This window comes from Nocardia amikacinitolerans NBRC 108937, assembly GCF_001612615.1.
Classification (GTDB): Bacteria; Actinomycetota; Actinomycetes; order Mycobacteriales; family Mycobacteriaceae; genus Nocardia; species Nocardia amikacinitolerans.
This window is the reverse complement of record NZ_BDAU01000002.1, coordinates 113797-227577: the sequence shown is the minus strand read 5'-3', so window position 1 is coordinate 227577 and position 113781 is coordinate 113797. Positions and strand designations below refer to the sequence as shown.

Below are 113781 nucleotides of genomic sequence, written 5' to 3'. Positions count from 1 at the left end.
ATCAGCGCGACCATGCTGCCCGCGAGCCCGCACAGCAGCGAACCCAGCGCGAACACCGCGATGCCGAACAGGATGACCGGCTTGCGTCCGACCGTGTCGGCGAGTTTGCCGTAGATCGGCACCGTCACCGCCTGCGCGAGCAGATAGATCGAGAACAGCCAAGGGAACTGGGCGAACCCGCCGAGGCTGTCGGTGATGGACAGGACCGCGGTGGCGATGATGGTCGAATCGAGGGCGACGAGCCCGGTCGCCAGCATCAGCGAGCCGAGAATCGCTCCGCGTTCGGACCGGAGCCCGATGGACGACTGCGTGGTCTCGGTCGCCACCGGCGGCCCCTTTCGTTCGTTCGACTAACCACCTTCAACGAACGTATCGCCACCTCGACTATTCCCGCATGGAATCTTCTCGGTCCTCGGGACGTCACCGGACCGCGTTCTCACTAGGCTGGCCTGGGCGCTCGGCTTTCGCGCCCGGGCGATCGGACCACGGAACGAAGGGGCGGCAATGTCACTGCTGGAACAGCTCGGCGCGACGCAATCGGGCGACGCGAGTGCCCTCGTCTACGGAACCCCGCAGGAGACTCCCGACGGGTCGGTCATCGTCACCGTCGCGCGGGTCGGCGGCATTCTGCGGTCGGCCGCGCGACCGGTCGGGGTGTATGTCGTGAAGGACGGGCAGGCCACCTGGACACCCGCCGTCGACGCCAATCGGATCGCGCTGTTCGGCCAGACGATCGGCCTCGTGTCGGCGACGCTCGCGCTGCTCGCCATCGTGCGGCGCCCGCCGTGGCCGGACCTGTCCCGCTGAGATCCGCTTAGGAAAAAGCCCAGGTCGGCGGTCGTGGAAAGCGTTCCGTCCGTGCGGCATCCGACCCGCCGCGCCGTTGATTGCAAGACAGACCGCCGATCTCGGGGCGAGTCGTGCGACTATTGGACGAAGGTCGCGAACCGGGCGGGCGCACATCATCGGCGATGGACATACCCGCACGGCACGGCCAGGCGGTGCCGCCGGTGTTTCGTGGTTCATCCGGCGCGGGTGTCGGACCCGGACAGTAAGCTCGGCTCAACCGTGATGCGACAGCGAGAGTTTGGTTTTCCGTGAAGGGGGAACGATGGACACGCTGAAGCTCGACCCGGCGGCGATGGCCGCCTACACCGCGATAGCGGACACCGTTGCGCAGCAGTTGGCGCAGGCCTCGGCCGCCGCGTCCGGCGCGGTGAACCCGCAGAAGCTCGACGCCGATCTCGGCATGGTCGGCGCGGAATTCGTCGCGCGGTTCACCGCCGCGGTGTCCGAGCACACCCAGGCACTGTCCACCGCGGGTCAGCTGGTGGCCGCCTACGGTCAGGTGCTGCGTGACTACGGCGCCGCCATGCAGACCGGTGACGCGGAGACCGCGGCCGCGCTGGCGAAGACGGGGGAGGAGCTGGCATGAGGCGGCTCAGCGGTTTACGCCGACGGCGACCCACCGAACAGACCAGCACCGACACGCTGCCGGTCGTCAGCAACGATCCGACATCGGACCCGCCGATCGTCGCGGCGCTCGTGCAGCCGATGCTCTCGCTGCGCGCGACCCTCGGCACCGGCGCCACCCTGCCCGACCGCGCCATCTCCGGCGCGCTGTCCGCTGCGTCCACGCACGCCGCCGATTCCGAAGGCCCGCACCGGGACGGTCTGTACGCGCTGGAGTCCACCTGGACCTCGCGCGGCGCGGACGCCGCCGTGCCCGCGCTGCGCACCACCCAGACCGAGATCGGCGAGATCACCGACCGCGGGCCCGCCTACCTGTCGGTGCTCGGCGACGCGCAAGCCACCAGCGCCCGCGCGGCGCGTCGGGTGGACCAGATCATCGCCGACTTCCGCCGCGACGCAAGGCAAATCCTCGGCGGCGCGACCGCCGCGCCCGATACCGACGCGGTCATCGAGCGCGCGGCGCAGGCGCTGCGCGACGCGATCGCCACCGTGAGCACCGCGCGCACCGAGATGAACGACCACACCCGTCGGCTGGACGAGATGGGTCCGCTCACTGTCACCCAGCCCGGCGGAATCGGCGGCACCAGCCAGCCGTCCATCGGCGGTAGCTCGGTCACCACCGTGCCAGGCACCACCGTGCAGGGCCAGCCGCTCGACCCGCAGCAGGCCGCCCAGCTCCAACTCCAGCAGCAGCTCATCTCGGCGGGCGTGCAGCTGGGCACCGCCGCCATCTCGGCGGGCGTCGATATCGGCACGCACCTGATCGACAAGATCGTCGAGGTCGGCACGCACGCTATGGACACCGTTGCCGCGTCGGCGGACAAGGCGATCGACAAGGCGATCCCGGAGCTGATCAACCCGGGAAGCACCACGAACGGCAACGGTGGCGGCACGTCCGGTACCCCGTCGAAGGTTATCGATTTCGGCGGCGGCTCGACGCCGTCGAATCCGGCGCAGAACGGGACAGGACCGAGCGCGAAACCCGATGCGCCGAAGCCGGATGCGAGGCCGGCGCCGCCCGCGTCGATCATCCCGCCCACGCCCGCGCCGCAGGACGCGCCGCCGTACCGGCCCGCGCCGGAACCGAGCGGGCCGCCCGGCACCCACGGTGGCGTCGCGATGCCGCCGCCGATGGGCGGCGATCAGGACCGCAGGCCGCGCGACGGCCAGCTCGGCGTCACGGTTCCCGCGGCCGCTATGATCCCCGAATCGGTCACCGTCCCGGCCGCCGTGATCGGCGACTTCGGCGATGACGCGCCCTGACCAGGGCCCGTCGAACAAGGAGCAGGGACAGCCGAATCCGTTCGACACGGGTCTGCCGATGTTGCGCTTGCCCGCGCCTCCCACGGGCAAGCGTCGACGGCGGCGGCCCGCGGGAGGTAAACCCGGGTCGTCGTACAGCGCGCCGCTGCGCGCACCGGAGCCGCCACCACGGATGCCCGAGCCGCCGCGCGGATCCGGGTTGCCGCCCGTAGCCGGTCCGCCGCGCGCACCGGAACCGTCGTACACGCCGGAACCCTCCGCCGCGCCGCCGGTTCGGAAGCCGCCGCGTCGGATGGGCGAGTGGGCCGAATGGCTCGACCCGCCGACGCGCGCCGAGGAACTTCCGGAGCAGCCGACCGTCGAGATCCAGGTACCGGTCGACGACGAGCCGGAACCGGACCGCCGCACCGACGACAGCAAGCCGTTCGTGCCCGCGATCATCGACCGCACCGGCGGCAATCCCGGTCCCGCACTGCGCCGTCCGCGTCCACGCCCGCAGGAACAGCAGCAAGAACGCGGCAACAAGATCCTCGCGGTACTGATCGTCCTCGGTCTGCTCGTCGCGGTCGGCTCGATCATCTGGGCGGTGCTCCCCAGCTCCGGAACGCGCACCGTGACCGCGCCGACCAGCTCGGTGCCCGCGGCCGACGACGCACCGGCGCCCGCGTCGCCTACGCCGACGGGACCCGATTCCCCTACGGCGGTCGCGACTCCCGGATGCGAACAGCGCCGCACCGGTGACGTCGTCTCGGGCACCGGTATCGGCGGCACCACCGACGGGCCCTCGGCCATCCTCGCCTTCGAACGCGCCTATTACGTGCAACGTTCGGGTCCGGCGGCGCGCGCCGTCGTCGCCGCCGACGCGACGGTCCCGCCCGCCGAACAGATCCAGCGCGGCATCGACCAGGTGCCGGTCGGGACCCGCTACTGCGTCCAGATCACCCGCACTGCCGTCGGCGCGGGAGATGGGCAGTCGCACTGGGAAGTCCGGCTCACCCAGCAGTATCCGGGTCAGCAGCCGAGGATCTTCACCCAGATCATCACCACCAAAACCGTCAACGGCCGCACCCTGATCACCGGCATCTCGATGGCCTGATTCGCCTCACCCCCAGGTGAGCGGATCGAGGTGCAGGTAGAAGCGCTGCCGGTCGGCGTCGAGATCGATGCCGTAGCGTTCGGCGAAGCGCCGATCGGCGTCCCGCGCGCTGCGCTCGTCGGGCCACGTCTCCCGCGAATTCGCCAGCAGCAGGGCGATATCGACATACGGGTCGGCCACGCCGAGACGGCCGAGGTCGAGGAATCCGGCGAACGACCCGGTGTCCGGATCGAGGACGATGTTCGGCAGACACAGATCGCCGTGGCACACCACGTATTCCGCGGCCTCCTGCGCGATCCGCAGGTCCAGCTGAGCGCGCAGCCGCGCCAAGAGGACCCGCGTCGGCGTGTTCAGCTGTTCCTCCGGAAGGAATTCCGGATTCACCGCGCCGCGCGCCACCACGTCCTCGGCCTTGGCGAACATCTTGGCGACGTCGCGTTCGAACGGACAAGTATCCGTGGGTATATCGTGCAGCGTGCGCACAGCCTCGGCGATCGATGCCCAGGCGGCGGACAGCTCCTCTGCGGGCACCCGGTCGGCGGGCACGCCGTGCACGGCCGTGGTCACCAGACAGGCGGCATCGCCGACCTGCCGCCACAGGACCGGTTGCGGCCCGGGAATGCCGTCGCCGCTGAACCATGCGACCCGGTCGCACTCCTCGCGCAGGTCGGGTATCGAATCCTCCGCGACGCATTTCGCGTACCGCGAGCCGTCGGCGGCGCGGAACACGGCCGCCCCGGACTCCCCGCCGTCGACCGGCTCCCACTCGGTGTCGGCCGGGAGAACGGAGCGGAAGCGGGTCAGCGCATCGGACACGGCATCGACGTTAGCAGCGCGATCGAGACGCGGAACCGAGGGCGATGGTCGACTCCGGATCGCCCTCGGCGAGCAGTCTGCCGTTCTCCAATAGCAGGCAGTGGCCGCCGCGCAGCGCCTCGTCGCGCTGGTGGGTGGCGTGCACGACGGTGACCCCTCGGCCGACGACGTCTTCGAGCAGATCCGTGATCCGTTGCCGCGCTTCGGCATCCAGTCCGGTGGTCGGCTCGTCGAGGAGCAGCAGGTCGGCCTCTTGGGCCAGTGCCTGCGCGAGCAGCGCCCGCTGCCGCTGCCCGCCGGAGAGCGTGTCCAGGCGCCGGTCGGCCAGGTCGGCGATGTCCATGCGCGCCAAGCATTCCTCGATGACCGCGCGATCCGTTCGCCGCAGGCGCCGCCACGGTCCGCGGTGCGCCCACCGTCCCATGGCGACCGTCTCCCGGACCGTGATCGGCAGCGTCGCGGGCACCGCACTGTGCTGCACGACGAACGCGGTCCGCCGGATGCCCGGCCGCTCGACGGTCCCCGCCAGCGGTTTCAGCACGCCGGCGAGCGCCGCGAGCAGTGTCGACTTGCCGGAGCCGTTGTGGCCGAGCACCGCGGTGATTCGGCCGGTCGGGATGGTCGCGGTGACGTCCGCCAGTGCGGCCCGGCCGCGGTAGCCCGCCGACAATCCGGCCAGTCGCAGGTCCGCTCGGTTCACACTGTGTCTCCCGTCACTCAGTTGTAATGATAACCATTTTCATTCTATGGTGTCGCCTCATGGAGTGGTTGATCGCCCCGTTCGAGGTGTCGTTCGTGCAGCGGGCTCTCTGGGGCGGCCTGCTCGTCTCGTGCCTGTGCGCTATCGCCGGTACCTGGGTCGTGGTGCGCGGCATGGCTTTTCTTGCCGACGCGATGGCGCACGGGATGCTGCCGGGTATCGCGATCGCGGCGCTGCTCGGCGGAAACCTGTTGGTGGGCGCGGCGTTCAGCGCGGGCGCGATGGCGCTCGGGGTGTCCGCGCTGACCAGGAACGCGCGGCTCTCGGCCGACATCGGCATCGGGTTGCTGTTCGTCGGCATGTTGTCGATCGGCGTCGTGATCGTCTCGCGGGCACAGTCTTTCGCGGTCGACCTGACCGGCTTCCTGTTCGGCGACGTGCTGGCGATCCGGGACCGGGATCTGGTCTACCTGGTCCTCGCGCTGCTGGTCGCGGCCGCCGTCGCGCTGCTCGGCCATCGCGCCTTCGTCGCGCTGGCCTTCGATCCGCGCACCGCGCACACGCTCGGGTTGCGGCCGAAGGTCGCGCAGGTGGCCTTGGTCGGTCTCCTCACGCTCGCCATCGTCGCCTCGTTCCACATCGTCGGTACGCTGCTGGTCTTCGGCCTGCTCATCGCACCGCCCGCCGCGGCGATGTTCTGGGCGCACCGGCTTCCGGTGATCATGGGCGTGGCCGCCGGGCTCGGTTCGCTGGCGACGGTGACCGGACTGCTGATCTCCTGGCACCTCGGTACGGCGGCGGGCGCCACCATCGCGGCGGTCGCGGTGGCGCTGTTCTTCCTGTCCGCGACGTTCTCCGCTTTGCGGAGCCGAATCCGGTTGTCGGGCAGAAAGTTCGGTCCTTTGGTGCTGGTGGCGGTGCTGCCGTTGGTCGGTTGCGGCGCCGATCGGGTTACCGACGAGGCCGAATCGGCGCCGCACGGCTACGTCGAGGGCGCGGAGGAGACCGCGGAACCGCAGCCGCGACTCGTTCTGGCGGACAAGGAGTCCGGTGCGGTGCGGGTGCTGGACCTGATCTCGGAGCAGGTCACCGAGCTCGAGCCCGCCGTTGGCATCACGCACATAGCTGACGACGGACGCTACGCGTATCTCTCGATGCCGGAAGGGATTCGAATTATCGACACCGGCACCTGGCTGGTGGATCACGGTGACCACGTGCACTACTACAAGGCGCCCATCCGGGATATCGGCGCGTACGCCGTTGGACCGGTGGTCACCGCGGCCTCGGACACCTCGGTCGTCGCGCTCGTGCTCGGCAGCGGCGACACCGCGCTCCTGGACCGCACCGCGCTGGACGCGGGCTCGGTGCCCGACAGCGACGCGCACGCGGGCGGTCCGGCCGTGCCGTCGGGGGAACACACGGTGGTGGCGCGCCGGACCGATGGCCGGGTGGAGGTTCGAGGCCGTGACGGAGCGGTGGTCGCCGCGCCCGCGGAGCCGTGCCAGGAACCGCGTGGCACGGCGAAAACCAGGATCGGCGTCGTCTTCGGTTGCGCCGACGGCGCTTTGGTCGTGAACGTCCAGGAGGGGAGCACCACCGCTACCAAGATCGCCTACCCGAGCCCGATTCCCCAGGCCGAGCGCGCGGTCGAATTCCACCACCGCCCCGGCAGCGCCACGCTGGCGGCCGAGGCGGGGGAGCGCGGGACCTGGCTGCTCGACGCTCGCCGCAAGACGTGGACTTTCGTCGAGACCGGCCCCGTGCTCGCGGCGAACACCGCGGGGGAGGGCGCGCCGCTGCTGACGTTGTCCGCCGATGGTGTGCTGCACGCCTACGACGCCGCGACGGGCAGCGAACTCACGCGCAAGCAGCTCGTCGAGCCCGGCTCCGCGTCGAGCATCGTGGTCGATTCGAGCCGCGCCTACGTCAACGATCCCGCCGGACGAAAGGTGCTGGAGATCGACTACTCCGACCTGCGGACAGCTCGCGTCTTCCCACTCGAGATCGCCCCCACGCTGATGGTGGAGGCGGGCGAATGAGAGCCGTAGCGCGTCTCGGAATCTTCCTCGCCGCCGTGCTCGTGCTCGCCGGATGCGTGTCACCGGACGCCGAGCGCCGCGAGATCATGGTGACCACGAACATCCTCGGCGATCTGACCGAGGCGATCGTCGGCGACGCCGCCGAGGTGACGGTGCTCATGCGGCCCGACGCCGACCCGCACTACTTCGCTATCTCGGCGCAGCAGGCCGCGCGGTTGGAGCGGGCCGGGCTCGTCGTGCACAACGGTCTCGGGCTGGAGGAAGGCGTGCAGCGCCACGTCGACGCCGCAGCGCACGCCGGTGTCGCGACGGTGGCGGTCGGCGACCGGGTCGACCCGCTGCGCTATCGCCCCGAGGTCGGCGCCGATCGCCCCGACCCGCACTTCTGGACCGACCCGCTGCGCGTCCGCCGCGCCGTCGAGGTGATTCGCGACGAGGTGATCGCGCACGTCGCCGGCGTGGACGCGGCGGCGATCCGCGAGCGCGCCGAGCGTTACCTCGGCGAGCTCGACCGGCTCGACCGGTGGATGACCGAGCGGTTCGCCGCCATTCCGGCCGAACGGCGCAAGCTGGTCACGAACCATCACGTATTCGGTTATCTCGCACAGCGTTACGGCTTTCAGGTGATCGGCGCCGTGATTCCAGGCGGCACCACGCTCGCCTCCCCGAGCTCGTCGGATCTGGCCGGACTAGCCGACGCCGTGCGGGCCGCGGGCGTCGGCGCGATCTTCGCCGACTCCGCCCAACCTGATCGCCTCGCCCGCGTGCTCGCCGAACAGGCCGGGCTGCACGTCCGAGTCGTCCCGCTGTACTCCGAATCGCTCACCGGGCCGGGCGGTGGCGCCGAGACCTACCTGGAGATGATGCGCGCCAACACCGAGGCGATCGCGCGCGGCCTGGCCCCATGAACGCAGTATTGGAACGAAAATAGGAGCACCACATGCACTTTCGGCCACAGAACGGCACCGCGCTCGCGCTGTCGGGTCTGCTCACCGCGGCGCTCGCGCTGGCCGGATGCGGCTCGGACGAGGCCGAGCCCGCGGGCAAGCGGATCGCCGAGCCCATCGCGGTCACCTACGACGGCGGCATCCACGTGCTCGACGGCACGACGCTCGAATTACACGGCAGCACAGCGCTAGAGGGCTTCAACCGCCTCAACCCGGCGGGCGACGACCGGCATCTGATGGTGTCGCACAAGGACTCGTTCCGGGTCTACGACGCCGTCGCGGCCGAGTTCACCGATATCGAATTCCCCGGAGCCAAACCGGGTCACGTGGTCCAGCACGCCGGACGGACGGTGCTGTTCGCCGACGGTACCGGCGAAGTGACGTCGTTCGATCCGGTGCGGCTGGCCGACGGAAAGCCAGCCACCGAAGCGTACAAGTCGGCCGCGCCGCACCACGGCGTCGCCATCGAGCTGGCCGACGGATCACTGGTCGTCACGCTCGGCACCGAGGAGAAACGCACCGGTATCGCGGTGCTCGACGCTCAGCGCAAGGAGATCGCCCGCAACGAGGACTGCCCCGGCGTGCACGGCGAGGCTACCGCCGAGGGCGACACCGTGGTCGTCGGCTGCCAGACCGGCGCGCTGGTCTACCGAGGCGGCGTCATCACCAAGGTGACGAGCCCGACGCCCTACGGCCGCATCGGCAACCAGGCGGGCAGCGAGGAATCGACCATTGTGCTCGGCGACTACAAGAAGGACAAGGACGCGGAACTCGAACGGCCGCAGCAGGTCTCGCTGATCGACACGGTCACCGGAACGCTGCGCCTCGTCGATATCGGCACCAGCTACACGTTCCGTTCGCTCGGCCGCGGCCCGCAGGGCGAGGCGCTGGTCCTCGGCACCGACGGTCGCATCCACGTCATCGATCCGGTCGCCGGCACGGTCACCCGGACCATCCCGGTCATCGACTCGTGGCAGGAACCGTTGAAGTGGCAGCAGGCCCGCCCTGCGCTGTTCGTCCGCGGCGGCGTCGCCTACGTCTCGGACCCGGCCACCAAGAAGGTGCATCGCGTCGACCTCGCCGCGGGCGCGGTCACGGCGTCGGTCACCCTGCCGGACAGCCCGAACGAGTTGAGCGGCGTTCTCGCCCACTGAGCCGGAACACGGTTCGCGGATACGCCCGGATTCCGGCCGACGTTGAGGGGAGACCGGAATCCGGGAATTTGTAGGGTCATCCGCAGCAGGCGGCGCCCGAGGCGACGGCGTCCCGCTTGGCGGACGTGCCGCAGCACGCGCCATCGGCGACGGCCTCCTCGACGGTGCCGCAGCACGGTTCGTCGGTCTCGGATCGCGGTGCGGCGCCGAAGGTTTCGCTGTCCGCGAGCACCGTGTAGACCTCCCACCGCTCGGCGTCCGGTGCGGTCACCCAGACCTTGTCCTGGGTGGCGAAACAACACGTCGTCGCCATCTCCTCCTCGGTGAACACGCCCGCGCCCGAGAGCCGCGCGATCTCGGCGTGCACCTGCTCGGAGGATTCCACCTCGACGCCGAGGTGGTTGACGCTGCCGCCGTGGCCGGGGTTCTCCAGGAGGACCAATTTCAGCGGCGGCTCCGCGATGGCGAAGTTCGCGTACCCGGGCTTGCGCTTGGCGGGTTCGGTGGCGAACAGGGTCGAGTAGAACGTCACCGCCCGATCGAGATCGTCGACATTGAGGGCGAGTTGGATGCGAGACATGGCGGATACCTCCACTTGTGAGACATATATCGAAGAACTTTCGACCTGAAGTCTCGTCTCCTTTTCGACATATGTCAACAAGGTGCGTAGGATCGGCGGCATGCCGAAGGCTCTGCCTGTGATCGATATGTCCGCTCCCGTCTGCTGCGCCCCGGTCGCCGCGGGCCCGATCGACGACGACGCCGCGCTGGAAGTTGCCCTGCGGCTCAAAGCCATCGCTGACCCGGTGCGGGTCAAGCTGATGTCGCTGCTGCTGACCACCGCGGCGGGCGAGCAGAACACCGGCGACCTCGCCGCCGCCGTCGGCCTCGCCGAATCCACCGTCAGCCACCACCTCGGCCAGCTGAAGAAGGCGGGTCTCGTCGAGTCCGAACGCCGCGGCATGAACATCTACCACCGGGCGCGCCGCGAGGCGCTCTCGGCGCTGTGCGTCGTGCTGGACCCGAACTGCTGCACGTAGGGTCCTCCGCCGGATTTATCACCCAACCGCCCAGGCGTCCCTAGAATCCCGCGGCGCGCTCGAGCCCGGCGGCTTCGATGCTCGCAGCCGGTCGGCTATCTGTCGAAGTCTCTACGGCTGCAAGTCGAGGGCCGCGCCACCGGTAGCGAAATCCGTCGGCGCAGCGGAGTGATCGTGGACGATCAGCCATCGCCCGTCGATCCTGCGGTAGCAGACGGTCCACCGCATCCAATAGTCGAGTTCGGTGCCGTCGTTCAGCACGCCGATCATGCGGTTGAGGCTGTAGCTGAACGCGACATCCCCGCCGACGGTGATCACGAGATCGCGGATCTCCATCTCGATCGGACCGCCGAAATTCGCGAACGTCTCGTCCCACGGCTTGCGGTACTCGGACATACCGACGTACCGCAGCGGTGGGACGATGTCGAACGAGACCGTATCGGGATCGTGCAGCGCCACGACCGCGTCGACGTCCTTGTCGTGGAAGGCCTGCGCCCAGCGATCGATCACCAGCCGGATGGCGGCTTCGTCGCCGAGCTCGACGGGGGATGCCATCGCCGCCTCCTCGCAAGTGTGGGTCCGTGTCCTTTCTACCCGCGTCGGCGATTCCCTGTCGTCCCGATTCCCGAACCGCGCGCCGAAGCAACTGGTGCGCAGTCGATTTGGATTGCCGACTACGACTATTCGCTTCGGTGATCGGACACCCAACTCGCGAACGAGCGGGCTGGCCGATCCACAATCGCCGCCCCCTCCTGTGTCACGACCGGTTCGCACTCGAGTTCGCGGGGCGTAGCGGTTCATCAGCGCGCGGACCGCTGGCGAAGAACTCGAGACCGACGAGTCGACACCGCACGAACATGGCGGCATGGACCCCTGATCCGTTATCTGCCGAAACTCTGTTGCCGGTAATTCGTCGGGGCGCGGGTCAGGGTAGCCAGGTGATGCGGCCGCCTTGGAAGTCTTGGGCTTTGCCGCCTTCGTAGTCGTATTCCTCGCCGGTGGGGTAGCCGTAGCGGCCGTTCTCGGCGCCCGCGCGGACCCAGTCGTCGCGGATGGCGCCCCAGACGGCGTGGGCGCCGGTGCGCGGGGACCAGTAGACGGCGCCGCCGGTGAAGAGGTTGTAGCGGCCGTTGCCCGCGGAGGTGGCTTCGTCGGTGATCGGGAAGCCGAGCGCGCCGCCTTCCCAGCCGAGCGCGCCCCATCTGTCGCGGATGGCCCCGCCGACCTGGTGGGAGTCGGTGCCGAGCGACCAGTAGATGGATCCGCCCTGGAAGTGGTTGAAGCGGCCCTGCCCGCCGGGCGTGGCGAGCTCACCGGTGACCGGGTAGCCGAGCGTGCCGTTCTCCCAGCCGAGCGCGCCCCACTTGGCGCGGATCGAGCCGCCGACTTGGTGCGCGCCGACCTCGGGGTGCCAGTAGATGGCGGCATTGCGTTCGAAGGCCTGGTAGCGGCCGCCGCGGCCGGCGTCGAGTTCGGGGGTGACGGGATCGCCCAAGACGGCGGGTCCGCCCGCTCGGTCGTATTCGACCTCGATGGCGCCTCCGACGTCGAAGGCGCCGACGGGACGCGCTGCGGCTGTGCCGATGCCCGCGGTGAGCGCGACGGCCAGCGCGGTGGTGACGAGGGCGCCGCGGCGGGACGCGGACGGGCGGGTGGTGCGACGTTGCCGAGCCAAGTGAACTCCCTGACAGATGGGTACCGGATGGCGGACCGGGATCGCGACGCGCCCGGCGCTGACGTGCGAAGACAGCCTACGGGCGGCACGAGACCAGGTCCGTCCCCGGCCTGCGCACGGCCGGAGAAAGCGACGGCACGCGCGGCACTGGGCCGCCGGTGCCGGTGTCGTCATCGACACGAGGTCCATCGGCGATCCACGCTCGGTCGTTAGCGGACCTCGCGATCTCGTCCGCTTCGTCCGATTCGCGGGGGTCCGCGCGGAAACTTACGGGGTGGTGACGGTCAGGATGTCCTCGATCGGCAGACGCGGTGTCGGCGGCAGGGGATCAGGATCCGGCGCGGTGCCCACCCGGACGACGACCTGGGGTCGCAGGTGGTGGGGCAGCAGTCCAGCGATCACCCGGCGCGCGGCGGGCAGTTCGGTGATGTGGGTGAGCGGGCAGGTCGAGAGTCCGGCGCCGGTGCATTCCAGCAGCACCGCCGACAGCGCCTCGCCGGTCCGCAACCACTGCGCGGTCGAGTCTTCGGCCGAGCTCAGCGCCAGCAGCCGGGCTCGATCCTCGGGCGTCGCCCGCCGGGTGGTTCCCGACGCGGTGGGGAAGTCGCGGCGCACGGGCACGCGACCGGCCTCGGCCGCCGTCGCGAGCGCGGTCGGCGGGATCCCCTCGGACAGATCGAAATGTCCGGTCCACCAGCGCAATTCGCTCTGATACGGCTTGTCGTAGCGGCGCAGCGCCTCGGCCTGGTCGGAGGCGGCGGCGAGCCGCTCGCGCACCGAGTCGGGCAGATCGTCGAGGGTGACCTCGCACGCCCGTGCCACTTCGGTCACGCCGGGCAGCAGCGCGTCCCAGCCCTCGGGTTCGTCCATCGGGAGCCGGTCGGAGTACCTGCGCAAGATGACCTTGGCCTGCGTGCGGATGCGTTCCGGCGGGTCGGGCCAAGGCCGGAAGGCCAGCGCGGCCAGATAGCGCGGCCGCGCCGGATCGGGCAGGCGGACGACATCGGTGTGCCAGCCGTTCGCGGCGAAGGCGGTCCTGGTGTGGTGCAGCATGGCGCCGCAGCTGATCACCTGCTGGCGACCGTCCGGGTCGGCCATCGGCAGCGACCGGTCGGGGTCGCTGTGCAGGTGCAGCCGCTTGCCGTCGAAGACCAGGCGCCAGGGCTGAGAGTTGTGCAGGGAGGGAGCGCGGCGAGCGATCTGCAGCGCGGCGGAGACGGCCGATGCGTCGGGAACTGCAGATCCGGCACGAGCGTTTTCTGCGGTCATGCCTATCGAGTATGGCACGAGGTGGCCGGGCATTCGCGGAGCCGACGTATTGGGCGGTGATCGGTGCAGGAGTCGCAGGTAGACGCGCCTTTTCCGGCAATCGCCGATGTGATGCCGCCCGCTGTGCTGTGCTCGACTCGTGAGCCGAGTGCACTTGGGGCACATCTTCCACGTCGCCGGACGCCCCACCGTCCAGAACGCGGCGGACGCGCTCGTCTCCGTGCCGGACGGCGCGTTGGTCGTCGGCGATGACGGCCGGATCACCTACTGCGGCGACCGCGACGAGATTCCCGCCGAATTCCGCGATGCGGACGAATTCGACCACCGCCCTGGCTTTTTGCTTCCCGGTTTCGTCGACGCCCACATCCATTTCCCGCAGACCTTCGCCGGTGACGCCTACGGCGGCGGACAGCTGCTCGAATGGCTCACGCTGTGTATGTATCCGGCGGAATCCCGGCTCGCCGATCCGGTGTTCGCGAAGCACGCGGCGGCCGAATTCTGTGCCAGGCGGATCGCCGCGGGCACCACCGCCGCGATGGTGTTCGGGTCGGCCTTCCCGCACGCGCAGGACGCGCTGTTCAGTGAGACGCGCCGCCGCGGCCTGCGCATGGTCGGCGGCCGCGGCATCCAGACCACGGGGGAGGAGGAGTCGGTCGCGCCGCTGCTCACCTCCGAGGACGAGGCGATCCGGTTGACCGAGGCGGAGATCGACACCTGGCACGCGGCCGACACCGGCGACGTCGACACCGCCTTGCTGCACGTGGCGATCGTGCCCCGCTTCTCGCTGTCGGTGACCCGCGAGACGCTGCGCAATCTCGGTGAGCTCTACGACTCCGTGCGACATCGCGGCGTCTATTTCCACAGCCACCTGAACGAGAACAACCGCCCCGGCACGGGCGAGGTCGACAGCACCAAGCAGGCGTACCAGGTGAATTCGTACCTCGACACCTACGACGGGAAGTTCCTGCCCGGCTCGCAGGTCGGCGGCAAGAGCATGCTCGGCAAGCGCAGCATCCTGGCGCACTGCGTGCACTGTCAGGACGCGGAACTACGGCGGCTGGCGCAGACCGGCAGTTCGATCGCGCACTGCCCGGTGTCCCAGCAGTTCCTCGGCTCCGGGACGATGCCGTGGCAGCGGACGATCGCCTCGGGGGTCACGGTCGCCGCGGGCACCGACTACGGCGGCGGCGACGAATGGTCGATTCCGCGGGTGCTCGCGGCGGCGTTCAAGGTGCACATCTCCGAACCGGGCGCGGACGGCGTCTCGATGCATCCCGCCGAAATGCTGTTCACCGGAACGCTGGCCGGTGCGCGAGCCCTCGACATGGAGAACCGCTTCGGGAACTTCGACCTCGGCAAGGAGGCCGACTTCGTCGTCGTCGACCCTGCCCGCGAACCGGCGCTGGAAAGCGCACTGGCGCAAGGGATCCGATCCGACGACCCGGTTCTGGCGCGCGATCAGGCGCTGTTCGCGCTGTTGATGGGAATGGGCGAGGCGGCGGTCGCGCAGGTCTACGTCCAGGGTCGCCGCGTCGACGACCGATGAACGCCACCGCCGTCACCGTCTTCCACCGCCCCTCCGATATCGCGGCTTTCGCGGTCTGGCTGGATCGGATGTCCGAAACAGCCTCCACCGCAGAAGGATTCGTGCAGAGCTGCCGCGCGGTGTACGACGAGCCCGCACTGGAGCCCGGATTCGGCGCGACTTTCCGCTCCGAGGCGCTGGCGAACGAATTCCTCGACTCGGCGGCGAGAACGGCGTTGCTCGCCGAAGGCGAGGCGTGCGGATTTCACCGGAAGAGTTCGGATCTGATCATCGTCGAGGGGGAGTTGCCGCCGCCAGGAATCGGGGTGTTCGATCACCGTGTCGCGAACGGAAAGGTCGCCGATTTCGTTGCGGCGGAAGCGAATTTGGCGGCTTTGAGCGCCGAGTTCCCCGGATTCGACGGTGTCGCGCTGTTCTCGCGCGGCGACACCGGCCGGTGGTTCTCGGTTCTCCGGTTCCGCACGGCGCGCCATTTGGCGGACTGGATGCGCTCGGAGCAGCGGGCCGCGGCGCTGCCCGCGTTGCGCGCCGAACTGACCGAGGATTTCTCGGGCGTCGCGCACACCACGCCGTTCGGATCCACGCTCCGCACCGTCGACGGCCGGACCCGGGTGACGCCCACCTGGAAGATCGCGATGCTGGTGCTGCTCGTGCTGTATCCGACGGTGATGACGCTGTCCCGGTTCCTCGGCCCGGTGCTGGACGAGATCGGGGCGCCGCCCTGGCTGGCGATGTGGTTGAGCCAGATCGTGAGCGTCGCGCTGATGAGCTGGATCCTGTCGCCCGCGGTGGCGGCCTGTTTCCGGCGCTGGCTCGACCCGGTCGACGGCGCGGGCTGGCGGGTGAGCGCGCTCGGCGCCGCCATCGTCGTCGTCCTCTACGCCATGACGTTGCTGCTGTTCGCCACGGTGAAATGGCTGCACTACTGGGATTACAACCGCTGAGTCTCACCGCGACATCGCGGTCCCGCCGATCGAGACGTAGACCAGCATCACCATGAACAGGAACCAGCCCGCGCCCTGCCAGATCGGCCAGACCCGGCCCTGCCGCCAGCGCAGATAGGTGATCACGAACGCGCCGATCCCGCCCGCCAGCAGGACGACGGCGGGGACGAGCAGCACCGCGATGCCCGAGGCGGCATCGCACAGCAGCGGACCGGACAGGCACGCGTCCCGCCCGGCGGCCCAGACCGCGGCGACCAAGGCGACAAGTGCGGCAGTGCCGAGAACAGCGAGGTCGTAGCGGATGGCCTGGCGAAGTCCCTCCGGATCGGACCAGCGCTTCTCGACATCGTTCACCATCCGGCTCACCTCCGCTCGCGGTCACGGGCGTCGTCGACACCCGTGACCGGAGTTGCCGGACCGCCCGGTCTCAAACTCGAACGGTCAGTGCGTGGCCGACAGATCCGGCGGGTCGGTGTGGTGGTGCCGCATTTCGAACCAGTAGGTGGCGAACACCGTGCCGTAGGCGGCGACGACGACGGACGCGGTCACGACGAGCATCAGCAAAAGCAGTGGAAGCAGAAAAGCCATGTGCCCTCCCCGAAACAGATGTGAGGTCGGCGTTCGAAAGAGGGACGGCGCCGCGTCGCGCCCGTGCCCTTCTTCCATCCCCCTGCACCCTTCGAATCCTAGAACCGCGGGGCGTGTGTGGCACGGGTGAACAGCTGTGAGTCGGGTCATGCCGATTTCGGTGTGTCTGCCACATCACATGATCTTGCTGAGGTTGAATTGAACGGGTCGACGAGTTTTTCGAAGTAACGCGCCCTCGTGAAGACGAATCCCGAGCATCACCTCAGCATCCGCGAAGGAGCATGACAGTGAGCACGATCCTCTGCGCGCTACACGACACAGTTCTCGCGCAGGTCAGTAATCCGACCCCCGAAGCGCCGCCGCTGGCGGACAAGCTCATGCAAATGGGTCGGTACTTCACCTGGCTCGTCCAGCTGTCGGGGATCACCGCCATCACCTACGGCGGTGGCCGTTTCGCCTGGGAGAAGTGGAACGGCGGCGGTTTGCAATCACCGAAGATGGTGGCGGGCGCGATGGCGGGAGGCGCCGTCGCCACGAGCGCGGGAACGATCATGAACGCGGTGATCTAAGCACCGGACGGGTCGCGCATCGCGGACGGAACCGACTCCGCCCGCGGTGTGCGACCTTTTTCACTCCGCTATTAGTTGTGCGCAACTTAGTTGCTCGCTACTGTTCATGGGGCACGGCAGGTACTTCCAGAAAGGCACCCCATGAACACCCTCTACACCGCACAGGCCACCGCGACCGGCGCCGGACGCGGCGGCCAAGTCCGCTCGTCCGACCAGGCGCTCGACCTCGAACTGAGCGTGCCGAAGGAACTCGGCGGCGCGGGTGGCGCGGGTACCAACCCCGAGCAGCTCTTCGCCGCCGGATACGCCGCGTGCTTCCACAGCGCGCTGCAGCTGGTCGCCCGCCGCGAGAAGGTGAAGATCGCGGACTCCTCGGTGACCGGCGCGGTGGGCATCGGCCCGAACGGAGACGGATTCGGTCTGGCCGTCACCCTCACCATCGACCTGCCCGGCCTCGAGTCCGGCGTGGCGCGCTCGCTTGTCGACGCGGCGCACCAGGTCTGCCCGTACTCCAACGCCACACGGGGCAACATCGACGTCGACCTGGTCGTCGCCTGAATTCGCAAGTCCGAGAAGTCGATTCGATTCGCCTGGGCCCCGCTCGCGCGCCGGCGCCGGTTTGTCCGGTGCGCGCGGCGGGTAGGTGAGAAGCGTTCCCTTACCGGCGGAGGAGGCGCTCATGAGATCGGACGGCACGATGGCGACCGAGGACGAGGTGACGGCGGCCAGCGCGGTCGGACGGCTGCGCAGCGTGGTGCTGGACTGCCCGGAGCCGCGCGAGCTCGCGAGGTTCTACGCCGCGCTGCTCGGCGGGGTGATCATCGACGAGGACGACGAGGACGACACGTGGGTGGTCGTCGTCGATCCCGACGGCAGGCGCCTGGCGTTCCAGACCGCACCGCGCTACAAGCCGCCGCGCTTCCCGGATCCCGAAGCCTCCCAGCAGATCCACCTCGACCTCTTGGTCGACGACATCGACATCGCCGAAACCAAGGCGCTGGCCATCGGCGCGCGTTTGGTGCAGGCCAACGACGCCGACCGGTTCCGCGTCTACACCGACCCGGTCGGGCACACCTTCTGCCTGGTCTGGCTCGACGGTCGATAGGGGCGGCGGATACAACCGGCTCGGCGTGGGTAGGCGGGCGGTATGACCCAGACACGTCCCCTCGCCCTTGTCACCGGAGCTTCCAGCGGAATCGGCCTGGAACTCGCCAAGCAGTTCGTGGAACACGAGTACGACGTGGTGGTGGCCGCGGAGGACACGGCCATCGAGACCGCCGCCGATCAGGTGCGCCGTCCCGGCGTGGAAGTCCGCGCGGTGCAGGTGGATCTGCGCACGCCAGAAGGTGTGGAGCGGCTCTATTCGGCGGCCACCATGGACGAACGGCCGCTCGACGCGGTCGCGTTCAACGCCGGCGTCGGCCGCGGCGGTGACTTCGTGTCGACCGACCTCGACGACGAACTCGACATCATCGCCCTCAACGTGCGCTCGACGGTGCACCTTGCCAAGCTCGTGCTCGGCGACATGGTGCGGCGCGACACCGGCAAACTGCTGTTCACGTCCTCGATCGCGGCGACGATGCCTGGCGCGAAGCAGGCGGTGTACAACGCGTCGAAGTCGTTCGTGCAGTCCTTCGCCGAGGCGCTGCGCGAAGAGACGCGCGGCACCGGCGTCACGGTCACCGCGCTGATGCCGGGTCCGACCGACACCGACTTCTTCCGCAGGGCCAAGATGCTGGAGACCGTCGTAGGCAAGGGTCCCAAGGACGACCCCGCCGACGTGGCGCGCCAAGGCGTCGAGGCGCTGCTGCGCGGCGACGAGAAGGTGGCGGCCGCCTCGCTGGGCACCAAGGTGCTGACGACGATCACTCACGTCCTCCCCGATTCGGTGAAGGCCGCGGCCAACCGCGTCGTCTCGGCAGCTCCGCTGCCGCACCGGCACTGAGCCGCCCATGGCCGTCGCGCTGAACCGCGTCGTCCGCACGCCCCTGCTGTACTTCTTCATCCTCGGCGACGTGCTCGGCGCGGGGGTGTACGTGTTGGTCGGCGAGATCGCGGGGGCGTCGGGCGGCGCGCTCTGGCTGCCGCTGCTCACCGCTTTGGTGCTCGCCTGTCTCACCGCCGGTTCCTATGCCGAGCTCGCCACGAAGTACCCGAGGGCGGGCGGCTCGGCGCACTACGTGACTCGTGCGCTCGGACCGGCCGCGGGCACCTTCGTCGGGTTCTGCATGCTCGCCGCGGGCGTCGTGTCCGTCGGCGCGTTGGCCAGGGGGTTCGCGTCGGACTACCTCGCCACGCTGGTGACGTTGCCGACCGTCGCCGTCGTGGTGGTCTTCCTGTTCGCCCTCGCCGCGCTGAACTTGCGCGGCATCAAGGAGTCCCTCGGCGCGAACGTGGTCGCCACCGCGATCGAACTCGGTGGCCTGCTGCTCGTCATCGGTCTCGGCGCCTGGGTACTGCTGCGCGGCGAGGGCGACCCGAGCAGGCGCACCCAGGTCGGCACTGCCGAACGCGGGCCGGTCGGTGCGGTGCTCGCGGGCGCCGTGCTGGCGTACTACTCGTTCGTCGGCTTCGAGACCTCGGTGAATCTGGCCGAGGAGGTGCGCGACCCGCGCCGCACCTATCCGAGGGCGCTGTTCGGCGCGCTGCTCACCGCGGGCGCGGTGTACGTGCTGCTCGGTGCGGTCGCGGGGGCCGTCGTGCCCACCGAGGTGCTCGCCGAATCGAGCGGACCGCTGCTGGAGGTGATCCGGGTGGCGGGCGGCGTGCCGGAGCGACTGTTCGCGGTGATCGCGCTCGTCGCGGTGGCCAACGGCGCCCTGCTGACCGGCATCATGGCCTCGCGGCTGGCCTACGGCATGGGACGCGACGGTCTGCTGCCCGCCGCGCTGGCCAGGGTGCTGCCCGGCCGCCGCACGCCGTGGGTCGCGATTCTCGCCACCACCGCCGTGGCGCTGGCACTCGCGCTCACCGGTGAAGTCGGCTCGCTGGCCGAGACGTTGGTGCTGTTGCTGCTCGTCGTCTTCACCGCGGTCAATGCCGCCGTGCTGATCCTGCGCCGGCAGCTGGTCGATGCCGAGCACTTCCAGGTGCCGACGGTGGTGCCCTTGCTCGGTCTGGCGTCGTGTCCGTTCTTGTTCACCCGCATCGGCGCGGAGGTGTGGTTGCGCGGTGCGATCCTGCTCGGGCTTGGGCTGCTGCTCGGCGTCGTCAACGCCGTGCGATCGCGTTCGTCGAGCGGGCCGGAATCCGCGGACGAGCCGACGCGGGTGTGAGCAGCCGACCGGCCATCCAGTAGCTTGGCACGCAGGGTGGCGCGCGGTTCGAAGGAGCCGACGAGGCCGCCGCGGAACCAGTTTTCGCACACCCCACCGGACCTGACGAACGAAGAGAGCTGATCGATGCCGACCTCTGAAGCGCGTGCACACATCGGTGTTACCGGCCTGGCTGTCATGGGCAGCAACATCGCCCGCAACTTCGCCAGGCACGGTTACACGGTCGCGTTGCACAACCGTTCCGTCGCCAAGACCGACGCGCTGCTCGCCGAGCACGGCGCCGACGGCGATTTCGTGCGCACCGAGACCATCGAGGAGTTCGTCGCCGCGCTGGAGAAGCCGCGCCGGGTGCTGATCATGGTCAAGGCGGGCGACGCGACCGACGCCGTCATCGAGGAACTCGCCGCCGCGATGGAGCCGGGCGACATCATCATCGACGGCGGCAACGCGCTCTACACCGACACCATTCGCCGCGAAGCCGCCATGCGCGAGCGCGGACTGAACTTCGTCGGCGCTGGCATCTCCGGCGGCGAGGAGGGCGCGCTCAACGGCCCAGCGATCATGCCTGGTGGGCCGAAGGAGTCCTACGAGTCGCTCGGTCCGCTGCTTGAGTCGATCGCCGCGCAGGTCGACGGCACCCCGTGCTGCACCCACATCGGACCCGACGGTTCCGGGCACTTCGTCAAGATGGTGCACAACGGCATCGAGTACGCCGACATGCAGCTCATCGGCGAGGCCTACCACCTGTTCCGTGACGCGCTCGGCTTCGACGCCAAGCAGATCGCGGACGTGTTCACCCAGTGGAACTCCGGTGATCTGGAGAGCTACCTGGTGGAGATCACCGCCGAGGTGCTCGCGCAGGTCGACGCCAAGACCGGTCGTCCGCTGGTCGATGTCATCGTGGACGCCGCCGAGCAGAAGGGCACCGGCCGCTGGACGGTCAAGTCCGCCCTCGATCTCGGTGTGCCGGTGACCGGTATCGCCGAGGCGGTGTTCGCCAGGGCGCTGTCGGGTTCCCGCGCGCAGCGCAAGGCCGCGGTCGGCCTGGCCTCCGGCACGTTGGCCGAAAAGCCCACGGACGTCGAGCAATTCACCGAGGATATCCGCCAGGCGCTCTACGCCTCGAAGGTCGTCGCCTACGCGCAGGGCTTCGATCAGATCGCCGCGGGCAGCGCCGAATACAACTGGGACCTGCACCCCGGCGACCTGGCCACGATCTGGCGCGGCGGCTGCATCATCCGTGCCCGGTTCCTGAACCGGATCAAGGAGGCCTACGACCAGGATCCCGCGCTGCCGAGCCTCATCCTCGCCCCGTACTTCCGCGAGGCGATCGAGACGGCCATCGACAGCTGGCGGCGTGTGGTGTCCACCGCGACCCTGCTCGGCATTCCGGTCCCGGCCTTCGCGTCCTCGCTGTCGTACTACGACGCGCTGCGCGCGGAGCGGCTGCCCGCCGCGCTCACCCAGGGACAGCGCGACTTCTTCGGTGCGCACACCTACGAGCGCGTCGACGCCGAGGGCAAGTTCCACACGCTGTGGAGCGGTGACCGCAGCGAGGTCTCCGCGGGCTGATCCGGGAGCGCGGTCTCCCGACCGTGTTTCGCGCCACAACCCATCACAAAGTTTTCGGCTCGCTCGTCCAAGTCGGTGAAAGCCACCGGGCGAGAAGGAGAACGAGATGCGGGTACTACTGGCGGGCGCGACGGGCGCGATCGGGCGGCCGCTCATCCTGGCACTGGTCGACGGCGGTCACGAGGTGCTCGCCGTCGCTCGAAACCCCAAGAGCGACGAGACGATTCGCGAACTCGGCGCCGAGCCGATCACGGCGGACGTGATGGATCGAGCGGGGCTGCTGCGCGCGTTGCGCGGCCGCTCCGCCGACGCCGTGCTGCACCAAGCGACCGCGTTGAAGAGCGCAGGCCGCAATGTGACCGACGACGATCCCACGAATGCTCTGCGCCGCACCGGAACCGCGAATCTGCTCGCGGCCGCGGAACAGCTCGGTGCGGGCCGGTTCGTCACCCAATCGCTGATCACCGGGTACGGGTACGTCGACCACGGCGACCGGCGGGTCACCGAGGACGACCCGTTCGGGATCGAGGACGGCGGATACGCCGATCCGGTGATCGCGGGCTGCCGCGCCACCGAAGAGCAGGTGTTCGCCGCGGACCTGGACGGAATCTCGTTGCGCTACGGGCTCTTCTACGGTCCCGCCGCGTTCAGCGACCTGTTCGCCGGGCTGCTGCGCAAACGCGTGCCGATGGTTCCGCTTGGCGGCGGCGGGGTGATCAGCTGGATCCACGTCGCCGACGCGGCGGCCGCGACCGTCGCCGCGCTGGAGCGCGGAAAGGCGGGCCAGGCCTACAACATCGTCGACGACGAACCGATCACCTGGCGGCAATTCCTCGACACCGTCGCGGCCGCGCACGGCACGCCGCGTGCTATCGCAGTGCCGACCTGGCTCCTTCGCTTGGCCGTGCCCTACCTGGGGTGCTTGATGTCCGACACCACCCTGCGCGTCGACAACACCAAGGCGAAGCGGGAGCTGGGGTGGGCACCGGTGTACCGCTCGGTGGCGGAGGGGCTCGGACGGGCCTGAGCGATACGGGTGTTGTCCTGGCAGACTCGTGATGAGAGTATGTCTCCCTGCATCTCTCATCGCCTCATCGGTGGTGAGCGCCGAAAGGACCGAGGATGCCGCAGTACCGACCGTCCACACCGGAACTGCTCACGGCACTGGCGGAGCTGCTCGAGGACACGTTGCTGCCCGAACTGCCCGAGGGCCTGCGTCATTCGGCACGGGTTGGCGCGAACGTGGCACGGATTCTGCGCCGTGAGTGGGAAGCCTTGCCGCCGGAACGGACGATCGCCGCGGCGCCGGACGAAATCGGGGATGCGGAACTGGATCCGATCAGCTGGCAAGCGCTCGTCGACGTAGTCCGTCGCGATCTGGCAATCGCCAAGCCCGGGTACGACTCGTGGGAGCGCGAATGACGGCGCCATACCGCGAGGGCTTGGCGCGATTCCTCGCCGAGGAGTTCGGCCGCCCGGTCGAGATCACGTGGAGCACGGCGCTCTCGAGTGGAGCGAGGCGGCGCAACGTCGCCTTCGATGCCGACCTCGGCGACCGAGTGCTGGAACTGGTGGCGACCGTCGTGCCGCCCTCGGTCGAGCTGTTGCCCGTCGACGCCGAAGCCGCGGTGCGCGAAGTGGCGAGACAACACTCGATCCCGACGCCGCGGGTTGTCGCCTGCTGCGCCGACTCCCGCTTTCTCGGCGCGCCTTTTCTGCTCTCGGAGCGCGTCGAGGGCGAGACCGTTCCGCGCCGGGTGCTGCGCGTGATCCGCACCGCGGGCCTCGCCGAGCGCGTCGCGAACCAGCTCGGCGAGGCGATGGCGCGCCTGCATGCCATCGACCCGGCCCACGCGCCAAGCACCCTTCCCGGTGAGCCGGATGCCGACCCCGCCAGGGCGCTGCTGCGCGAGATCCACGAGGGTGTCGACGCGCTGCTGGCGGATCGCCCGGTCTTCCGGCATGCCGTGCGATGGATCGAGCGAAGGATCCCCGAGCCGCCAACGCGCAGGTCGATCATTCACACCGACCTGCGGGTCGGCAATATCGTGGTCGGGCAGGACGGATTGCGGGCCGTCCTGGATTGGGAAGGCGCGCAACGGTTCGGTGATCCCATGCGCGATCTCGCCTGGCCAACGCTGCGTATGTGGCGCTTCGGCGACGATGCCCGCGAGTTCGGCGGCCTCGTCGACCGCGCCGCGTTCGTCACCGCCTACGAGCGCGCGGGCGGCGCCTTCGACCTCAACCGATTCCGCTGGTGGAAGACGGCGTCGACGCTCGCGTGGGGCGTCCTGCTTGCCGGACAGGCGGCCGCGTATCTCGACGGCGACACCCGCGACATCGTGATGGCCGCCAGCGGCAGGCGAGTGTCGGAAATCGAATGGGACCTGCTGATGCAGATCCGACCGGCGTCTTAGGAGCACCCGTGGATTTCGAACTGCCCGAAGAACTTCGAAGCTACCTGCGCGAACTCGACGAGTTCATCGAGGAGCAGATCGTTCCGCTCGAACAGGCCGACGACAACATGCGTTTCTTCGACCACCGCCGCGAGGACGCGCGCACCGACTGGCACCGGGGCGGGCTGCCCAACGTGGAGTGGGAGGCGCTGCTGGCCGAGGCGCGTCGCCGCGCCGACGCGGCCGGTCATTTCCGCTATCCGTTTCCCGCCCGATACGGCGGACGGGACGGCACCAATCTCGGGATGGCTGTCATCCGTGAGCATTTGGCGCGCCGCGGGCTCGGGCTGCACTGCGATCTGCAGAACGAGCACGCGATCGTCGGCAACAACGTCGGCCTGCTGCTGATGCTCGAATACGGATCGCCCGCGCAGCAGGCCGAGTGGGTCGAGGAATTGGCGGCGGGCACGAAGATGTTCGCCTTCGGCATCACCGAGCCCGAGCACGGGTCCGACGCGACGCACATGGAGACCGTCGCGGTGCGCCGCGGTGACACGTGGGTGATCAATGGTGAGAAGACGTGGAACACCGGAATCCATACCGCGGCAGCGGATTTGATTTTCGCGCGCACCTCGGGGGAACCCGGCGACAGTGCGGGCATCACTGCCTTTCTCGTCCCGGCCGCGGCGCCCGGATTCCGGGTCGAGGCGTATCTCTGGACGTTCAACATGCCGACCGATCACGCGCGCGTGAGCCTGACCGATGTCGAGGTGCCCGACAGCGCGGTGTTCGGTGCGGTCGGGCGCGGGCTCGCCGTCGTGCAGCATTTCTTCAACGAGAACCGGATTCGGCAGGCGGCGTCGAGTTTGGGTGCGGCCCAGTACTGCATCGACGCGTCGGTCGAGTACGCCAAGCGGCGCAAGCCTTTCGGTGTGCCGTTGGCGCGCAATCAAGCGATCCAGTTTCCGCTCGTCGAATTGCACACCCAATGCGAGATGCTGCGCGCGCTGATCCACAAGACAGCGTGGTCGATGGATCGCTACGGCACGTTCGCGGTCTCCGAGCAGGTGTCGATGTGCAATTACTGGGCGAACAGATTGTGCTGCGAGGCCGCCGACCGCGCCATGCAGATCCACGGCGGCATGGGCTATTCCCGGCACACACCCTTCGAACACATCTACCGTCACCACCGCCGTTACCGGATCACCGAAGGCGCGGAGGAGATCCAGATGCGGCGGGTGGCGGGCTATTTGTTCGGCTTCATGGACCGAGGTCGGACCAAGGGAGTCGAACGCGACTGATCGGGGTCGTCCGCCGAGCGCGCACCCTGCTCGCATTCCTCGGCGTTCTCGGCGGCGGTCCGGATCCGCGCGACCGCGCTCGCTGTCAACTTACTGCCGCACATGGGCGCCCCCTTCGTTCTTCCGCGATGGATCGATGATGACCGGAAGATTGTGCTCGCACACCGCCTTGCCACTGCCCATGACACCGATGCTGTGAATCGGCCGGTCCGCGAACGCAGATCGAGAACGTCGACGACCCGCCCGGTGCGGTCGGGATGCGTACAGTGCAAATATGCCCGAAGAAGCGCATCCCAGCGCGGTCGAGGCCGCCGCCGCGGGCACCGATGACGTGCTCTCGCTCGCGGCCCAACTGTGCTTTGCCCTCTACTCGACCTCGCGCTCGATGACCGCGGCCTACCGGCCCTACCTCGACGCCATGCGGGTGACCTACCCGCAGTACCTGACGCTGCTCGCGCTCTGGGAGACCCCCGGCATCACCATGAAGCAGCTCGCCGACCGGCTCCGTCTCGACTACGGCACCGTCTCCCCGCTCGTGCAGCGCTTGCAAACCCGCGGCCTGGTCGAGAGCGTCCGCAGCTCCCGCGACCGCCGGGCGGTACAACTCCACGCCACCCCGGCGAGCCTCGCCCTCGAACAACAGGCCAGGCAGATGATCGGCGCGGTCCTGCAAGAGGTCGGCTACCCCCTCGAAACGGTGACCGCCCTACGCGACCAAGTCACCGCCCTCGGCGCCCGGCTCGACACCATCGTCGCCGAACGTGACGCGCGATAGACCCCGGATCGGCGCCGCGCAGACGCGGGCACCGAGTTCGCCGAACACGGGTGCGACAGAGTTGATTCGGATCCGCGTCGGCCATCGCGTCCGCAGTCGAGGCGGTGGCCGCACTTGTGGGTCCCCACCCGGCTGCCGACCTTGGGGGGCGCGATCGATCATGCCCTCGTCCTCGAGCAGGGCGAGCGCCTCGCGCACCGGTTTGCGCGACGCGGAGTGTTGCGCGGCGTTCTTCGTCAGCGGCGCCAGGCCTGGGGAAACAGGGCGGCTAACGGCTATTGCGCCACCCTGTTTCCCGAGTTCGGGTTTCGATCACGCGGATTCGAATGCGCGCTCAGAACCAGTCGTCGCGCATTTCCAGCGTGGTGCGGTCGAGCGCGTCGAGCAGGTCGAGCTGCGGACCGGTCTTGGGCAGCTCGTAGCGGAAGAAGTAGCGAGCCGCGGCGCGCTTGCCTTCGTAGAAGTCGCCCTCGTGGTCGGCCGCGGCCACCAGCTGCTCGAGCCAGATCCACGCGACCACGATGTGGCCGAACGCCTCCAGGTAGATCGTCGAGTTCGCCATCGCGGCGGCCGGGTCGCCCGCGGCGAACATGCCAGCGGTGACGAGCAGCAGACGCTGCCAGGACGAGTCGAGCTCGACCGCGAATTCCTCGGCGTCGCCGCCCTTTTCGGTGGCCGCCTCGATGGTCGCCGCGATGCGTTCGCCGAGCAGGCGCAGCGACGCGCCCTCATGCTGGATCACCTTGCGGCCCAGCAGATCCAGGCCCTGGATGCCGTGGGTGCCCTCGTGGATCGGGTTGAGGCGGTTGTCGCGGTAGTGCTGCTCCACGTCGTACTCGCGGGTGTAGCCGTAGCCGCCGTGCACCTGGATGGCCAGGCTGTTGGCCTCGAGACACCACTGCGAGGGCCAGCTCTTCGCGACGCCGGTCAGGATTTCCAGCAGTAGCGTGTGCTCGCGAGCCGTCTGCTCGTCGGCGGTGCGGCGCAGGTCGACCAGCCGGTTGCAGTAGAGCAACAGCGCCAGCGCGCCTTCGACATAAGCCTTCTGCGCCAACAGCATTCGCTTCACGTCGGCGTGCTCGATGATCGGGATCTGCGGCGCGGCGGGATCCTTGGCCGTCACCGCGCGGCCCTGCTGCCGCTGCCTGGCGTACTCCACCGACTTGAGGTAGCCGGTGTAGCCGAGCGCGGTGGCGCCGAGGCCGACGCCGAGCCGCGCCTCGTTCATCATGTGGAACATGTAGGACAGCCCGCGGTGCGGTTCGCCGACCAGGTAGCCCACCGCGCCCGCAGCGCCGCCGGGCGTGTGCCCGCCCTCGCCGAAATTGAGCACCGTGTTGGTGGTACCTCGGTAGCCCATCTTGTGGTTGAGTCCCGCGAGCACGACGTCGTTGCGCTCGCCGAGCGTGCCGTCCTCGCGCACCAGGAACTTGGGTACGACGAACAGCGAGATGCCCTTGGTGCCCGCCGGACCGCCCGGGATCTTGGCAAGCACCAGGTGCACGATGTTCTCGGTGAGCTCGTGATCGCCGCCAGAGATCCACATCTTCGACCCGAACAGCCGGTAGCTGCCGTCGTCCTGCGGCTCGGCGCGGGTCACGATGTCGGCCAGCGACGATCCGGCATGCGGCTCGGACAGGCACATGGTTCCGGTGAACCTGCCCTCCACCATCGGGCGAACGAAGCGCTCGATCTGCTCCGCGGAGCCGTGCGCGGCGAGCAGGTTGGCGTTGCCGACGGTCAGGAACAGGTAGCCGGTGGTGCCGACGTTGGCGGCCTGAAACCAGCTGAACCCGGCGGCCTCCACCGCGGCGGGCAGTTGCAGCCCGCCGATCTCCTCGTCCATGCCCGCGCCGACGAGGTTGGCCTTGGTGAACGCCTCGACGGCCGCCTTGACCTCGGGGATGATCGTCACCCGCTCCCCGTCGAAGGTGGGCTCGTTGCTGTCGTTGCGCTTGTTGTGCGGCGCGAAATACCGGGTGGCGATGTCCTCGCACAGATCGAGGAAGCCGTCGAAGGTCTCCCTGGAATGCTCCGCGAAGCGGGGGAGCGCGGTCAGTTCCTCGACCCGCAGCCATTCGTACAGCAGGAAGTCGAGATCCCTGCGGGAGATCAGGTTGGAGCGCACGGCCATCCTCTCGCGACGTCACTACCGGGGCGCGGAACCGGCCCGGGGATATTTGGTACGTTACTACCAACGTGTCGCGAATTGACAGCTATCGCGCTCCACCCGCGGCGACCGCTACCGCGTCGAGGAGCGTGGTGCGCCACGCGGCCCGGCAGATCAGCAGATCCGGCAGATAGGGCCGCGGGCGGTTGTACTCCAGCGGGCTGCCGTCGACGCGCGAGGCGTGCAGGCCGGCGGCCAGCGCGACGCCGACGGGCGCGGCGGAATCCCATTCGTACTGGCCACCGGCGTGCAGGTAGGCGTCGGCTTCCCCGCGCACCACCGCCATCGCCTTGGCCCCCGCCGAACCCATCGGGACCAGCGTCGCCCCGACGGCGTCGGCCACCGCGCGCGCCCACGCGGGCGGTCGCGAGTCGCTCACCAGTAGCCGCGGCTCGTCCCGGTCGGGGTCCTTCGAGCTCGGTCGGTCGCTGACGTGCACCTTGCCCAGCGCGGGCTGCGCGACCGCCGCGGCGGTGATGCCGCGATCGCGCTCCCACAGCGCGACGTGCACGGCCCAGTCCGAGCGGCCGGGCATGGCGTATTCGCGGGTGCCGTCGAGCGGGTCGATGATCCACACCCGGTCGGCGGTGAGCCTGCGCGGGTCGTCCGCGGATTCCTCGGAGAGCACCGCGTCTCCGGGCCGGGCCGCGGCCAGTTCGGCGAGCAGGAAGTCGTTGGACAGCGCGTCGCCGCGCTTCCCGAGATCGGGCAGGCCTTCCCCACGCAGGGCACACAGCAGGCTTCCCGCACGGTCGGCGAGATCGGCGGCGAGACGGGCATCGGTGATCATGGTCAGTCCAGAGTGTCCAGCAGGGCGAGCACGGTCGCGGCCATGGCGGCCGGGTCACCGTCGGTGGGACGCAGCGCCAGATCCGGTGCCATGGGCGCCTCGTACGGGTCGTCGATGCCGGTGAAGCCGCGGATCTCACCCGCACGCGCCTTGGCGTACATCCCCTTGGGATCGCGCGCCTCGCAGATCTCCAGCGGGGTGTCGACGAACACCTCGACGAACGGGATACCCGCCGACTCGTGCGCGGCGCGCACCCGGTCGCGGTCGGCGCGATACGGGCTGATCAGCGAAACCACCGCCACCACACCGGCTTCGGCGAACAGCCGGGCCACCTCGCCGACGCGGCGGATGTTCTCGACCCGATCCTCGGCGGAGAAACCGAGATCGGCGTTCAAGCCGTGGCGCAGGTTGTCGCCGTCCAGCAGGAAGGCGGGACGCCCCGATGCCACCAGCCGGCGCTCCAATTCGACGGCGACCGTGGACTTTCCGGATCCGGACAGCCCCGTCAGCCAGACCGTCGCGCCGCGGGTCGCGCGTTCGTCGCGTTCCACCGCCGTCGAGTGCCAGACCACCCGCGAGGCGGGCAGCGTCGCGCCGGTGATCATGCCCGCGGCGACCGTGTTGTTCGTCGCCTCGTCCACCAGGATGAAGCTGCCGGTGGACCGGTTGCGCCGGTAGGGGTCGAAAAGCAGCGGTTGTCTGGTGCGCAGCTGAATGCGTCCGATCTCGTTGAGCGACAACGATTCCGCGCGCTCGTCGCGGTGCAGGGTGTTGACGTCGAGCCGGTAGTCCAGGCTGCGGACCTCGGCGGTCGCGGCGCGGGTGGTGTGGCGGACGGTGTACGTGGCGCCTGGTGTCAGCGCGGAGTCCTCGGCGAACCAGCACACCATCGCGTCGATGTCGCGGCCGACCAGCGGGCGATTGGCGGGGCGGCAGATCAGATCGCCGCGGGAGATGTCGATCTCGTCGGCGAGCTGCATGGTGACCGCCTGCGGCGGAAAGGCTTCGGCCACCGCGACGCCGCCGGGACCCCAGATCGCCGCGACCGTGGTGGTGAAACCCGAAGGCAGCACGGCCACTTCGTCGCCGGGCTTGAACACCCCGCCCGCGACGGTGCCCGCGTAGCCGCGGAAATCCTGGGCGTGGTTGCGGGTCACGTACTGCACGGGGAAGCGGGCGTCGATGAGGTTGCGGTCGGAGGCGATGTGCAGGTCCTCCAGGTGATGCAGCAGGGGAGTGCCCTCGTACCAGGGCATGCTCGCGCCCCGGTGCACGATGTTGTCGCCTTGCAGCGCCGAGACCGGGATGAAGGACAGGTCGGCGACCTCGAGCTTGGTGGCGAAACCGGCGAATTCCTCGCGGATCTCGGTGAAGCGCTCCTGGGACCAGCCGACCAGATCCATCTTGTTGACGCACAACACCAGGTGCGGGATACCGAGCAGGCTGGCGAGGAAGGCGTGGCGGCGGGTCTGCTCGACGATGCCCTTGCGCGCGTCGACCAGGATGAGCGCGACATCGGCGGTGGACGCCCCGGTCACCATGTTGCGGGTGTACTGGATGTGGCCAGGGGTGTCGGCGATGATGAATTTGCGCCTGGGCGTAGCGAAGTAGCGGTGCGCGACGTCGATGGTGATGCCCTGTTCGCGCTCCGCGCGCAGGCCGTCGGTGAGCAGCGCGAGGTCCGGGTACTCGTCGCCACGCTCGCGGCTGGTGCGTTCCACGGCGGCGAGCTGATCGGTGAAGATCGTCTTGGAGTCGTAGAGCAGACGGCCGATCAGTGTCGACTTGCCGTCGTCGACGCTGCCCGCGGTGGCGAGACGCAGCAGGGTGGTGGCCATCAGAAGTACCCTTCTCGTTTGCGATCTTCCATGCCCGCCTCGGAGATGCGGTCGTCGGCGCGGGTGGCGCCGCGTTCGGTGACGCGCGCGGCGGCCACTTCGGTGACCACCTCTTCGGGGGTCGCGGCGGTGGACTCCACGCATCCGGTGCACGTCGCGTCGCCGACGGTGCGGAAGCGCACGGTCGTCTCGTAGGGCTGTTCGCCGTCGAGCAGGCGCAGGAACCTGGTGTGCGCCAACAACATTCCGTCGCGCTGCACGACGGGCCTGCGGTGCGCGTAGTACAGCGAAGGCAATTCGATCCGCTCGGCCGCGATGTAGCTCCAGATGTCGAGCTCGGTCCAGTTCGAGAGCGGGAACACCCGGATGTGCTCGCCGGGACGGTGCCTGCCGTTGTACAGATTCCACAGCTCGGGACGCTGGGCGCGCGGATCCCACTGGCCGTATTCGTCGCGGAAACTGAACACCCGCTCCTTGGCGCGTGCCTTCTCCTCGTCGCGGCGGGCGCCGCCGAAGACCGCGTCGAAGCGCCCTTCGCGGATGCTGCGCAGCAGGGTGCCGGTCTGTAGCCGGTTGCGCGAGGCGCGCGGGCCGGTGTCCTCCACGACCCGGCCCGCGTCGATGTCGTCCTGCACCCGGCCGAACATCAGCCGCAGACCGAGGCGCTGGACGGTGCGGTCGCGGAACTCGATGACCTCGTCGAAGTTGTGCCCGGTGTCGATATGTAGCACCGGGAACGGCAGCGGCGCGGGCCAGAAGGCCTTGGCCGCCAGGTGCAGCATCACCACCGAATCCTTGCCGCCGGAGAAGAGCAGCACCGGTCGTTCGAAGGTGGCTGCCACTTCACGGAATATGTGCGCCGACTCGGCCTCGAGCGCGTCCAGATGGGGCAGCTCGTAGGTGCTCGCCGTCGACTTCGCGTACTGGCTCACGCCCCAAAACTAGAACACGTTTCGGTGCGTGGTCAACGGGGCGATCGCGACGAGGTTCGCTCGGCGCCGGCGCTTTCGACCGGTTTGCGGCCGCCCGACGCGCTCGTCACCGCGTCCGCCGCGGCCACCAAAGCCGCTCCGCGACGGGCGATCTCGGCTCCCGTGATGGACGCACCGACGTACATCGTGAGCACCATGTTCTGCCTGCCGTCGCCGCCGTAGGTGGGCGCGGCGAGCAGGCTCACCGGGTGCTCCTTGCGCGGTCGCAGATCGGCGCCGAGGTACACCCGCTCGCCGAGGCTGGTGACCAGCTCGCCGACCAGTTCACGCAGCTCGTCGGGCAGATCGCGGGCGGCGACACCGGCCAGCAGCGAGTACAGCCGCCGCCCCGCCGCGGTGAGGCTCTCCACCAGGTAGCCGCGCTCGCGGCATTCGGCGACCACCTGGCGCAACCGCGCCTCGTCCTGCTGGAGCGGAACGGTGGGCGGGGTGGCCAGCCACGCGTCGAACGCGGCGTCGGTGTCCCACAGCACGTACATCAGGCCGACTGGCGGCGCGAAGTGGTACGACGCGCCCATCTTCACCATCCCGGGCCCCGTGCTCTCCAGTACCGAGATCCGGTCCCCGACCACGGCCGACGCGGTGCAGGTCGTGCGATACCTGGCGCTGAGTTCGGCCAGCTCACCGCGGGCGATGGCCGATATCGCGAAGCTGTCCTGGGCGACCCGGCCCGCCGCGATCAGCGCGGGTCCGAGGCCGTAGACGTGCGTGTGCGGGTCGCGCACCAGGTAGCCGCCCGCGGTCAGCTCGGTGAGAATGCCCAGGCAGGTGGGCTTGGCCATGCCCAGTTCGCGGGCGAGCTCGGAGAGTCCGAAGCGCTTGCCGCGCTGCTCGACGAGGAAATCCAGCAGCTGGACCACCCGTTCGGTGGGGGCGGATCGGCGCGCGACCATGGACAACTCCTAGAACACGTTCTAATCTTGCTCGTATCGAAATGTACCAGAGCGGTACATATTTGGACCACCCGGGAGAGCCTCTTGCTGACCCAGCCGTTCGCGGACGCGATCGCCGCCGCCGAGCAGATCATCACCGAAGCGCCACACATCAGGACCGAACAGGATCTGGTCGAGGGCTACGACTACCTGGCGGGCAGCATTCGCGCGGCCTTGCAGATGGCGTGGGCCTACGAGCGGGACTTTCCGTTCTTCGTCCAGTCGACCGGCCCGTACACCAAGATGGGCCTGGACAACCCGGACACCCTGTACTTCCACTCCTACCTGCGGCCGGACGCGGAATACCTGGTGACCGGCACCCGCGGCAGCACGCGGGACCTGAGCTTCCAGGTGCTCAACGGCAACTACTCGCCGGTCGACGTGCCCGACAGCGAGACCGCCTTCGACGACCGCGCCTTGGACGTCGCCCCAGACGGCACCTACCAGTTGCGGCTCGGACCGGGCGAGGCCCGCCCCGGCTACGTCCACCTCGCGCCCGACTCCGCGATGCTTGTGGTGCGCGAGGTGTTCAGCGACTGGTCCACCGAGAAGCCGGGCACCCTGCGCATCCAGCGCGTCGACACCATCGGCTCCGCGCCGCCGCCGCTGACCAAGGATCTGCTGACCAAGCGCTACGGGATCGCGGGCAAGATGCTGCTGTCGCGGCTGAAGACCTTCCTGGCCTTCCCGGAGTGGTTCTATCTGAACCTGCCGGTGAACACGATGACCGAACCGCGGTCGACCCCCGGCGGCCTGACCACCCAGTTCTCCTCCGCAGGTCACTACGAACTCACCGACGACCAGGTCATGATCATCACGGTGCCCAAGTCGGACGCGCCATACCAGGGCTTCCAGCTGGGCAGCATGTGGTACCTGTCGCTGGACTACATCAACCACCAGACCAGCCTCACCGCCGACCAGGCGCGCGTCGATCCGGACGGCATGATCCGGCTGGTGGTCAGCGAGCGCGACCCCGGGCTGGCCAACTGGATCGAGCGCACCGGGCACGCCAGGGGCTATCTCCAGTTCCGCTGGCAGCGGCTGTCCAGGGATCTCAAACCCGAGGACGGTCCGACCGTGGAGATCGTGGAGTTCGACGAATTGTCCACGCGCCTGCCGTATTACGAGCAGGCGCGGGTGACGCCCGAGGAGTGGAAGGCACGGATCGCGGCCCGTCAGGTCGCCGTCGCGGAGAGGATGCTCGGCTGATGTTGTTGCAGGACAAGGTGGTTGTGGTCTCCGGCGTGGGGCCGGGGCTCGGCAAGGCCATCGCGGTGCAGGCGGCCAAGGCGGGCGCGGACTTGGTCCTCGCCTCGCGCACCGAATCGCGGCTGACGGAGGTCGCCAAGGAAATCGCCGAGATCGGCAGGCGCGCGGTGGTGGTGCCCACCGACATCAACGATGAAGCGGCGGTGACCAACCTGGTCGAGACGGCGACGAGCGCATTCGGCCGGGTCGACACGTTGGTGAACAACGCCTTCGCGATTCCGCCGCTCGCGGATCTCGCCGAGGTAGATCTCGATCAGGTCCGTGCGGGTTTCGAGACGAACGTGCTCGCCGCGCTGCGCCTGACCCGGATGTTCGTGCCCGCGCTCACCGAGACGAAAGGCTCGGTGGTGATGATCAATTCGGCGGTGCTGCGCCACTCCCGCCGCACCTTCGGCCCGTACAAGATGGCCAAATCCAGCCTGCTCGCGCTGGCCCAGAGCTTGGCGACCGAGCTGGGTCCCAAGGGCATCCGGGTGAATTCGGTGGCCCCGGGCTACATCTGGGCCGACAACCTGAAGTGGTATTTCAACTACCTCGCCCAGCAGCGCGGCATCACGCCGGAGGAGGTCTACGCCGAGACCGCTTCGACCATCGATCTGCGCAAGCTGCCCGAGCCCGACGAGATCGCCGACGCCGTCGTGTTCTTCGCCTCGCCGCTGGCGCGCGCGATCACCGGCGCGTGTCTGGACGTCAACGGCGGCGAGTACCACCACTGATGAGGAGAGAGCAGAGCATGATCGGCAGGGACGACGTCGGCACCGTCGAGGATCTGCACGCCTCGGCCACCAAGGTCGTCGGGCTCGACGACTTCGGCGACGACGCCTATCGCGAAGGGCTGCAAGTACTTCTGGAGTCCTACGCCGAGGACGCGGAGCTGACGCCGTTCGGCAACAAGGTCAACCGCGCCTTCCTGCGCGGCGCGCTGATCGCCAGGCTGCTCAGCGAGAACGCCTGGCAGCGCCACCCCGAACACGCGGAGGTGGCGATCGAACGGCCCATCTTCGTCACGGGGCTGCCGCGCTCGGGCACCACGGCCGTGCACCGGCTGCTCAATGCCGATCCGGCGCACCAGGGCTTGGAGATGTGGCTGACCGAGATGCCGCAGCCGAGGCCGCCGCGCGAGACCTGGGCCGACAATCCGGTGTACCAGCGCATCGAGGCGGCGTTCGAGAAGCACCACGTGGAGCATCCGGAATTCATGGGCGTGCACCACATCTCGGCCGATCAGGTGGAGGAGTGCTGGCAGCTGCTTCGGCAGTCGGCGATGTCGGTGTCCTACGAATGCCTCGCCTACCTGCCGGGGTATTCGGAATGGCTGGCCGGTCGCGACTGGACCGACGCCTACCGCAGGCACCGCCGCAACCTGCAACTGATCGGTCTGCCGGACGCGAATCGCCGCTGGGTGCTGAAGAATCCGAGCCACCTGTTCGCCTTGGACGCCATCTTCGAGGTCTACCCGGACGCGCTGATCATCCAGATGCACCGCGACCCGCGCACCATCATCGCCTCGGTGTGCAGCCTCAATGAGCAGGCCTCGGCGGGGTGGTCGGAGAAGTTCCGCGGTCCCGTGGTCGGCCGGACGCAGCTGGATCTGTGGGCGCGCGGCGCGCAGCGGTTCCTGGAAGACCGTAAGCGGCACAACGCCGCTCAGTTCGTCGACGTCCACTACGACGATTTCGTGGCCGATCCGATCGGCACGGTGGGCTCGATCTACCGGCACTTCGACATTCCACTGAGTACGGAGGCCGAGGCGGCGATGGCCGCGCTGCACACGGAGAGCACGTCGGGGGCAGCACGGCCGTCGCATCGGTACTCGCTGGACGATTTCGGCCTGACGGTGGACCAGGTCGACGAACGTTTCGGCGAGTACCGGGCGGCGCACTTCCCGGATCGCTGAGCGGTTTCGCCGGTCGGCGGCACCGCCGACCGGCGAACCTGACGCAGACGGCCAAGTTGCACCGCATGCAATTTCGGCTGGAAGGGGTAGCGGGCCTACGAATCATGCTGCGAAGCAACACTTTTCACCTTCGAACCCCGGATTCCATTCTGGATAAGACATCCGGCGTACGATTGCGCTGAGCGCAATCCTCGGGTGATGCCGTCATCCGCGGTCACCTGTACCAAGACGGTACCGCCTCGATGCCCCACCTGCCACCGATGAGACGCGGGTCCGCATCCCGAGTCTTGCGGGAGTGTCGGTTCTCGGAGCCCGGAGGCTCAGGACCCGGCTTCTATGCTGACGGGCATGTCAACGGATCTGGGGTTCCTCTGCTCGTGCTGCGGACAGGAACACGACGGACTGCCATTCGGCTATGGCACGGTCGCGCCCGCCTACTGGAACGAGGACCTCGAAGGCAGCCCGGGCAACGTCCTCGATGGCGAGCACTGCGTCATCGGCGGGGAACACTTCTTCATCCGGGCTCGCCTGGTCCTGCCGATCGTGGACGCGGAGAACGACTTCGAGTGGGAAGTGTGGGTTTCATCGAGCAAGTCCAACTTCGACCGTGCGACGGAGCTGTGGACCAGTCCGGAGCGAGTGCAGGAGCCACCGTATTTCGGCTGGCTGTCCACCGAACTGCCCACCTACGAACCGACGACCCTGAACTTGAAGACCAAGATGCACAGCCAGCCCGTCGGTGTTCGTCCGACGGTGGAGCTGGAACCCACCGACCACCCGTTGGCCGTGGAACAGCGAACAGGCATCACTCTCGCTCGCGTGCAAGCCATCGCTGAACAGCTGCTCCACCCTCGACACTGACGACCGGAATCCGAGTTCGGCACTTCTCGCACGGCTTCGCCGCGAGACCTTCCGCAGGGCCGCCGCGCGTCATAGCGTTGAGTTATGGCAGCGACGCCGCGACGCCTTGCTCTCGCCGACGACATCGTCCGGTGGCGTTCGGCGTGGGTGCCGGGCGGGGCCGGGCTGTCGATGGGCGTGCACACGGCGGAGAGCGCCCCGATTGTGGCGTGGCGGCGCCCCGCTTCTGCCCGTTCCCGGTGCCGTCCCGCTGAACGGAGAGCCGAACCATGAGTGCGAACCGGGAGCCCGCGATCGCGGTGATCGGTGCGGGGATGTCGGGCATCTGTATGGCGATCACGTTGCTGCGCGGGGGTTTTCGCGAGGTGACGATCTTCGAGAAGTCGGACCGGTTCGGCGGTACCTGGCGTGAGAACACCTATCCCGGGTTGACCTGCGATGTGCCGTCGCGGTTCTACCAGTTCCGCTTCGCGAAGAATCCCGATTGGTCGCAGTTCTTCGCGCCGGGTGCCGAGATCGAGGAGTACTTCACGCGGGTGGCGCACGAGTTCGGGCTGCCGGGTAGGACACGGTTCGGCGCGGAGGTCTGCGGTGCGGAGTTCGAGAACGGGCGATGGACTGTGACAACCGTGCGGGGGGAGCGGGAGCGCTACGACTTCGTGCTGTGCGCCACCGGCATCCTGCACCACCCCCGCACGCCGGACCTCCCCGGCTTGGCCGACTTCGCGGGCGCGGCCTTCCACTCCGCGCGCTGGGACCACAGCGTCGAGCTGACCGGCAAGCGCGTCGGCGTGCTCGGCACCGGCTCCACGGGCGTGCAGATCGTGACCGATCTGGCCGGAAAAGCGAAGCCCCTGACCATGTTCCAGCGCACGGCGCAGTGGGTCGCCCCGCTGCCGAACGGCCGCTACTCCAGGCTCACCCGCGCCGCGCACCGCCGCTACCCGGTGCTCGACGAGCTCGGCTACGCCGTCACCCACCGGATCTTCGAGTTCCTGATGGGCGCGCTCACCGAACCGGGGCCGAAGCGGAAGCTGGTCGGCGGGTTGTGCCGGGCGAATCTGCGCTCGGTGCGCGACCCGGCCCTGCGCGCCGCGCTGACGCCGGAGTACGAGCCGATGTGCAAGCGGCTGGTGATCTCCGGTGGCTTCTATCGCGCGGTGCAGCGTCCCGACGTGGAGGTGGTGACCAGCGCGGTTGATCACCTCGTGCCGCGCGGTGTCGTGACGGCCGACGGCCGCGTGCACGACCTGGACGTGCTGGTGCTGGCGACCGGCTTCGACGCGCACGCGTTCATGCGGCCGATGGGCATCGTCGGCGTGGACGGCCGGACGCTGGAGCAGGCCTGGGCGGACGGCCCTCGGGCGTTCGAAACCGTTGCGCTGCCCGGCTTTCCGAACATGTTCCTGCTGATCGGACCGCACAGCCCGGTCGGCAACTACCCGCTCACCCTCATCGCGGAGACCCAGGCCGAGCACATCCTCGGCTGGATCCGCCGGTGGCGGGTGGGCGAGTTCGACACCGTCGAACCGACCGAGGCCGCCACCGAGCGCTACTACGCGCAGCTACGTGCGGCACTGCCCAAGACGGTGTGGGCCACCGGCTGCCAGAGCTGGTACCTCGGCAAGGACGGCAACCCGGAACTCTGGCCGTGGACACCAGCCCGCCACCGCGCGCTCATGGCGCGCGCGCCGGACCCGGCCAACTACCGGTTCGCGGGTGCCACGAAGTGACCGGCCGTTACTGCTGGCCCGGCTTCAGGACGATGAACAGGCCGTTGGCCTCCGCGCACAGGCGGTCGCCGTCGTGCAGGGTGGCGCGGACGTAGACTTTGCGGCCCTCCTTGCGCTCGGCCCACGCGTGCAGCCGCAGCTCGGTGTTCAACGGGGTGATCGAGCGGTAGTCGACGGTGAGCGAGGCGGTGCGGGTGACCGCGCCCGCGTGCACCGCGGCCGCCATGCCGAGCAGGTCGTCGAAGCCGATCGCGATCTGGCCGCCGTGCGCCGCCCGGTTGCCGCCGAGGTGATAGGTGCGGAAGGTGATGCGAGCCTCCACGCCGTCGCGGTCGGCCCGGTCCACCACGAAGGGCGGCAGCGTGATGTTCCCGCGGGCGGGCAGGTCGACCCGTGTCCAGGTCGGTGCGGACCACTCGTCGACGACGGCGGCGTCGAGCTTGTCGTTGAGCTCCTTGAGGATGGCGATGGTCTCCAGAGCCAGCTCGTCGGACGGCGACGACAGCCGCGCCCGGTCCATCAGACCGCGCACCTGCTCGATGAAGGCGCCGTAGTGCGGCCCGCCGCGGGAGATGTCGACGTCCTGGGTCGCGGCGTCGATCAGCTCGGTCATCGGCCGGAATCCGCCCTCGTGGTGCTCTTCGGTCGGTAGCCGGTCGCCCGGTAGCGCGTCGCCGGCCCGCTGTTCGTTCATGAGAACAAGTTATCGGTTGCCCGTCGGATGCTCCCGCGGCGGGGGCGGTCGCGCGGGCGGTCCGGTTCCGGCGGCCCCCGGCCATGACCGGAATCCGCTGCCCCTACGCTGGGTACCCGATCACCCATCAGGTCTACCGAATACACCACGCGAGCTCGGCGCCGCCGGTCCGTGACCGCCCGGCGGTCGTGCTCTCGCGAACGGCGAAAGGCGTTGCACCGATGCGTATTACGGCAGTCGTGTTCGACATGGACGGCGTGCTGATCGATTCCGAGCCGGTCTGGGAGCGGGTGCGGCGCGAGTACGTCGCCGAGAAGGGCGGTCGCTGGCTACCGGACACGCAGAAGCGACTGATGGGCATGAGCACGGGGGAGTGGTCGGAGTACCTCAGCGGCGAGCTCGGGGTCGGCGAGCCGCCCGAACGCGTGGCCGACGACGTCATCGAACGGATGGCCGCGCAGTACGACCGCAGCGTCCCGCTGCTGCCAGGAGCGGTCGCCGCGGTGCAGCGGATGAGCGAGAACTGGCCGCTCGGGGTCGCCAGCTCCTCGCCGAGGACGCTGATCGACACCGTGCTCGGGCGCACGGGGCTGATCGAGTTCTTCGACGTGACGTTCTCCACCGAGGAGGTCGACCGCGGCAAACCCGCGCCTGACGTGTACGTCGCGGTGGCCGGATTCCTGCGCAAGAAGTCGACCGACTGTGCGGCCGTGGAGGATTCGAGCAACGGGCTGCGCGCCGCGCACGCCGCGGGCATGCGGGTGATCGCCGCGCCGCGCCCGGAGTATCCCCTCGATCCCGACGCGCGGGCGCTGGCCGATCAGGTCATCGACGGGCTCGACGAACTGACTCCCGCGCTGGTCGCGGGGAACTGAGCAGACCGCCCGTCAGCGGCGGTACGACTCGAGCAGGGTGCGGGCGGCCGCGGTCAGGTCGGCGTCCAGCCAGTCCGGCAGCGCTGGGGCGTGCGCGTGCCTGCGCAGCGCGGCGTAGGGCAGGTCGACGACCGCGCGGCTGACCGCGTCGATCTCCCGGTGCCCGTCCGCGCCGAGCAATTCGCGGGTGATGCGGCGCAGTTGCTCGAACAACCGGGCGTTCATCGCCTCGAGCCGGGCGTGGAACTCGTCGTCCGGGCCGCCGTCGAGCAGGTCGCGCGGGCGCAGCTCGAGTAGCAGCCGGGCGTCCTCGGGCAGCTCACGACCGAAGCGGATGGCCGCACCGGCCATGGCGACACCGGCCTCGACGGCATCGGCGTGGTTCGCGGCCGCCAGGGTTCGCTGCTGGAAGCGATCCAGCGAGCGAAACCAGACCGCGGTGAGCACGCCGTTGCGGTTGCCGAAGCGGTGGTACAGCGTGCCCACCGGCGCGCCGCTGGCCTTGGCGATGGCCGCCACGCTCGCCGCGCGGGGGCCGTCGGCGAGCACCAGAGCGCGTGCTGCGTCGAGGATCACATCGGTGTCGTGCTTGCGGGGTGGCGCCATCTACTAGTACGTTCCTTCTATATGGAGCGATTGTCCTATATCGACCAGCATGCCAGAGAAGTCGACGCGAATCGCGACCGGACCTGGAAAGCGCTGCTGAAAGTCATGTGCAAGGACCCTCACGATCCCGCCAGCGTGCCCGCCGGATTCGTCCTGGATGCCGCCGACGAACCGGCCAGGCTCGCGATGAGCGGGCAGCACTGGTTCTCCCGTTACGAGCTGATCTTCGAACTCGAGGACCAGGGGCAGAGCCGAACCAGGGTCCTGGCCACGAGCCGAGGGGATTTCCCTGGTCTGCACGGCAAGATCTATCGCGCGCTGGTCGTCGGCAGCGGTGGTCACGCGTTCCTGGTGCGGCGCATGCTCGGCCGAATCGCGGCCGCCGCATGATCCGCGGAACGCGCTGGGGCGCAACCGAAGCCGAAGTCGACGACGCGCTGCCCTGCGACGAGCTGGAACCCGCCGGGCTGCAGGCGGATCGGGCGATCAGCATCGCCGCGCCGCCGACGGTGGTGTACAGCTGGCTGTGCCAATTGCGGGTCGCCCCATACAGTTACGACCTGCTGGACAACTGGGGGCGCCGCAGTCCGCGGGTGCGCGACCCGCACCTCACCGAACTCGAGGTCGGCCAAGAGTTCATGTCGGTCTTCCGGCTCGACTCGTTCGTCCTCGGCCGCCACATCACGCTCGTCTCCGGACGGATCGTCGTCACCTACGCCGTGCGCCCGGAGGGTGCGGGCACTCGGCTCGTGGTCCGCGCGCGTTTCGGTACGCCGCCGATCGTCGACCAGCTGCTCGCCTTCGGCGACGTCTTCATGACCCGCAAGCAACTGCTCACGCTGCGCGAGCTGGCCGAGGCCGAAGCGCGGCGGACGGTCACCGGGCCCGAGTGAACGGAATGCGGCGGCGAAGAGCGTTCAGCGCTGCCGCTCCGCGGCTGGCTCGCGCCAAGGCGTGGAACTGCCAGCTGTCCCCGCCGGGGACGATCCCACCGGATTGCAGTGCGTCGAGCAGGTCGAACAGCGTCTCGCCCTCGGTCATCAGACCCGCGGCGTCGAAGTGATACCGGTCCACGGCTGCGCACTGCACGAAGGTGCCGTTGCCGTGGATCGCGGGGGCGGTGTCGTCGTAGGGGTAGAAACGCAGACTTCCGTCGAAATGTCCGCTGCCCAGGTAGCGGACGATGATCCGCGTTCCGCCCTCCGGCGTGAGATCGACGTAGACCTGGCCGGGAAGTGGATCGTATCGCCAGTCGGGGAGGGCGTCGAAGAACGCGAAGTTGTACTTCACGAACTCCTCTTGCCCGACCAGCGTCCGACCGAACGTCGTCGGATCCTTGTATCGCACGTCCGCCGTGTACAACTCGTGGTTGAGCGACATATCGCGCATCAGCCAGCTCCACCAGTACTTCTTGGCCCATTCGACGGTCCAGCCGATGTCGATTCCAAGGGTCCGGTAATGGGCGACCTTGCGATCGAAATCCTCGAACCATCGGCGAGTCATGGCGTTGAGCTCGTCCTCACCGAGCACCCGGACCCGGCCGCCCCCGCGATTGCCGCTCAGGAACTCGGGCACCGGTTGCCGCAGTCGGGGCTGGGCGAGTGCTTCCTGGAACAGCGCTTCATCGAACATCGGAGCTCCTCCGGGGCGTGCGCCGATCGCACTAACTAGAAACGATCGTTTCTCGTGTCACCGTACCTTTGTGCCCGTTCTAGAATCAACCGTTTCCTGTTGGTGTCCGAGAGGAGGTGTGCGGCGGTATGGAGGATGTCCCGCGCGAATCGGCCCGCGCGAAGGTGTGGCGCGGCCAGACGCTGACCGATCGTGCGCGCGAACGGCATGCGCAGCTGTTGCGAGCCGGATTCGAGCTTTTGGGCACCGAAGGCACGTCGGGTGTGACCGTTCGCGCGGTGTGCAGGCACGCGGGGCTGAGCCCGCGCTACTTCTACGAAAGTTTCACCGACACAGACGAGTTGACGACCGCCGTCTATGACCGATGTGACGCCGAGCTGGCCGCCGCGATGTTCGCGAACGCGCAACGTGCCGATCTCGCCGCAGCGGTCGCTGCCGCCGTCGGAGCGGCCGCCGAGTTCTTCGCGGCCGACCCGCGACGCATCAGGATCTTGCTGCGCGAGCCGCTCGCCAACGAGGTGCTCAGGAACCGGCAGGCCGAAGTCGTTCCCGAGCATCTGGCCGCCGCCGTCGCCGCCGTCTTCGAGTTGTTGGACGCCGACGCCGCGCGACCGGATCCCGCCGAACTCGCGATGACGGCGAGCGCACTGTCGGGCGCTCTCGTCTGTCTCGTCCTCGACTGGGCCGACGGCAGGCTCGCCGTCGGCATGCCGCAGTTGGTCGATCACGCGACCCGGCTGGTCGTCACGACGATGACGGACCTGGCGCAGGGACGAGCGCGTTCGGCGCGGTGATCGGTCAGGGCGTGAACGTGTGCAACGCATCCACCTTCGCCCGCGCGGTCCAGCGCCCGCGGTCGTAGGCGACCTCGACGGGGTGGTCGAACGCCGCGGACACATTGGCGGTGGTCAGCGTCTCGCGGGCGGGGCCCGTCGCGACGGTGCGGCCCTCGGCGATGAGCAGGGCGTGGGTCGTGCTGGTCGGCAGTTCCTCGAGGTGGTGGGTGACCAGGACCGACGCGACCTCCGGATGGGTGCGGTCGAGGTTGTCGATCGTCTCGAGCAGTTGTTCGCGCGCGGCCACGTCGAGACCGGTGGTCGGCTCGTCGAACAGCAGCAGCCGGGGTTCGGCGACGAGCGCGCGGGCGATGAGCGTGCGCCCGCGTTCGCCCTGTGAAAGCGTCGGCCAGCTGTTGTCCCCCTTGCCCTTCAGACCGACCGACTCGATCATGGCGTCCGCCCTGCGCACCTGCTCGGCGGTGGGCGTCCAGCGCATCGGGGTGTCGATGGTCGCGGTGAGGCCGGTGAGCACGACCTCGCGGACGGTGAGCGGGGAGCGCAGCGGGTGCCGCGGGTTGACGTGACCGATGGCGTGGCGCAGCGCGGCCAGTTCGACCCGCCCCATCCGCTCGCCGAAGATGCGCACCGCGCCCGAGGTCGGGAAGGTGACTGCGCCGCAGAAGCCGAGCAGGGTGCTCTTGCCCGCGCCGTTGGGGCCGAGCAGTGCCCAGTGTTCGCCCGCGCGCACGGTGAGCGAGATGCCGTCGATGATCTGCTTGCCCTCGCGGCGGAAGGTCACGTCGGTCAGCTGAAGCACGGGCGCGGTCGCGGGTGTTTCCTCCTCGGAACGATCACGAGAACGCCGCCTTCAGGGCGGTGAGATGGGCGCGGCTGAATTCGGCTGCCGCCGTGGGGTTTCGGTGCGCGATGGCGTCGACCAGCCGGATGTGCGCCTCGTGGTCCTCGGATTCCGACGGCACGGGGCGGATCTTCAGCATGTCGATCATGGCCTGGCGCAGGCGCGGCAGGAAGGTATCGAAGAGCTGGGTCAGCACATCGTTGTGCGCGGCGACGATCACGGCGCGGTGGAACGCCATGTCGGCGTCGACGTGCTCGTCGACCGGCTCGCCCCGCGTCTCCCGCGCCGAGAGCGCGCGGCGGATCGTGCGCAGGTCCGCGGGTGTGCGCCGGGTGGCGGCGAGCGCGGCGGCCTCGGCCTCGATGGCGATCCTGGCCTCGATCACCGACGCGATGGCGGCGCGGCGCAGCACCGCGTCCCACTCCTCGGTCACGTCCAGCGCGGTGACGAAAACGCCCGCGCCCTGGCGGCTGTCCAGCACGCCCTTGCCCGCCAGTTCGCGGATGGCCTCGCGCAGCGTGGAGCGGCCGACGCCCAGCTGAGCGGCCAGGGTCGTCTCGCTGGGCAGCCGGTGCCCGAGCGGCCATTCACCCGCGCGGACGCGGGCGAGCAGCAACTCGGCCGCCTGCGCGGCGAGCGGGTGACGGCGAACCTGCGAGACCATCGAACCTCTCTACTTGTCTGAGGAGTTGTGTAGAGTCTAGCCATCATGACGCGCATGCTTCTGCTCAGCCGCCACGGCGGGGCCTGATTCGACCTGGCCGCCCCGCCGTGGGGCTTCGTCGTGGCCGGTCACCTCTCGTATGCGCAGGCCGTCCCGGCCGGAAAGCAGACCATGACAACGCGTGTTCTCCCCACCGTTCACACCCCGGAAGGCCCCGTCGCCGACGGTGCGCCGCACTGGAACAGACAGCGGCACTCCGCGATGCCGTCGCACCGCTATCGCGCCGTCTACGACCGGGTGGAAGTACCCCTGACACAACGTGATTGGCCGAACGCGCGGATCACCGCGGCGCCCCTCTGGGTCCCGGTCGATTTGCGCGACGGCAACCAGGCGCTCGCCGAGCCGATGGACCCCGAACGCAAGCGGCGCTTCTTCGAGCTGCTCGTCGCCATGGGCTACAAGGAGATCGAGGTCGGCTATCCCTCGGCCTCGCGGACCGATTTCGATTTCGTCCGGCTGCTGGCCGAGACCGAGCTCGCGCCCGAGGACGTGACCATCGTCGTGTTCACCCCCGCCCGCCGCGACCTCATCGAACGCACGGTGGAATCGGTGCGCGGCCTGCGCAACGAGGTCGTCGTGCACATGTACACGGCCACCGCGCCGACCTGGCGGGAGGTGGTGCTCGGCAAGGACCGTGACGCGCTGCGCGAGCTGATCCTGGCGGGCGGGCGCGATGTGCTCGAGTTCGCCGGTGGTCTGCCCTCGGTGCGTTTCGAGTTCTCGCCGGAGGTGTTCAACCTGACCGAACCCGATTACGTGCTCGACCTGTGCGACCGGATGACGACCCTGTGGGACGCCACCCCGCAACGACCGGTCGTCCTGAACCTGCCCGCGACCGTCGAGGTCGCCACCCCGAACGTGTACGCCGACCAGATCGAGTACATGCACCGCAACCTGGCCCGCCGCGACAGCGTGATCCTCTCGGTGCACCCGCACAACGACCGAGGCACCGGCGTCGCCTGCGCGGAACTGGCGGTGCTGGCGGGCGCGCAGCGGGTGGAGGGCTGCGTCTTCGGCAACGGTGAGCGCACCGGCAATGTCGACCTGGCCACGCTGGCGCTGAATCTGCACGCGCAGGGCGTCGACCCGATGATCGACTTCTCCGACGTGGACGAGATCGCCCGCACGGTCGAGTACTGCACCCGCATGCCCATCCACGAACGGCACCCGTACGTCGGCGCCCTGGTGCACACGGCCTTCTCCGGCACCCACCAAGATGCGATCAAGAAGGGCATGGCCGAGCACCGCGCCCGCGCCGCGGCGACCGGACGCCAGGAGCGCGAGATCGATTGGCGGGTACCGTATCTGCCGATCGACCCGGCCGACCTCGGCCGTTCCTACGACGCCGTCGTCCGGGTCAACTCGCAATCCGGCAAGGGTGGCATCGCCTACCTGCTGCACGCCGAGTACGGCCTGGACCTGCCTCGGCGGTTGCAGATCGAGTTCGCCCGCCGCGTCCAGGCGCACGCCGACGACACCGGCCTGGAGATCACCGCGGCCGAGTTGCACGAGCTGTTCACCGCCGCGTACCTGGACGACCCGGAATCCGCGCCCGTGGCGCTGAAGGAATGGCGCACCGGCGCCGCGACCACGGACATCACCCTCACCGTCGACGGCGCGACGTCGACCACCGAGCATCGCGACGTCGGGCCGGTCGAAGCGCTCACCCGGGCGCTGGCCGCGGCGGGGCTGCCGGTTCGGGTGCTCGGCCTGACCCAGCATTCGATCGGCACGGGCAGCGACAGCACCGCGATCACCTATCTGGAATACCGGATGGGCGAGCGGACCGGGTGGAGCTGCGGACGCGCCGACTCGGTGCTCGGGGCCTCGCTCGCGGCGGTGATCCGTGCGGCCAATCGGGCGGCATCGTCCCGCTGAATAGCGGCAAAACGCCCGCCGTGTCGGCCATACGTGCGAAGGTATTCGGCGTGGTGCGGCACGTGACAGGAAACCTCCCCGCGGAGGTGACGAGCTTCGTCGGACGCGGTGATGAACTCGCCGCGGCGAAGCGACTGCTGGCCACCACGCGGGTGCTCACCCTGACCGGACCCGGCGGGGTCGGCAAGACCCGGCTGTCGCGTCGGGTGGGGGAGTCGGTGCGGCGGGCGTTTCCGGACGGGGTGTGGCTGGTCGAGGTCGCCCACGTCCAAGAGGGGGATCTGGTGGCGTTGAGCGTCGCGCAGGCGCTCGGCCTGCGCGACGACACCAGCGCACCGCTGGCGGGGCTCACCGAGTTCCTCGCCGACAAGAACCTGCTGCTCGTCCTGGACAACTGCGAACACCTGATCGACGCCTGCGCGGCGCTGGTGAGCAGGCTGATCCCGGCCACCACCGGGGTACGGATCCTGGCGACCAGCCGGGAACCGCTCGGCGTGGACGGCGAGCAGGTCATGCCGGTCTCGCCGCTGCCCGTCCCGACGGCCGACGAGCTGACCGGGGAGATCGCCGCGGGCGAGAGCGAAGCGCTGCGCCTGCTCATCGACCGGGCGGCGGCGGCCAACCCCGAATTCCGGGTCACCGCCGCCAATCTCCCTGTCCTCGCGGCGATCTGCCGCCGTTTGGAGGGCATCCCGTTGGCGTTGGAGCTGGCGGCGCTGCGGCTGCGGATGTTCACCCCCGACCAGGTGCTGGCCCGCCTCGATGACGCCATGCGGCTGCTCACCACGGGCCTGCGCACCGCGCCGCGCCGCCAGCAGACCCTCGAAGCCGCGATCAGCTGGAGCTACGACCTGTGCACGCCCGACGAGCAGCGGCTGTGGGAGCAGCTCGCGGTGTTCGCGGGCGGTTTCGATCTCGACGCGGCCGAAGCGGTGTGCGTGGTCGATCCGCCCGACGCGCTGGTCGACGCGTTGACCGGACTCGTCGAGAAGTCGGTGCTCGGGCACCGGCACGACAGCGACGGCAGCGGCCGCTACACCATGCTCGAGCCGCTGCGGCAGTTCGCGCTGGCCAAGCTGGCCGCCGCCGGTGACGAACGGGCCGTGCGCATCCGCCACCGCGACCACTACCATCGCATCGCCCGCCGCGGCCGCACCGCCTACTGGGGCGGCGAGGACGTCGCCTGGTTCCGCGACGTCACCAGGGAGCACGCGAATATGCGTGCCGCCCTTCAGTTCTCGCTGTCCGATCCGGAGGGCGCGCACCGGGCGCTGGAGATCGCGACCGAACTCCGCCCGTTCTGGGAGCACTACCGGTTCCTGCTGGAGGGCTACCGCTGGCTGGTGGAGGCGATCGGAAAGGACAGGGCGCACACGGTCGATCGGGCCCGCGCGCTCGCGGCCGCGTCGGTGATCGCGGCCATGCTGTCGGACACCGCGGAAGCCACCAGGTACGCGCGCGAATGCGTGGAGCTGGCCACCGAACTCGATGCCGCCGAGGTCCTTGTCGAAGCGACGTTGCTTTCGGCGCTGCTGACCTTCAGTGAGAACGATCCGCACCGCGCGCTCGAGGTCGCGCTCACCGCGGCCGAGCGCGCGGGCGAGGTCGGTCACCACGGTGCCGAGATGGAGAGTCTCGCCTTCGCCTACGTGTGCGCGCTCGTGCTCGAGGACGAGCGCGCCGACGTCGTCGCCGAGCGTTTCCTGGCGAAGACCGTCGAACACGGCTCACATCTGCTCGGCGGGCTCGCGTATTGGGCTGTGGGGACGAATCATTGGCGCCGCGGCGAGCAGGAGCGCGCCGCGGGCGACCTCCGGCGCGCGGTCGAGCAGTTCCGGTTGTTCGACCGATGTGTGTGGACCGCTTCGGGTTTCGACGGTCTGGCTTGGGTGTCGGCCGCCGAGGGCGACCGGGTGCGTGCGGCGCGGCTGATGGGAGCGGCGTCCACGGTGCGGCGCGGCAGCACCCAGCGACTCGCCCACGCGATGACCGAGGTGGTCGGCGACAAAGTGCGCGATCAGGTGCATCGGGCCATGGGGGACAAGGAGTTTCGCGCCGCGTTCGACAGCGGCGCCGCGCTCGGCACCGACGAGGCGGTGCGCTACGCGCTCGGCACGGCGCCCCTCGTCGTCGAGCGGGCGCCGAAGCCCGCCGCGGCCGACGTCCTCACGCGCCGGGAGAAGGACGTGGCCAAGCTGGTCGCCGCCGGATACAGCAACAAGCGGATCGCGGCCGAACTGGTGATCTCGGTCCGCACGGCGGAAAGCCACGTCGACCACATCATGACCAAACTCGGGTTCGAGTCACGAACCCAGATCGCGGGCTGGGTCGCCGAGCATCTGCCCGACTGATCGCGGGCAGCCGGGCCACGGTCACCGTGCGCCGAATCGATCGCAGCTGCGCCGAATCGTTGTGCGCCGGGCGTCTTCGCCGGACCGGTGTGCCGAGCTGTACGACTCGAGCCCGCGCTGTCAGTCGCCGGTCCGGCCATCGATGCGTTCGCGCAGCAGATCGGCGTGGCCGTTGTGGCGGGCGTACTCCTCGATCATGTGCACGTACACCCAGCGCAGACTGAAGACGGTGTCGCGAACCGGGCGGGCGAAGGTGTGCGCCAAGGGCAGATCGGCAACCGCGGCATCGGCGGCGCGCACCTCACGGTGATAGGTAGCGAAGGCGTCCGCGGGGTCCGCGTCGGCGATGTCGTCGAAATCGCCGTCGGGGTTGTCCTCCGAACAGTAGAGGTAGTCCAGCGGCACACCCGCCGCGGCGATGCGGAACCACCCGCGCTCGACCTCGCTCAGGTGCCGGACCAGGCCGAGCAGCGAGAGACGCGAGGGGGCCAGCGGGCGCGAGCGCAGCTGGTCGGCGTCCAGTCCGGCGCATTTCCACAGCAGGGTCTTCCGGTGCCGGTCGAGCCAGCTCTGCAACAGGGGGCGCTCGTCGGCGACGAGCAGGCTCGGCGTCCGCTCGATGTCGGGGGCGGTCCACATCATGGGCCGAGGCTATCGCCCCGCGACGGCGAACGCCTTTCGATTTCCGGTGCGGGCGCCCGTGGGCACGCCCGCACCGTTCGACCTACAGGCCGTGCCGGAGGAAATCGGTGACGGCGCGTTCGAAGGCCGCCTTGCGTTCGATCTGGACCCAGTGTCCGCAGCGCCCGAACAGCCGTAGATCGACGTTCGGCAGCTGTCGTGAGGGCAGCAGCGCGCCCTCGACGGGGGTCACCCGATCGTCGCGACCCCACAGCATCAGCACCTCGTTGCGCAGTCCGCGCAGCCGCGCCCACAGCGGAACCCGTTCCGCCAGCGCGGGATCGGCGAAGGTCGCGTACGCGTCGCGGATGGCGGCGATGGCAGCGGGTTCGGCCGCGGCGGCCAAGCGCGCGTCGACGAGCTCGTCGGTGAGGATCCGCTCGTCGAAGACCATGGTGCGCAACCAGGACAGCACCCGCTCGCGCGTCGGGTCGGCGGTGAAGTCGAGCAGCCGCCGGATGCCTTCGGAGGGTTCGGGACCAAGCACGTTGACGCCGACCCCGCCCGGCGCCATCAGGACCAGCCGGTCGACCCTGGTCGGGTGGTCGAGGGCGAAGAGGGTGGCCACCGCACCGCCCATCGAATTGCCGAGCACATGCGCGCTCGGCAGCTCCAAGCTGTCGAGCAGGCCGAGCACCGCGTCGGCCGAGATGCGCAGGTAGTTGCGGTCGTACACGTCCGGGCGCGCGCTGGCGCCGAAGCCAGGCTGGTCCAGGATCAGGCAGCGGAAGTGCTCGGACAGCGTCGCCAGGTTGCTGCCGAAGTTGGCCCAGCCCGATACACCGGGACCCGAGCCGTGCAGCAGCACCAGCGGCGGACCCGAACCCGCCTCGTGGTAGCGAAGTTTCAACCCGTCGACATCCACCCAGCGGGTGGTGTCCGCCGCGGTGAGCGTCACCGTCACACCATCCGATCTTCGACGGTCATGCCGAATTCGCCGCGGCCGAACATGGCCAGCGCGCGCTCGACGTCGTTGATGACGTGCACGCTGCCCGCGTGCGCGTCGCGCCAATGCCGTTCGATGGCATTCGGCTTGCGGATCGAATGCCCGCCGGAGTTGTCGAAGAGCAGCTCGATCGCCTGGATCGCCCGCTCGGTGCCGCGGACCTGGTCGCGGCGGGTGCGCAGGCGCACCTCGTCCGGAATCGGTTCGCCCGCTTCGGCATAGCGCAGCTGCTCGGCGATATTGCGCTCCATCTGCAGGATCGCGGCGTCGATCTCAGAGGCGGCGCGCGCGACCCGGACGTGGGCGAACGCGTCCTCGGCCACCTTCTGGCCGCCGTAGGACAGCCGCACCCGTTCGCGCATCCGCTCGATGTGCGCCTCGTACGCGCCCTGCGCGGCGCCGATGATCGGCGCGGTGATGGTGTTGGAGAACACGCCCGCGAACGGAATCTTGTACAGCGCGGCGGGATTCGCCTCCTGGCCGGGTCCGCGCAGCTGCGACTGCTCGGTGGCGCTGTAGGCGCGGTGGTGCGGCACGAACGCCTTCTCGATGACGATGTCGTTGCTTCCGGTGCCGGACAGGCCGACCACGTGCCAGACGTCGTCGATGACGTAGTCCGCGCGCGGCACCAGGATCGTCAGGTAGTCGCTCGGCTTGCCGTTCTCGTCGGGCGCGAGCGCGCCGAGGAACGCCCACTGGGCGTGGTCGCAGCCGGAGGAGAAGCTCCACCGCCCGCTCACCTCGTAGCCGCCCTCGACCGGGGTGAGCAGGCCCGTCGGCGCGTACGACGAGGAGATCAGCGTGTCGGAGTCGGAGCCCCACACCTCCTCCTGCGCCTTCAGCGGGAACAGCGCGAGCTGCCACGGGTGCACGCCGAGCACCGAGGACACCCAGCCGGTCGACGGGCACGCCGAGGCGATCGCGCGGATCACCTCGTAGAAGGCGACGGGGGAGGACTCGTCACCACCGAACCGGGCGGGCTGCAGCATCCGGAACACGCCTGCCTCGGTCAGCTCCCGGATGCTCTGCACCGGGACCCGCCGCTGCGCGTCGGTGTCCGCGGCTCGTTCGCGGATCGCCGGAAGCAGGTCCCGGACCCGATCGAGCACCTTGTTGGTCATGACGGGTGTCCTCCTGTGTTTCGTCGGGCAGGGAACCGCCTGCGCGGCCCCCGCCATGGTGGCGACGTTAGGGCCGTCCGCCCCTCGTCCGGTGGGATCAGTCCCGGTGATCGGAACCGTGTGAGCTGGGGTTCCCTGCGCTCAGCGGGCGGCGGCGCGGCCCGCGAGGCGGCCGAAGAACGTGCCGTCGCCGAGCGAGGTGCCGCTGATGTAGCCCTCGCCGTGCAGGCCGGAGCTGGCGCGTCCGGCGGCGAACAGGCCGGGGATCGGCGCACCGCCGAGGTCGAGCACCTCGCCGTCCACGGTGGTGTGCAGGCCGCCAAGGGTGAACACCGACGCGCCGGTGCCGCGCCGGTCACCGGTCTCCGCAGGCGGGCGAATACCGGCGCGGACGTCGATGGCGGCCAGCGGCGGAGTCAGCGGACGCAGCCAGCGCGGCGCCTTGTGGAAGTCGGGATCCGTTCCGCGCGCGGCGAATTCGTTGTAGCGCGCGATGGTCGCGGCGAGCGCGCCTTGCGGCGTGCCGAGCAGCTGTTCGAGTTCGTCCGCGGTCTCGGCGACGTGGGTGGGACGCACGCCCCAGCGCTGCGGTTCGGGTACCGCCTCGTAGGCCTGCTCGTCCAGCACCACCCACACGTCCATGTCCTGCCGGAACAGGGCGGCCTGGCCGATGCGACCGGGGTAGGTGTCCTCGTTGACGAAACGCACGCCGCGTCCGTTGACGACCATGCCGCCGGCCGCGAAACCGGGGATCAACGAGATGCCGACCTGCCCCGCGGACATGTGGCGCACCGCGGCGCCCGCCGCCTGCGCCATCCGGATGCCGCTGCCGTCGTCGGTGCCCGCGCTGACCTTGGTGTGGTGCAGCAGCCGAGGGGCGTGCGCGGCCAGCATCCGGTCGTCGTCGACGAAGCCGCCCGTGGTGAGCACGACACCGCGCCGCGCGCGCACGGTGAACTCGCGGCCGTAGCGGCGCGCGACCATGCCGGTGATCGTGCCGTCCTCGGCGCGAATCAGATTCGTCGCGTAGCTGTCGAATCGCGCTTGCGCACCGGCGTTCTCGGCCGCGCCCGTGAGTACGTCCATCAGCAGCCGACCACCGAAATCGTTGGCGGCGGGCCGGTGTCCGCGCGGCGCGGGCGTCGCGAGATCGGTGAACGGCCAGCTGTTCTCGCCGAGCCACATGAGTCCGTCGTCGGTCGGCGGGACCCAGGCGGGCGCGTCCCACAGGCTCGGCTTGAACGGCACGCCGCGCGCGACGAGCCAGTGGAAGTGCGCGACGCTGTCGGCGCAGTAGCGCTCGATCTTCGCCTCGTCCGCGCCGGGGCCGAGCGCGGCGCGCAGGAACGCCGCCATCTGCTCGGGGGTGTCGGTGAAGCCGCAGGCCTGCTGGATGGGGGTGCCGCCGCCGAGGTAGATCTCGCCGCCCGACATCGCCGACGCGCCGCCCGGTCCGCCCGAGCGTTCCAGCACCAGCACCCGCGCCCCCGCCTCGGCCGCCTCGAAAGCCGCTGCGGCTCCGGCACATCCGTAGCCGACGACGAGGACGTCGGTGTCGATGTCGTAGGCGCCGACTTCCGCCGCCGCCCGCGGTGCGACCGACCGGGCCGCCGCGCCCAGAGTTTCGCTCATGCTTGCGACAGTCGCCCCTCGCAGGGCACCCGGACACCGATCATCTCGGTGGCCGATAGCTCCCTCCCGGTCAGTGGGACTGAACCGGTTGCGGCGGTCGCGCACTGGCAAAGGTGTGTGAACGGCGTCACGTTTGTGGGTGGCGCAGTGAGGAGAGGATATCGATGCGGGTCCTGATCACCGGAATCACCGAACCGAGCGGTCGGGCGGTGGCGCGCATGCTGTTGGCCGCCGGGCACGACGTGGCCGGTCTGGACCGCCGGTGGCACCGCTTCGTCGACCCCCGGGTGCGGTTCACCGCGGGGGACCCGGCCGATGCCGCGGCCTGCGCCCGTGCCGTCGCGGGCTGCGACACCGTCGTCCACCTGGCCGGTCCCGCCGTCGGCGCGGTGGCCGCGGCCGCCAGGGACGCCGGTGCGCGCGTGGTGGTGCCGGTCGTCGCGGGTGCGCGCTCGGCCGGTGTGCCGGAATTCGAAGTCGCCGAACGGCTTCGGGCCTCGGGAGCCGACCACCTGCTGATCCGCACCGCGTTGGTCGCCGGTCGTCGCATCGGCCACGAGACGCGACGCGCGCTCGAACCGATCCTCGGCGCCAAGTCCGGCGGGGGCTTCCAGCTGCTGCACAGCGACGACCTGGACCGATTCCTCGTGCTCGCGGCGACCTCGCCGCGGGTCGGCGTCGTCGAGCTCGCCGCGCCGGGCCTGGTGACGACCGACGAGGTGCGGGCGATGATGCGCGCCGCCGAGGTGCGCTACTCCGCCTGGGTGCCGGGCTGGTCGGCCCGCAGGCCGCTGCTGAATGCCACGGCGGCGCAGGAGGACTGGGGATTCCGCTGCGGCTGGACCGCGGCCGAGACGGCGGCCGATCTGGTGCGCGGGCTGGTCGGCCGCAAGCCGTCGGGCGGTTCCTTCCGCACCCGCAGCGGCGCGATTCCGTTGCCTTCCCACGTGATTCCCGCGCGGGCCGCCACCTCGGACCGGCACCGCCTGGTCGACGTCGCGCCCGAAGGTCTCGAGGGCGAGTTCGACGACCGCGTCGACCCCCGCTACCCGGTGCACACCGCGACCAACACCTCCGAGGCGCTGCCCGGCCCGATGACGCCGCTCACCATCGACCTGCACGCGGGCGCCATCCGGCTCGCCAACGAGGCGATGGGCACCATGATCGCGCTCGACGGCATCGCTTTGGAGCACTGGACGAGCCGGGTGACCACCGTGCTCGGCCACCACATCTACATCAACGCCTCGATCGGCGTGCTCGCCGCCGAGAACATGCCCGGCTGGGACGAGGAGAGCATCCGCCGCGACGCCTACGGCAACATCCCCGACGAGATCCCGCTCCAGCCGCACGGGAAGCCGCCGATGCCAACGGGTTTGGCGAGCACCGCCGCCACCGCGCGGGCCACCTCCCGGGTCATCGCCACCGCCCGCCGTTTCGCCGCGACCGCCGAACTGATCAACGCCGCCTCGCACACCGAGGCGCTGACCGCCGAACAAATCGCCGAACTCACCGACGAGCAGTTGCACGTGCGCGCGCTGCTCTGGCGCGACCGGCTGCACCAGGCCTGGCAGGCCGCCTCCATCGGCGTCATGATGACCGGCGCGGCCACCGCCGTGCACGCCCGAGGCAAGAACGCGGGCGAGGTCCCGATCGACTTGAACCGGCTGGAATCGGCGAAGCCGATGCTCGCGGTGGAACGGCTTGCCGCACTCTGCCGCGCCGACTCGGCGCTGCTCGAGATCGCGGGCACCGGTGACGTCGCGGCGGCGCGCGCCGCCTCGCCCGCCTTCGCCGCGGCGCTCGACGAGGAACTCGCTCGGATCGGCCACCGCGGCCCCGGCGAATGCGAGCTGGTCAACCCGACCTTCGGTGACCGTCCCTCGTTGCTGGTCACCGCCGCCGCGCGGGCCGCCCAAATGCCAGCCCCCACACGCGAACCCGTTGACTCCGCGCCGAGCCGCACCGCCCGGATGGCGGCAGGCGCCACCGTCGCAAGGGAACGGGCCCGCGACGCCGTCGTCCGCATCACGCACTGCCTGCGCATGGTGGTCCGGGAACGCGCCGACCGGCTGATCCGCTCCGGCAAGCTGCGCGAGGTCGACGACGTCTGCTACCTGAGCCTGGACGAGATCTTCTGCCTGCCCGCCGATGCGGCCGAACGGGTCGAGCGCCGCCGCGCCGAGCGCAAGCGCCTGCGCGACATCCGGATGCCCGATGTCGTTGCCGGACAGTGGGAACCGGTCGCCGACGCGGGCGCGCTCGCCGCCGACGAGAGCCTCACCGGTATCGGCGTGTGTCCCGGCGTGGTGGAAGGCACCGTGAAGCTGGTGCTCTCGCTCGACGACGACATCGAGCCGGGGGACATCCTGGTCGCCTCGGTGACCGACACCGGGCACACCGCGATGTTCGCCTACGCCGCGGCGGTAGTCACCGACATCGGCGGTTCCGCCTCGCACGCGGCCATCGTGGCGCGCGAATTCGGCATCCCCTGCGTGGTGGACACCAAGACCGCGACCACCAGTCTGTCCGACGGGCAGCGCGTGCGGGTGGACGGCGCCGCGGGCACCGTCACGCTGCTCGCCGACTGATCACGAAAAACTCTGTCCCCGAGTCGCTTCGGGCGGAATCGACGGCACCGCAGCGTCCCTGGATGCGGGTGGGGGGGCGGTGCCGTGCACCCACTTGGGCTCACCGTGCAGAACCGGGCCCATGATCGAAAGGAACACCCCCCGTGACCATTTCACGCGCAATGCGCGGCGTCGTAGCGGCCTCGGCCGCGGTACTTCTCGGCGTCCTGCCGGTCACCGTCGCGCCCGCGCTCGCCGGTCCGGCCGTCCCCGTCCTCGAATCGCCGGGCAAGCACGATCGCCCGATGGGCTTGGCGCACGCGCCCAACGCCCGTGACATCGGCGGCTACCCGGCCAAGCGCGGCAACCGCGTGGCGACCGGCGTCGTCTACCGCACCGACGCGCTCGCCAAGCTCGACGCGGGCGAACAGCAGAAGCTGGTGGAGCTCGGCATCACCCAGGTCATCGACTTCCGCAGCCCGACCGAGGCGTCCCGCGATCCCGACAAGCTCCCGTCCGGCGTTGGCCGCACCGAGCTGCCGGTCTTCGACCCCGCCAACGACTTCTTCCTCATGGTGTCCGGGCTCATCCAGGCCGGCCCCGACAAGCAGCAGGAAGTGCTCGGCGACGGCAAGGCCGCCGAGATCATGCGCACCTACTACCGCTGGTTCGTCACCGACCCGACCGCACGCGGCCAGTTCGCCGCCGCGTTCCGGGAGGTCGCGAACGCCCAAGGCGCGGTGCTCTACCACTGCACCGCGGGTAAGGACCGCACCGGCTGGATGACCGCCATCCTGATGAGCGCGCTCGACGTGCCGAAGGGCCAGATCTACAACGACTTCCTGGAGTCCAACGACAACCTCGCCGCGGGCAACAAGCACCTGCTCGACGCCCTCGTTCAGCAGGGGCTCGTCAAGGACCGCACGCTGTGGGAGCCGATCGTCGGTGTCGACCGCAGCTTCCTCGACGCGGCCTTCGACCAGGTCCAGCAGTCCTACGATTCCTTCGATCGCTTCCTGAGCGAGGGGCTCGGCATCGACGCGGCGACCCTCGAGGCGGTGCGGGCGAAGCTGCTGACCAAGCACTGAGCCGCCGACCGAGCGGAACGGCTGATCGAGCGCCGAGTTCGCGGGAGCACCGCCGCCCTGGTATCGCACAGGGCGGCGGTGCCGCCGCTCGTCTCCGCTGACGACAAGGCAGAGGCGCGGACATCCTCCCCGGCGGCACTCGTGCCCAAAATTCTTCCGCGCGACTGCATCGCCGTCGACGAGAGTCGCGGACCCGTCCAGACGCGACTGCTCGACTGCGCCCAACCGGCGGCCACCTATCGGGTGATCGAGCGGCACGAGTCCGACGACGGTGGCTGCCCGGTCGAAGGCTCCGCCCGAATCACCTTGGATTCGGGCGTGACGCACGGTTCGACGATCTGCCTCAGCCGCAAGTGATCCGCGTCGTTCACTCCGCGTCGTCGAGCAGATGCCGCGGCGCGGCCTGCCGCCACGAGTCGAGCACGATGGCCTCCAGCTCGTCTCGGTCGTCGAGCGCCGCGAGCCGCACCCGAACCCACGGATTGTTCGCCTCGTGCGCCGCGATCCAGAACTTCTCCGGCTCCGCCACCACCAACTCGTCCCGATCGACCGCCGGGCACCGCACCGCCATCGACGTCTCGTTCTCCGGCAACGTCAGGAACAACTTCCCCGCGACCCGGAAAATCGGCATACCCCAAGCGAACTGCTCGCTCGTCTCCGCCAACGACAAGGCATAGGCACGGACATCGTCCCCGGTGGCACTCATGCCCCGAATCCTTCCAGGTGTCACCGACATCCGGACGACCTGTGTGCCGTCACTTCGACACGCTGTACAGCGTCAGTGTGTGGTCGACGCAGCGGGTGACGAAGGCGCTGTCGAGCGGCCGGTCGCTGACCAGCAGTCTGAAATACAAGGGGGCGGAAAGGGTTTCGAGAACCTCACGGGGGTCCACGTCATCGGGCAGTTCGCCGCGGTCGACGGCTCTGCGGATGACGTGGTACGTCCGTTCGAATCGTTCGTTCCAGAAACGGCGGCGTGCGGCGGCGACGTCCGGGTCGGCGGATAGGGCGATGGTGGTGCCGAGCAGGCGCGCGATGCCGGGGCGGGAGATCAGGTGCGAGATCTGCTCGGCGAGTTGTCGGAGATCTCCGCGCAGAGTTCCGGTGTCGGGTGCGGGGTTGCCCGCCGCCGCCATCTCGGTGACCGCTTCGGCGATCAGGGCGGTGCGGGTGCCCCATCGCCGATAGATCGTCGTCTCGGCGACACCGGCTCGGGCGGCGACGTCGCCGATGGTCAAGCCCTCGATGCCGTGTTCGGCGACCTGATCCAGGGTCGCGGTGAGTACTGCTTCCCGCACCCGCGCGGAGCGTCCCCCGGTCCGTTTGCGCGGAACCGGGGACGTTTCCGATGGCTCGTTCTCGGGATCACGTCTGTGCTGGTTCATGGCCCTGTCCACTCGACTAAAAGCTATTTCCGCTTGCGTTTAGTCGATAGTAGCTCCATGCTTAAAGCAAGAATTTATGGCGTTAACGCGCGGCTTGGTTCCGTGGTCTCCTGCGGTGAGCGGCGCGTGTACGGCTGAGTGAACGCCGCAGCGGGGAGAACCACTCGCGGGCACAGGAGAGGCAGGAACCATGGTCGAGGTCATCGAGATCCGCGCGATCGTCGGCGGGAAAGCGGTCTCGCGTGAACGGGTGCTCGCGTGGGAATCACGCCGGGCCGACGCGGTGCTACAGAAGTTCGCCGCGCGGCTCGGCCGCCGCGGCATGGCCGAACTCATGCCCGACCGCACCATCGATGAGGTGCGCGGCGCTTCTCTCGACGTGCGGCGATCCGAATCGACGACGCTGAAGACCCGGCTCGGCCATGCCGGTGTCTACGCCATGCTCAGGCGCGAGCTGGCGCTGTCCGAGCGGATGACTCGGGTCGGTGTCGCCGCGAGCCGAGGGCGGACCAAGCACGCCATCACCCGTCTGGAAGTACCGGGCTACTCCGCCGAGCGGTTCGCCGCATGGTTCGACGATCTGACCGCCGCCAACGCCGAAACCGACATGATCGGCGCCTGCCCCGACCACTACCTGTTGCGTGGCCTGCCCGACGGACGTCAGGAAGTCGTCGAAACAACCGGCGGAGCACCGGCGGCGTCGCGGTTCCTCATCGACTACGCCGAAACCGAAAATCTGACCGTCCCGATCGATCCCGGCTACCCCATCCAGATCGCGGGCCAAGCCCTCCTCGACGACGGTCTGGTCATCGGCGGTGTGCGCCACCAGTTCCGTGACCGTGACGGCACACTCGAGGCACTGCTGACCGTGCAGTTCCCAGCTACCGTGCCCGCCAGGCTCATTCGCCAGCACGAGTGGCATCTGGCGGTGGAGTTCAGCAACTGGATGATTGCGGCGTCGCCGGTCGCGGCCACGTCGTGAGGTCCGGTCGCCGTCGATCAACGATGCGGCAACGGCCGGGGCCAACCGTCGGGCGGTGATGTGGGAGGCGGAGCGGGCTGGTTGGGGAGAAGGGGGATCGGCCGTCGCAGGTCGACCACGTTCGCCACCTTGAATACGCGCTCGCGCTTGATGATCGGCCCGGCTTCCGGCGCGCCGAGCGACACGGTCACGGTGCAGTCGCCGGGGCCAAGTGCCACCAGCATGCCGTTGCGCACGATGGCCGCGAGCGGCTGAACGAGCACCGCCACACCGAGTTCCATGGTGAACTCGCCGATCCGGTTCTCACCGACGACGACCTCGAGGCGCGGACAGCAGGTCCGGGTGACCTCGTGTGCGTACAACTCGACCCGCTCGACTCCGCCCGCGCGGGTTCGCATCGCCGCGCCGCGCAGCCGTTCGTAGCGGCGCCACCCCGCGACCGCGACCCCGCCCAGGTCGATCTCGAGCAGCCCGTCGACCGCCTTGACCACCTCACACAGCGCCGTGGATCGCAGGCCCGCCGCGACCACCGGCGCGCGCCGCAGCGCCAGCCCCTCGACACCGCTCGTACGCAGGCGCTCGACCAGCTCGTGTTCGACGACTTCACGGGCGGCGCAACCGAAGAGTGCCTGCCGAGCCGTGATCGTTGCCGGACTCGTCATCATGGAACCTCCCTGACCTGTAGCCGCGGCTCGCCGACTGTCAGCAGCACCCGCGCCGCCGGAGCGCCGACCCCGGCGACCTCACGAACGTGGATGGACGGCCGTCTATCCCCGACCACCCGCACGCGAAGCTGCGGCGATAGCGCGTCACGGGCGTGCTCGGGCGCTGAACCGGCAGGACGCCCGCGCCGCCGACGCGTGACGAGCGCCGCGCCGCCGAGCGCCAAGAGGAACGCGCCGACGCCCAGTGCGTCGCCGAGTCTGTCCTGCTGCTTTTCCTCAGCCACCGGTGACGCGGTCGGCGAACCGGTGTCGAACGGGGGCGGGACAGCCGACTGCGTAATGGTTGTGACGATCGGGCGCGCGGTCGGCGAAGTCGTGCCGAACGGTGGCGCGACGAATGATCCGGTGGTGGTAGGGACGGTCGGCTGTGCGGTGGTGGTCGTCGCCTGCGGATCGGTCGTCGTGGCTTCCTGCGGATCGTTCGTCGTGGTGGCCACGGACGAATCGTTCGCCGTAGTCACTCGCGGATCGTTCGTCGTGGTGGCTACCGTCGAATCGTTCGCCGTAGTCACGGGCGGATCGATCGTCGTAACGGTCACGGGCGGATCGATCGTCGTAACGGTCACGGGCGGGTCCGTGCTCGGCGGCACGTACGACGTGTCACAGCATTCGGTCGTGTCCGTCGGCCAGGCGGGCTCGCTGTTCGTGGGCGTCGACCCGGCAATCGGCACCAGCCCCGCACCGAACGCCCCCGCCGCCGCTCCGGCGACGAGGAACGCCCGCGCCCCACTGGTCATGACCACCTCCGAAAGCCCGGCTCATCGCCGCCCGATCCCTGCTCGACACCAAGCCTTCGCCCCTCGCGACACGCCGACGCGAGTAATCGACTACTTGTTTCGAGCAGCTGGCAGACCAGCACAGCTATCGGAGTGCAACTGCGTGGCGCACAGCATTCGGATGCGGCGATCTCTGGTACAAGGGGCTACGAGTTCGAGGACCCGCCTTCGAACGACGGCCATGGCAGACAGCTCCGCCGCTACTACTCTGGCGGAATCATGTGTGGGCGCTGCCGTCATCCGGCACAACGAAGGGCGCGAGTCCCGCTTCGACGGCATCGACCTGAAGGTCTGAGAAGACCATTGTGAGGTTGTGTCCATTCGTCTCGATCCGCGCCTCGTGGAAGGGCAATCCGAGTCGCGTGGACCATGCGGTGGCCTCCGCCGAATCGCCCACCAGCCTGGCGCCGGGGTAGAGGCATTGCCATCGCGTACCCCAGACGTAACCATCGAGTTCACGACCGGTTTCATAGTCGACGAGGCGCTCGTCGAGCGAGCGAGCCCAAACATCCGGGGGCACAGCGGAATCGACCGTCGCGCGAACGCAATACTTGAACCGGTATCGCAGATACTCGGGTCGTGGGCCTGTCCGAGGGTCGGCGGTGGCGTAGATGAAGACGTCGTAGTCGCGCATGTAGTCGGTGAATCCGTGGAAGACGATGGCGTGATCGAATACGTCATCCAGAGCGGCGGTGATCTGCGCAGCGTCCATGATTGTCATCATCCCGTGCTCATCAGTACTTCTGCTGCCGTGGTGACGGCCCGACCGCACCGCCATCCGCACCGCACCACCGATCCCGGTCCCTGGGACGTTGGCCGTGGTCCCTGGCCGGACTGACACCCGACGCCGCGGCCGCGGCCAACAACGGCGTTCCTGCGATGATCCTCTGGCAGTTCCAATTCCCCGAATCCGATTCTGCCGCTGCTGAATAAGTGCCACAGCGGTGACCGAGATCGGCTGCCGCAAGGGTCGGTCAACACCGCGACACTATTTGGAATGGCTATCCTTCAAACGGAGCGGGGTGCTCGGCAGAGCCCGCTCCCGCATCGAAGGATTGCCCCGAGATGCGAGCCGGTGCTTTCGTGTGGGGAGTGCAGTTGATCGACCGCGTCATCTCTCGGAATCGACTGGCGGCCATGGTCGCCGTGCTGCTGCTGGCCTCGGGCCTTGTCGCGCTCGGTGGTTCGCGCGCGGACGCGGCCGAGATCACCCACCGCACCTACACCAACGCGGCGGGCACTCGAAGCTACTACCTGCACGTGCCGCCGGGCGACACGGCGGGCAAACCCCTGATGATCTACCTGCACGGCTGCACCGATCCCGAAGCGCAGCTGGCCGACAACGGCTTCTCGCTGACCAGGATCGCCGACGAGCTGGGCTTCGTCCTCGCGTATCCGATCCAGATCAGGGACGCCAACGAACGCTGGTGCTGGAACTGGTTCGACCCCGCCAACCAGGATCGCGGCACCGGTGAGCCCTCGATCGTCGCGGGCATCACCGAAACCCTGATCGAGGAGTTCGGGATCGACCGCGCCCGCGTGTACGTCGGCGGCTACTCCGCGGGCGGCGGTATGAGCACCGTGATGGCGGCGACGTATCCGGATCTGTACGCCGCCATAGCCCCGATGGCGGGTGGACCGCACGGCATGAGCCTGCGGCCGCCCGCAGCGGATCTCACCGGCGCCACCATCGTCGCGTCGATGGGCCCCAGGGCCCGCCCGGTCCCGGCCTTCTTCCTCCAGGACTTCGCCGATCAGACCAGCCTCTACCCGATCGGCCGCGCCAACATCCTGCAGTGGCTCGGCGCCTATCGGCGGGCGGGCAACCTCACCCTCGCCGACGCGCCGACGGCGATCACCACCACCGCGGACCCGGTCCCAGCGACCATCGAGCACTACACCGAAAGAGGCTGTGAACTAGCGCAATTCGTAACGCCCCTCGGGCCGGACCACATCGGCGGCGGGCTGCTCATGCAGTCCGCGTCGGGCCTCACGCTGCAGCGGCGGATGATGGACTTCCTCCTGGCACACCGACTCACCGGTCCGGGTCAAGCCTGCTGAGGGCTATTCCTCCTCGATCGGCTCGTGGACGGTCTGAACGCCCCTGGTATGCACTCCGGTTGATTCGCGGATTATGTTGTGACACGCCGTGTTCGACACGTGACACTCGCCGTCGCTGTGCCGATAGGGTTCTCGTTCCGGGTCTGGTAGTCCGGGGAGAGGGGGTTCGGGGTGGCACGGGTGGTGTGTGTGCATGGGATCGGCGCTCAGGTGTCCGGTGGTGATGTGATGCTGAAGGAGTGGCTGCCGGCGCTGAACAGCGGACTGTCTCTGGCCGGCGCGGCAGCGTTGGCACCGGAGGAAGTGGCGGCGGGTTTCTACGGCGATCTATTCCGGCCACCGGGACAGTTCCTGTCGGTGCGTGAGCCGTGGTACGGACCGGGAGACGTCCAACCGGGGTGGGAGCAGGAGTTGCTGGTGCGGTGGTGGGAGGCCGCCGCGCAGAACGATGCGGCGGTGCGCTTGCCCGGTGATCGGAGTTTGGCGCGCACTCCGGTACCGATGCAGGCGATCCTGCATCAGTTGTCCAAGTCGCGATTCTTCGCGGGGGTGGCGGTGCGCGGCATGGTCGGAAATGTGAAGCAAGTGCGCCGATACCTCTTCGAACCCGAGTTGCGTGAGCGGATCCGCGATCGGGTGAAAGCGGTGATCACCGCCGATACCCGAGTGGTGGTGGCGCATTCGCTGGGTTCGGTGGTCGCCTACGAAGCACTGTGTTCGACACCGGATCACCGGGTGGCGGCGTTGGTGACCTTGGGATCGCCGTTGGGAATTCCGAACCTGATCTTCGACCGCCTCGACCCTCCGCCCAACGACGGTGTCGCCGCGTGGCCGGGACGTCCGGAGCTGGTATGGACGAATATCGCTGACAGCGGCGATATCGTCGCGTTGGTCAAGCGACTCGACCCCTTATTCGGCGCGACCTTCGCACACCGAGTGTGGGATGCGTTGGTGCACAATGGTGTTCACGCCCACAGTGCGGTACCGTACCTGACCGACGCCCTGACCGGACGGGCGATCGCGGACGGTCTGCATGCTCACTGATCACAGCGCGGACGGGAGTCCGCGACGGTTTCTGATCGCGACCGCCGTCGAATCCCATACCGACGCTCCGCACTGGGACACACCGGGATTGGAGCAGGCGCGGGCGCGGATGATCGGATTGTTCACCGAGCAGTTCGGTTACACCTTGGTCGATACACTCGGGATGAATCCGACCTCCACCCAGTTGACACGGGAGCTGCGCAAGTTCTGCAAGTCCCCGGACCGGCGCAGTGACGATCTGATCGCGGTGTATTTCACCGGCCACGGCGAACGCTTGGATGCCACCGGTGAGCACGTCCTGGTGACCGCGGACACCGATCCCGAGGATATCGAGGCCGCGGTAGCGACCGCGGCGTTGGCGCGGCAGATGCTGTTGGGCACGGAAGTTCGGCGACTGCTGTTGATTCTCGATACCTGTTACTCCGGTCAAGGCGGTGCCGACTTCACCGCCGCTGCGCTGTCGTCGTACACGGAACATTGGAACGAGGAGTCCGGCACAGGGGTGGTGGTCGTCAGTTCCACCCAACCCATGCAGTGGGCTCGAGCCGGTGTGTTCCCCCAACTGTTCCAGGAAGCCGTCGAGTCGTTGGCGACCGCGGGCTACAGTCCTGACACGTTGCCTCTCGACACCGTGATCGCCGCGATCGGCAGCGACCTCGACAAGTCGCACGGTCAGAACATCGAGTGGACCCAGGTGCGGCTGGGCGGACAGATCCCGCCGTTTATGCCCAATCCCCGCCGTGACCCACGTTTGACCGAGGTGGATCTGGCGTTGCAGCAGGCCAGCGAATGGGAAACCCATACCGAGCGCCGCGACATCGAGTTCCGCACCCGGCTGCTCGTGCGTGCGATGGGCAACCGCGACAACAAGGGCTGGTGGTTCTGCGGACGCCACACCGCGCTGATCGACATCACCCGCTGGCTCACCCATCCCGAACCAACCCGACCGTTCCTGGCGGTCACCGGCGACCCCGGCTCCGGCAAAACCGCTGTCCTCGGAATGATCACAACCCTCACGCACCCCGACTATCGGCGCACCGTCCCCGTCGACGCCCTCGGCCTCCCTTCGGCGGCCATACCGCCGAGCGGCGCGGTGGATGTGGCGATCTATGCCCAGAACCTCACCGTCGACCAAGTCCGCGACGGTATCGCCGCCGCCGCGCACCTCACGGCCGCGACGGTCGGTGAACTCCTCGACGGACTGGCACACCGATCCGCGCCGTTCACAGTGCTCGTCGACGCCCTCGACGAAGCCGCTGATCCCGATCTGCTGACCCGGAAACTGTTGCGGCCGTTGATCGACCATGCCGGTGAGCGTGTGCGCCTGCTGGTCGGGACCCGTCCGTTCCTGCTGGGCAACCTCGGCACCGATCGCGACCGCGCGATCGATCTGGACGCGCCCCGATACGCCGACCTCTCAGCGTTGACCACCTACGCGGTTCGCGGACTTCTCGAAGCCGACCCGAACACCGTCTACACCAGCCAGCCTCCCGCGCTGATCCGCGCGGTCGCCGCCGCGGTCGCCGAGCAAGCCGACCCGTCGTTTCTGGTCGCGCGGATCGTGGCAGCGACCCTGTCCGCCGGCCCCGACGTGCCCGACCCCGCCGACCGCGCCTGGCAGCGTAGTCTGCCGAGGCTGCCCGGCGAGGCCATGCACAACGACCTGCGGTCCCGGCTCCGCGAGCACGCCGACCGCGCCCGGAACCTGCTGCGGCCCTTGGCCTTCGCGCAAGGACAAGGTCTACCGTGGGAGGACCTCTGGGCGGCGCTGGCATCCCGGATCGCCGGTATCGACTACAGCGATCACGACCTGATGTGGCTGCGCCGCACCGCCGGTTCCTACGTTGTCGAGGCCACCGAAGCCGGTCGTTCGGCCTATCGCCTCTACCACCAAGCCCTCGCCGAACACCTCGCTCACGACGTCGACCCGGCACGCATCCACGCGATGTTCGTCGATGTCCTTCGCCAGCGGGTGCCTGTCACCGCCGACGGACAGCGTGATTGGTCACGCGCGCACCCCTACACACTGCGTCATCTGGCCACCCATGCCGGCCAAGCCGGGCTCGTCGATGACCTGATCACAGACATGGACTACCTCGTCCAAGCCGAACCGACGACTCTGCTAGCCGCACTGCACACCGTCACCACCGACACCGGACGCCAAACCCGCGCGATCTACCGCTGCTCAGCCGTCCACCACGCTGCCCTGCCTGCACAGCGACGACGCCAAATCCTGGCGATCGACGCCGCACGCTTCCACGCCTCCAACCAACAACAGCAACTCAACCGCACCCTCACCTGGCCTTGCCAATGGGCCACTGGCAACCTCACCCACCACGCCCACCGCGCCACCCTCACCAGCCACGCTTACTGGGTGACCTCGGTGGCGTGCACCGTTGTCGATGGCCACCCGGTGGTGGTCACCGGTAGCGACGAGCGCACCGTGGGGGTGTGGGATCTGGCTACCGGGGTCGAGCGTGCGACTCTCACCGGCCACACCGACCGGGTGACTTCGGTGGCGTGCACCGTTGTCGATGGCCGCCCTGTCGCGGTCACCGGCGGCAACGACCACACGGTGCGGGTGTGGGATCTGGTCGCCGGGGTCGAGCGTGCGACTCTCACCGGCCACACCAACTGGGTGACTTCGGTGGCGTGCACCGTTGTCGATGGCCGCCCGGTGGTGGTCACCGCCAGCGACGACAACACGGTGCGGGTGTGGGATCTGGTCGCCGGGGTCGAGCGCGCCACCCTCACCGGCACCAACGGGGTGTACTCGGTGGCGTGCACCGTCATCGATGGCCACCCTGTGGCGGTCACCGGCGGCTACGACAACACCGTGCGGGTGTGGGATCTGGCTACCGGTGTCGAGCGTGCGACTCTCACCGGCCACACCAGCTGGGTGACTTCGGTGGCGTGCATCGTCATCGATGGCCACCCGGTTGTTGTCGTCGGCAGCGACGACAACATGGTGCGGGTGTGGGATCTGGCTACCAGGGTCGAGCGCGCGGCTCTCACTGGCCATACCGGCACGGTGAGGTCGGTGGCGTGCGCTGTTGTCGATGGCCGCCCTGTCGCGGTCACCGGCAGCGACGACCACACGGTGCGGGTGTGGGATCTGGCAACCGGGGTCGAGCGCGCGGCTCTCACTGGCCATACCGACACGGTGCGAGCGGTGGCGTGCCTCGACATCGATGGCCACCCAATCGTGGCAACCGGCGGCGATGACCACACGGTGCGGGTATGGGACCTCGAAACCGCCGAATATGAAAGTCCGACAACCGGTCACACCGACCGGGTAGTCGCAATCGCCACTGAAAGGACGGAAAGCGCGGTAATCGCAGTCACCGCGGGCATGGACGACACGGTGCGGGTGTGGGATCTGGCCGCCGGGGTCGAGCGCGCGACCCTCTCAGGTCACACCAGCTGGGTGCGAGCGGTGGCGTGCGCCGTTGTCGACGGTCGCCCTGTGGCGGTCACCGGCCGCGATGATCACACGGTTCGGGTGTGGGATCTGGCGACCGGGGTCCAGTGCGCGGCTCTTACCGGCCATAGCGGCACGGTGCGAGCGGTGGCGTGCGCCGTTGTCGACGGTCGCCCTGTCGCGGTCACCGGCAGCGACGACAACACGATTCGGGTGTGGGATCTGGCCGGCGGAGTGGAACGTGCCACCGTCACCGGCCACAGCGGCTCGGTTTACGCGGTGGCGTGCACCGTCATCGATGGCCATCCGGTCGTCGTCACGGGCGGCGACGAGCACACGGTGCGGGTGTGGGATCTGGCTACCGGGGTCGAGCGCGCGGCTCTCACCGGCCATACCGGCTCGGTGTACGCGGTGGCGTGCACGATCATCGACGGTCGCCCTGTCGCGGTCACCGGCAGCAGCGACAACACGGTTCGGGTGTGGGATCTGACCAGCAAGGTGGAACGTGCCACCCTGACCGGCCACACCGACTGGGTGAACGCGGTGGCGTGCACCGTCATCGACGGTAACCCCGTCGCAGTCACCGCCAGCGGCGACCAGACCACGCGCATTTGGAGTCTGAGGACCATGTCCGCATCCGCGGTCATCGACAGTCCGACTCCGCAACCACTGGTCGCCGTGGCCCCCGGGTCCGAAATCGTCCTCGGTCTGGGCAGCGACATCGCAGTACTCGCACCACCGAGCTGACCTACAGAGAGCACAAGCACACCGGCGACGGCAGTCCCGTGTCAGTTCGAGATCGCGCGGGCATCCGAGTCAGGGTTACCGAGCTTCGATGAACCCGGCGGGTCCGCGTCGGACAGTACGGGGCAGAGTCGCCCGTCGCTGCTACGGATCTCCATCAGCTACTTACCTCGCCGAGCGAGATCCAGTACCGCCGCGCGGGCCCGAGTTCGGTGTCCCGGATTTCCTCGAGCACCCCGCCGTGCCGTTCGATCGTCTTCGCCGAGGCGAGATTGTCCGCCGCGCAGATGGCCAGCACGCGGTCCATGCCCAAAGCCCTTGCCTGGTCGAGCATCCGGCCGAGCGCCCACGTCGCTAGTCCACGGCGGCGGGCGGACGGTCGGATGCCGTAGCCGATGTGACCCGACCTTTCCGCGAACTCGTCGGACCGGAGCGCGATCCCACCGAGCACCCGATCACCTTCGACGATCCACCGGTACACGCACGACCTCGCACCGGACATCCGCGCGACCCACGCCGCGAACCCGTCCGCCGACTCGACCTCGTCCGACGCCCGCAACCCGAAACCATCCTCGTGCAGACCGGGACCCCACTCCGCGTGCGCCTCCAGCCAGGCGGCATGCAGACGCGTGGTCGGCGCGATCAGCTCGGGCATAGCAGGACCCTACCGAGGTGACCTCACATGGCTCGGTAGCCGCAGCGATGAGCGCTGACGCCGCGGGTCACCCGTAGACGGCGTCCCTGGCGCGGGCGTAGGTGTCGCGGATGGCCTGGCCGGTGGCCACGCCCGCCGCGGAGGGGTGGATTTCCGCGGCCCTGCGGGTCGGCCAGGGCGGGGGAGCGGGGGTGCCCGCGAGGGCCCAGGCGGCTTGGCGGGCCGCGCCGAGGGCGACGTATTCCTCGGGTTCGGGGATCGTGACGGGTCGGCCGAGGATCTGCGCGGCGATCGCGCGGACGAGGGACGAGCGGGCGGCGCCGCCGATGAGGAGGACGCGGCGCGGTGCGATGCCGGTGGCGACGAGGCGGTCGAGGGCGTCGGCCATGTTGCAGAGCATGCCCTCGTAGGTGGCGCGGGCGAGGTGCCAGGAGTGCATATTGCGTGGCCGAAGACCGTGCAGGCTGCCCGTCGCGTGCGGCAGATTGGGGGTGCGTTCGCCGGTGAGGTAGGGGAGCAGGACGAGTCCTTCGGCACCCGGGGGCGCTTGGGCCGCAAGGGCTTCCAGACCGTAGAGGTCGACGCCGAGAAGCTGCGCGGAGGCGGTGAGCACGCGCGCCGCGTTGAGCGTGCACACCAGCGGGAGGAACGAACCGGTCGCGTCGGCGAACCCGGCGATGGCGCCGGAAGGGTCGGCGCTCGGAGCGTTGCCGCGCGCGTAGACGGTGCCGCTGGTGCCGAGGGACATCACGACGTCGCCGGGTTCGAGCCCCAATCCCAGTGCGGCCCCGGCGTTGTCGCCGGTACCCGCCGCGACCAGTGCGCCCGTGGCGGTGCGTCCCGCGGATTCGGCAGGTCCGAGCACCCGCGGCAGCTGCGGTGTGCGTCCACGAAAAGCCAGAGATACCAAGTCTTCTCGGTAGCGTTCCGTCGTGGGCGACCAGTAGCCGGTACCCGAGGCGTCGCCGCGGTCGGTGACGGGTTCGGCGTCGGGGCCGCGTAACCGCCAGGTCAGGTAGTCGTGCGGCAGCAGGATTCGCCGGGCGCGGTCGGCGAGGTCGGGTTCGTGATCGGCGAACCAGCGCAGCTTCGTGACGGTGAACGCGGCGACCGGCACGCTGCCCACCGCGTCGGCCCACTCGCCAGGACCACCGAGCTCGTGAACGAGGTCCTCGGCCGCCGCCGCCGAGCGAACGTCGTTCCACAGCAGCGCATCTCGCAGTGGTAGGCCGTCGGCGTCCAGCGCGACCATGCCGTGCTGCTGTCCGGCCACCGCGATCGCGTCGACCCGGTCGAGCAGCCCGTTGCCCGCGGCGCGCAGCGCGTCCCACCAGGCCTCGGCGGGCACGGAGGTGCCGTCGGGATGCGGTGCGGTGCCCCGCTCGAGCACCGCACCGGTCGCCGCGTCGCAGACGACGATCTTGCACGATTGGGTGGAGCTGTCCACCCCGGCCACCCGTGTCATCCGGACCGGTCCGGGCGGATCTGGATCTTGCGGCCGACGCCCTCGCGGAAAGCCGTGAGCGCGTCGGGAAATTCGTCGAGTGCGAAGCCGTGGGTGATCATGGTGTCGGCGTCGATCACGCCCTTGCCCATCAACTCCACCGCCCGTCCGAAACTGTGCAGCACCCGCCATCGAACCGACGATGGTGATCTCGTCGTTGTAGATACGGAACGGGGAGAAGGCGGCGGTCGCCGCGCCGGGCGCGACGCCGAACTGCTGATACACCCCGCCGCGCCGGACCCTGGTCAAGCCGTCCTCGATCGCGGGAATCGCCCCGGTGCAGTCGATGACGATCTCCCACCCCTGCGGACGGTCGAAGCCGTCGGCCTCGGTCCCGACCGCGTCCGCGCCGAGTTTCTCGGCCACCGCGAGCCGCGCCGTGTTCAGATCGACGACCGACACCGACGCCGCGCCCGCCACTCGCGCCAACTGGAGCATCAGCAGCCCCATGGTGCCCGCGCCGTAGAGCAGATAGTGGGCGCCGAGCGCGCGGGGCAGCGCGTCGAAGGCGTGCACGGCGCAGGACAGCGGTTCGACCAGCGCGCCGTGGCTCAGCGAGATCGAATCCGGCAGTCGGTGGCAGTTGGCGGCGGGTACCGCGACGTACTCGGCCATCGCACCGTCCACGGTGTCGCCGATCGCGCCCCAGCGCTCGCACAGATTGCCGCGCCCGATCGCGCAGTAGTGGCAGGCCCCGCAGAACAGCGAGGGATCCACCGCGACCCGATCGCCCGTCGCGACGCCAACCACGTCGTTGCCGACGGCGACGACCTCGCCCGCGAACTCGTGCCCCGGCACGATCGGATACGGCGTGGGCGGAAACTCGCCGTCCACGATGTGCGCGTCGGTACCGCAGATACCGACCGCCGCGACGCGCACCACCACCGCGCCGGGACCGGGGACCGGATCCGGCACGGTCTGCACCGAACAACGACCTGGCGTCTCGATGACCACCGCGCGCATCCTTCTACCATGCACCCGGATCACGGTGCGGTGGCGCATTTCGAGTATTCGCGCCCGCGATCGGGCACACTGACCCGGTGCGTGCGGACCCGAGTCGACCAACCGACGATCCCGATCCGGCGGCGGTTCGGACCGAGTTCGACCCCGCCGCGACCGAGCATCCGTTTCTGGAACTGGCCAGGGGCGAACGAAACTGGATCCGGGCTCGTCGCCTACCCGACGGCATGTACGAACTCCAGCACCGCTGCGGTGCGGATCCGCGCCGCTTCGAGTTGTACACCTCCGATCATTGCCTGGTCCGCGACTTGCTGTGCGCCTGGCTCGACGACGCTCCCGGCTGGTCCGAGGCCGCGGTCTGGTCTCCTGTCGATCCGGCGATCGAGGAACTCGAACGCGTGCGCAGCGAAATGTCCGGGCTGCTCGGCGGTTTGACGGTGTTCGACGACCTCGGGGCGGGACTCGACCTGGCGCTGGCGCGCGCGGACGAGCTGATGAGCGATCTGGATGCCGCCGCGCTGGAGCTGCCCGGTCAGCCCTGATACCACCACGCGGTGCTGGCGATCTCGGCGTGTTCCAGCGGCAGGTAGGTTCCCGGATCCGACCAGCCGAGCGCCTGCACGGTGACGCGCAACTCGCTGTGGAAGCAGATCGGGTCGCGCACGTGCCACCGGTACATGCCGAACCGCTGGTCGGCCTCGTAGCAGCGGTCGGGCGGAAGCACCTGCGGCAGGCCGAGATACGGCGTCGAGTAGGTGCGGTAGCGGCCGTCCATGTCGAAGTTCCACGCGCCGCCGAAGTAGTCCTCGGTGCCGGTGCCGCAGATGCTCGGGTGGTCGGTATCGCCGTCTAGATAGAACTTCAGCTCGCCCTCACCCCACCACCCCGGGTCGCCGGGCCGGATGGCGAGATAGGTGCCCACGTAACGCCCCCGCCCCGTGAGGCCGTCGAGAATGGTGTGCACCGCCGGGCTGCCCAGCGGTGCGCTGCGCCGCCACGCGGTGTGCAGGTAGCCGGCCTCGTCGGGCACGTCCTCTTCGGTGTAGGTGATCTGGTAGTACACCGGTACCGCCCGGTCCGCGCCGTTGTGCAAAGTGATCCGCGCGCTTCGACGAAAGGGCATGGGCCAGTAGCTGTTCAGACCGCCCGCCGGGGCGACCACGATCATCTCCGAGTTCACCAGCGCGAGCTCGTCCCACCCGTTGCAGAAGAAGTCGCCGAGCGGCAGCCATACGGCGGGTTGCGCGGCGTCGTCCCAGTGCATGCGCAGGGTCAGGTCGCGCAGTGCCGTGCGGTCGGTGGTGAGCCAGAAGTGGCGCACCACACCGGGACCGGGCACGTCGGCAAGGATCGCGGTGTCGCCGGGCTGGGGCAGGATGGACGGCGAGACCTTCCATCCGACGCCCAGATCACGCGCGGCGTGCGCACCGGTGCCGTCGGTCGCGCGGGCCCCCATGCCTGCCGCGCCGGTGGGATTCTCGGCGCTGATCGACCGGGTACGCGCGGCATCGAGCCGCCACACTTCCGAGGGCGACCCGGCCGCGGTCACAGCCCGGGCCAGCCGTACTGGACGGGTCCGCTAGCCGGTCCGGCCATGCGCGCGGCGCCCCCGGTGGCCGCGGCAACGGGTTCGGCCTGCTGCGGGGCTACGCCCTGTGCGGCCAGTTCCTTACGAACCTGATCCATATCCAGCCAGCGCACCTGCTGCACGACCTCCTCGAGATCGGCGGCGGGCAGGAACCCCGCCTGGTTGTACACCAGCAGACCCTCGCGGAAGGCCATCAGCGTCGGGAACCGGTCGACCTGCGCCATCGCCGTCAGCGCCACTTCGGCCTCGGTGTCGACCTTGCCGTGCACGATGTCGGGGTGCTGATCCGAGGACGCCTCGTACACGGGCGCGAAATGGCGGCACGGGCCGCACCAGCCCGCCCACCAGTCGATCAGCACGATGTGGTTGCCGCTGACGACTTGGTGAAAGTTCTGTTCTGTCAGGGTCACTGTGGGCAATTCGGGTCCTCCCTGCCGGTTCTGCCTCAAGCATCCTGGCACGACGTCCGAGGATCAGGAAGACGGGTGCGCCCGGCGTTGCTCGGCCGCGAGGAAGTGCGCGATCTCGGCCGTCGCGGTGTAGAGCTCGCGGTAGCGCCGGTAGTACGGCTCGTAGTCCGCGGTGCGCGCCGGATCGGGGACGACGGTGTCGGCCACCGGGTTCCACGCCGAGGCGTCGAGACCGGCCGCGGTGGCGGCCAGCATGGCGTCACCGAGGCAGGCGCCGACGGTGTCGGCGGGCAGCTGCTGCGGCAGACCGGTGACCTCGGAGACGATCCGCGTCCACAGTCCGCCCTTGGTGCCGCCGCCGACGGCGACCAGCCGCCGCGCCTGCCCGCCCGCCTCGGTCATCGCCTCCAGGTTGTGCCGGACGCCGTAGGCGATCGACTCCAGCGCCGCGCGGTACAGCTCGGCGCGGTCGTGGCGCAGCGTCAGACCGGCCACGATGCCGCGCGCGTCGGGATCGAACAGCGGGGTGCGCTCGCCCGCGAAATAGGGGAGTGCGAGCAGGCCGCGGCTGCCCGCGGGCACCGTGGCGGCTTCGGTCACCAGCTCGCCGTAGTCCCCGCCGACCAGATCGCGCAGCCATTCGGTGACCGCGCCGGAGGTGGCCATGCCCGCCGCGAGAGTGTATGTGCCCGGCCATGTTCCGCAGGTTCCCCAGAGGCCGGGATGCGGGACCGGCTCGGTCAGCACCTGGACAAGGAACATGGTGGTGCCGTACATGATCATGGCGTCGCCGGGCGCGCGCACGCCGACGCTCTCGGCTTCGGCCCAGGCGTCGATGGTTCCGGTGGTGACCGGAAGACCCGAGGGCAGGCCCGTCGCCGCTGCGGCCGCCGTGCTCACCCGGCCGACGATCTCGGTGGGCCACGCCAGTTCGGGCAGCGCGAGTCCGGGGGCCACCGCCTCGGCCCAGTCCGCCGCCCACTCGCGCTTGCGCAGATCGTAGAGCGGCACGCACTGGCTGGCGGATTGGTGATCGAGCACGTATCGGCCCGTAAGACGGTGCACCAGAAAGGAACTCGCCATCAGAAGTAGCTCGGTCCGGTCGGCGACCTGGGGTTCGTGTCGCGCCAGCCAGCGGAGTTTGGGTCCGACCGCCTGACTCGTCAGCGGCGAACCGGCCCGCTCCAGCACGGCGTCAGGGCCGAATTCCGCGTTCAGTTCGTCGATTTCAGCGGTCGCGCGGGTGTCGACGCCGTAGAGAATGGCCGGGCGCAACGGATTTCCGGCACCGTCGGCGGGCAGCAGGCACGGCCCGATGCCGGACACCGCGAGACCGTCGACGTCGGCACCGCCCGCCGCCACCAGCTCGGTGGTGATCGCGACGAAATCCGACCACCACACCGTCTCCGCGTCGTGCTCGACCCACCCCGGACGCGGCGTCGAGACCGCGTGGGCGCGTTCGGCTCTCGCGACGACCGTGCCGTCCGCGCGGACCAGCACTCCCTTGGAGGTCGACGTTCCGATATCGATGCCGAGGAACACGGTCACCACCGTTCCTGGTGCATGGTCATCGCGGGTCGCGGGTGAACTCGTCGAGCGTGACGCCGAGCAACTCACAGGTCGCACGCACCGCCGCACGGTGGTCGCCCGGCACGCCGTGAATGTGGTTGGCGCCGAAGCGGGACAGGAAATCCTCGGCGCGCGCGTCGAGCCGGGCGAACGCGTGCGGCCACTCCCTGGTGGACTGTTTCATCAGCGATTCGTTGGTCTGCTCGTCGTAGGTCTCGAACTCACCGAGCATCAGCTGCATCCGATAGTCGCCGTCCTTGCGGGTAAGCCGGGCCAGGGTCATCGTGCCCGGCGCGGCGAGATGATGCACCGACGCGCCGCCCGCCGGGAAGAAGAACACCTCCGGGTAGAGGTGCACCCTGGCGAGGTTCTCCGCCGGATCGGCGCTGCGGGCGGCGAACCAGGTCGCGTGCTGACCGGAATTGCACAGATCCCAGATGTCGCGATCGGCGTGATAGTGCCGGACGTCGGCGAACAACACGGGGGTCTTCGCGAGGTGTTTGAGCAGCTGCATGGTGAGCGCGCCGTCCATGTCGGCCTCGGTGGCGCAGACGTGGGTCTGCTTGGGGCCGTTCCAGTCGTAGGGGTCGTTGAGGAACGCCTCGGTGACATCCATCGTCGCGAAGTACTGGGTGAGCTCAGGCTGGCCCTTGATCCCGGAGAAATCCAGCCGCCACTGCGCGATCAGCTCGCGCACGGCCAGGTAGGAACGGATCTGTCGTTCCAGCAGCTCCGGGGTGAGTTTCGCGCCGTCGTAGTGCACGGTGGCGTGGCGTTCCAGCCATTCCCGCGCGGCCTTGGCCTCACCGGCATCCGCCTGCTCGGCCCGGCGCACGATCTCCCACTGGTCGATCTCCTCCACGTCGATGCCGAACAGCCGCTGCCACTGATCGGTGTTGGCGACGGCGGTGTTCATGCCCATCGGCCGCCCGCCGAAGCGCCCGAAAGTGCTGCCGCGCAACGCCGAGACGGCCGCTGCCGCCGTCGCCCGCACGCCGATCGCCTCGATCAGCGCGGCGTCCTCCGGATCGCCCCACAACCGGGTGTGCGCGCGGCCGATCTGGTCCAGCGCGCCACCCGCGGCGAGCATTCCGACCATTCCCGGCTGCACCGGGTCGATGTTCGAAAGCAACAGCAGCGGACCGGGTGTCGCGCCCGCGGCGAGCATGCTGAAGTGCGGGAAAGCCCAGACGGCGTAGTGCAGCACGGTGAGGTCGACGCCCGCGGCGGCCACCTCGCGCGCCACCGATCCGGCCAGCGCGTTGTCACTGATGATGTCCGTGCCGCGCACCACCTCGTGCCCCGCCGCGGTCAGCGCGGCGACGAGACGGTCCTCGGTGGTGCGGATGAAGTCCGCGATGCCGGTGTGCACGTAGTCGCGGCCGTCGGAAACGCTGATCACGCCGATACGGGCCATGCCGTTACCTCCACGCGGGTGGGTGGGCGGATAGTCGACTCGCTCAACAGATACCAGGCGACCCAGCCGGATCGGCGCCTTTTCGGCCTAACGGAGCCGGGATCGTCACAAAGGCGCCGGGGTCAGCGCGGCACGGCGATGCCCGCGGGCGGCGGAGGGAAGGTGATCGGCGCGAGGTGGACACCGCCCTGCCCCCAGCCCGCGCTGGTGACCCACCAGCGGTCCGCGTGCCGGACGACCTCGGCGGCGTGCGCGGCCACGTGCCCGATCTTGTCGCCGATGCGGAAGCGAAAAGGGTTGTCGCTGCGGAAGATATCGGTGCCGACGTAGCCGGGCCGCGGGCCGATGAACAGGTACCAGCGGTCGTCGTGGCGCACCACGAACGGCGACTCGGTGTTGCCCGCCTCGGTGCCGATCGTCGGATCGGCGTACGCGATGCGCCGCTCGCCCCAGCGCCACAGGTCGGTACTGAGCCGATAGGCGACCACGTGGTGACCGCCCTCCGGCGCGCTCGTCGCGCAGTAGTACATCGCCCACTTCTCGCCGATGCGCAGCACCATCGGGTCCCGGGCGTCGTAGCCGTCGCGGAACAGCGGCCCGCCGGGCGCGCGCTCCCAGCGGACGAGGTCGGTGGAGGTGGCGAGATTGATCGCCGCCCTGGTGCGATCCTGGCCGCCCGCCGCGTAGAACATGAAGTACGTTGCGCCGGAACGGATCACGTACGGCGCCCAGAGGTGGGTCTCGCCGTGGTAGCCGGGATCGACCGTCAACGCGGGCTCCTGTTTGGTCCACGGCCCGAGCAGATCGGGCGCCGTGGCGTGCGCGAACTCGATCTCGTGGAACGGATCGGCGGGTTCGGGATGGGTGATGCCGAACAGGTGCCAGCCACCGTCCCGATCCCGCACGATCGTGTGGTCGTTGATGTACCACGGCCGCGCTTCGCCCGCGCTCGGGTCGTAGATGTTGGTGAACCGGCCCGCCCGGACCACTTCCCGCGTCGCCATACGACCATGATCCCGCCGCGCACGGCACGGCGGGATCGGTTGGCGAGTAGTCGGCGCGGCCGAGCGCGTTCCCCGGCCGTCTGGTGCCGGTCAGTTCTCGACCAGCACCCTGCGCAGGTCGCTCAGTTCGCGGTCGCCGAGGCCGTGTGCGCGCAACCAGCCCGCCGCGCCGCCGTGGTCGGCGTGCAGCCTGGTCAGGAACTCGCTCATGACGGTCGGTTCCACCGCGAGGATTCCGGTGCGCACCGGTGGTAGGCCGTGGTACGACGGGAGGGCGTCGAGGCGGGCGCGCACCCGCGCCATCCGTTCACCGGAGAGCGCGTAGTCCGCGGCGATGAACTCCGCGGGCACGCCGACGGCGTCCAGCAGCACCGCGGCGAGCACGCCGGTGCGGTCCTTGCCCGCGGCGCAGTGGAAGACCACCGAATGCCGTTCGGTGTCGGTGATCAGTCGCACGGCGGTGAGCACCGATTCGACGCTGCCGTCCAGCAGTTCGCGATAGAGCGCGACCAAGTCGTAGTGCTTGGCGTCGGGGACGAGGTCGGCGGGGGTGGCGGTGGTCGCTGCCGCCTTGCGCACGGGCAGATTGACCAGCCGGACGGCCGCGTCGCCGAGCAGGCCGTAGCCCTCCCGCTCGACCTCGTCGGGATTGCGCAGGTCGATCAGGGTGCGCAGGCCCACCTGCCCGGTCAGCAGGAGCAGATCGTCCTCGGTCAGATGCTGCGGAGTGCTGGCCCGGTACACCGTGCCGAACCGCGTGACGCCGCCGCCGGACACCGGAAGCCCGCCGAGGTCGCGGACGTTGTCGATCTCGGCGAATTCGACCCATCGCCGCGGGGAACTGTCGGTGTGCATGTCAGTGGGCCCGGCCCGCCGCGGCCTCGTCGGCGCGGCTGAGCCCGCACAGACCGATGAGGTCTTCGTGCAATTCGAACCACACGGTGTGGTAGCTGTCCATGATCGGGCGCGCCACCCAGGTGTGGTCGCCGCCGTCGATCCGTTCGACCGCGCGACCCAGCCGGTCCGCGTAACGGGACAACCGGGGCGCGATCTCGCCGATCCGGCGGACCAGCGGCAGGACGCGGCCGTGCACGGTGCGCAGCCGATCCAGCACCGCGGCGTCGTAGGCGGCGTCGGTGTGGTCGTTGACGGTCGCGGCGTCCTTCATCTGCCAGGCGGTGATGATCTCCTTGAGTTCGGCGTTGAACGCGCAGAATTCGTCGTAAGCGGTCGCGATCACGGTGGGGTCCACCGTCTCTCGCTCGGCGTCGAGCAGGCGGGTGAGTTCGGCACGACCTTCCGGCGTGAGACGCACGCCGACCGGAGTGCTCGCGCACAGTCCGCGGGCGACGAGATCCGCGCAGCGCGCACCGGTTTCGGTAGCGTCGCCCGCCAGGCTGTCCGCGACGGCGTCGGGCGCGACCCGGCCCTTGATGCCGATCAGGCGAAGGAGGTCGAGGTCGGGGGTGGTGTGCTGCTGCGTCCGGCTGCCGCGCGGGGTGGTGTGCGACAGAACCTCGTCGGACGCAGGCGAAGTCCCTGCTGTCATGTGTCCATTTTCGACCGAACCGGTTGCGGAGAAACCGTTTTCGCAGTCCCGTGCGGCGAGCAGTCTGACCAGTTCGTCCGGCTGGACACCGGCCCACCGCGCGAGCTGCGCCACATCCTCGATGACACTGTCCTCCACCGCTTTTCCGGTGACCTCGCCGAGCCACACCGCGCCGGCGCCGCCGTCCACGGTGACCACGCGACCGGCCAGCGTCGCCACAACGCCCGGCCCGCAGCCGACCACGCACGGCCTGCCCAGTTCCCGGCTGACCAGCGCGGCATGCGAAGTGGCGCCGCCGAGTTCGGTGACGATGGCCCGCGCCGCGATCATGCCGTGCAGGTCGTCGGGGCTGGTGGTCGGCCGCGCAAGCACGACGTCTTCGCCTGCGGCGGAGCGAGTTTCGGCTTCGTCGGGATCGGTGACGACGACGCCGGAGGCCAGTCCGGGACAGGCCGACTCGCCGCGGGCCAGCGGCGGCTGATCGGTCTCGATGCCCGAGGCGGGCCGCAGCACCGTGCGCACCTGCTCGGCGTCCACGCGGGACAGCGCCGTCGCCGGATCGATGAGCCCCTCGCCCGCCATGGCGACCGCGGCGCGCACTGCCGCGCGAGCCGACCGCTTCGCGGGCCGCGACTGCAACAGCCACAGCCTGCCGGACTCGACGGTGAACTCGATGTCCTGGATATCGCGGCCGTCCCGTTCCAGCAGGTAGGCCGCGGCGAGCAGCTGCCTGTGCACGTCGGGCATGGTGACCGCGAGCTCGTCGAGCGGGCGCGGGGTGGTGCGGCCGGAGACGACGTCCTCGCCCTGGCCGCCGACCAGCCATTCGCCGAACACGGTGCGCTTGCCGGTGTTCGGATTGCGGGAGAACAGCACGCCGGTGCCGGAGCGCGCGTCGAGGTTGCCGAACACCATGGCCTGCACCGTGACCGCGGTGCCGAGGTCGTCGGAGACGCCGCGGCTGCGTCGATAGGTCTTGGCGCGCGCGGAATCCCAGGATCGGAAGACCGCCGCGATGGCGCCACGCAGCTGTTCCCACGGATCCCGCGGGACCGCGCCAAGCGGATCGCCGAGCACGATCTCCCGGTACTGCGAGCGGAACCGGCCGTGGGTGTCCGCCGCGTAACCCGGGTTGCGCGTCTCGGCGGCGAGCGCGCGCTCGACCTCGTCGTTGATGCCGAGGTTGAGGACCGTGTCCATCATGCCGGGCATGCTCACGGCCGCGCCGGAGCGCACCGACACCAGCAGCGGCCGCTCGGTGTCGCCGAAGCGACGACCGGTGCCGCGCTCCAGCGCCGCGACGCCCGCCCGCACCTGCAGCCAGATCTCCTCGCTCAGCGCGCCGCGCTCGCGGAAGTCGGCCCAGCCCTCGGTGGTGACGGCGAACGCGGGCGGCACCGGGAGGCCGAGCGCCCGCATGTGGTCGACGCTCCACGCTTTGCCGCCGATGCGGTCGCGGCTCAGGCCGCAGGTGCCGTCGAGTTCGGCAACGGACGGTGCGGTGCTCTCCGGGGCGGCGCGTTCGGGTCGCTCCACGGGCTCCACTCCGATCGTCATGTCACTCCTTCTGGGTTCACGTTCTCGACTCACCACCGCGGTCGGCGGGGACGCGGGGCCGATGATCGGTGTGCCAGCGGAACGGCACTCCGGGGTGCCCGGCGAACGGCACGACATCGGCGCGACTTTCAGCCTGCCCGCGGGCGTCGGTACGTGCGTACCCGTCGTCCCGGTCAGCAGGACGTGCCGGAGTCAGGTGCTGTCTCGAGTTCGGTCCGGAGCACCGGGCCTCGATGGCCGCTACGCCCGTGATCGACGACACCACTCGGTATCGGCCTCCGCCTCGCCAGGCGAGGATCTGAGCCACGGGTGCATCCGAGGGGAATTCGAGACGGGCTCAGTTCGCGTCCCTCAGGCTCCGGCGCAGATAGTCGGCGGTGATCGAGCGCCGGTCCGCGAGTAGGTCCGTCGGAGTCCCGGCGAAGACGATCTCGCCGCCGTGCTTGCCGCCGTCGGGCCCCAGGTCGACGATCCAATCGGCCCGCTTGACCACCTCCAGGTCGTGCTCGATGACGATCACCGTGTTGCCGTCGTCCACCAGGCGGTCCAGCAGCGTCATGAGGGTGTCCACGTCGGCCATGTGCAGCCCGGTGGTCGGCTCGTCCAACACGTACACCCCGCCGCGGCGGTGCAGGTGATCGGCCAGCTTGATGCGCTGCCGTTCCCCGCCGGAGAGCGAGCTCAGCGTGCGGCCGAGGGTGAGATAGCCGAGGCCGACGTCCGCCAGCGCCCGCAGCGGCGTCAGGATGCGCGCGTCGTCGTGCTCGCGCCAGAACTCCAGTGCCTCGGACGCCGTCATGTCGAGCACATCGGCGATCGACGCCCCGCGCACCGTGTAGCCGAGCACCTCGGGCCGGTACCGGCGGCCGTGACAGCTCTGGCACACCGTGGTCACCGGATCCATATAGGCGAGGTCGGTGAAAATGATTCCGGCCCCGCCGCATTCGGAGCACGCGCCAGCGGAGTTGAAGCTGAACAGTCCGGGTTTGACGTCGTGCGCCTTGGCGAACAGCTGACGCAGCTGATCCATGATGCCGAGATACGTCGCCGGACTCGACCGCCGCGAACCGCCGATGGCCGACTGGTCGACCGCCACCGCGTCCGGATGCGCGGCGAGGAACGCGCCGGACACCAGCGTGCTCTTGCCCGACCCGGCCACCCCGGTCACGGCGGTGAGCACGCCGACAGGAAAGCGCGCGGTCACGTTCTTCAGGTTGTACCGATCGGCTCCCGTCACCGTGAGCCAGCCCGTCGGCGTGCGCGGGCTCTCGTTGACCGGTCGGGTCTCGCGCAGCCGTTCCCCGGTGAGCGTGCCGGAGGCGCGCAGCTTCTCGACGCTGCCCTGGAACACCACCGTGCCACCGTCGGCGCCCGCGCCGGGACCCATGTCCACCACATGATCGGCGACCGCGATGACGTCGGGGGAGTGCTCCACCACCAGCACCGAATTGCCCTTGTCCCGCAACTGGATCAGCAGATCGTTCAACCGGTGCACGTCGCGCGGGTGCATGCCGACGCTGGGTTCGTCGAAGATGTAGGTCATGCCGGTGAGGCTTGACCCGAGGTGGCGGACGACCTTGAGCCGCTGCGCCTCGCCGCCGGAGAGCGTGGACGTCTCGCGGTCGAGGGACAGGTATCCGAGGCCGACGTCCTCGACGCGGCGCAGCCGGGCGATCGCGGCGCCCGCGATGGGCGCGGCCACCGGATCGTCGATCGCGGTGAGGGTCTCGATCAGGTCCGACACCTCCATCCGGCCGTAGTCGGCGATGCCGAGTCCGTCGATCCGGCTCGCCAGCGCGGCCGCGTTCAGTCGCGCACCGTCGCAGGACGGGCAGATCTGTTCGCTGACCACGGCCATCGCCGCCGCCCGGTTCTTCTCCGAGAGCGCGCTCAGATCCCGTTTGATGTAGAGCCGATCGAAGCGTTCCAGCAGACCCTCGTAGGCGTTGTGGCCCATGGAGCCGGTCTTGTTGAGTCGCGGTACCCGGAAACCGTTGCCGTGCAGGAACAGTTGCCACTCCTCGGCGGTGAAGTCGCGCAGCGGCTTGTCCGCGTCGAAAAGGCCCGACTCGGCGTAGATCTGCCACTGGAAGGTGCCGACAGCGAAGGGGGAGAAGCGGATCGCGCCTTCGTTCAGCGACTTTCCGGTGTCGAGCAGCTTGTCCAGATCCGCGCGCACCACGTGGCCGAGGCCGCCGCATTCCGGGCACATGCCGAGCGGGTCGTTGAACGAATACCGGGTCGCCTCTCCGGCGCTCGGCACGCCGTGGCGGGAGAAAAGGACGCGAATGATGGACTGGATATCGGTCATGGTGCCGACGGTGGAGCGGGAGTTGCCGCCGATCGGTTTCTGGTCTACCACCACCGCGGGCGCCAGGTTGTCGATGACGTCGGCATCCGGGCGCTCGTACTTGGGCAGCCGGTTGCGGATGAACCAGGTGAAGGTCTCGTTGAGCTGGCGTTGCGACTCCACCGCGACGGTGCCGAACACCACCGACGACTTCCCGGAACCGGACACCCCCGTGAAGACGACGATCTTGCCCTTGGGAATTCGGAGGGTCACGTCGCGCAGATTGTGCACCCGCGCTCCGACGATCTCTATGGTCTCTGCGTTCACCAGCGCCACGGTAGGCAGCAATGAGGTCGGAATCGGTCCTCATTGCGGGGCATACTGGGCGCTGTGACCGATACCGCCGCCAGGCTCCTCCAACTCCTCGCGCTGTTGCAGACGCGGCGGGAGTGGAGCGGGCCCGAACTGGCGCGGCGCCTCGGCGTCACCGTGCGCACGGTCCGCCGCGATATCGAGCGGCTGCGCGAGCTGGACTATCCCGTGCGCTCGGGGCTCGGCGCGGTCGGCGGCTACCGGCTGGAATCGGGGGCCGCGCTGCCGCCGCTGCTGCTCGACGACGAGGAGGCGGTGGCGATCACGCTCGGCTTGCGCAACGCCGCGCTCGGCGGCGTCGCGGGCAGCGAGGAATCGGCCGCGCGGGCCTTGGTGAAGCTTCAGCAGGTGCTACCGGATCGGTTGCGCAGGCGGGTGGACGCGGTGCAGACCAGCACCGTCGACCTCGCCGGACCGCCCGCTGGTCCGCAGGTGGATCCCGAGATCTTGGTGTCGCTGGCCGCCTGCGCCCGCGACCACGAGCGAATCCGCTTCTCCTACCGCGACAAAGACGACGCCGAGTCGCGCAGGTTGGCCGAGCCGCACAGCCTGGTGTCGGCCGGGCGCCGCTGGTATCTCGTCGCCTGGGACGTCGACCGCGCCGACTGGCGCACGTTCCGCGTGGACCGCATCGCGTCCACGCTGCCCATCGGGGTGCGTTTCCCGCCGCGCGAGCTCCCCGACGCCGACCCCGCCGCCTTCGTCACCCGCTCGCTCGCCTCGGCCCGCCCGGTCCAGCACGTCGAACTCCTCGTCCACGCCCCCGCCGCCGAACTCGCCGACCGCTTCCGCGTGCGCACCACCGAAATAGAACCCCTCGACGACCACACCTGCCTGCTCCGCACCACCGCCGACTCCCTCGAATGGACCGCCCTGCGCATAGCCCACCTCGACCTCCCCTTCGAAGTCCGCAGTCCCCCGGAAATGTCCACCCACCTCCGCGCCCTCGCCACCAAACTCCTCCGCGCAGCAGGCGATTCGCCTTGATTACCAGCGGCAGAGCATTCGGTTCGGGTGAATCAGGGTTTCCTTTCGATCCGTCCAACCGGCTCTTCGGGCACGGGGGGCGCCTGATATGAAGGTGCGGGTGGGACGTAGGAAGTTGCTGGAGCCGACCCTGACGGAGTTGCCGCACGGGCCGCATGGCCTCGCTCGTGAGCTGGTGACCGGGTCGCAGCGGCAGCGGCTCTTGTACGCGGTGACGGTAGTCGTCGCGGATCGCGGCTATCTCACCGCGACGATCGCGGATATCGCTGCGGCGGCGAAGGTTTCGCGCCGGACGTTCTACCAGCACTTCCCGGACAAGGAAGCGTGCTTCCTCGCCGCGGCCGAGACGGGCCGGGACCTGATGATCGACCACCTCGAGCGCGTGATGAGGGAGGTATTCGCCGAACCGGTGGAGCCGCTCGAGGCGCTGCGGCTCGGAATTCACGAATATCTCACCCTGCTGCGTGACGAACCGTCGTTCGCCCGCTCGTTCTATCTGGAGACCGCTCCGGCCGGGGCGCGCGCGATCGAGTCGTTCGAACGATGCCAACACTGGTTCGCCGGGTTCATCCGATCGTGGCGTGCAGGGGCGGGCCCCGTTGATCCACCGGTACCCGATGACGCGTATCTGGCGGTGACCGATGCGACCAACGAGGCCGTCCGCAGGACCCTGCGCGCCGGAGGTGACTTGCTCGAGCTCGAGGACATCGTGCTGTACATCCACCGCACGCTGCTCGGGCTCGGAGCCCCTACCGACTAGGGCACGACTTTGTCGCCAGGCCCGGTGAGGTCGCACGAAGTATCGTCGCTGGTATTGCCGCCTTCGGAAACAATTCTCGCGAACACCTTCGCGCAGTTGTCCCGAACGGTGCCGGAGGTGTTTCCCCTGATGGTGGAGTTCCGCAGTACTACGGTGCCCACCGGAACATTGATCACATCCGTCAACAGGCGTGGAAGGGTGTCGAGGTAGGCGGGCGCCACATTGATGCCGCCGCCCGCGTCCGAGGCACTGTTTCCGGTGACGGTCGCACGATCGAAAGTCACCACGCCCCGTCCTCGGACGTCGACGCCGCCGCCGCGTCCGGCGAATCCGCCTGGGCGGTACCACACTTCGGGATCGACGACGCGGTTGTCGGAGATCGTCGAGTCGGTGAAGGTGCAGGTGTTGTCGCATCGCACACCGCCCGCCTCGCCGGAGGTGTTGCCGGTGATGATCGTGTTTCTCGTCTGCAGGTCCGACCCCGGCACGTTGAAGATCCCGCCGCCGTATCCGGCGCTGTTACCCCGGACCACAACATCTTCGAGTACGAGGTTCGACGAATTGGAGATTCCACCGCCGCCGGTGTCGTAGTACGGGATCTCGTGCTGCGCGGTGACACCGCCGGTCACGGTCGATCCCGTCAACGTCACGGGCGCGGAGATACTGAGCACCCTGTCGATCCCATTGGCATCCAGCACCGTCCGGTCGCGGCCCGCGCCACGCAGCGTGGTCGGCGCGGTGAGGTTCAGGTCTCCCGTGGTCGGATCCGGGTTGCGGCCCTGCACCTTCTGTGGGTCGGGCGGAATCGTCAAGATGTAGCGCCCCTCGGGAACCACGATCGTGCTCCCCGGCCGGGCATTGGCCGTCTGAATTGCCGCGCGTAGTGTGCAGTTGCCTGCGGCAGTACGGCACAGCCCGCTTTGCGGATCGGCCGAGGCACCGTCCGTCGTGGTGTCGACGGTGATCACCGTCGGGGAACCGGGTGGGTTGTCGGCGTAGGCCGCCCCGGGAAATCCGGCCGCGGATCCAATGATCAAGGCTGTGACGGCGACGGCGCGGGCCGCCGAGAAAGATGTGCTCGTCCGCATGCGGTTACTGATCCAATTCTCGAACCTGGAGTAAGGTACGCCCGCGTATGAGTGGGGTACGCGAGCGTCTACCACTATGGCGTAGAGCGGTGCGCCTCGGCGGAGTTTCCGAAAATCCGTTTCGCAGTTATCGATTCGCCTCGACCAGCCCGACAATCAGCCGAAGTCGACCGTTCCCTGTGACACAGCGTCGTGTTCAGAGGGCGGGGTGGAAGTCGATGTCGCGGTGGGTGCCGGGTGGGCGGTGTTCGGCGAGGGGGTAGAGCCAGCGGACGGAGGCGCGGAGGGGTTCGAGGTCGGGGAGTTCGATGGGGTGGCCGTCGTTGTCGAAGATCATGCCGAGCAAGTGGTATCGGCCGTCGGGGAGGCCGAGGCAGGCGGCTTGTTCGGCGGTCAGGTCGACGCGGGTGACACTGTGCCGTGTCACCCGCAGCGCTTCGACGGTGGCCGGGCGTGCGGTGGTGTCGAGGGCGGTGACGACCGCGCGGAAGCGACACCCGCGCAGCCGCCACAGTTCCCACTCACCGGCGCGCAACCGCGCGGCGCGCGCGGGCAACCGATGGGGCACCTCGACTACGTAGAGTTCCCCGATTCGGACATCCCGAGCACGCACAGTTCCAGCTTGCCACCGGTTGCCGGGCCCGTAACGCCTTGTTTGCTCAGTTGACCTCGTTCTTCATCTGGGCCGTGATGATGCGTTGGTAGCCGGAGCCGAAAAGCCGGGGCAGCAGGTCGATGACGCGGGCGTCGGCGCCGACGAGGATCTTGGCCTTGTCCTTCTGGATGCCGCGCAGGATGATCTTCGCCGCGGCCTCGGGCGTGGTCTTGGCCAGCCGATCGAAATTGGCGGCGAGCGCGTCGCGGTCGCGATCGCCGCCCGCCCGTGCCTTCCAGGCGATCTCGGTCTTCACCATGCCCGGGTGCACGCTGCTCACGCCGACCGGATGACCGGCGATCTTCATCTCTTGGCGCAGCGCGTCGGTGAACCCGCGGATACCGAATTTCGTTGCGTTGTAAGCACCTTGGCTCGGGCACGCGGCCAGGCCGAACATGCTGGAGACGTTGGCGATGTGCCCGTCACCGGAGGCGATCACCTGTGGAAGGAACGCCTTGGTTCCGTACATGACGCCCCAGAAATTGATGTTCACGATCCACTCGAAGTCCTCCCAGGTGAGTTCCTCGACGGTGGCCGTCAGCGAGACGCCCGCGTTGTTGACCAGCAGGTTGGCCGGACCGAAGTCGGCGCGCACCTCCTCGGCGTGCGCGTAGAACGCGGCGCGGTCGGTGACGTCGAGCTTGTAGGCGCGCGCCTTCGCGCCCTCCCGCTCGCACAGCGCGGCGGTCTCGCTGACATTGGTCAGGTCGCGCCCGGAGAGCGCGAGACGCGCGCCGTTGCGCGCCAATTCGAGCGCGAGCGCACGCCCGATCCCCGCACCGGCGCCGGTGATGACGGCGACCTTGTCCTGGAAGTTCTTCACAGCAGTTGTCCTCGTGTCATTTGGTGGTGAAGCCGCCGTCGGCGACGAATTCCGCGCCGGTGCAGTAGGCCGACTCGTCGGAGATCAGGAACAGCACCACGTTGGCCAGCTCCTCGGGGGTGGCGGCGCGGGGCATCGGTTGGTCGTGCACCATCGAGTTGGAACGGTCCGAGGTCGCGGTCATCTCGGTGGCGACGACGCCGGGATGCACCGAGTTGACCCGGATTCCGTCCACACCGAACTCCTGGGCCGCGGCCTTGCTCATGCCGCGCACCGCCCACTTGGACGCGACGTAGCCGAGGATGTTGGAGAAGGCGATGATGCCGCCGATCGAGGAGATGTTCACGATCGAGCCGCCGCCCGCCCGGCGCATCGACGGCACAACGGCTTTCATGCCGAGGAACACACCGACCTGATTGACGTCGATCACCTTGCGGTAGTCCGCTTCGGCGAGCTTCTCGATCGGATCGACGTGCACGATGCCGGCGTTGTTGACCAGCCCGGCGACCGGACCGAAGGCTTGCTCGGCCGCGGAAACCACGGACTGCCAAGCGCTTTCGTCGGTCACATCGTGCGGAAGGAACAGTGCGCGCTCACCGATTTCGGCGGCGACCGCCTTGCCCTCCTCGGCGAGCACGTCGGTGATGACCACCGACGCGCCATGATCCGTGAGCTTGCGCGCGAACGCAGCGCCCATGCCCCGCGCGCCGCCGGTCACGATGACCGTTTTACCGCTGACCCTGTCCATGTTCTGTCCTTTCACGCTCGATCGAGATCGGCGAGGTGGTTGGCGGCGATGTAGCCGAAGACCATGGCCGGGCCGATGGTCGCGCCCGCACCGGCGTAGCTGTTGCCCATCACGGCGGCCGAATTGTTGCCCGCCGCGTACAGTCCCGCGATCGGCGCGCCGTCGGCGCGCAGCACCCGGGAGTGCTCGTCGGTCAGCAGACCGCCCTTGGTGCCCAGATCGCCGGGCACCATTTCCACCGCGTAGAACGGCGGCTTCTCGATCGGCGCGAGGCACGGGTTCGGCTTGACCGTCGGGTCGCCGTAGTAGCGGTCGTAGGCGGATTCGCCACGGTGGAAGTCCTCGTCGCGACCGGCAAGCGCGAAGCCGTTGAACCGCTGGACCGTCGAGGTCAGCGCTTCGGCTGGAACGCCGATCTTGTCCGCGAGTTCTTCCAGGGTGTCGGCCTTCTTGATGATGCCCGCGTCGAAGTACTTCTGCGGAATGGCCTGCTTCGGAAAGGTGCCGAGGAACAGGTATCGGTCGCGGAAGCGCTGATCCATGATGAAGTGCGCGGGCACGTGGCCGACCCCGGAGGCGTGGCGCTCGTACATGGTGTGCACCACGTCGACGTAGCTGGCCGATTCGTTGGTGAACCGCTGTCCCGCGTCGTTGACCATGATGGCGCCGGGCTGCGAGCGTTCGGCCAGGCAGAAGAACGGCGGCCCGTCGGGGTTGCGCACCGACGGACCCCACCACGCGTCGTCCATGAGATCGAGTGCGGCGCCGACATTTTCACCCGCGCGGATGCCGTCGCCGACGTTCTCGGTGGCGCCGACGGTCCAGTCGGTGCTCACCGGCGCGGCGAAGTACTGCTCGCGCATCTGCAGGTTGTGCTCGAATCCGCCCGCGGCCAGCACGACGCCGCGGCGCGCCCGCAGCACGATCGGCGCGCCGTCGCGCTCGGCGCGCACGCCGACCACCGCGCCGTCCTCGGTGATCAGTTCGGTGAGCGGCGTGTTCAGCCACACCGGCACGCCCGCGTCGCGCAGCGCCAACCACAGCCGGGCGACGAGCGCCTTGCCGAGGCTGAGCGGCAGCCGCCCGCGCAGCTTGTTCATGACCGCCTTGGCGCCGACCTTCATCGCCGTGCGCTTGCCCTTCCAGGTGCGCGCGATCATGTTCAGATCGTGGAAGTCGCTGACGGTGAAGGCGATTCCCTTCGGGCCGGACATCGTCGGCTGGTTGATCAGCGCCAGGTCGTCGCCGAGCAGGCGGCCGTCGACGATGGCGGGCTCGATGCTGCGACCCTGGGCCAGTCCGCCGGGCAGTTCCGGGTGGTAGTCGGAATACCCTCGGTCGTAGACGAATTCGAGATGCGGGGTGCGCGAGCACAGGTAGGTCATCATGCGCGGGCCGTTGTCAAGGAACGCGTCCTGCTTGGCCTGCGGAACCCGGTCGCCCACCACGGATTTCAGGTAGACGCGGGCCAGATCGGGGCTGTCCGGCACGCCTTCGCGCACCAGCACGGGATTGTTCGGGATCCACACGCCGCCGCCGGAGCGCGCGGTGGACCCGCCGAAGGTGCGGCTCTTCTCGATCAGCACCACCGACAGGCCGCGGTAGGCGGCGGTCAGCGCCGCGGTCATGCCCGCCGCGCCGGAACCGACGACCACCACGTCGTAGACGGCCTGCGTGGACTTCTGCTCAGACATCGTCTGCCTCTCCGATTCAGTAGCCGGCGCCGGTGAGCATGCCGCCGTCGACGACCACCTCGGTGCCGGTGCAGTAGCCCGCGGCGTCGGAGGCCAGGAAGACCACCGCCTCGGTGACCTCCTCGGGACGGCCCCAGCGCGGGATCGGCAGCCCGGCGAAGAACTTGTCGCCGTCCACGCCGGAAGAGGCGTTGGCGGTCATCGGCGTGGCGATGCCGCCGGGGTGCACGGAGTTCACCCGGATGCCCGCCTTGCCCAGCTCGCGCGAGGCCGACTTGGTGATGCCGCGCAGCGCGAATTTGCTTGCGCTGTAGGCGGAGAGGCCCGCGGCGCCGATGAATCCCTCGACCGAGGAGATGTTGACGATGGACCCGCCGCCCGCCTCGGTGAGCGCGGGCGCCGCGGTCTTGATGCCCAGCCAGGAACCGGTCACGTTGACGTTCATGATGGTGCTGAAGTCGGCGAGGCTCATGTCCGCGATGCTCTGGAAGCGCAGGATGCCCGCGTTGTTGACCAGCACGTCGAGCTTGCCGAACTTCTCGCGCGCGGTCTCCACCGCCGCGGCCCAGTCCGATTCGCTGGTCACGTCGTGGTGCACGTAGTGGGCGGCCGCGCCGAGCTCGGCCGCGAGTTGCGCGCCCTGCTCGTCGAGCACATCGCCGAACACCACCCGCGCGCCTTCGGCGACGAAGCGGCGCACGTGTTCGGCGCCCATCCCACGCGCACCACCGGTGATCAGCGCGACCTTGTCTTCGAGTCGACCCACTGCGTTCCTTCCTCTCAGCTGCTTCGCCTCGAACGCTAGGACCCGGGCATGGGCGCTGGGGTGCGCAGTCTCATCCAGCGAGACATCCCCCTGACCTCCACGAGAGCATCGGAAATATTTCTACTAGGCATATTGAGAAGTGGAGGCAATGCATGAAGTTCTCGATGATCTTCGAGGCGCAGATGACCGATCCGTCGGCCGAGCACGAACGGCAGGTGCTGCGCGACTGCGTGGAGCAGGCCGTGCTGGCCGAGGAGATGGGCTTCGACACCGTCTGGGCCGTCGAACATCACGGGTTGAAGTGGTACGCGCACATGAGCGCCCCGGAGATCTTCCTGACCTGGGTGGCCGCGCGCACCGAGCGTATCCGTATCGGTCACGGCGTGGTCTGCATGCCGTTCAACTTCAACCACCCGGTGCGCGCCGCCGAACGCGCCGCCATGCTGGACGTGCTCTCCAACGGCCGCGTCAACCTGGGCGCGGGCCGCGGCGCCACCCCGCAGGAGACCTCCATGTGCGGGGTCGATCCCGACCGCACCTACCAGGAGGTCGAGGAGTCGCTGCGCATCATCGGCAAGGCCTGGCAGGACCCGGAGGGCGAATTCGAGTGGCACGGTGAGCTGCTCGACATCGACCCGCACCCGATGCTGCCGCGCCCGATCCAGCTGCCGCACCCGCCGCTGTTCATGGCGTGCACCAAGAAGGACACGCTGAAGCTGGCCGCCGATTACGGCATCGGCGCGCTGGTCCTCGGTTTCGCGGGCGTGGAGGAGATCGCCGAGCTGCGCCGCACCTACGACCAGGCCATCGCCGAGCGCACCGGAGAGAAGTTCGTCTCCACCGTCGTCAACGATCACTTCGCGGCGCTGTGCCCGACCATCGTGCTGGAGGACCGCGAGAAGGCGCAGCAGATCGGCGCGCGCGGCCAGCGGTTCTTCGCGCAGTCGATCAAGCACTGGTACGGCGCGGGCCCGGTGCCGGACGAGGCCGTCGACCCCAACGCCGACGAGCTGGCCGCCATCAAGCGGGCCGCCGACGACCACGTCGCCTACCTGCACGAGGCCAAGATCCCGGTGAAGGCGGGCGCGACCTCGGTGTTCAACGCCGAGCACGCCTACGGCTCGCCGGAGGACGCCATCGCCTACGTCGAACGGCTGAAGGCGGCGGGCGCCGACGAGATCCTGTGCCTGATCCAGATGGGCACCGTGCCACAGGAAGCCTGCCTGGAGACCATCCGGCACTGGGGCGAGACCGTAATCCCGCACTTTCGCAAGAACGAGGAGTGAAATGACCACGCTGGACGGGAAAGTCGCGATCATCACCGGCGCGGCGCGAGGCCAAGGCGAGGCCGAAGCACGGCTGTTCGTCGAACTCGGTGCGCGCGTGGTGATCACCGATGTGCTGGCCGACGAAGGCAAGGCGGTCGCCGAATCTCTCGGTGACGCAGCGCGTTTCGTGGCGCACGACGTGAGCAGTGAAGCCGAGTGGGCGGCCGCGGTGCAGACCGCCGAGCGCGAGTTCGGTCGCCTCGATGTGCTGGTCAACAACGCCGCGATCTACACGACCAAGGCGCTCACCGACACCAGTGCCGAAGAGCTGGAACGGATTCTGCGGGTCAACCTGGTCGGCTCGTTCCTCGGTATCAAGGCCGTCGCTGGTCCGCTGGCGGCCGCGGGCGGCGGTTCCATCGTGAACATCTCCTCGCAGGCCGGACTCCAGGGTCTGATGGGGCATGCCGCCTACGGCGCGTCGAAGTGGGGACTGCGCGGGCTGACGAAGACCGCGGCGCTCGAGCTCGGTCCCGTTGGCATTCGGGTGAATTCGGTGCATCCCGGTCCGATTCACACGCCGATGATCGGCCACCTCGGATTGAGCACCGGCCCCGGCAGTTTTCCGGCCCTGCCGCTCGGTCGCGTCGGGCTGCCGAGTGAGGTCGCCGATCTGGTCGCCTTCCTCGCCTCGGACGCCTCGGCGTTCGTCACCGGCGCGGAACTCGCCATCGACGGCGGCCTGTCCGCCGGGCAGTTCATTCCACCCGGCGCGCAGCTGCCTGGCGTGGAGTGAGGAGCCGATCGTGCCGTTGAAACCCGAAGCCCGCGCCATCGTGGAGCTGGCCTCGGCCGCCTTCCCGAAGCTCGGCACCGAGGTACTCGACGCCGCCGAGGCCCGTCGCCTGCTGGCGGCGCGGCCCGCGGCGGTCGTCGAGCCGATCCCGGTCGGCCGGGTCGAGGAGCGGACGGTGCCGGGGCCGGACGGAGCGCCCGAGGTGCGGGTGCGGATCTACTGGCCCGCCGACGCCGATCCCGGCCTGCCCGTGGTGGTGTTCTGCCACGGCGGCGGATTCACCATTTGCAGTGTGGACAGCCACGACCAGTTCTGCCGGACGATGACCAACGGCATCGGCGCGATCGTGGTCTCGGTCGACTACCGCCAGGCCCCGGAACACCGGTTTCCCGCGGCCGCCGAGGACGCCTACGCGGTGGTGCGCTGGGCCGCCGACCATGCGGCGGAGCTGGGCGGCGATCCCGCCCGAATCGCCGTGGCGGGCGACAGTTCCGGCGGCAACCTCGCCGCCGTGACGACGCTGATGGCCAGGGAACGCGGCGGTCCCGCGCTGGCGCACCAGCTGCTGATCTATCCGATGCTGGACCCGTCCTGCGACACCGCCTCGTACCGGGACAACGCCGAGGGCTACTTCACCACGGCCGCGCACCTGCGGTGGTATTGGGAGCAGTACCTGGGCCCCGACGGCGACGGCGACCACCCCTACGCCGCGCCGCCGCGCGCCGCCGACCTGTCCGGACTGCCGCCGGCGCACGTCCTCACCGCGGAGTTCGATCCGCTGCGCGACGAGGGGGAGGCCTACGCCGCCCGGTTGCGCGCGGCGGGCGTCCCCACCGAAATGATCCGCTACGACGGGGAGTTCCACGGTTTCGTGAGTATGGCCGATCACCTTCCGGATGCCGAAAAGGCGGCCGCCGTGGCGTTTTCGGCCATCCGCCGTGCCTTCGGGAGCGAGGAATGAGCATCGAACGGATCGGGACGATCCTGCCCACCGACGACCTGCCGGCCACCGTCGCGCTGCTGAGCGCGCTGTTCGGCGGGCCACCCACCTTCGTCGACGGCGACCGGTGGGCGCAGTTCGACATCGGTCCGGCCCGCGTCATGGTGGCCGGAAAAGATCGCGAAGGAGACGCGGCAGCGCTGTCGGTCAAGGTCGCCGACCTCGACGCGGCCGTCGCCGCCCTGCGCGGGGCGGGCGTCGCGCTCGCGGATCCGGTCACCGGTCCGCACGAACGGCGCGCCGCGCTCGACGCGACACCGGGCACGCCGTGGTCGGTGGTGCTGTACGAACCTCATGATTCCGCAAAGATTTCGGGTTGAGCGCGCGGCCAGCGCAACTCCGTCGCGAAACCCGGCGAATCGGGCGCGCGGCGTTGGTATCTTCGCACGATGTCCGACACGCGGGACCCTCAGCTCGACGAGGAGCTGCCTGATGCAGAGCAGCGGCCTGCCATCGACACGCTCGAGGTGGACGATGCCGAGCGACCTGCTCGCGAACTGAGCGGGTGGCCCGAGCGGGTGGTCGCGGTCGCGGCCTTCGCGATCGCGATACTCGCGGTGTGGCAGGTGTTCCGGCCGCTGTCGCAGGGCAGTCAGTACTACCTGGTGGTGTTCCTCGCGGGCACGCTGCCGCTGATCTTCCTGGCGTATCGCTCGGGACTTCGGCTGCTCGACCGGTCCTCGGGGCCGGGCATACTGGACTGGGCGCTGGCCGCGCTGGCGCTGGTGGTCTGCCTCTACCCGGTGCTGCCGTTCGAAATCGGTTCGGGCGGCGGGGGATACAACGAATTCCTGGACCGCCAGGGCCTGCTCGATCCGGTGGACGTCGCCATGGGCACGGTGCTGCTGGTGCTGGTGCTGGAGGCCTGCCGCCGGACCACCGGGTGGGTGCTGCCCGTGGTGTGCCTGGCGTTCCTCGCCTACGGCTACTACGGCGGGCTGCTGCCGCAGCAGTGGACCATCGCGCACGCCGGTCTGGACTTCGGCCAGATCGTGGACGCGCTGTACAACTCGGGCAGCGGCTTCTACGGCACACCCCTCGACGTCGCGGCCACCTACATCGTCCTGTTCACCCTATACGGCGCGGTGCTCGAATTCTCCGGCGCCGCACAGTTCTTCGTCGACCTGTCGGTGGCGGCGTTCCGCCGCTCGCGGGGCGCGGCCGGGCGCACCGCCGTGGCTTCGGGCTTCCTGCTCGGCACGGTGTCCGGCTCCGGCACCGCGACCGCGGTCAGCGTCGGCGCGGTGACCTGGCCGATCCTCAAGCGCGCGGGATATCCGCCGGAGCAGGCGGGCGGCATGCTGGCCGCGGCCGGTGTCGGCGCGATCCTCTCGCCGCCGACGCTGGGCGCCGCGGCATTCATCGTCGCCGAGTACCTCGAGGTCTCCTACGTGACGGTGCTCGGCTGGGCGCTGATCCCGACGGTGCTCTACTACCTTGGCATCCTGCTCGCCGTGGAGATCGACGCCCGCAGGCTCGGCACCAGGCCGGTGGAGATCGGCGGCGCGTCGGCCTGGCGGCTGCTCGCCCGCTTCGGTTACCACTTCCTCTCGCTCATCGCGATCGTCGTGCTGTTGCTCCTCGATGTGAGCGCGACCCGTGCCGTCGTCTACGCCACCGCTCTCGCCTTCGCCCTCGCGTTCCTCGATTCGCGCACCCGTAGCCGGGCTCGTTCGCCACGGGAGGTGTTCCACGCGCTCAGCGGCGGCGTCCGTTCCGCGCTGCCGGTGGTAGCGGTGTGTACGGCGGCGGGCGTGATCACCGCGATGACCACCAAGACCGGACTCGGTGCGCAGTTGGCCGCGCTGCTTGTCCGGTGGGCCTCGGCGCTGTCGGACAATCAGACCGTCGTGCTCGCCTGCACCGTGGCCTTCGCCGCGGTCGCCCTCGCGCTGCTCGGCCTCGCGGTGCCGGTCACCGCCTCGTTCATCATCGGCTGGGCCATCATCGGGCCCGCCCTGCTCGCCTTGGATGTGCCCGCGCCCGCGGCGGCCATGTTCGTCTTCTACTACTCGGTGCTCTCCGAGGTCACCCCGCCGACCGCGCTGGCCGCCGTCGGCGCGTCGGCCATCACCGGCGGCCGAACGGTGCCGACCATGTGGCAGACGCTGAAGTACGCGCTGCCCGCGTTCCTGGTGCCGATCGTGTTCGTGCTGACCGAACCCGGTGAACACCTGCTCGGCACCGGGCCGGTGCTCGGTGTGCTGTGGACCAGCGTGGTGGCCTGCGTCGGTGTCGCCGCACTGGCCTCGGCCACCGGCGGCTGGCTGCTTGGCATCGGACCGGCGCCGGTGGCCGCGCGGGTGCTCGCCGGGGCGGGCGGATTGGTGCTGCTGTACCTGGAACCCGTCGCACTGATCGTCGGGCTCGCCGCGCTCGCGGCCGCCGCCGGGTACACGTTGCTCTCCCGAAGGAGGACGAAGTGAGAAGAGTCGCAACGATTGTCGCCGTCACCGCCGTGACGGCCGGTCTGCTCGCGGGCTGCGGTGGACGCCAAGACGCACCGCGCACCGACGCGGGCGGCGCGGTGACCTGCGAGGTGAAACGGGATTCGCGCGTCGGCATCGCGACAGGCAACGCCACCGGGGTCTACTTCGCGCTGGGCAACGCCTACGCCGAGCAGGTCGCGCAGGCCACCGACGGCACGGTAAAGGCCACCGCCGCCGAGACCGGCGCCTCGGTTCAGAACATCCAGCAGCTGGTGGCCGGCACCTACCAGGTGGCGTTCTCGCTCGCCGACACCGCCGCCGACGCGGTGCTCGGCACCGGCGGATTCGACGGCAAAAAGCAACCGGTGCAGGCGCTTTCGCGGCTCTACCCGAACTACACGCAGGTGGTCGTGCGCAACGGGGCCAACATCTCCTCGGTCGCGGACCTGCGCGGCAAGCGCGTATCCACCGGATCGCCGAAGTCCGGCACGGAGGTCATCGCCCAGCGGGTGCTCGCCGCCGCCGGAATCGATCCCGAGCGCGACATCTCCGCCCAGCGGCTGGATCTCACCAAGACCGTCGACGGCATGAAGGACGGCTCCATCGACGCCATGTTCTTCTCCGGCGGCCTGCCCACACCCGGTATCACCGATCTGTTCACCTCGGCGGGGGACAAGGTCCGCTTCCTCGACATCGCCGATCTCGCCCCGCGCCTGCGCGAGGTGAACCCGGTGTACGAGGCGGGCACGATCCCGGCCGCGACCTACGGGCTGCCCGCCGACGCGGCGACCATCGTCGTGCCGAATGTCCTGCTGGTGCGCGACGATCTCGACGCCGACCTGGCCTGTGTGCTGACCAAGACGCTGTTCGATCGCAAACCGCAACTGGAACAGGCGAATTCGGCCGCGAAGGGCATCTCGCGCGACACCGCGCGCGCGACTTCGCCCGTGCCGCTGCACCGCGGCGCCGAGCACGCCCTCACGAACTGATCGACCGGTTGCCGACCGCCGGCGCTTCCTGCCGGCGGTCGGCACCCTCGGAACGACAGTCTTGATTCGACTGCTATGCCGCAGTGCGGCACACGGCGCGCGTACTCACGGGAACCGCTTCGCGATCGCCGCCGCGATCGCGTCCGGTTCGTGTTCTTGAATGAAGTGCCGCGCGCGTGGCAGTTCGACTATGTCGAGATCGGTGAAGGCGGAACGTATTCGGGGGAGGCAGGCCTTTGGGCGGAACACCATGTCTCGCATTCCCCACACCGCCAAGGCCGGCTTGTTGCCGAGCATGGCGGGCACGTCGCGGGCGAGTTGGTCCAACAGCGGGCGTGCGGCACGAATTTCCTTGGGCGTCAGAGCGAGTCCGCGCCGCGCCGTCGCGGTGGGTTGCACCGCGCGGTAGTGGTCGGCCTCGGCCGCGGTGAGTTTGCGACCCAGTTCCGCGAGCAGGACGCGTTCGACGAGGAAATTCTGTTCGAGTATCCGCCGCTGCATCGGACGGCTGCCCATGATCACGCTGAATGCCCGATTCGCGAGCGCTTCGATCGGCCAGAACACGGTGTTGCCCAGCACGATTCCGCGCACCCGTTCGGCGCGCGAAGTCGCCGCGCCCAGACCGATGGGGCCGCCCCAATCCTGTCCCATCACAACGAAGCCGTCGAGCTCTAGGTGATCGATCAGCTCGCCGAGGACCGCAGTGTGCTCGGCTATCGTGTAGCCGAAACCCGCAGGGCGCTCGGACAATCCGAAGCCCAGGTTGTCGATGGCGACACACCGGTACCGGTCGCGCAGGTCCTTCACGATGTGGCGGTAAAGGAAGCTCCACGTTGGAGCGCCGTGGCAGAACAGGATCGTGGGTCCGGTTCCTTCGTCTAGGTAGTGAACCCGGCCGACGGACGAGTCGAACCAGCGCGACTCGAATGGGTACAGGTTCCCATCGGGAACGAAGTCGATCAGCATCAGGCCCCTCCTTCGGATGCTCGACTACACCTGTAGTCTCGATGGTGAGACTACAGGTGTAGTCGCGTGCGTGCGCGATTCCCTCTCCGAGATCCGGACTACCTCGCCGCCTTGCTGCCGCATGGTCTCCGAGTCGCTGGGACCCGAGTTGGTCACTGCGCCGCGATGGCCGCCGTCAGCGCTCGGGCGGTGGCCAGTGTCGCGGCGATGTAGTCGTCGCGTTCCGATTTGGTCGTGCTGGTCCGCAGCGGGCCGAGCTGCACTTCGAAGGAGGCCGATCCGTTCGCGTCGAACACCGGGGCGGCGAGGTAGCTCAGCGGTAGATCGGCGGCCGAGTCCAGCTCGCTTCTGGTGAACGGGCGCGCGGTGAGGGCGGCGAGTTGACGCAGGGCTCGCGCGCGCAGATTCGGTTGCAACAGTTCACTTCCCGCCGCCGCGAGCAGATCGGCGAGCAGGTCGACAAGCCCGGCATCGTCGGCGCGCGGCCGGAACAGCGCGACGCCGCGCTCGCGCACCAGGGTGAGCAAGGCGCTCGCGGTGCGGCGGTCCGGCTCGGCGGTGGTGGCCAGCCAGGTGTTCTGCTCGGCCGCCGAACGCCAAGGCATGACAGCCGCACCGGCGGGGAACTGGAGCGGAATGCGATGGCCGACAGGGATTCCGGGCCCTGTGCGGCTCGGACCGTGCCGGACATCGAGGACGGTGAGGTGGTCGGGTTCGATGCGGCTCAGCGTCGCGCCGCAGCCGGTCTTCGCGGTCAACTCGGTGAGCAGATCGCCGACGCCGCGCGGAAGCCGGGCCGCCGTGATCGCGACGAGCGCGGGTCCGACGCGGTAGCCGCGCTCCGGGACGCGCACCGCCCAGCCTGCGGCGTCGAGTTCGGCGAGTACGGCGGTGGCGGTGGCCCTGGCGATGCCGAGGCGTTCGGCGATCGTCGCGACCGGCAGCGGCTCGGTCGCGGTCGCCAGCAACGTCACGATCTCGACCACGCGGCGGGTCGGTGGAGAGGGCGAGCGGCGAGTGGCGTCGAGTTCGGTGGGCTGCATGGGTCTTCCCTTGGGCCGGGCGTGGACTTACGATGACGAATATAAGTCATTGGGTGTCGAATATTCGACACCAGATCGGAGAAGCGGATGATTCTCGATCGGTTTCGCATCGACGGGCAGGTCGCCGTCGTCACCGGCGCCGGACGCGGACTGGGCAGGGCGATCGCCCTCGCGTTCGCCGAGGCGGGCGCGGACGTGCTCGTCGCGGCGCGCACCAAGAGTCAGTTGGACGAGGTCGCCGAACAGATCGCGGCCGTCGGCAGGCAGGCGCACGTGGTGTCCGCCGACCTGAGCGACGCCGACGCGGCCGCGGGCCTGGCCGCCACGGCGGTGGACCGGTTCGGTCGCCTCGACATCGTGGTCAACAATGTCGGAGGCGCGCTGCCGTGCCCGCTGCTGGACACCACGCCCGAGGCGATGGCCGAGGCGTTCGCGTTCAACGTCGGCAACGCGCACGCCCTGGTGCGCGCCGCGGTGCCGCGCATTCTCGAAACCGCCGGTGGCGGTTCGATTCTCAACATCACGTCGACCATGGGACGTTTGCCGGGCAGAGCCTTCGCCGCCTACGGCACCGCGAAAGCCGCTCTCGCGCACTACACCCGGCTCGCCGCGCTGGACCTGAACCCCCGCATCCGGGTGAACGCCATCGCGCCGGGCTCGATCCTGACCTCCGCGCTGGAGGTGGTCGCGGCGAACGACGCGATGCGCGCCCAGCTGGAGACCAAGACGCCACTGCACCGCATCGGTGAGCCGGAGGACATCGCCGCCGCCGCGCTCTACCTGGTGTCCCCGGCGGGCAAGTACCTCACCGGCAAGGTGCTCGAACCAGACGGCGGTTTGATCACCCCCAACCTCGACCTCCCGATCCCGGATCTGTGACATGACTTATCGCGTAGTGCAATGGGGCACCGGCAATGTCGGCCGCCACGCCTTGGCGGGCGTCATCGCCAACCCCGATCTCGAACTGACCGGAGTGTGGGTCTCCGGCCCCGACAAGGAAGGGACGGACGCGGGCATCCTCGCCGGGCTGGACCGTTCCGTCGGCGTCGCCGCCACCAACGACGTCGCCGCGATCCTGGACGCTCGGCCCGATTGCGTTGTCTACTGCTCGATGACCGACAACCGGCTACCGGAGGCTCTCGAAGACCTGCGTATGCTGCTCGCGGCGGGCGTCAACGTCGTCGCGTGCGCGCCGGTGTTCTTCCAGTACCCGTACGGCGTGCTGCCCGACGAGCTCCTGAAGCCGGTGCAAGAAGCCGCCGCGCAAGGCAATTCGTCGCTGTGGGTGAACGGCATCGACCCCGGCTTCGCCAACGACCTGCTGCCGCTGGCGCTCGCGGGCACCTGCCTGCGCATCGACCAGCTGCGCTGCATGGAGATCGTCGACTACGCCAGCTACGACAACCGCGCGGTCATGGTCGACATCATGGGCTTCGGCAAACCACTGGACGAGACCCCGATGCTGTTGCAGCCCGGGGTTCTCTCCCTGGCGTGGGGCAGCGTCGTGCGCCAGCTCGCGGCGGGCATCGGCGTGCAGCTCGACGCGGTCACCGAAACCTACGAACGCGTCCCTGCCCCGGAATCGTTCGACATCGCCACCGGCCACATCGCCGAAGGTACTGCCGCCGCACTGCGTTTCGAAGTGCGCGGCATGGTCGGCGACAGGGTCGTCACGGTGCTCGAACACGTCACCCGCCTACGCCCCGACCTCTGCCCCGACTGGCCCCAACCCGCCCACCCCGAAGGTTCCTACCGCGTGGAACTCACCGGCGACCCCAGCTACACAATGGATTTGGTGACCTCTAGCCCCCGCGGCGACCACAACTTCGCGACCCTCCTGGCAACCGCCATGCGCATCGTCAACGCGGTACCCGCGGTGGTGTCGGCCCCACCGGGAATCCTGACCGCACTGGACATTCCATTGATCACTGCCCCCGCGACGAGGTCGTCCTGATCGACTATGTCGGTGGCGCAACATGTTTCGGGGTTGCGCCACCGCCGATGGTGGATGTCGACCACTTCAGTCCCAGAGGGCGGCGCACGGCAGCGGCGGCAGATCGTCACGGGCGTCGTCGTCCACGGTGACCACCAGATCCGGAAAGTATTGTGCCAGCCGGTCGGCCACGCTCCTCGCTTGTTCGGCGCTGGCCCGGTAGTTCAACGTCAGGGGGCCGAATCGGATGTGAACGCGCCGAATGCGTTGGGATGGATCAAGGGACCGCGAACCCATCACCGTGGCCTGTGGGCTGATGGCACAACGCCGACCGGCGGCGACCAGCGTTGGAGCGCGGCGGCTTTGCGCCGACACCTCCTGGCCCGGCAAGCAATATGGAACTGCATCACCGCATGGGCTTGGCCGATCGTGAAGGGCTGCTCAGGCACCGTGTGGCTTTCCGGCCGAGTGACGGCGGCAGGTGGAGGAACAGCGGGAGTCGCGTAGAGCATCGCGGAGCACCTTCCCTGCGAAACGAACATGGATTGGTGGAGGTACCCGGCACCGAGGGCTTTCGCCATCGGCCCTGCGGCGCGTGCGGACCGATGCGCCCCGAAAGAGCAAAGGCGTCACCCCGGTACCGGGTACCGGAACCAACGGTGATGGGTGGCGTCCGTTCGCGGAATGCCACGTGCCGTTCGGTCGCTATGCGCGCCGCGAATACCGCTGCGCGCCGTTCGGCGGCATGGCGGGCTAAACGCGCATGAAAACAGGCATTTTCAGGGCATGCGTGAACCGTATAGTGGCTGACTTCAAGCAGTGATAGGGTCCGCCCGACCAGGGCGTACGGTGAGATCTGAGCGAACACCGGAGCGGACAATCATGAAGCGGGCACCGAAGACCCAGCGCTACTGCGGCCGCTGCGGGAGCAGGCTCAGCGGCTACAACACCCAAAACTTCTGTGGCGCTTGCGAAGTAGCAGTTCGCGGCGAACTCGTCGAGCCGCCAACGGTACCGCCCGAGTTCTGGCAGAACGACCAGATGCGAGATGCTCTCGCGACCTGGCATATGGGCCGGGTGATCTTCGCGTATCGGATGAACCCACTTCACGGCCGACCGCTGGCCCAGGAGTTGGTCGCGAACTGGTTGGAGCTGACACAGGCCCAGCTCAGCCGCATCGAAAAGGGCGAGGCGCCCCAACAGCTGTCAAAACTGATCCGGTGGGCACAGCGCCTCGGCATCCCACAGGAACTGCTGTGGTTCAAGTTGCCGGAGCTCGGCAGCGCCAGCGCAGCGGCCTCGGGCGGAATTACCAGTGCCGCAACGCATGATGCCGTTGATCTGGCGCGCTGGCTGACTTCGAATGGTACGGCCGCAGCGCCGCCGAAACACGCCGAAGAGTTGGAGCGCGTCGGCCGGGCACTCGAAGACGCGCGCCACTACTTCGACGGGTCGGTCGTCGCCTTCTTCCGCGCCCAGCTCGCGCGATGCAAAGCCGATGACGGCTCCCTGGAGCCGGCAGCCGCTCTGCCGCTTGTTCTCGGCGTGATCGGTGCCATCCGCCGTCACAGCAAAGATGTCCCGTCGGACGTCCATCGAAAGCTCCTCGCCGTAGGCGCCGACGGTGCCGAATTCGCTGGATGGCTTTATCGCGATCTGCACGACCCGCTCAGGGCGACGCTGCTTTACGACCGAGCGATGGAGTGGGCGCAGGCCGCGGGTTGTCTGCCGATGCAGGGCTATGTGCTGCTCAAAAAGTCCCAGATGGCTTACGAGACACGCGACACCGGCACCCTGCTGACACTTGCTAGAGCGGCCAACGAGGGGCCGTGGCAGTTGCCGCCTCACGTCCAAGCCGAGGTTGTGCAACAGGAAGCCCTGGGTCTGGCGATGGCGGGCGAATCTGCCAAGCTTGTGGAGCGGAGCCTTGATCGGGCACAGGAACTCCTGACGAACGCCGGCAACCCGGACGATCACGAGCTTGTCAGCTACTTCGACCAGAACACCCTCTTTGTGCGTTCGGCATGCTGCTACACCGAAGCCGGTAAGCCGCAGGTGGCAAGCCAACTCTTCGGCCAAGTCCTCGACGGCAGGGCCTTGTCCCGGCGGGACGTCGGCTTTTTCGGTGCTCGCAGAGCGAAAGCGCTCGCACTTTCCGGCGAGCCCGACGAAGCCGCTACCGTGGCAATGCGATCAGTCGGCGTGGCCCGGGAAACTCGTTCAGAGCGAACGATGAACGTGATCATCGATGTTGTGCGCACTCTCGATCCCTGGAACCATCGTCCGAAGGTACGCCAGCTGCGTGACCTCCTACTGTCGTAGCGTCGATCCTGTTGCCAGCCAACGAGAAACAATGTCGACGACCTCGGCCTGGAACTCCTGGCTCTTTGGGTTCAGATACTGGGGATCGTCGTGCACCGCGAAGCCGTGCTGAGAGCCCTCGATCACGACCAACTCCACCGGCGCGGTGAATCGAGTAATGGCCTCGCGCGTGCCGTCGATTGGGACCAAGGTGTCTGCGTCGCCGTGGACGATCAGGGTGGGGGCCTCGATTTCGCCGAGGACCTCGTTCGGCTTCAGCCAGAACACCTCGTTCAAGAGGGGCCGACCGTGGCGAAGCGTGGGCGTGAATTGAACCGCTCCCGTCTCCTCGAGCTCCTTGGCTCGCTCGTCGCTCAAGCTGTCGTTCGACCAGTAATCGCGGCTGTCGATTGTCCGCTTCTTGTAGTCGAGCTGGGGATTCAGCAGCACCAACCGTGCCAGCTCGTTCGGTCGCTTTGCGGCGTAGTAGCCGCAGATGCCACCGCCGAAGCTCGCGCCGAGCAAACTGATCTTCGTCGCCCCAGTCATCTCGCGCACATGTGCCAGGTTCACGCGGATGTCGTTGAGAATGGTCGACAGCGTCAGCTCCTCCTGTCGACCTTCGCTCTCCCCGTGGCCGCGAAGGTCGAAGCGCAGCGACGCCACACCGGCCTCGGCGAGTCCAGCGGCGAGGCGAGTGAAGAAGCCGCCCTCTTCCCGCGTCACACCACCACCGTGGACCAGGACGACAGCGTTCGTTGCGGCCAGGTCGGGAACGACCAACGTGGCCGCCAGCTGAAGACCGTCGAGACTGCGGACATGGGTGATCGTGCTCGTCGGAACCACGATCTCAGTCAACCAGAGCCGGGAAGTGGCGGCCAGGAAGCGATCACAATGCGAGACCGGGTCCTCGATCGCTACGTCGGCGGTATCAGAAGGGTGGCGGGAACACCCCGTCACTGGACGGATTGATCGCCCGACTGGCACCGCGGGGGACGCCACATCGGACCGGTCCGGAGATTCACGGGCGGGTACCAGATACCTCGCCATACCGACACTCCGAAAGTAGGTGGATTCACCCGAAGTCCGTTGGCCAGCGAGACATCCGGTGTGATGCTGAGTACGGGCGGCAAGACCCCGTCGGCACTGCCCGCTTGGAGTCAGACGGCCTGGCCGATCGGGCGGATCGTCACCGTGTTGAGGTCGACGCCCGCCGGCTGGTCGAGCGCGAAGCCGATCGTCTCGGCCACCGGATCCGGGCTCATCGCGATAGGGGGAACCTGGCCGTGCCAGAACGCGGTGTCGATCATGCCTGGGTTCACGACCGTGACGCCGATGCCGCGGGTCGTGGCGTGCAGGCGGAGGTTCTCGGCGAAGCCGACCACTGCCCACTTCGTGGCGGAGTAGAGATTGCCGGGGCTGTTCTTGATTCCGGCCACGCTGCCGATCAGCACCAGCCGTCCGCGGGACTGCTCGAGATAGGGCAGGGCCGCCTTGGCCAGCAGAGCCGGACCGAGCACGTTGGCGAGCACCATCGGCGCCCACAGCTCCGGATCGCCGCCGTCCATGACGCCGGCACCGCCCATCCGGAAGTGATCCGCGGACGCGCCGCCTGCGTTCGCGACTGCCGCGTCGAGCGACCCGAAGCGCTCCACCGTGCTGGCGACCGCCGTGTTCGTGGAGTCCCAGTCGGAGGCATCTGCCACCAGGCCAAGGACGCGGTCCGCGTGGCCGACTTCGTCGAGGAAGGCTTCGAGCCGACCAGGGTCGCGCCCGGTGACGGCGACCCGGTGGCCACGCACGAGCAGGAGCCGAGCGGTCGCGGCGCCGATTCCGCTCGTGCCACCGGTGATCAGGACCGTCTTTCCAGCGACCGGCGATGCGCCGGAGTCGGTGAGTGAGGTGTTCATGGCGTCCACTCTGTGGCGCGGTGCGGGCCCGCGACAGTTGCTTCCAAAGGTGGGGACGCCGTCCCCTGGCGCCAACGGCGCCGCCCAGGGAGGCTGTGCCTATGTCGAACACGAGGTACTCCGAACTCGGTGGCTTCCTGCGTTCGCGACGCGAGCGGATCCGGCCCGAGGAGGTCGGGCTCGCGCCCGGACCGCGGCGCCGCGTCCCCGGTCTGCGTCGCGACGAGGTCGCCGTCCTGGCCGGCGCCTCGGTGGAGTACTACACCGAGCTCGAGCGCGGTGCCGGCTCGCAGCCCTCCGACCAGATGCTCGCCGCGCTCGCCCGCGCCCTGCGCCTCAGCCGCGACGAACGCGACCATCTGTACCGGTTGGCGAACCGCCCGATCCCGCACCAGGGCGGGACGGCGTCACACGTCCACGCCGCGATGCTCGACCTGCTGACACGAATCGACGGGACCCCGGCGATGGTGAGCACCGACCTGCACACCGTTCTGGTCCAGAACCCGCTCGCCACCGCGATGCTCGGCGACCTGTCCGCGCACCACGGCCGCGCGGCGAGCTTCATCTACCGATGGTTCACCGACCTGGCCTCGCGGCAGATCTACCCGCAGGAGGACCTCGCCCCGCAGTCACGCTCGTTCGTTGCCGACCTGCGCGCGGCAGTCGGACGACGTAGCCCAAGGGACGCCGAGGCGACCGAGCTGGTGGACGAGCTGCTGCGGCATTCGCCGGAGTTCCAGGCGCTTTGGGCCGACCAGGACGTGGAGGTGCGCAGAGACGAGCGCAAGCGAATCCTCCACCCCACCGTCGGCATGCTCGACCTCAACTGCCTCAGCCTCTTCAGCGAGGACGGCCGCCAGCGGTTGCTCTGGTTCATCCCACGCGCCGGAACCGACACCGCCGAGAAGCTCGCGCTGCTGACCGTCGTGGGCACACAGGCGATGCAAACCGGACCAGTCCGATGAACCGATCAATAGGATCACGATCGCCCGATTGCCCTGCGGTTCGAATGGCGCGGGGGATGGGTGTGGCCACATTCGTCTTGATTCACGGTGCTGGTGATGTCGGTTGGTTCTGGCATCTGGTGGTGGACGAATTGCGGGCGCGCGGTCATGAGGCCATCGCTCCGGATCTTCCCTGCGACGACGACTCCGCGAGCCTGAACGACTATGCGGACGCGGTGGTCAGGGCGGTGGGTGATCGGCGGGAATTGGTCGTCGTGGCGCACTCGTACGGTTGCTTCACCGCGCCGCTGGTGGCCGATCGGCTGCCGGTCGGCGTACTCGTCCTGGTGGCCGGGATGATTCCGGTGCCGGGGGAGTCACCGGCGGACTGGTGGACGAATACCGGGTATGGCGAGGCTGTAAGGAAGCAAGCCGAGCTGGATGGCGGTAGGACCGGCAATTCCGACCCGTTCGTCAGCTATTACAACGGTGTGCCGCGTGCCCTCGCCGAGGAAGCGTTGCGCAAAGAACGCGGGGAGTCCTCGACTGCTTACAGTTCGCCGTGGCCGCTACGTGCGTGGCCGGATGTGCCGACGAAATTCCTGCTGTGCGAGAACGATCAGTTCTTTCCGGCCGACTTCTTCCGCAGGCTTGTGCCAGAACGGCTTGGCATTGTTCCCGACGAGATTCCCGGTGGTCACTGCGTCGCGCTGAGCCATCCCCACGAGCTGGCGGACCGCCTCGAGGCATACGCTGCCGAGCGCGAGTAGTGCGGTGGCCGAATCGTCCGGCAAGCTCGCACGGTAGCGCGTGAGCTGTTGCCCTACTTCGGGTTCTAGCCGCGATAGGCGCGAGCCCGACATGCCGCGGACCGGCGCCGCGGGTACTCACCGAAGGGGACCAGTGGCGCGTCGGCATCGAGGAACAGCAGTGGCCGACGGCGCGGGTTCGAGCACAATGCGATGAATTCGTCTGTGATTCAGGCGCCTTCGACTCGGGCGATCAGCTGTCGAGGGCGTGAGCGAGTTCGTCGGCGACGACGCTCATGCCCTCGACATTCAGGTGGTAGGAGCTGGCGATGGTGGCGACGAGCCCGACGTTCGGTGCGTTCGAATCCAGTGGGCTGTTGAAGCCGTAGGTCCACGGTGTGGCGGCGCAGGCGTTGTGAGCGTCGGCGTTCGGGGCCGCTACGGTATCCACCCCCGTTTCGTGTGCGGCGGTCCGAGTCGCGGCGATCAGGCCGTCGTAGGTGCGCCGCGCGGATTCCGCATCTGCTTGGGAGAGAGGCACTTTCGCGCAAACTGTTCCGTCGCGATCGACGACCGGGAGGTATTCGACGAGCAAGACCGTCGCGTTCGGCGCCTTCGACTGCACGGCGCGCACGACCTCGGCGATCGAAATCCGCACCCGGTCGAAATCCGCCGGTGTGGGCTCACTGGAATCGCCGAGAACGCTCGCGCAAGCCTCCGAGGCAAGGAACGAGACCACGGGGATCCCGCCGACGAGACCGGGGCCGCAGCTGCGCGCGATCATGCCGCCGATCAGTCCGAGATCGTTGCCGCCGACGGTGATCGTGACCAGTTCGGTGTCCGGTGTGACCGCGCCGATCTGCGGCGGCATCACCTGCCCGCCGGGCAAGCGCTGCGGATTGTCCAGGATGTCAGCGGTTGTGGCGCCGGAGCAGGTGACGTCGACAAGCTCCAAGCCGAGCGCTTCGGCGAGTTGGCCGGGGTAGTTGCGGGCCGAGCGCAGACATCCCTCGTCGAGCACCGGCATGATGCCGGGACCGGCGGCGTACGAGGCGCCCAGTGCGACATAGCGCGCCCCGGCGTCGATCGGTCGCGCGTGCGCTGTACCAGTCGTGGCGGTGAGCGCTGCCGCGGCAGCGAACAGCACCGCCAGGAGCGAAAACCCCCGCCGCGCAGCCTGATTCACCACTTCCTTTCCGGCACAGACGTGTTCCGACGACGTCGAGTCAGGATGTGCACCGATGTCGCTCATGCCCAGACTGTAAGCATGCCTCCAACTCCGTCGCTACAGAGCGTGCGGCAGCAAACAGAATTCCTCTCGGCACACCCCCTTCGTGCACCACTGCCACGAATCGACCCAGACTTCCGTCCGCGGAACCGTCTCCACACACGTTCCACACGCTTCACAGAAGCTATAACCTCTGTGAAGCGTGTGAAAGCTTTGTGAAGACGGCCTTCGCCCCGGCCGCGCGCGGGGCAGGTGTGCCGTGAGCGATCACGGCTCGAGGGCATTCAGTGCACGGTCCACGTCGGTTTCGTCGTTGTAGAGATGGAACGCGAACCGCAACGCGCCCGCACGGGCCGACGCGATGACGTCCCCAGCTTCGAGCCGCGGTGCGAGGTCGGCCGCGCCGGGGACCGCGACGATCGCCGACCGCCCGGGCACCGGCTCGCGACCGAGCTCGATGAGGCCCGCGCGGAAGCGGTCGGCCAGATCGAGGTTGTGCGCGTTGATCTTTTCGACGGTCAGCTCCTCGATCAGGCTCAGACCGGCCGATGCGGCGACGACGCCCAACCAGTCGGGGGTCGCGTCGAAGCGGCGGGTGGTGGCGGCAAGGGCGCGCGGGTCGTAGAGCTCGGCCCACCGGTCCTCGGCCGCGTACCAGCTCGGGCCGATCGGATGCAGTCCAGCGGCGGCCTCGGGTGCTGCGGCGAAGAACGCCACGCTACGCGCGCCGATCAGCCATTTGAAGGTCGCGCAGACCCAATAGTCGGCGGCGGCGAAGTTCAGCGGGAGCCAACCGGCGGCCTGGGTTGCGTCGACCAGTAGCCGGGCCCCGTGCGCCGCGGTGGCGGCGCGCAGTTCGGTCAGATCGGTGATTCGGCCGTCGGCGGACTGCACGACGCTCACCGCCACCAGCGCGGTCTCCGGCCGCACCTGCGCGGCCAGCTCGTCCAGCGGAACCATCCGCACCCTCAGATCGCCGCGGTGCACGAAAGGCATGGACACCGAGGAGAATTCGCCTACCGCGAGCAGCACCTCCGTGCCGGGGGCGAGCGCGGCGGCCACCGGACCGATGAGTCCCGCCACGCCGCTGCCCAGCGCGATGTGGTCCGGGTGCGCTCCTGTCAGCAGCCGGGCGAACTTCGCGCGCAGTTCGGGCACCAGCGCGTCGTCGGCCATCGGCGCGCCCCTTCCCGCGGCCCAGCGGGCGTTGACCCGGGCCAGTGCGGTCAGCGCCCGTTGCGGGGGAAGTCCGTGCGAGGCGGTGTTGAGATAGGTGGTCTCGGAACGGAATTCCTCGGGCGCTAAGGACGACATACCTTGCAGCATGCGGCCTCGGTGACCACCCGTCCAGCGCCAGCGGTCCGAAAGTGGACCCAAATATGGACGTGCCGCCGAGGCCGGCACCGGCGTCTCCGGCCGCGCCAGATGACCGTTCAGGCCGGCGCCGACGTTGCCCACGGACCCAGGCCGGCGTCGAGGCCGAGGCCATCACCTCGCGTTGCCGACCAACCCCCGCCGCGCCTCGTCAACGCAATCGGCCCACGGCCGATCACCCAGCTCGGTCACGCCCGATTCCCCCATGAACGCGCTGGACACGACGACATCCGGGGTGAGTTCGGCCAGGACGTCGAGGCTGGCGAGCAGCGTCTCGCGGTCGCTGTGTCCCTCCAGATACCCTGCCCACCAACCGTTCTCGCCGAGGACGAGCGTGTCGCCGGTGAACAGGTACCGCTTGCCGGAGATGGTGGCCAGGTAGCTGGCGCTGCCGACGGTGTGACCGGGGGTGGGGATGACCTCGAGCCCGGCGAACGCGATGTGCCTGCTGTCGAACGGGTCGTCGACGGTGGTCTGGGTGACCTCGCCCGCGTCGGCCTTGTGCACGTGCAACCGGGCGCCGAACCGGTCGCGGACCGTGGCCAGCGAGGACGCGATCTCGTCGCGGTGGCTGAGGTACTGGTGTGCCACGCCGCCGAGTTCGGCCATTCGATCGAATTCGGCGGCGAGGGTGGTGTTGTAGAACAGCACGTTGCCCTCCGGCGTGGTCCACAGGTAGGCGTTGGTGGTCAGGCCGGGGAACGGGCTCAATGTCTCGGTCTGCCACAGTTCGGGTGCGATCTGGCGCATGGTGCGCTCCTTTCGGTCTCACCCGTAAGGCGCTGGATCGAATCCAGCGATGCTGGATCACAACGTCCAGCGGATCTCGCGCTGCGGTTGGTAGCGGCAGACCAGGCCGAGCGAGACGCAGGCGCGCAGGTGCTCGGCCAGCTCGGGATGCACGCCGTCGAGGCGGCGCAGCGCGTCGCGGATGCGGGCCGACACCGTCTTACGCGCCCGCTCTGCGTCGTCGCCGAGCTTGCGGGTGCGTCCGGCGAGTCCCGCGGCGCGGCGCAGTTCGTCGAGCAGGGCCGCGCGCTCGCGATCCAGCTCGGCGGCCCGGTCGTCGTGGCCGAGTTCGGTGGCGCGGTCGATCTCGGCGTCCAGGGTGCTCAACCGCCGCCGATACGACGCCTTGGCCCGGTCGTCGAGCACCGGGTCGGAACCGAGCGCGGCCGCCGCCCGCACGATGCCCTTGTCGGGTGCGCTGGACAACTCCAGGGACGGGATGTCCTGTCCGGGATGCCCGACCAGGACGTGCAGATCGCGCAGTCCTTTGGCGTCGGGCAGGTGCGCGGTCCGTCCGTCGAACCGCAACACCCAGACAGCGCCGTCGAAGCGGAACGCGTTGTCCGGCTGGGGTTTCGGTTCCGGCGTGGCCTGAGGCTGCCGGTGCGAGAGCAGCCGCAGCTGATCGCGCGCGGCGTCCAGCCACGGTTGGGCCCGCAGCCGGTGCGCGAGCTCGGCGGCGGTCTCGAAGTGCTCGGCGGCGATGAGGGTGTCGCCTGCGGCCAAGCAGACGCGTCCGAGCCAGTAAGCGTAGGGCCCGTACACCGCGCCGCCGCCCGCTACCACCGCCCAGTAGTGCTCGTACGAAATAAGCCTGGCGCACACCGTGTCTCGCAGTTCGGCGTCGTCGAGGACCACTGCGGCGTGCGCTTGGGCGACGAGGATGCCCGCGTGGAAATGCCGGGGATAGACCCGGTACAGCGATTCGATGTCGGCGGCCCGGCGCGCCACCCGCTCGGTGTCGCCGCGGCGGGCGGCGGTGATCAGCTCCGGCACCGCCGTGTAGTCGCCCGCGAGCTCGCGGTAGCGGCCGACGAGTGATTCGGCCTCGTCCAGCTCGTCGGTGAAAAGCGCCAGGGTCCAGCGTTGTTCGAGCCATAGCGGCACCAAATCGACCTCGCCGAGTCGAGCGCCCAGCGCGTACGCGTCGTCGATCGCGATGCGTGCCTCCGCGAAACGACCGCGCACCATCGCCAACGCGCCGATGCGCGACAGCGCGACGAAACGATAGCGCGGCGAGCGCGCGCGTTCGGCTCGCGCCGTGAGATCGGCCAATTCGGTGTGTGCGCGAGGATCGCCCAGCTCGAGCAGTGCGGCGAAGCGCAGCAGCCCGGCCTGCAATGCCGCGTCCCCGTGGCCGAGAGCGCCGAGTTCGTCTGCGAGAGCGAGGCGTTCGCGCGCGGTGCCTGGCTGCCAGATGGCGTCGTGGCGGGCGAGTAGTGCATCGGCAAGGGCGGTGTCGTCGCCGGATTCGCGGGCCAGCGTGAGTGTTTCGGCGCTGACCCGGTCCACGGCGTCGTGCCGCGCCGTGCCGGTGTGCACACGCACCCTGGTGCCAGCGGCCAGCACCCGCACCGCGAGGGGATCGGTGCGCGGACGTTGGGTCAGCAGCAGTTCGTGCGCGCGCTCCATGAGGTCGATCTCGTGCTCGGCCTCGCGTTCCGGATCGGGCATGCCGAGCTCGTGCCTACCGAGCGCGGCGCGCGCGAACAGCTCCGGCGCGGTGTCCGCCGTGGCGAGCAGGCTGTCGTAGGTACGCCGGGCCGCGACCAGCTCGCCCGCATCACGGTGCGCGGCGGCGAGTCCGAGGGCGATACGGCCGCGCAGCTCGGTGTCGGCGGCCGGAACGAGTTCGAGTGCGTGCGCGTAGTGGGTGGCGACCTCGCGCGCGGCGAGTCGTCCGCAGGCGTCGTGTGCGGCCGCGAGCAGGTAGCGCAGCGTGCGCTCGGGGTCGACCGCGTCACCCGCGCAGTGCGCGTGATGGGCGAGATCGCCGGTCGTCGCGCCGGACACCGCACGCGGAAGACGTTCCAGCGCCGCGAGTATCGCCGCGTGCCGCGCCCTGGTCTCGGCCGGATCGAGGCGGGCGAGCAGGGTCTCGCGGATCAGGTCGTGGGCGAAGGCGTAGCGGTCCTCGTCGTCGGTCACCAGCCGGGCACGCACGGCGATCGCCAACAGATCGGCGGAATCGGCGCGGCCGGTGCTCGCGGCGAGGGCCGCGGCGGTGAACTCGCGGCCGAGCAGCGCCGCGGTGGTCAGCGCGTCCACCGCCGCGGCGGGCAGCGGCGCGAGGCGCGCGTCGAGGGTCTGTCGAACACCGGGTGTGAGGCTGTCGAGGGGATTGCCCGCGGCCCACAGCCGTGTCGCCTGTTCGATCAGGAACGGATTGCCTCCGGTGAGGTCACGCAGCGCGGCGACGATCCGCTCCGGCGGACGCTGTCCGGTCAGCGCGGCGACCAACGCGCCGATCTGCTCGGCGTCCAAACCGGTCAGCTCGATGGTGTGCGCGGCGGCCGACAACTCGCCGAACACCGTGCGCAGCGGGTGATCGTCCGTGGCGAGTTCGGTGTCGCGCACCGTGGCGACGAGGGCGAGCCGCTCGAACCACAGGTGCCGCGCGACGAACGCGAGAACTTCGAGCGAGGCGGGATCGGCACGGTGCAGATCATCGATCACCACGAAGACCGGTCGCACGGCACAGGCGGCGAGCAGCGCCTCGGACACCGCGTCACCGATGCGGAACAGCGAAGCGCTCGCCGGTGTGTCCTCGCGGGACTCGCCGATCAGATGGGACAGCGCGTTGCCAGCGGCATCGTCGACCGCCGCCCACTGCCCGGGCGTCGCCACCCGACGCAGACCGCGCAGAACCTGGACCCACGGCCAGAAACCGGGCGTGCCGTCGCCCTGCCACGCCGTCGCGGTGAGCACCAGCGCCGCGTCCGATCCGAACTCGCCGACGACCTCGGTGACGAGCGCGGTCTTGCCGATTCCCGCCTCGCCGGACACCAGCACCAAACCGCCGTGACTGGACACCGTGCGGCGCAGCGTTTCCCGCAGCAGCGCCGCCGGATGGTCCCGGCCGATCAGCGGGATTGCGGGCACCCGTCGCCTCCTCGATGGTCTCCGACGAGACTATCCGCAGGAACCGGCCGGACGGGGCGGACTCAGTTCGGGA

General features: G+C 69.2%; 105 protein-coding genes and 2 pseudogenes (2 of these 107 cut by a window edge). 53 read left to right on the top strand and 54 right to left on the bottom strand.

Going from position 1 to position 113781, the window contains the following annotated elements; translation table 11 throughout:
- Nucleotides 1-326 carry the start of an MDR family MFS transporter gene (locus NAM01S_RS03280; RefSeq protein WP_067778919.1) on the bottom strand. It extends 1090 nt beyond the left edge of the window, so 326 of the gene's 1416 nt are visible here — the first part of the coding sequence; the start codon lies at nt 324-326; its stop codon lies beyond the left edge, outside the window.
- 178 nt (nt 327-504) lie between these two features.
- Between NAM01S_RS03280 and NAM01S_RS03275 the strand changes: the two genes are divergently transcribed.
- The 4 genes from NAM01S_RS03275 to NAM01S_RS03260 all read left to right on the top strand — a co-directional run bounded on the left by NAM01S_RS03275 (nt 505) and on the right by NAM01S_RS03260 (nt 3832).
- Complete coding sequence (locus NAM01S_RS03275; RefSeq protein ID WP_067778916.1) at nt 505-807, top strand: hypothetical protein; 303 nt, start codon at nt 505-507, stop codon at nt 805-807.
- 304 nt (nt 808-1111) lie between these two features.
- Nucleotides 1112-1435: a hypothetical protein gene (locus NAM01S_RS03270; RefSeq protein ID WP_067778913.1), complete on the top strand. Its 324-nt coding sequence runs from the start codon at nt 1112-1114 to the stop codon at nt 1433-1435.
- On the top strand, nt 1432-2736 hold the full coding sequence (locus NAM01S_RS03265; protein WP_067778910.1) for a hypothetical protein: 1305 nt from the start codon (nt 1432-1434) through the stop codon (nt 2734-2736). The genes NAM01S_RS03270 and NAM01S_RS03265 overlap by 4 nt, the downstream gene beginning before the upstream one ends.
- Nucleotides 2723-3832: a DUF8176 domain-containing protein gene (locus tag NAM01S_RS03260; RefSeq protein ID WP_157107575.1), complete on the top strand. Its 1110-nt coding sequence runs from the start codon at nt 2723-2725 to the stop codon at nt 3830-3832. The genes NAM01S_RS03265 and NAM01S_RS03260 overlap by 14 nt, the downstream gene beginning before the upstream one ends.
- A gap of 6 nt (nt 3833-3838) precedes the next feature.
- Here the strand turns inward: NAM01S_RS03260 and NAM01S_RS03255 are convergent, their stop codons facing one another.
- Together NAM01S_RS03255 and aztA are read right to left on the bottom strand one after the other, a co-directional pair.
- The gene (locus NAM01S_RS03255) at nt 3839-4648 is read right to left on the bottom strand and encodes an APH(3'') family aminoglycoside O-phosphotransferase (RefSeq protein WP_084482367.1); all 810 of its coding nucleotides are present in this window, start codon (nt 4646-4648) and stop codon (nt 3839-3841) included.
- 10 nt (nt 4649-4658) lie between these two features.
- Entirely contained in the window at nt 4659-5348 is a 690-nt protein-coding gene (aztA, locus tag NAM01S_RS03250; protein WP_218018327.1) for a zinc ABC transporter ATP-binding protein AztA, read from the bottom strand.
- A 59-nt stretch (nt 5349-5407) separates the two neighbouring features.
- Here aztA and aztB point away from each other — a divergent pair, with 59 nt between their 5' ends.
- Genes aztB through aztD form a run of 3 tightly spaced genes read left to right on the top strand, consistent with a single transcriptional unit; the run spans nt 5408 to nt 9488 of the window.
- Entirely contained in the window at nt 5408-7387 is a 1980-nt protein-coding gene (gene aztB / locus NAM01S_RS03245; RefSeq protein WP_067778904.1) for a zinc ABC transporter permease AztB, read from the top strand.
- Nucleotides 7384-8295, top strand: a complete 912-nt coding sequence (aztC, locus tag NAM01S_RS03240) for a zinc ABC transporter substrate-binding protein AztC (protein ID WP_067778901.1) — start codon at nt 7384-7386, stop codon at nt 8293-8295. Before aztB ends, aztC begins: the two co-directional genes overlap by 4 nt.
- Before the next feature lie 32 nt (nt 8296-8327).
- Nucleotides 8328-9488: a zinc metallochaperone AztD gene (gene aztD / locus NAM01S_RS03235; RefSeq protein ID WP_067778898.1), complete on the top strand. Its 1161-nt coding sequence runs from the start codon at nt 8328-8330 to the stop codon at nt 9486-9488.
- 76 nt (nt 9489-9564) lie between these two features.
- Here aztD and NAM01S_RS03230 read toward each other — a convergent pair whose 3' ends face one another.
- Nucleotides 9565-10068 carry an ArsI/CadI family heavy metal resistance metalloenzyme gene (locus NAM01S_RS03230; RefSeq protein ID WP_067778895.1) on the bottom strand — a complete coding sequence of 168 codons (504 nt, stop codon included), beginning with the start codon at nt 10066-10068 and terminating at the stop codon, nt 9565-9567.
- A gap of 100 nt (nt 10069-10168) precedes the next feature.
- Between NAM01S_RS03230 and NAM01S_RS03225 the strand changes: the two genes are divergently transcribed.
- Nucleotides 10169-10528: an Rv2640c family ArsR-like transcriptional regulator gene (locus NAM01S_RS03225; protein WP_067778892.1), complete on the top strand. Its 360-nt coding sequence runs from the start codon at nt 10169-10171 to the stop codon at nt 10526-10528.
- Nucleotides 10529-10639: 111 nt separating this feature from the next.
- Here NAM01S_RS03225 and NAM01S_RS03220 read toward each other — a convergent pair whose 3' ends face one another.
- The 3 genes from NAM01S_RS03220 to NAM01S_RS03210 form a co-directional block, all read right to left on the bottom strand.
- Nucleotides 10640-11083, bottom strand: coding sequence for a YybH family protein (locus NAM01S_RS03220; RefSeq protein ID WP_067778889.1), 444 nt, complete (start codon nt 11081-11083; stop codon nt 10640-10642).
- 370 nt (nt 11084-11453) lie between these two features.
- Nucleotides 11454-12203: an LGFP repeat-containing protein gene (locus tag NAM01S_RS03215; protein ID WP_067778886.1), complete on the bottom strand. Its 750-nt coding sequence runs from the start codon at nt 12201-12203 to the stop codon at nt 11454-11456.
- A gap of 267 nt (nt 12204-12470) precedes the next feature.
- Entirely contained in the window at nt 12471-13472 is a 1002-nt protein-coding gene (locus NAM01S_RS03210) for an Acg family FMN-binding oxidoreductase (protein WP_067778883.1), read from the bottom strand.
- Nucleotides 13473-13611: 139 nt separating this feature from the next.
- Between NAM01S_RS03210 and NAM01S_RS03205 the strand changes: the two genes are divergently transcribed.
- Nucleotides 13612-15018 (top strand): amidohydrolase family protein, encoded by a 1407-nt coding sequence (locus NAM01S_RS03205; protein WP_067778880.1) that lies wholly within the window; start codon nt 13612-13614, stop codon nt 15016-15018.
- Nucleotides 15015-15962: an antibiotic biosynthesis monooxygenase gene (locus tag NAM01S_RS03200; RefSeq protein WP_067778877.1), complete on the top strand. Its 948-nt coding sequence runs from the start codon at nt 15015-15017 to the stop codon at nt 15960-15962. The genes NAM01S_RS03205 and NAM01S_RS03200 overlap by 4 nt, the downstream gene beginning before the upstream one ends.
- A gap of 3 nt (nt 15963-15965) precedes the next feature.
- Here NAM01S_RS03200 and NAM01S_RS03195 read toward each other — a convergent pair whose 3' ends face one another.
- Entirely contained in the window at nt 15966-16319 is a 354-nt protein-coding gene (locus tag NAM01S_RS03195) for a hypothetical protein (protein WP_067778874.1), read from the bottom strand.
- Between the two features lie 84 nt (nt 16320-16403).
- A complete protein-coding gene (locus NAM01S_RS34710) occupies nt 16404-16550 on the bottom strand; it encodes a hypothetical protein (protein ID WP_157107574.1) in 147 nt (48 codons plus the stop codon).
- A 287-nt stretch (nt 16551-16837) separates the two neighbouring features.
- Here NAM01S_RS34710 and NAM01S_RS03190 point away from each other — a divergent pair, with 287 nt between their 5' ends.
- From NAM01S_RS03190 to NAM01S_RS03140, 11 genes are all read left to right on the top strand, one after another.
- Nucleotides 16838-17119 (top strand): hypothetical protein, encoded by a 282-nt coding sequence (locus NAM01S_RS03190; protein WP_067779065.1) that lies wholly within the window; start codon nt 16838-16840, stop codon nt 17117-17119.
- Nucleotides 17120-17260: 141 nt separating this feature from the next.
- On the top strand, nt 17261-17677 hold the full coding sequence (locus NAM01S_RS03185; RefSeq protein WP_067778871.1) for an organic hydroperoxide resistance protein: 417 nt from the start codon (nt 17261-17263) through the stop codon (nt 17675-17677).
- Between the two features lie 121 nt (nt 17678-17798).
- Nucleotides 17799-18224 carry a VOC family protein gene (locus NAM01S_RS03180; RefSeq protein WP_253798144.1) on the top strand — a complete coding sequence of 142 codons (426 nt, stop codon included), beginning with the start codon at nt 17799-17801 and terminating at the stop codon, nt 18222-18224.
- Between the two features lie 42 nt (nt 18225-18266).
- Entirely contained in the window at nt 18267-19064 is a 798-nt protein-coding gene (locus NAM01S_RS03175) for an SDR family NAD(P)-dependent oxidoreductase (protein ID WP_067778865.1), read from the top strand.
- 7 nt (nt 19065-19071) lie between these two features.
- Entirely contained in the window at nt 19072-20394 is a 1323-nt protein-coding gene (locus tag NAM01S_RS03170; protein WP_067778863.1) for an APC family permease, read from the top strand.
- Nucleotides 20395-20520: 126 nt separating this feature from the next.
- Complete coding sequence (gnd, locus tag NAM01S_RS03165; RefSeq protein ID WP_067778860.1) at nt 20521-21966, top strand: NADP-dependent phosphogluconate dehydrogenase; 1446 nt, start codon at nt 20521-20523, stop codon at nt 21964-21966.
- A gap of 106 nt (nt 21967-22072) precedes the next feature.
- A complete protein-coding gene (locus NAM01S_RS03160) occupies nt 22073-22993 on the top strand; it encodes an NAD-dependent epimerase/dehydratase family protein (protein ID WP_067778857.1) in 921 nt (306 codons plus the stop codon).
- 95 nt (nt 22994-23088) lie between these two features.
- Entirely contained in the window at nt 23089-23388 is a 300-nt protein-coding gene (locus tag NAM01S_RS03155) for a hypothetical protein (RefSeq protein WP_067778855.1), read from the top strand.
- Nucleotides 23385-24383 carry a phosphotransferase family protein gene (locus tag NAM01S_RS03150; RefSeq protein ID WP_067778852.1) on the top strand — a complete coding sequence of 333 codons (999 nt, stop codon included), beginning with the start codon at nt 23385-23387 and terminating at the stop codon, nt 24381-24383. Before NAM01S_RS03155 ends, NAM01S_RS03150 begins: the two co-directional genes overlap by 4 nt.
- A gap of 8 nt (nt 24384-24391) precedes the next feature.
- Nucleotides 24392-25663 carry an acyl-CoA dehydrogenase family protein gene (locus tag NAM01S_RS03145; RefSeq protein ID WP_067778849.1) on the top strand — a complete coding sequence of 424 codons (1272 nt, stop codon included), beginning with the start codon at nt 24392-24394 and terminating at the stop codon, nt 25661-25663.
- A gap of 274 nt (nt 25664-25937) precedes the next feature.
- Nucleotides 25938-26438: a MarR family winged helix-turn-helix transcriptional regulator gene (locus NAM01S_RS03140; RefSeq protein ID WP_067778846.1), complete on the top strand. Its 501-nt coding sequence runs from the start codon at nt 25938-25940 to the stop codon at nt 26436-26438.
- 334 nt (nt 26439-26772) lie between these two features.
- Here the strand turns inward: NAM01S_RS03140 and NAM01S_RS03135 are convergent, their stop codons facing one another.
- From NAM01S_RS03135 to NAM01S_RS03115, 5 genes and pseudogenes are all read right to left on the bottom strand, one after another.
- Nucleotides 26773-28566, bottom strand: coding sequence for an acyl-CoA dehydrogenase (locus tag NAM01S_RS03135; protein ID WP_067779062.1), 1794 nt, complete (start codon nt 28564-28566; stop codon nt 26773-26775).
- A 103-nt stretch (nt 28567-28669) separates the two neighbouring features.
- Nucleotides 28670-29398 (bottom strand): annotated as a pseudogene (locus NAM01S_RS03130) (3'(2'),5'-bisphosphate nucleotidase CysQ); the annotation flags it as partial.
- 2 nt (nt 29399-29400) lie between these two features.
- Nucleotides 29401-31236 carry an adenylyl-sulfate kinase gene (cysC, locus tag NAM01S_RS03125; protein ID WP_067778841.1) on the bottom strand — a complete coding sequence of 612 codons (1836 nt, stop codon included), beginning with the start codon at nt 31234-31236 and terminating at the stop codon, nt 29401-29403.
- Entirely contained in the window at nt 31236-32168 is a 933-nt protein-coding gene (cysD, locus tag NAM01S_RS03120; protein ID WP_067778836.1) for a sulfate adenylyltransferase subunit CysD, read from the bottom strand. The genes cysC and cysD overlap by 1 nt, the downstream gene beginning before the upstream one ends.
- A 32-nt stretch (nt 32169-32200) precedes the next feature.
- Complete coding sequence (locus tag NAM01S_RS03115) at nt 32201-33121, bottom strand: helix-turn-helix domain-containing protein (protein ID WP_067779059.1); 921 nt, start codon at nt 33119-33121, stop codon at nt 32201-32203.
- 84 nt (nt 33122-33205) lie between these two features.
- Between NAM01S_RS03115 and NAM01S_RS03110 the strand changes: the two genes are divergently transcribed.
- The 5 genes from NAM01S_RS03110 to NAM01S_RS03090 all read left to right on the top strand — a co-directional run bounded on the left by NAM01S_RS03110 (nt 33206) and on the right by NAM01S_RS03090 (nt 38920).
- Nucleotides 33206-34369, top strand: a complete 1164-nt coding sequence (locus NAM01S_RS03110; RefSeq protein ID WP_067778833.1) for a hypothetical protein — start codon at nt 33206-33208, stop codon at nt 34367-34369.
- Nucleotides 34369-35145, top strand: coding sequence for an SDR family oxidoreductase (locus NAM01S_RS03105; RefSeq protein WP_067778830.1), 777 nt, complete (start codon nt 34369-34371; stop codon nt 35143-35145). Before NAM01S_RS03110 ends, NAM01S_RS03105 begins: the two co-directional genes overlap by 1 nt.
- 17 nt (nt 35146-35162) lie before the next feature.
- A complete protein-coding gene (locus tag NAM01S_RS03100; RefSeq protein ID WP_067778827.1) occupies nt 35163-36326 on the top strand; it encodes a sulfotransferase family protein in 1164 nt (387 codons plus the stop codon).
- 348 nt (nt 36327-36674) lie between these two features.
- A complete protein-coding gene (locus tag NAM01S_RS03095) occupies nt 36675-37187 on the top strand; it encodes a DUF2199 domain-containing protein (protein WP_067779056.1) in 513 nt (170 codons plus the stop codon).
- Nucleotides 37188-37456: 269 nt separating this feature from the next.
- Nucleotides 37457-38920, top strand: a complete 1464-nt coding sequence (locus NAM01S_RS03090) for a flavin-containing monooxygenase (RefSeq protein WP_067778825.1) — start codon at nt 37457-37459, stop codon at nt 38918-38920.
- Nucleotides 38921-38927: 7 nt separating this feature from the next.
- Here the strand turns inward: NAM01S_RS03090 and NAM01S_RS03085 are convergent, their stop codons facing one another.
- Nucleotides 38928-39614 carry a PaaI family thioesterase gene (locus tag NAM01S_RS03085; protein ID WP_067778822.1) on the bottom strand — a complete coding sequence of 229 codons (687 nt, stop codon included), beginning with the start codon at nt 39612-39614 and terminating at the stop codon, nt 38928-38930.
- A gap of 221 nt (nt 39615-39835) precedes the next feature.
- On the opposite strand from NAM01S_RS03085, the gene NAM01S_RS03080 reads away from it, so the two are divergent.
- The gene (locus NAM01S_RS03080) at nt 39836-40489 is read left to right on the top strand and encodes an HAD family hydrolase (protein ID WP_067779053.1); all 654 of its coding nucleotides are present in this window, start codon (nt 39836-39838) and stop codon (nt 40487-40489) included.
- Nucleotides 40490-40501: 12 nt separating this feature from the next.
- On the opposite strand, the gene NAM01S_RS03075 is transcribed toward NAM01S_RS03080, so the two are convergent.
- Nucleotides 40502-41095: a TetR/AcrR family transcriptional regulator gene (locus NAM01S_RS03075; protein ID WP_067778819.1), complete on the bottom strand. Its 594-nt coding sequence runs from the start codon at nt 41093-41095 to the stop codon at nt 40502-40504.
- Between the two features lie 21 nt (nt 41096-41116).
- On the opposite strand from NAM01S_RS03075, the gene NAM01S_RS03070 reads away from it, so the two are divergent.
- Nucleotides 41117-41485 carry a hypothetical protein gene (locus NAM01S_RS03070; protein ID WP_067778816.1) on the top strand — a complete coding sequence of 123 codons (369 nt, stop codon included), beginning with the start codon at nt 41117-41119 and terminating at the stop codon, nt 41483-41485.
- Nucleotides 41482-41988: a hypothetical protein gene (locus NAM01S_RS03065; protein WP_067778813.1), complete on the top strand. Its 507-nt coding sequence runs from the start codon at nt 41482-41484 to the stop codon at nt 41986-41988. The genes NAM01S_RS03070 and NAM01S_RS03065 overlap by 4 nt, the downstream gene beginning before the upstream one ends.
- Here the strand turns inward: NAM01S_RS03065 and NAM01S_RS03060 are convergent.
- Nucleotides 41972-42727, bottom strand: a complete 756-nt coding sequence (locus NAM01S_RS03060; protein WP_067778810.1) for a hypothetical protein — start codon at nt 42725-42727, stop codon at nt 41972-41974. The two genes, NAM01S_RS03065 and NAM01S_RS03060, sit on opposite strands and share 17 nt — an antisense overlap.
- Before the next feature lie 128 nt (nt 42728-42855).
- Here NAM01S_RS03060 and NAM01S_RS03055 point away from each other — a divergent pair, with 128 nt between their 5' ends.
- The gene (locus tag NAM01S_RS03055; protein WP_067778807.1) at nt 42856-43521 is read left to right on the top strand and encodes a TetR/AcrR family transcriptional regulator; all 666 of its coding nucleotides are present in this window, start codon (nt 42856-42858) and stop codon (nt 43519-43521) included.
- A 4-nt stretch (nt 43522-43525) separates the two neighbouring features.
- On the opposite strand, the gene NAM01S_RS03050 is transcribed toward NAM01S_RS03055, so the two are convergent.
- Nucleotides 43526-44323: an ABC transporter ATP-binding protein gene (locus NAM01S_RS03050; protein WP_067778804.1), complete on the bottom strand. Its 798-nt coding sequence runs from the start codon at nt 44321-44323 to the stop codon at nt 43526-43528.
- A gap of 34 nt (nt 44324-44357) precedes the next feature.
- Nucleotides 44358-45029 carry a FadR/GntR family transcriptional regulator gene (locus NAM01S_RS03045; protein WP_067778801.1) on the bottom strand — a complete coding sequence of 224 codons (672 nt, stop codon included), beginning with the start codon at nt 45027-45029 and terminating at the stop codon, nt 44358-44360.
- Nucleotides 45030-45290: 261 nt separating this feature from the next.
- Here NAM01S_RS03045 and NAM01S_RS03040 point away from each other — a divergent pair, with 261 nt between their 5' ends.
- Both NAM01S_RS03040 and NAM01S_RS03035 read left to right on the top strand, forming a co-directional pair.
- The gene (locus NAM01S_RS03040; protein WP_253798189.1) at nt 45291-46967 is read left to right on the top strand and encodes a 2-isopropylmalate synthase; all 1677 of its coding nucleotides are present in this window, start codon (nt 45291-45293) and stop codon (nt 46965-46967) included.
- Between the two features lie 62 nt (nt 46968-47029).
- Complete coding sequence (locus tag NAM01S_RS03035; protein WP_253798141.1) at nt 47030-49318, top strand: LuxR C-terminal-related transcriptional regulator; 2289 nt, start codon at nt 47030-47032, stop codon at nt 49316-49318.
- Nucleotides 49319-49438: 120 nt separating this feature from the next.
- Here NAM01S_RS03035 and NAM01S_RS03030 read toward each other — a convergent pair whose 3' ends face one another.
- The 4 genes from NAM01S_RS03030 to NAM01S_RS03015 all read right to left on the bottom strand — a co-directional run bounded on the left by NAM01S_RS03030 (nt 49439) and on the right by NAM01S_RS03015 (nt 53698).
- On the bottom strand, nt 49439-49960 hold the full coding sequence (locus NAM01S_RS03030; RefSeq protein ID WP_067778798.1) for a DinB family protein: 522 nt from the start codon (nt 49958-49960) through the stop codon (nt 49439-49441).
- 82 nt (nt 49961-50042) lie between these two features.
- A complete protein-coding gene (locus tag NAM01S_RS03025) occupies nt 50043-50897 on the bottom strand; it encodes an alpha/beta fold hydrolase (protein WP_157107573.1) in 855 nt (284 codons plus the stop codon).
- Between the two features lie 2 nt (nt 50898-50899).
- Complete coding sequence (hsaA, locus tag NAM01S_RS03020; protein ID WP_067778793.1) at nt 50900-52066, bottom strand: 3-hydroxy-9,10-secoandrosta-1,3,5(10)-triene-9,17-dione monooxygenase oxygenase subunit; 1167 nt, start codon at nt 52064-52066, stop codon at nt 50900-50902.
- 141 nt (nt 52067-52207) lie between these two features.
- Nucleotides 52208-53698 (bottom strand): FAD-dependent oxidoreductase, encoded by a 1491-nt coding sequence (locus NAM01S_RS03015; RefSeq protein WP_084482363.1) that lies wholly within the window; start codon nt 53696-53698, stop codon nt 52208-52210.
- A gap of 164 nt (nt 53699-53862) precedes the next feature.
- Here NAM01S_RS03015 and NAM01S_RS03010 point away from each other — a divergent pair, with 164 nt between their 5' ends.
- The 3 genes from NAM01S_RS03010 (at nt 53863) to NAM01S_RS03000 (ending at nt 57710) form a co-directional block, all read left to right on the top strand.
- Entirely contained in the window at nt 53863-56286 is a 2424-nt protein-coding gene (locus tag NAM01S_RS03010; RefSeq protein ID WP_067778790.1) for a PEP-utilizing enzyme, read from the top strand.
- A gap of 143 nt (nt 56287-56429) precedes the next feature.
- Nucleotides 56430-57353, top strand: a complete 924-nt coding sequence (locus NAM01S_RS03005) for a tyrosine-protein phosphatase (RefSeq protein ID WP_253798139.1) — start codon at nt 56430-56432, stop codon at nt 57351-57353.
- Nucleotides 57354-57494: 141 nt separating this feature from the next.
- Nucleotides 57495-57710 carry an LppU/SCO3897 family protein gene (locus NAM01S_RS03000; RefSeq protein ID WP_157107572.1) on the top strand — a complete coding sequence of 72 codons (216 nt, stop codon included), beginning with the start codon at nt 57495-57497 and terminating at the stop codon, nt 57708-57710.
- Nucleotides 57711-57720: 10 nt separating this feature from the next.
- On the opposite strand, the gene NAM01S_RS02995 is transcribed toward NAM01S_RS03000, so the two are convergent.
- Nucleotides 57721-58059 carry an MmcQ/YjbR family DNA-binding protein gene (locus tag NAM01S_RS02995; RefSeq protein ID WP_067778781.1) on the bottom strand — a complete coding sequence of 113 codons (339 nt, stop codon included), beginning with the start codon at nt 58057-58059 and terminating at the stop codon, nt 57721-57723.
- Between the two features lie 49 nt (nt 58060-58108).
- Complete coding sequence (locus NAM01S_RS02990; protein ID WP_253798137.1) at nt 58109-58651, bottom strand: TetR/AcrR family transcriptional regulator; 543 nt, start codon at nt 58649-58651, stop codon at nt 58109-58111.
- Nucleotides 58652-58928: 277 nt separating this feature from the next.
- Between NAM01S_RS02990 and NAM01S_RS02985 the strand changes: the two genes are divergently transcribed.
- Entirely contained in the window at nt 58929-59720 is a 792-nt protein-coding gene (locus NAM01S_RS02985) for a hypothetical protein (protein WP_067778778.1), read from the top strand.
- A 17-nt stretch (nt 59721-59737) separates the two neighbouring features.
- Here NAM01S_RS02985 and NAM01S_RS02980 read toward each other — a convergent pair whose 3' ends face one another.
- The 3 genes from NAM01S_RS02980 to NAM01S_RS02970 all read right to left on the bottom strand — a co-directional run bounded on the left by NAM01S_RS02980 (nt 59738) and on the right by NAM01S_RS02970 (nt 61999).
- Entirely contained in the window at nt 59738-60385 is a 648-nt protein-coding gene (locus NAM01S_RS02980; protein WP_157107571.1) for a hypothetical protein, read from the bottom strand.
- Complete coding sequence (locus NAM01S_RS02975) at nt 60382-61116, bottom strand: hypothetical protein (protein WP_157107570.1); 735 nt, start codon at nt 61114-61116, stop codon at nt 60382-60384. Before NAM01S_RS02975 ends, NAM01S_RS02980 begins: the two co-directional genes overlap by 4 nt.
- Before the next feature lie 322 nt (nt 61117-61438).
- Nucleotides 61439-61999 (bottom strand): YxiG-like protein, encoded by a 561-nt coding sequence (locus tag NAM01S_RS02970; RefSeq protein WP_443678271.1) that lies wholly within the window; start codon nt 61997-61999, stop codon nt 61439-61441.
- Nucleotides 62000-62286: 287 nt separating this feature from the next.
- Between NAM01S_RS02970 and NAM01S_RS02965 the strand changes: the two genes are divergently transcribed.
- The 3 genes from NAM01S_RS02965 to NAM01S_RS02955 all read left to right on the top strand — a co-directional run bounded on the left by NAM01S_RS02965 (nt 62287) and on the right by NAM01S_RS02955 (nt 68494).
- Nucleotides 62287-63282 carry an extracellular catalytic domain type 1 short-chain-length polyhydroxyalkanoate depolymerase gene (locus tag NAM01S_RS02965; RefSeq protein WP_067778769.1) on the top strand — a complete coding sequence of 332 codons (996 nt, stop codon included), beginning with the start codon at nt 62287-62289 and terminating at the stop codon, nt 63280-63282.
- Between the two features lie 228 nt (nt 63283-63510).
- Nucleotides 63511-64326, top strand: coding sequence for a lipase family protein (locus tag NAM01S_RS02960; RefSeq protein ID WP_253798131.1), 816 nt, complete (start codon nt 63511-63513; stop codon nt 64324-64326).
- Nucleotides 64316-68494 carry a caspase family protein gene (locus NAM01S_RS02955; protein WP_157107569.1) on the top strand — a complete coding sequence of 1393 codons (4179 nt, stop codon included), beginning with the start codon at nt 64316-64318 and terminating at the stop codon, nt 68492-68494. Before NAM01S_RS02960 ends, NAM01S_RS02955 begins: the two co-directional genes overlap by 11 nt.
- Nucleotides 68495-68648: 154 nt before the next feature.
- Here NAM01S_RS02955 and NAM01S_RS02950 read toward each other — a convergent pair whose 3' ends face one another.
- From NAM01S_RS02950 to NAM01S_RS36300, 3 genes and pseudogenes are all read right to left on the bottom strand, one after another.
- Nucleotides 68649-69146 (bottom strand): GNAT family N-acetyltransferase, encoded by a 498-nt coding sequence (locus tag NAM01S_RS02950; protein WP_067778763.1) that lies wholly within the window; start codon nt 69144-69146, stop codon nt 68649-68651.
- A gap of 67 nt (nt 69147-69213) precedes the next feature.
- The gene (gene xylB, locus NAM01S_RS36305; protein ID WP_067779029.1) at nt 69214-70611 is read right to left on the bottom strand and encodes a xylulokinase; all 1398 of its coding nucleotides are present in this window, start codon (nt 70609-70611) and stop codon (nt 69214-69216) included.
- A 207-nt stretch (nt 70612-70818) separates the two neighbouring features.
- A pseudogene (locus NAM01S_RS36300) lies at nt 70819-71613 on the bottom strand (alcohol dehydrogenase catalytic domain-containing protein); the annotation flags it as partial.
- Nucleotides 71614-71690: 77 nt separating this feature from the next.
- Here NAM01S_RS36300 and NAM01S_RS02940 point away from each other — a divergent pair.
- Nucleotides 71691-72152, top strand: coding sequence for a hypothetical protein (locus NAM01S_RS02940; protein WP_067778760.1), 462 nt, complete (start codon nt 71691-71693; stop codon nt 72150-72152).
- On the opposite strand, the gene NAM01S_RS02935 is transcribed toward NAM01S_RS02940, so the two are convergent.
- The 8 genes from NAM01S_RS02935 to NAM01S_RS02900 all read right to left on the bottom strand — a co-directional run bounded on the left by NAM01S_RS02935 (nt 72143) and on the right by NAM01S_RS02900 (nt 83321).
- Nucleotides 72143-73159, bottom strand: coding sequence for a glycoside hydrolase family 172 protein (locus NAM01S_RS02935; protein WP_253798129.1), 1017 nt, complete (start codon nt 73157-73159; stop codon nt 72143-72145). The two genes, NAM01S_RS02940 and NAM01S_RS02935, sit on opposite strands and share 10 nt — an antisense overlap.
- Nucleotides 73156-73608: a thioredoxin family protein gene (locus NAM01S_RS02930; RefSeq protein ID WP_307188655.1), complete on the bottom strand. Its 453-nt coding sequence runs from the start codon at nt 73606-73608 to the stop codon at nt 73156-73158. The genes NAM01S_RS02935 and NAM01S_RS02930 overlap by 4 nt, the downstream gene beginning before the upstream one ends.
- 63 nt (nt 73609-73671) lie before the next feature.
- Nucleotides 73672-75156, bottom strand: a complete 1485-nt coding sequence (locus NAM01S_RS02925; RefSeq protein WP_067778752.1) for an FGGY-family carbohydrate kinase — start codon at nt 75154-75156, stop codon at nt 73672-73674.
- Between the two features lie 19 nt (nt 75157-75175).
- Entirely contained in the window at nt 75176-76594 is a 1419-nt protein-coding gene (locus NAM01S_RS02920; protein ID WP_067778750.1) for an L-fucose/L-arabinose isomerase family protein, read from the bottom strand.
- Between the two features lie 122 nt (nt 76595-76716).
- Nucleotides 76717-77598, bottom strand: coding sequence for a glycoside hydrolase family protein (locus NAM01S_RS02915; protein ID WP_067778747.1), 882 nt, complete (start codon nt 77596-77598; stop codon nt 76717-76719).
- Nucleotides 77599-77688: 90 nt separating this feature from the next.
- Nucleotides 77689-78453: a tyrosine-protein phosphatase gene (locus NAM01S_RS02910; RefSeq protein WP_067778744.1), complete on the bottom strand. Its 765-nt coding sequence runs from the start codon at nt 78451-78453 to the stop codon at nt 77689-77691.
- Nucleotide 78454: 1 nt separating this feature from the next.
- Entirely contained in the window at nt 78455-80704 is a 2250-nt protein-coding gene (locus tag NAM01S_RS34700; RefSeq protein WP_067778741.1) for a pyruvate, phosphate dikinase, read from the bottom strand.
- 337 nt (nt 80705-81041) lie between these two features.
- Complete coding sequence (locus NAM01S_RS02900) at nt 81042-83321, bottom strand: ATP-binding cassette domain-containing protein (protein WP_253798127.1); 2280 nt, start codon at nt 83319-83321, stop codon at nt 81042-81044.
- Nucleotides 83322-83384: 63 nt separating this feature from the next.
- On the opposite strand from NAM01S_RS02900, the gene NAM01S_RS02895 reads away from it, so the two are divergent.
- Both NAM01S_RS02895 and NAM01S_RS02890 read left to right on the top strand, forming a co-directional pair.
- Nucleotides 83385-84353, top strand: a complete 969-nt coding sequence (locus NAM01S_RS02895; RefSeq protein WP_067778738.1) for a helix-turn-helix transcriptional regulator — start codon at nt 83385-83387, stop codon at nt 84351-84353.
- Between the two features lie 100 nt (nt 84354-84453).
- On the top strand, nt 84454-85113 hold the full coding sequence (locus NAM01S_RS02890) for a TetR/AcrR family transcriptional regulator (protein ID WP_169810798.1): 660 nt from the start codon (nt 84454-84456) through the stop codon (nt 85111-85113).
- Here the strand turns inward: NAM01S_RS02890 and NAM01S_RS02885 are convergent.
- The 6 genes from NAM01S_RS02885 to NAM01S_RS02860 all read right to left on the bottom strand — a co-directional run bounded on the left by NAM01S_RS02885 (nt 85110) and on the right by NAM01S_RS02860 (nt 90887).
- Nucleotides 85110-86201, bottom strand: a complete 1092-nt coding sequence (locus NAM01S_RS02885) for a CSLREA domain-containing protein (RefSeq protein WP_067778732.1) — start codon at nt 86199-86201, stop codon at nt 85110-85112. The two genes, NAM01S_RS02890 and NAM01S_RS02885, sit on opposite strands and share 4 nt — an antisense overlap.
- A gap of 196 nt (nt 86202-86397) precedes the next feature.
- A complete protein-coding gene (locus tag NAM01S_RS02880; RefSeq protein ID WP_143861296.1) occupies nt 86398-86814 on the bottom strand; it encodes a hypothetical protein in 417 nt (138 codons plus the stop codon).
- Between the two features lie 46 nt (nt 86815-86860).
- Nucleotides 86861-87679 (bottom strand): SDR family NAD(P)-dependent oxidoreductase, encoded by an 819-nt coding sequence (locus tag NAM01S_RS02875; RefSeq protein WP_067778727.1) that lies wholly within the window; start codon nt 87677-87679, stop codon nt 86861-86863.
- 16 nt (nt 87680-87695) lie between these two features.
- Nucleotides 87696-88427, bottom strand: coding sequence for a glucose 1-dehydrogenase (locus NAM01S_RS02870; protein WP_067778725.1), 732 nt, complete (start codon nt 88425-88427; stop codon nt 87696-87698).
- 11 nt (nt 88428-88438) lie between these two features.
- Nucleotides 88439-90121 (bottom strand): 3-oxosteroid 1-dehydrogenase, encoded by a 1683-nt coding sequence (gene kstD, locus NAM01S_RS02865; RefSeq protein ID WP_067778722.1) that lies wholly within the window; start codon nt 90119-90121, stop codon nt 88439-88441.
- 16 nt (nt 90122-90137) lie between these two features.
- Nucleotides 90138-90887 carry a glucose 1-dehydrogenase gene (locus NAM01S_RS02860; protein ID WP_067778719.1) on the bottom strand — a complete coding sequence of 250 codons (750 nt, stop codon included), beginning with the start codon at nt 90885-90887 and terminating at the stop codon, nt 90138-90140.
- 152 nt (nt 90888-91039) lie between these two features.
- Here NAM01S_RS02860 and NAM01S_RS02855 point away from each other — a divergent pair, with 152 nt between their 5' ends.
- From NAM01S_RS02855 to NAM01S_RS02830, 6 genes are all read left to right on the top strand, one after another.
- Entirely contained in the window at nt 91040-92173 is a 1134-nt protein-coding gene (locus tag NAM01S_RS02855) for an LLM class flavin-dependent oxidoreductase (RefSeq protein ID WP_067778716.1), read from the top strand.
- Nucleotide 92174: 1 nt separating this feature from the next.
- The gene (locus NAM01S_RS02850) at nt 92175-92951 is read left to right on the top strand and encodes a glucose 1-dehydrogenase (protein ID WP_067778713.1); all 777 of its coding nucleotides are present in this window, start codon (nt 92175-92177) and stop codon (nt 92949-92951) included.
- 10 nt (nt 92952-92961) lie between these two features.
- On the top strand, nt 92962-93912 hold the full coding sequence (lipP1, locus tag NAM01S_RS02845; RefSeq protein ID WP_067778710.1) for a LipP1 family hormone-sensitive lipase: 951 nt from the start codon (nt 92962-92964) through the stop codon (nt 93910-93912).
- Nucleotides 93909-94271, top strand: coding sequence for a hypothetical protein (locus NAM01S_RS02840; RefSeq protein WP_067778707.1), 363 nt, complete (start codon nt 93909-93911; stop codon nt 94269-94271). Before lipP1 ends, NAM01S_RS02840 begins: the two co-directional genes overlap by 4 nt.
- Nucleotides 94272-94340: 69 nt before the next feature.
- Nucleotides 94341-96377: a TRAP transporter permease gene (locus NAM01S_RS02835; RefSeq protein ID WP_067778704.1), complete on the top strand. Its 2037-nt coding sequence runs from the start codon at nt 94341-94343 to the stop codon at nt 96375-96377.
- Complete coding sequence (locus NAM01S_RS02830; protein ID WP_067778701.1) at nt 96374-97369, top strand: TAXI family TRAP transporter solute-binding subunit; 996 nt, start codon at nt 96374-96376, stop codon at nt 97367-97369. Before NAM01S_RS02835 ends, NAM01S_RS02830 begins: the two co-directional genes overlap by 4 nt.
- A gap of 105 nt (nt 97370-97474) precedes the next feature.
- Here the strand turns inward: NAM01S_RS02830 and NAM01S_RS02825 are convergent, their stop codons facing one another.
- Both NAM01S_RS02825 and NAM01S_RS02820 read right to left on the bottom strand, forming a co-directional pair.
- Nucleotides 97475-98335, bottom strand: coding sequence for a haloalkane dehalogenase (locus tag NAM01S_RS02825; RefSeq protein WP_067778697.1), 861 nt, complete (start codon nt 98333-98335; stop codon nt 97475-97477).
- 152 nt (nt 98336-98487) lie between these two features.
- Complete coding sequence (locus NAM01S_RS02820; protein WP_067778694.1) at nt 98488-99378, bottom strand: helix-turn-helix domain-containing protein; 891 nt, start codon at nt 99376-99378, stop codon at nt 98488-98490.
- A gap of 87 nt (nt 99379-99465) precedes the next feature.
- Here NAM01S_RS02820 and NAM01S_RS02815 point away from each other — a divergent pair, with 87 nt between their 5' ends.
- The 3 genes from NAM01S_RS02815 (at nt 99466) to NAM01S_RS02805 (ending at nt 103633) form a co-directional block, all read left to right on the top strand.
- Nucleotides 99466-100257: an SDR family oxidoreductase gene (locus NAM01S_RS02815; RefSeq protein WP_067778692.1), complete on the top strand. Its 792-nt coding sequence runs from the start codon at nt 99466-99468 to the stop codon at nt 100255-100257.
- Between the two features lies 1 nt (nt 100258).
- Nucleotides 100259-101332: an NAD(P)H-dependent amine dehydrogenase family protein gene (locus NAM01S_RS02810; RefSeq protein ID WP_067778689.1), complete on the top strand. Its 1074-nt coding sequence runs from the start codon at nt 100259-100261 to the stop codon at nt 101330-101332.
- Nucleotides 101333-102193: 861 nt separating this feature from the next.
- Nucleotides 102194-103633 carry an NsdA family TPR-like regulatory protein gene (locus tag NAM01S_RS02805; protein ID WP_253798125.1) on the top strand — a complete coding sequence of 480 codons (1440 nt, stop codon included), beginning with the start codon at nt 102194-102196 and terminating at the stop codon, nt 103631-103633.
- On the opposite strand, the gene NAM01S_RS02800 is transcribed toward NAM01S_RS02805, so the two are convergent.
- Together NAM01S_RS02800 and NAM01S_RS02795 are read right to left on the bottom strand one after the other, a co-directional pair.
- A complete protein-coding gene (locus NAM01S_RS02800) occupies nt 103622-104458 on the bottom strand; it encodes an alpha/beta hydrolase (RefSeq protein WP_067779020.1) in 837 nt (278 codons plus the stop codon). The two genes, NAM01S_RS02805 and NAM01S_RS02800, sit on opposite strands and share 12 nt — an antisense overlap.
- A gap of 314 nt (nt 104459-104772) precedes the next feature.
- On the bottom strand, nt 104773-105522 hold the full coding sequence (locus tag NAM01S_RS02795) for an SDR family oxidoreductase (protein ID WP_067779017.1): 750 nt from the start codon (nt 105520-105522) through the stop codon (nt 104773-104775).
- A gap of 101 nt (nt 105523-105623) precedes the next feature.
- Between NAM01S_RS02795 and NAM01S_RS02790 the strand changes: the two genes are divergently transcribed.
- Both NAM01S_RS02790 and NAM01S_RS02785 read left to right on the top strand, forming a co-directional pair.
- Nucleotides 105624-106487, top strand: coding sequence for a helix-turn-helix transcriptional regulator (locus NAM01S_RS02790; RefSeq protein ID WP_067778686.1), 864 nt, complete (start codon nt 105624-105626; stop codon nt 106485-106487).
- 62 nt (nt 106488-106549) lie between these two features.
- Complete coding sequence (locus tag NAM01S_RS02785; protein ID WP_067779014.1) at nt 106550-107236, top strand: alpha/beta fold hydrolase; 687 nt, start codon at nt 106550-106552, stop codon at nt 107234-107236.
- 232 nt (nt 107237-107468) lie between these two features.
- On the opposite strand, the gene NAM01S_RS02780 is transcribed toward NAM01S_RS02785, so the two are convergent.
- From NAM01S_RS02780 to NAM01S_RS02760, 5 genes are all read right to left on the bottom strand, one after another.
- Entirely contained in the window at nt 107469-108467 is a 999-nt protein-coding gene (locus NAM01S_RS02780) for an SGNH/GDSL hydrolase family protein (protein WP_084482357.1), read from the bottom strand.
- A 243-nt stretch (nt 108468-108710) separates the two neighbouring features.
- A complete protein-coding gene (locus tag NAM01S_RS02775; protein WP_067779011.1) occupies nt 108711-109757 on the bottom strand; it encodes an aminotransferase class V-fold PLP-dependent enzyme in 1047 nt (348 codons plus the stop codon).
- Between the two features lie 174 nt (nt 109758-109931).
- Nucleotides 109932-110567, bottom strand: coding sequence for an MBL fold metallo-hydrolase (locus tag NAM01S_RS02770; protein WP_067778680.1), 636 nt, complete (start codon nt 110565-110567; stop codon nt 109932-109934).
- A 57-nt stretch (nt 110568-110624) separates the two neighbouring features.
- Nucleotides 110625-113708: an ATP-binding protein gene (locus NAM01S_RS02765; protein WP_067778677.1), complete on the bottom strand. Its 3084-nt coding sequence runs from the start codon at nt 113706-113708 to the stop codon at nt 110625-110627.
- Between the two features lie 62 nt (nt 113709-113770).
- Nucleotides 113771-113781, bottom strand: the end of a protein-coding gene (locus NAM01S_RS02760) for a YncE family protein (RefSeq protein WP_067778674.1). Its footprint extends 1081 nt past the window's final position; only the last 11 of its 1092 coding nucleotides appear in the window; its start codon lies off the right edge, out of view; the stop codon is at nt 113771-113773.

Excerpts from the sequence above, each read along its gene's own strand:
- NAM01S_RS02805 (WP_253798125.1), top strand. The coding sequence starts at position 102,194 with ATGAAGCGGGCACCGAAGACCCAGCGCTACTGCGGCCGCTGCGGGAGC.
- NAM01S_RS03015 (WP_084482363.1), bottom strand. The coding sequence starts at position 53,698 with ATGAGCGAAACTCTGGGCGCGGCGGCCCGGTCGGTCGCACCGCGGGCG.
- NAM01S_RS03100 (WP_067778827.1), top strand. The coding sequence starts at position 35,163 with ATGATCGGCAGGGACGACGTCGGCACCGTCGAGGATCTGCACGCCTCG.
- NAM01S_RS03045 (WP_067778801.1), bottom strand. The coding sequence starts at position 45,029 with ATGGTCTCGCAGGTTCGCCGTCACCCGCTCGCCGCGCAGGCGGCCGAG.
- NAM01S_RS34700 (WP_067778741.1), bottom strand. The coding sequence starts at position 80,704 with ATGACGATCGGAGTGGAGCCCGTGGAGCGACCCGAACGCGCCGCCCCG.
- NAM01S_RS03225 (WP_067778892.1), top strand. The coding sequence starts at position 10,169 with ATGCCGAAGGCTCTGCCTGTGATCGATATGTCCGCTCCCGTCTGCTGC.
- hsaA (WP_067778793.1), bottom strand. The coding sequence starts at position 52,066 with ATGACCAACAAGGTGCTCGATCGGGTCCGGGACCTGCTTCCGGCGATC.
- NAM01S_RS03170 (WP_067778863.1), top strand. The coding sequence starts at position 19,072 with ATGGCCGTCGCGCTGAACCGCGTCGTCCGCACGCCCCTGCTGTACTTC.
- NAM01S_RS03230 (WP_067778895.1), bottom strand. The coding sequence starts at position 10,068 with ATGTCTCGCATCCAACTCGCCCTCAATGTCGACGATCTCGATCGGGCG.
- NAM01S_RS03275 (WP_067778916.1), top strand. The coding sequence starts at position 505 with ATGTCACTGCTGGAACAGCTCGGCGCGACGCAATCGGGCGACGCGAGT.
- NAM01S_RS03160 (WP_067778857.1), top strand. The coding sequence starts at position 22,073 with ATGCGGGTACTACTGGCGGGCGCGACGGGCGCGATCGGGCGGCCGCTC.
- NAM01S_RS02825 (WP_067778697.1), bottom strand. The coding sequence starts at position 98,335 with ATGCTGATCGACTTCGTTCCCGATGGGAACCTGTACCCATTCGAGTCG.
- NAM01S_RS02855 (WP_067778716.1), top strand. The coding sequence starts at position 91,040 with ATGAAGTTCTCGATGATCTTCGAGGCGCAGATGACCGATCCGTCGGCC.
- NAM01S_RS03075 (WP_067778819.1), bottom strand. The coding sequence starts at position 41,095 with ATGGCGCCACCCCGCAAGCACGACACCGATGTGATCCTCGACGCAGCA.
- NAM01S_RS02965 (WP_067778769.1), top strand. The coding sequence starts at position 62,287 with ATGCGAGCCGGTGCTTTCGTGTGGGGAGTGCAGTTGATCGACCGCGTC.
- NAM01S_RS03270 (WP_067778913.1), top strand. The coding sequence starts at position 1,112 with ATGGACACGCTGAAGCTCGACCCGGCGGCGATGGCCGCCTACACCGCG.
- NAM01S_RS02820 (WP_067778694.1), bottom strand. The coding sequence starts at position 99,378 with ATGCAGCCCACCGAACTCGACGCCACTCGCCGCTCGCCCTCTCCACCG.
- cysC (WP_067778841.1), bottom strand. The coding sequence starts at position 31,236 with ATGGCCACCACCCTGCTGCGTCTCGCCACCGCGGGCAGCGTCGACGAC.
- NAM01S_RS03155 (WP_067778855.1), top strand. The coding sequence starts at position 23,089 with ATGCCGCAGTACCGACCGTCCACACCGGAACTGCTCACGGCACTGGCG.
- NAM01S_RS03195 (WP_067778874.1), bottom strand. The coding sequence starts at position 16,319 with ATGGTGAACGATGTCGAGAAGCGCTGGTCCGATCCGGAGGGACTTCGC.
- NAM01S_RS02980 (WP_157107571.1), bottom strand. The coding sequence starts at position 60,385 with ATGATGACGAGTCCGGCAACGATCACGGCTCGGCAGGCACTCTTCGGT.
- NAM01S_RS03175 (WP_067778865.1), top strand. The coding sequence starts at position 18,267 with ATGACCCAGACACGTCCCCTCGCCCTTGTCACCGGAGCTTCCAGCGGA.
- NAM01S_RS02915 (WP_067778747.1), bottom strand. The coding sequence starts at position 77,598 with ATGGCGACGCGGGAAGTGGTCCGGGCGGGCCGGTTCACCAACATCTAC.
- NAM01S_RS03180 (WP_253798144.1), top strand. The coding sequence starts at position 17,799 with ATGAGATCGGACGGCACGATGGCGACCGAGGACGAGGTGACGGCGGCC.
- aztC (WP_067778901.1), top strand. The coding sequence starts at position 7,384 with ATGAGAGCCGTAGCGCGTCTCGGAATCTTCCTCGCCGCCGTGCTCGTG.
- NAM01S_RS03210 (WP_067778883.1), bottom strand. The coding sequence starts at position 13,472 with ATGACCGCAGAAAACGCTCGTGCCGGATCTGCAGTTCCCGACGCATCG.
- NAM01S_RS02950 (WP_067778763.1), bottom strand. The coding sequence starts at position 69,146 with ATGCCCGAGCTGATCGCGCCGACCACGCGTCTGCATGCCGCCTGGCTG.
- NAM01S_RS03200 (WP_067778877.1), top strand. The coding sequence starts at position 15,015 with ATGAACGCCACCGCCGTCACCGTCTTCCACCGCCCCTCCGATATCGCG.
- NAM01S_RS03185 (WP_067778871.1), top strand. The coding sequence starts at position 17,261 with ATGAACACCCTCTACACCGCACAGGCCACCGCGACCGGCGCCGGACGC.
- NAM01S_RS02920 (WP_067778750.1), bottom strand. The coding sequence starts at position 76,594 with ATGGCCCGTATCGGCGTGATCAGCGTTTCCGACGGCCGCGACTACGTG.
- NAM01S_RS03080 (WP_067779053.1), top strand. The coding sequence starts at position 39,836 with ATGCGTATTACGGCAGTCGTGTTCGACATGGACGGCGTGCTGATCGAT.
- NAM01S_RS03260 (WP_157107575.1), top strand. The coding sequence starts at position 2,723 with ATGACGCGCCCTGACCAGGGCCCGTCGAACAAGGAGCAGGGACAGCCG.
- NAM01S_RS02960 (WP_253798131.1), top strand. The coding sequence starts at position 63,511 with ATGCTGAAGGAGTGGCTGCCGGCGCTGAACAGCGGACTGTCTCTGGCC.
- NAM01S_RS02850 (WP_067778713.1), top strand. The coding sequence starts at position 92,175 with ATGACCACGCTGGACGGGAAAGTCGCGATCATCACCGGCGCGGCGCGA.
- NAM01S_RS02770 (WP_067778680.1), bottom strand. The coding sequence starts at position 110,567 with ATGCGCCAGATCGCACCCGAACTGTGGCAGACCGAGACATTGAGCCCG.
- xylB (WP_067779029.1), bottom strand. The coding sequence starts at position 70,611 with ATGACACGGGTGGCCGGGGTGGACAGCTCCACCCAATCGTGCAAGATC.
- NAM01S_RS02840 (WP_067778707.1), top strand. The coding sequence starts at position 93,909 with ATGAGCATCGAACGGATCGGGACGATCCTGCCCACCGACGACCTGCCG.
- NAM01S_RS02955 (WP_157107569.1), top strand. The coding sequence starts at position 64,316 with ATGCTCACTGATCACAGCGCGGACGGGAGTCCGCGACGGTTTCTGATC.
- aztD (WP_067778898.1), top strand. The coding sequence starts at position 8,328 with ATGCACTTTCGGCCACAGAACGGCACCGCGCTCGCGCTGTCGGGTCTG.
- NAM01S_RS03115 (WP_067779059.1), bottom strand. The coding sequence starts at position 33,121 with ATGGTCGCGCGCCGATCCGCCCCCACCGAACGGGTGGTCCAGCTGCTG.
- NAM01S_RS03040 (WP_253798189.1), top strand. The coding sequence starts at position 45,291 with ATGCCGTCGCACCGCTATCGCGCCGTCTACGACCGGGTGGAAGTACCC.
- NAM01S_RS02995 (WP_067778781.1), bottom strand. The coding sequence starts at position 58,059 with ATGAGTGCCACCGGGGACGATGTCCGTGCCTATGCCTTGTCGTTGGCG.
- NAM01S_RS02835 (WP_067778704.1), top strand. The coding sequence starts at position 94,341 with ATGTCCGACACGCGGGACCCTCAGCTCGACGAGGAGCTGCCTGATGCA.
- NAM01S_RS03060 (WP_067778810.1), bottom strand. The coding sequence starts at position 42,727 with ATGTTCGATGAAGCGCTGTTCCAGGAAGCACTCGCCCAGCCCCGACTG.
- NAM01S_RS02985 (WP_067778778.1), top strand. The coding sequence starts at position 58,929 with ATGGTCGAGGTCATCGAGATCCGCGCGATCGTCGGCGGGAAAGCGGTC.
- NAM01S_RS02775 (WP_067779011.1), bottom strand. The coding sequence starts at position 109,757 with ATGTCGTCCTTAGCGCCCGAGGAATTCCGTTCCGAGACCACCTATCTC.
- NAM01S_RS02910 (WP_067778744.1), bottom strand. The coding sequence starts at position 78,453 with ATGCACACCGACAGTTCCCCGCGGCGATGGGTCGAATTCGCCGAGATC.
- NAM01S_RS03030 (WP_067778798.1), bottom strand. The coding sequence starts at position 49,960 with ATGATGTGGACCGCCCCCGACATCGAGCGGACGCCGAGCCTGCTCGTC.
- NAM01S_RS02870 (WP_067778725.1), bottom strand. The coding sequence starts at position 88,427 with ATGGACAGGGTCAGCGGTAAAACGGTCATCGTGACCGGCGGCGCGCGG.
- NAM01S_RS34710 (WP_157107574.1), bottom strand. The coding sequence starts at position 16,550 with ATGGCTTTTCTGCTTCCACTGCTTTTGCTGATGCTCGTCGTGACCGCG.
- gnd (WP_067778860.1), top strand. The coding sequence starts at position 20,521 with ATGCCGACCTCTGAAGCGCGTGCACACATCGGTGTTACCGGCCTGGCT.
- kstD (WP_067778722.1), bottom strand. The coding sequence starts at position 90,121 with ATGTCTGAGCAGAAGTCCACGCAGGCCGTCTACGACGTGGTGGTCGTC.
- NAM01S_RS03220 (WP_067778889.1), bottom strand. The coding sequence starts at position 11,083 with ATGGCATCCCCCGTCGAGCTCGGCGACGAAGCCGCCATCCGGCTGGTG.
- NAM01S_RS03105 (WP_067778830.1), top strand. The coding sequence starts at position 34,369 with ATGTTGTTGCAGGACAAGGTGGTTGTGGTCTCCGGCGTGGGGCCGGGG.
- NAM01S_RS02795 (WP_067779017.1), bottom strand. The coding sequence starts at position 105,522 with ATGAACACCTCACTCACCGACTCCGGCGCATCGCCGGTCGCTGGAAAG.
- NAM01S_RS03070 (WP_067778816.1), top strand. The coding sequence starts at position 41,117 with ATGGAGCGATTGTCCTATATCGACCAGCATGCCAGAGAAGTCGACGCG.
- NAM01S_RS03085 (WP_067778822.1), bottom strand. The coding sequence starts at position 39,614 with ATGAACGAACAGCGGGCCGGCGACGCGCTACCGGGCGACCGGCTACCG.
- NAM01S_RS03090 (WP_067778825.1), top strand. The coding sequence starts at position 37,457 with ATGAGTGCGAACCGGGAGCCCGCGATCGCGGTGATCGGTGCGGGGATG.
- NAM01S_RS02815 (WP_067778692.1), top strand. The coding sequence starts at position 99,466 with ATGATTCTCGATCGGTTTCGCATCGACGGGCAGGTCGCCGTCGTCACC.
- NAM01S_RS03095 (WP_067779056.1), top strand. The coding sequence starts at position 36,675 with ATGTCAACGGATCTGGGGTTCCTCTGCTCGTGCTGCGGACAGGAACAC.
- NAM01S_RS03150 (WP_067778852.1), top strand. The coding sequence starts at position 23,385 with ATGACGGCGCCATACCGCGAGGGCTTGGCGCGATTCCTCGCCGAGGAG.
- NAM01S_RS02885 (WP_067778732.1), bottom strand. The coding sequence starts at position 86,201 with ATGCGGACGAGCACATCTTTCTCGGCGGCCCGCGCCGTCGCCGTCACA.
- NAM01S_RS02810 (WP_067778689.1), top strand. The coding sequence starts at position 100,259 with ATGACTTATCGCGTAGTGCAATGGGGCACCGGCAATGTCGGCCGCCAC.
- NAM01S_RS03065 (WP_067778813.1), top strand. The coding sequence starts at position 41,482 with ATGATCCGCGGAACGCGCTGGGGCGCAACCGAAGCCGAAGTCGACGAC.
- aztB (WP_067778904.1), top strand. The coding sequence starts at position 5,408 with ATGGAGTGGTTGATCGCCCCGTTCGAGGTGTCGTTCGTGCAGCGGGCT.
- NAM01S_RS02970 (WP_443678271.1), bottom strand. The coding sequence starts at position 61,999 with ATGGCGGTGCGGTCGGGCCGTCACCACGGCAGCAGAAGTACTGATGAG.
- NAM01S_RS02780 (WP_084482357.1), bottom strand. The coding sequence starts at position 108,467 with ATGAGCGACATCGGTGCACATCCTGACTCGACGTCGTCGGAACACGTC.
- NAM01S_RS03140 (WP_067778846.1), top strand. The coding sequence starts at position 25,938 with ATGCCCGAAGAAGCGCATCCCAGCGCGGTCGAGGCCGCCGCCGCGGGC.
- NAM01S_RS02790 (WP_067778686.1), top strand. The coding sequence starts at position 105,624 with ATGTCGAACACGAGGTACTCCGAACTCGGTGGCTTCCTGCGTTCGCGA.
- NAM01S_RS03055 (WP_067778807.1), top strand. The coding sequence starts at position 42,856 with ATGGAGGATGTCCCGCGCGAATCGGCCCGCGCGAAGGTGTGGCGCGGC.
- NAM01S_RS03265 (WP_067778910.1), top strand. The coding sequence starts at position 1,432 with ATGAGGCGGCTCAGCGGTTTACGCCGACGGCGACCCACCGAACAGACC.
- NAM01S_RS03010 (WP_067778790.1), top strand. The coding sequence starts at position 53,863 with ATGCGGGTCCTGATCACCGGAATCACCGAACCGAGCGGTCGGGCGGTG.